The following is a 111,774-nucleotide window of genomic DNA, read 5'->3' on the forward strand; positions in this document are numbered from 1 at the left end:
GTTTTGTGCGTGGGAGGAAGTAGAGTCCTGTCAGCTTGATCCCCAAGGGTCAAGGAGCAGCGAAAAGGGCCGGAACTCGGCCCACTGGTGATTCCAGCACCAGCGCGAGTCTCAACCCGGCCCTTCGCAACTCCCTCAAGAGTTAGGAACCATCATGCCCCAAAAACTGGGCGACGCCCTTACGTCAACATCCGAGCCGAGTACCCAGCAGGGAGCCGACAGCCCGGCTCGAACTGGATCAGTTGAGCCTCCCAGGGGGTTGGCTCCCCGTCAGGTGCAGTTTCTGCTCATCCTCGCCGCGACCGTAGTCGGCTGGGGCGCGATCATCGCTCTGTGCGTCCTGGATCAGCCCGACGCGGCGAAGGCGATCGGCGCGGTTTGGACCGCCACCTGCGGCCTCCTGGCGCTCTGGAAGCCAGAGCCTAGATCGTAGGCCAGATGTGGTGATCGATCTGGGGCCTCGGCGGTCCCGTCGCCTACGCCGCAGCGCGCCCGAGATCGCCCCCAGATCTCGGGCGCTGATCCTGGGTGAGCATTCTCCCTGAATAGGTCCGGCATTACCCGATTGCCGGTATGCGCAGCCGGATGCCGCCAGATGCTCCGCATCTTCGCGCCATGCACCCCTGCCCCATCCTCATACTGTGACCGGGCAGTCCGGTAGGGATGACGTTGGAGGCTGGCTCAGATGCGATCCATTGAGGCGCGGCTGTGATCCTGCGGCACTATGCATCCCTCGCGGCCAACCGACGCTCTCCTCCTGGCCGGCGTCGGCCTTTACTCAGCACAATCAACAGAAGGCGATGGCGGTGCATGGTCACGGATGCGAAGCCCGGAGATGTAAATCCGCAGGTCACGGATAGGTTTGGCAATTGATGACAAACGATGAGCGAATTCTTGCCAGTTTCCGCGGGTTGTGGGTTCGGGTCCCACGGGGCCTACAAATCCACAGGTCAGGCGCCTGTTGGCGCCTGTGCCGGGATCTCCAGGTCAGCTTTACTCAGGCAATTGGCTGAGTCCGCTGCGGAGCGACTGGGCGTCCGGCCACCGGCGGGTCGTGTGCCGACGGCTTCCGGGCTTGCCCGGCCGCTCGCCGTTGCGACAATCTCCCCTTCGGACGCAGTGACATGATCCAGTCCGTGCACGGTTGTCAGGCGTTCCTGATTGCGGAGACCTCGATCTCCAGCACGATCTTCTCGGAGACCAGGACACCACCGCCCTCGAGCGCCGCGTTCCAGGTGACGCCGAAGTCCTTGCGGTTGATCGCGACCGACCCTTCAAGACCGACGCGTCGGTTGCCGTACGGATCGACGGCCGCACCGACGTAGTCGAAGTCGATGCTGACAGGTCTGGTGACCCCGCGGACGGTCAGGTCGCCTGTCATCCGGAAGGTGCTGTCGTCGAGTTGCTCGACGGCGGTCGAGACGAAGGTGATTTCCGGGTGCGTGCTCATGTCCAGGAAATCATTGCTCCGCAGGTGCTCGTCGCGCTGACTGTTGCGAGTGTCGATGCTTTTGGCCTGGATGGTGACCCGCGCCGACGAGTTCCCGGGATTCGTTCCGTCGATGTGGGCCGAGCCCTCCCAGTCGTTGAAGGCGCCGCGCACCTTGGTAACCATCGCGTGCCGGGCGACGAATCCGACTCGGCTGTGGGCTGTGTCGATGGTGTATTCGCCGGTGAGCTCGGCTGTTGTGGTCGTCATGGTGTCCTCCTCTGCAGTGGTTCCGCTTCAGCGTCACTCGACGAGGCGGATGGATGCGCCCGGGAGCGTCCCTGGCCCACTTACGGGCGGGACTCAGGCCGGCTACCAGGGGTTGGCGTCTGCCAGTGGTCACACCAGTGGGTCGTCCTGGTTCGGTGCGGGCGGTACGACGGCGATCGTCGTCGTATTGCCGATCGAAAGTGGTGACACGATGAAGTCCACGAGCACAGTTCGTCCGACGTCGGCTACACCTGTCGCGAACCGGGAGGGGAAGTTCTCGGGTGCGGTGTTGCCGATCGCGTTGTTCTCGATTCCGCTGGGTCTTGCCGGGCTCGGCGGTGCGTGGGAAGCCGCGGTGCAGCATCTGGGCGCACCGGCGGCTCCCGTGGATCTCGCCTACGCGGCTTCCGCTGTTGTCTGGGCGACGTTCACCGGCATCTACGTGGTCGGTGCGATCCGCCACGATTCAGCCAAGTTCACAGTGGATCTGCGCCACCCGCTGTTCGGTCCGCTCACTGCCTACGTTCCTGTGATTGCGATCCTGCTGATCGCACATTACGAGCCGAGCCTCGGTCAGGCCGCGCAGTGGCTGACGTACGTCGCTGTGGCGGCGCTGGCGATCAACGCTGCGGCGCTGGTGGCGCACTGGCTGGGAGCACCGCTCGAGCAGGACGCGATGCACCCGGGCTACTTCCTGCCGGTGGTGGCCGGCCCGTTCATCGCCAGCATCGGTCTGGCCCGGGTGGGTGATCGCTTCGCTGCCATCGGAGTGTTCGGTGTGGGGACCTACTTCTGGTTGCTTCTGGGGGCCGTGATCACCAGTCGGCTGTTCTTCGGTACGCCGCTTCCGCAGCCGTTCAAGCCGGTTCTGTCCATCCTGCTTTCTCCGCCTGGAACCGCTGGACTGGCCTGGTTCGCAATCACCGGCGGCGCGATCGATCATGTGCAAGCGGCCGTTGGCGGCGTCACGTTGTTCACGTTGCTGGTTCAGCTCTTCTTCGTAGCCGACTACCTGCGCCTGCCGTTCAGCTCCCAGCACTGGGTCTTCACCTTCCCGCTCGCCGTACTGGGCAACATCGGAGTTCGCTGGGCGGCGGGCTTGGGCTTCGACGGCTGGGAGGCAGTCGCCTGGGTCATCCTGGCGATCTCCACGGCGTCGATCCTGGCGATCCTCAGCGGGACCCTGCGCGACTTTGCCGCGCGAGTGCTTGCCGTCCGGTCCGGTTGGTGGGGTGGTGGACGAACGTGATCGGTGCCGAGACGGATTCGAGTATTCGGCCGACTGCGGATCTCGTGCGCCACGGGGCGATGCGGCTCTTGGGTACGGGAAACACCACGAGGGCCGCGGATCGTGCTGCCTTGGGCAGGAGGGAACCGCGCGGGCCGGACAACGGATGTACCTGCAGGTCGACGTCGGCGAAGGCGTGCAGGTGCCGGCGCAGGAGGTCGGCGATCGTTGTTTCGCCGGTTGGTGCTGCGCTGGATGTGTCGACAAGAACGCTGACTCCGAGACCGCGTCTGTGAGCGGCGTCGAAGGCCGTTCGGAAGACGGCCCATGCGGCGGTGAGAGCCTGATCGGACCGGTACGACGGCGACCACCCGGGCCGCTGCGCGCCCGTACGTCGCCTGACCGCTGAGGCCGACGACGGCCACGGGGCACCGCGACCGGGTGGCGACTTGCAGGATCACCGGTCTACCTCTTCTGCGCTGTGGACGACAGGTGGCGTCGCGCCCCAGCACGATCAGGTCCGTGTCGTCACCCGCGCGCGCGATTGCACGAGCCGGGTCGCCGATGTGGATTGCGGTGGACACAACCAGGTGCGGCGCGACCTGCCGGGCCCGCTGTGCTGCTCGATCGAGCAGGCGATGGGCGGCCTCGTGGACGCCGCGATCGCCCGGCGCGACAGGGACTGGTTCGAAGGGATCCCAAGGGACGACATGCAGCAGGCGGAGGCTTGCCTGTCGAGCCGATGCCTCCGCTGCCGCCCAGGCAGTGGTTTCGAGGGCATCCACCTGGTTGTCGATGGCAACCAACACAGATGCCGCGGCTCGGGACTGTTGTCGGCGGGCTGCGTCCACGTGATGCATGAGTGCCTCCCTCGGAACCCGACGCGGCCTACCGTGCGGCTGTGCGGTACGGAGCCAGGAAAGCGCCGATCGCTTCGAGCATCGCGGCGGGAGCTTGCTCCGCGACCCAGTGCCCGACGCCGGGAATGACCAGACCCTGAACGTTCTCCACCGCAGGTGCGATGCCCCCGGCCGCGGCGGGTCCCCAGCTGTTCTCTCCGCCGATCCCGAGCACCGGAATGGTCAGCTTGTCGGTTTGACGCTTGGCGTTCTGCTCGAGCGTGGCATCCCAGGCACGGTAGAGCCCGAAGGTGGCTCGCAGACTGCTGCGGTCGCGGTTGTACAGGCCGACGTAGTAGTCGATCGCGTAGTCGGGCAGTGTCGATCCGCCGCCCTGAATGGCGAACTCGTAGCGGTAGAAGGCGCTCGCGTTGGTCCTGACCATGTCCACGATCAGCTCGTCGTCGACCCGGTTGAAGGGGATGTGCCAGAGCCGGTTGTTGAGGAACTCAGGGAGGAAGAGCGGCGGTGGCGGCGGGCCTGCTGGATCCACGACTCCAGGTGGCCCGGGCACTTCGGCGACCACCAGGCGCTCGACCCGGTCGCGATGGTCCGCGGCCAGTGCATACCCGATGATGTAGCCGGTGTCGTGGCCGACGACCGCGAAGCGCTCGTGGCCGAGTGCTGTCATGAGACCGGCGAGGTCGTTGGCCAGGGTGGCCGCGTCGTACCCGCCGCGGGGCTTGTCGGTCAGTCCGATTCCGCGCTGGTCGACTGCGACGACGGTGAAGTCGTGAGCCAGTGCCGGCATCAGGAACCGCCAGGCGTACCAGTTCTCCGGCCAGCCGTGCACGAGCAGAAGCGGAGGACCGTCGCCGCCGACGACGACGTGCTGGCGGATGCCGTTGGCCTCGACGAACCGGCTCTTGAAGGTCCTGGTGAATCCGGACGGGAGCTTCGGAGCCGTCGAGACCGATCCGGCGAGGTCCGCCACTCGCTGCGGTGTGGCGGAGGCGGTGGATGTCGTCAGGCCGCCGAGTAACGACGCGCCAGTGGCAGCCGCAGCGGTGCCGACGAAACGTCGGCGGGAGAACGGCTGTCGGGCATGGATGGTCATGAGGGGTTCTCCTTCGGGAAGGAACAGATCCGCTGTGATCTGTCGACCTCACCGAGACTGGTCGCTTCCGCCGTCTTGGCGCGCCCGTGACTACCCCTGGTGTCCTCCCTGGCCACCTGCTGGGCAACCAGTGGCACCACCAGGGGTTGACCCGGGTGCCGGCCAGGCCGCGCGAAGGGATCGTGAAAGTCAACGTCAGCTGTTCGACAACGATCTGAGGGACCATGCGATGACTACTTTCTCCGCCGGCTTCACCGGCCGTCCGGGTCGCGGCGCCCGGAACGCCCGCGTCCCTCCTGGCCAGTACGTCACCTACGACTTCCCAGTGCTCTCGGCCGGCCCGACGCCGCTGATCCCGCTCGACACATGGAGTTTGGAGGTGAGCGGTGATGCGGGCGTCGTGCGGCGTTGGTCGTGGGACGAGTTCCGTGGGCTCGACGCCGAACAGGTCACAACCGATCTGCATTGTGTGACCAGGTGGAGCAAGCTCGCGACCAACTGGACCGGCGTCCCCGTCGACGCGTTGCTGGCGGACGTCGAACTCGACGGCACGTTCGTGATCGCGTCGTCGTACGGCGGGTACACGACGAACTTGCCGCTCGACGATCTGCTGGACGGCAAGGCGTGGGTGGTCTTCGAGTACGACGGGAGACCGATCGAACCGGAACACGGCGGTCCCGCTCGTCTGCTCGTCCCGCACCTCTACCTGTGGAAGAGCGCCAAATGGATACGCGATCTTCGGCTGCAGGCTCGGGACGCACCGGGTTTCTGGGAGCAGCTGGGCTATCACAACCACGGCGATCCGTGGCGGGAGCAACGGCATTGGGGCGACTGACCTGACGGCTACTCCACGGGATTCGTGGAGGCCGGTATCGAACTACTCATCGAAGCGGGATTCGCGGCCGACAACATCAGAGCCGAACGTTTCGGGCCGTAGTCGCACTGATCGAAGGAGACGGCAATGCGAGTGTTCGTCGCAGGAGGAACAGGAGTTGTGGGTCGGCCTCTCGTCGATGCGCTGGTCGGCCATGGGCACGAGGTCACGGTCAGTGGCCGCCGCCGCGACGGCTTTCCCTTGAGGGAGCGGCTCGGGGTTCGGTCGGTCTTGATGAACGGGCTGGACGAGATCGAGGTGGGCCAGGCGATCGCCGACGCCAAACCGGAGGTGATCGTCAACCTGATGACCGCGTTGTCGGCGCCTGCTCGCGATTACGCCTCCTGGCTGGAAGTGACCAACCGGCTGCGGACCGAGGGAACGAGGTTCTTGATGCGTGCGGCTCGTGATGCCGGCACTCGCCGGGTCGTCGCGCAGAGCGCCAGCTTCATGACCCAGCCCGGATCGGGCTCGGCCGACGAGTCGGCACCGCTGTACGTCGACGGCCCGGGGCCGATCGGAAGCCACATCAGGGCGAACATCGACGCCGAGAACCTGGTGCTGACGACGCCCGGTATCGAGGGCGTCGTCCTTCGCTACGGCTTCTTGTACGGCGAAGGAACCGCCATCGGCCCTGGTGGCGACATCGCCACGGCGGTCAAGGCCGGCGACATGCCGATCGTCGGCGAGGGAGCCGGCCGATATCCGTTCATTCATGTCGGCGACGCGGCGGTGCTCACGCTGCAGGCCGTCGATCGCGGAAGCCCAGGTGTCTACAACGTCGTGGACGACGAACCCGCTCCGCAGGCCGACTGGCTGCCGTACCTGGCGCGGCTCTTGGACGCACCACCCCCGCGCCACATCTCTGAGGAGGAGGCCGAGAAGCAGTTCGGCGTCCAGGCCGTCTACTACGGCAATCGGCTGCCTGCTGCCAGCAACGCCAGTGCCAAGGCAGAACTCGAATTCAGGCCGCACTTCCCCTCCTGGCGGGACGGTTTCCGCGAGGTCTTCCGCTGACCGCCGCAAGCAGATTCGGAGGAAGCAATGACAGACATGACCATGGCGTCGGTTCATGAGGCAATCCGACAGCTCGTCGGTGAGGAACACACGTTGCGCAGAAGCCGAGCCGGGCGCACTGGCGATTCCGCGGGCCGGGCGCAACGACTGCAGGAGCTCGAAGTCGAGCTCGACCGGTGCTGGGACTTGCTCCGGCAGCGTCGCGCGCTGCGGGCGGCCGGAGCAGATCCGGGCACTGCGACAGTTCGTTCAGCCAGTCAGGTGGAGCACTACCTGCAATGAGGACGCGGATCAGGATGATCTTGTTGTGGCGCGGGCCGAATCGGGAAGGGTCTGGCGTAGCTCTCTGCGCGTCTGTACGCCCAGTTTGGTGTAGATCTTGCGCAGGTGCCATTCCACTGTGCGCCCGCTGAGGAAGAGGGCCGATCCGATCTCCGCGTTGGTGAGACCTTCCGCGGCGAGCCGAGCGATATGGCTCTCCTGCGCGGTGAGATCACCGGTTGACTCGACGGTCCGTCGGCGTACGGTCTCGCCGGTCGCGCCGAGTTCTTGACGTGCGCGGTCGGCGAATCCGTCCACGCCCATGGCGCTGAACGTTTCGAAGGCGAGGCGCAGTTTGGTGCGAGCCTCTTTCCGGCGGTCCTGACGTCGCAGCCATTCGCCGTACCGGAGCTGAGCTCTGGCGCGCTCGACTTCCAGGGTTGTGCGTGCCAGCCTCTCGGCTTCTTCCCGGTAGCTGTCCTCAGCGGTTCGGTCCGGGTCCAGCAGCGCTCTCCGGCCGGCCTCGACGCCCAACGCCGCATCCGTACCACTGGCCTGGGTGTACGACGAGAGTTGTTCGAACGCGAGCTTCGCGTCGACGCCGTTGCCGATCCGCACACCTGCCTCGACGAGTTCGGCGAGTGCCCATTTCGGAGGCCCGAGCTCGAGCGGTGACGCGGCGGCCAGTCGGGCAGCAGCCAAGGCTTCCTCATGGCGGCCCAGCCCGTTGAACATGACGGCCTGGAACCAGCCGATCATGTTCAGGCCTACCCCTTCACCCCGAGCCGTGACGTCGTCGAGCAACTTGCGGAAGCGTGCTTCCGCGCGTACTGCGTCTCCGCGGATGGCGCTGAGACAGACGTCGCCGTACGGCGTCATCGCGTTCTGCCCTCCGGTCACCTCGGCGACCCAGTCGCACTCGGCGACCAAGGACTCGGCCTCGGCGATGTCGCCGCTGTACAGGTCGTAGATGATCCGGCTGTTGAGGGCGACGGGCAGCACGCTCAGGGCGCCGATCTGACGAATGGCAGTGAGATGTCGTTGCGTGAGTACGTCCCAGTTGAGGTCGTCGAACAGGTCTGTCGCCGCGCACGCCGCGAGCCACGCGAAGCGTACGGACTCCTCGATGGTGAGCTCGTCCGATCCGAACGCGCGCACGGTGCCGAGGAGGCTCGGCGCCGCCGCCGCGTACCCGTCGGTGTAGAGCACCGCGACGTCTCGCAGCATCAGGTCCGGCTTGTCCGCCGCGTCCGGCAGTTGCATCCCGCGCAGTGCCTCGGCGACCTGACGCATTCCGATCCCGGATCCGGAAGCCAGCCGTCCGGCGAACATCGCTGCCGCGAAGGCGTCGAGATATGTCTCCCGAGCGAGTCTCGGGTCGAGTTGCTCCAGTCGTCCGGCGGCGGCGAGAAGCAGTGGCAGTCCCTTGTTTCCGCCCTCGGAGTAGTGGGCGATCTGTGCCTGTAGCAGGCTCACCCGCGCGCTCTCGGCCTCGTCCAGCGGTCCCGCCTGCGCCATGGCCAGCAATGACAGGGCGTCGCCGAATGCGCCGCCGGTCACCTTCGCTTGGGCGGCTGCCAGCGAGCGCTGAGAGCGACGGGTCGGATCAGGTGTGAGCGCAGCGGCGGCTTGCAGGAAGGCCGCCGCTGCCGTGACTCCGCCGCGGCCAAGGGCACGGTCCGCAGACTGCTCGAGGGCGGTCGCGACGGATTCGTCGGGGCCGGAGGCTGCGTGGGAACGGTGCCAGGCCTGGCGATCCGGGTCTCCGACAGGATCGCTGGCGTCTGCGAGCGCCTGGTGCACGGTGCGCAGTTCCGCTGGAGTGGCCGCACGGTAGACGGCCGACCGCACGAGCGGGTGCCTGAACTCGACTCGATGACGCAGTTCGAGCAGGCCTGTCGATTCGGCGGCCGCGATCGCCTCGGTGCCGATCCCGATGTGCTGTGAAGCACGACGTACCAGATCTATGTCCCCGACCGGCTCGGCGGCCGCCAGGATCATCAGTTGCCGGGCCTGGTCCGGTAGCGATCCCAGCTGTCGGAGAAACCCCTCCTCGAGGCGGCTGACCAAGCCGTGGTCCACGGTGCTGTCGTACTCGGGCGCCGTGTCGGCGGACAGCAGGTCGCGGGGGAGTTCGAGCAGAGCGAGCGGGTTGCCGTGCGATTCGGCCACCAGCCGGTCACGGACCTGGGCGTCGAGGCGACCGGTCGCTGCTGACTCCAGCAGCTCCGCGGCATCGTGGTCGCTCAGTCCGTCCAGCTCCAGTTCCGGCAATGCGGTCAACTTCGGCTGTTCATCGGTCGTTCGGACCGCGAAGACCATGGCAACAGGCTCCGCGTGAAGCCGGCGGGCCACGAATTCGAGGGCTTGTGCGGACGCCTGGTCGAGCCACTGGGCGTCGTCGATGATGCAGAGCATTGGCTGCTCCTCGGCGGCGTGGCTCAGCAGGTTGAGGACCCCGAGCCCGACGACGAACCGGTCGGGTGGGGTGCCCGACGCGAGGCCGAACGTGGTTTCGAGTGCCGTTCGTTGCGGAGGTGGCAGCTGATCCAGCCGGTCGAGGAAGGGGATGCAGAGCTGGTGCAAGCTCGCATAGGCGAGCTCGATCTCCGACTCGACGCCGGCCGCCCGGCTCACCTGATAGCCATCGGCGTTCGCCAACAGGTACTGCAGCAAGGCCGTCTTGCCGATCCCGGCTTCGCCACGGAGGACCATGACCTGGCTCTGTCCGCTACGCGCATCACGGAGGATCGAGGCGAGTGCCTCACACTCGGACCGGCGTCCGCGCAGGCCTGGCCACCCCGAACTGACAGCCATGATCACCCCCACCGTTACGGTCGGCGTCGACAACTGCGGCCTCGGCATGGGGCGACGTCGGAGGCGATGCAGGTCTCACTCTGGCACTGACTCCTGCGCGGGGGCAATGGTGGCGATCAACGCGGAGACCGACCGTCCTGGTGGTGATCGCTGTGCGGACGTGCGAGCTCACCGATCGCCGCTGCGAGGTCGAGCTCGGCGCCCGCCGGCGTCTGCAGGCCGCGCTCGAGCAACTGCCGGATCCGTACGGCGTTTGCGGGGCGCCATGCGGTCCGGAGGAACGCCGTCATTGCCGGCCCGAACTCCTCGTCGGCGGGCAGCGATGCGAGATCGAGCAGCGCCTTCGCAGCCTCGATCGCGACTTTGTCGAAGCCGGCGATGCGTCGGGCGAATCGGTCGACGAAGGCGTCCAGTTCGGCGTCGGGAAGGACTCGGTTGACGTAGCCGTATCGCTCGGCCAGGGCCGCCGGGAAGTCGTCCGCTCCGAGGATGATCTCGGCTGCCCGCGCGCGGCCGACCAGTCGCGTGAGCCGAGCCATGGAGCCGCCGCCCGGCACGGTGCCCAGGCCGACCTCCACCTGCCCGAGCACGGCCGTCTCGCTCGCGAACCGGACATCGGTCGCCAGGACGAACTCGCTCCCGGCGCCGCGGACCCGACCGCGGATCGCAGACACCGTGACGGCCGGGACCTTGCTCAGCCTGACGAGGTTGTCGACGTACGGGTGCAGACCGGTAGGGCCCGGTGCCATCGCGGCGAGCTGTGCCCGGTCAGCGGTGACGTCCCAGTGGGCCATGAAGAAGTCCCGATTGCGGCTGTCGAACACCACGACCGTGAGCGCAGGAGCGCCCTCGATCCGAGCCACCAGATCGCCGAGCTGATCGATCGTGTCGAGGTCGACCAGGTTCACCGAGCCGTTTTCGAACGTCGCTCTCCAGTAGGTGTCCGAGACCTCGGTGACGTGAAACTGCGGAGCGTTCATCGAAGATCTCCGATCACGTGACACGTCTGCGCAAGCTGATGGCTCGACCATCACGCAGCGTGCACGGTGCACGCACCAGTACCAGGCACTGGCCTGTGCACTGGCAGCTCTGCAGGCCCGTCCCTCGAGTCCCCGATCGACGTCTGCTCGGCGGATCCGGGATTGCGCGTGCCGGAATCCGGTGCGACCGTGTGACCGAGGTGCTTGGAGGCGGTCGTGTCGCGGAGAGCCAGCCGTCGACGGCCGGTCTTGCGGGGCCGACGCGACGAGTGTGAAGAGCTGGATCGTCTTGTCGCTGCCGCGCGTCTGGGTGGTCGTGGCGTCCTCGTTCTGCGCGGTGCACCTGGGATCGGCAAGAGCGCGCTCCTCGAGTACGTCGCCTCGGCGGCAGGGGACTGTCGCACGCTGCACGTTGCCGGCATCGAGTCGCAGATGGAGCTGGCGTTCTCGGGCCTGCACGAGCTGTGCGAACCACTGTTGAGCCTGCTCGATCGCCTACCAGAACCACAGGAGGAGGCGCTGTCGACGGCCTTCGGATTGCGCGAGGGAACACCACCGGATCAATTCTTGGTCGGGCTCGCCCTGTCGACGTTGCTGTCCAACAGCGCGGGTGAATCTCCCGTTGTGTGCATAGTCGACGACGCACAGTGGCTGGATCAAGCCTCCGTACGGGCGCTCGCGTTCTTGGCCCGCCGACTGACGACCCAGCCCATCGCCGAGTCGGTTGCCATGGTGGTCGCGGTCAGATCGGGTGAGGGCGCCGGCAGTTGGGCAGATCTCCCCGGGCTGCGGCTGCAAGGCTTGGCCGAGCCGGACGCTCGAGCCTTGCTCGAGTCAGCGGTAAGCGGCCGATTCGACGCGCGGGTACGAGATCGGATCCTGGCCGAAGCGCATGGAAACCCGCTTGCGTTGCTGGAGCTGCCGCGTTGGTTCACCTCGGCTGAGCTGAGTTTCGGGCCGGGACCGGACAGCACGACCAGGAGCAGATCGCTGACGAGCCGGATGGAGGACGGATTTCGCCGTCAGCTCGCGTTGCTGCCGCAACAGTCGCGTCTGCTTCTGGTCGCCGCGGCGGCGGAGCCGCTCGGTGACGTCCGCCTGCTGTGGCGCGCCGCCGGACTGCTCGGCATCAACGTCGACGCGGCACGCCCGGCGGAGCGCGCTGGGCTGATCGAACTCCGTGAGACCGTCCGGTTCAGGCATCCCCTGGTGCGATCGGTAGCCTACCGATCGGCCACCAAATCGGAGCGCCAAGCGGCACACAGAGCGCTGGCCGAGGGCACCGACCCGGCTACCGACCCGGATCGGCAGGCTTGGCACCGCGCTTCCGCAGCTCAGGGGCCGGATGAGGTCGTCGCAGCGCAACTGGAGCACTCCGCCGATCGTGCTCTTGCTCAGGGCGGACTTGCCGCCGCCGCCGCATTTCTGGAGCGTTCGGCCGTGCTGACACCCGACGCCGAGGATCGTGTTCAGCGCCGACTGAATGCAGCACAGGTCATGATGCATGCCGGCGCCCTCGATGCTGCTTCGCAGCTGCTCACAGTGACCGAACACGGGCCCCTCGACGAGCTGCAGCGCGCTCGTCTCGACGTACTGCGTGCACAGATCGGGCTGGCATCGAATGAGGGCAGAGATGCGCTCCCACTGCTGGTGAACGCCGCCCGCCGGTTGGCGCCGCTCGACGAGGAGTTGGCCCTCGACTCCTATGTGGACGCGTTCACCGCGGCTTGGTTCGCAGGCCATCTGGCGACCGGGCCGAGTGCGATGGAGGTTGCCCTCATGGTGCGCGACGCACCGAAGCCGTCGCTGCCACGACGGGGAGATGACCTGCTGCGTGCACTGGCTGTGCTTTTCGGGGACGGCTACCGGACCGCGGCGCCTCTGCTCAGAACGGCGATCAAGGCGTTCGACACCGACGATCTCTCGGTCTCGGAGGCTGTTCGGCTGCTCTGGCTGGCAACAGTGGTTGCGATTGATCTGAGGGACGGGACAGCCTGGGATCGGCTGGTCGTCCGGCATCTGCGGATAGTCCGGGATTCAGGTGCCGTGAGCGCTTTGCCGCTGGCGCTCAACTCGCGTGTGTTCTTGGCTTTGTTTTCCGGTGATCTGACCAAGGCCAAGGCTCTGGTCCACGAAGTAGAGTCTGCCACCGAGCTCGCTCAGATCAGGATGACGCCGTACGGCGCCATTGGCCTGGCTGCCTTTGAAGGACGTGACGACCCGACGACACGACTGCTCGCGTCGGCGCGACATGATGCGGCCGCGCGTGGTGAAGGGCTCGGTGTGGCATTGACCGATTGGGCAAACGCGTTGTTGTGCAACGGTCAGGGCAGATACGCGGCGGCCCTCGAATCCGCTCGCGAAGCGGCCGCCCACCCGGAGGAGATGGTGGTCAGGTCCTGGAGTTTGGTCGAGTTCGTCGAGGCTGCCGTACGTACCGCTGACCCGGCCGGCGCCGCAGCTGCGGTGGGGCAGCTTGCAGAAGTCGCTGAGGCCAGCGGCACGGACTGGGCAGTGGGCATCCTTGCTCGTTCGGAGGCGCAGCTTCATGACGGTCCGCGCGGCGAGGAGCTGTATCGGGAGGCGATCGATCGACTTGGCCGCACCAATCTGCACGTCGAGTCGGCGCGCGCCCGGCTGCTGTACGGCGAGTGGCTCCGCCGTGCCGGTCGTCGGCTTGAGGCACGTGAACAACTCCGACGCGCGTTCGACGCATTCACGGCGATGGGGATGGAAGCGTTCGCCACCCGGGCGCGCCACGAGCTCAGCGCCACCGGCGAGACAGTTCGCAGGCAAGCGATGGAGGCGCAGGAGCTCACAGCGCAGGAACTGCATATCGCTCGACTCGCGGCAGATGGCCTGACGAACGCCGAGATCGCCGCCGAGCTGTTCCTCAGCCCACGCACCGTCGAGTGGCATATCCGCAAGGTGTTCACGAAGCTGCGGGTCACCGCCCGCCGGCAATTGGCAGACGCGCTCCGCGCGATCAGTACCAGTCCGTGACGCTGCTGGGTCTCAGCTCGAGTTCGGGCGGGAAAAGATCTGCAGGAAGAACAGGAAGACGTTCAGGATGTCGACGAAGATCGACGCAGCCAGAAGCGGCGCCGATTCTGTCTCCGCGGAACGGCGCAGGCGCTGGAAGTCGAACATGACCAGACCGGCGAAGATCACGAGGCCGAGGACGGAGTAGATCAGCGCGCCGTTCGGAATCTGCACGAACACGAGCACGATGCCGAACAGGATCAGGCCGATGAGTGCCCAGGAACCGATCCGCCCGAACGCCGACAGGTCCCGTCGGGTCGCGTAGCCAGTGGCGCCGAACCCGGCGATGAACAACGCGGTGGCACCACCTGCCTGCCACAGGGCTCGCGGATCCGCGCTCGCGTAGTACGTGAGAGTCGGAGCAACCCCCAAGCCCGTCAGCAGTCCGAACGCACTCAGCAGTCCGATGGTCAGTTCGATCGATCTGCTGGCTGCGAACTGCATTCCGATCAGGCATCCGATGGCGGCGACGAACGCGATCAGGCCGAGACCGCCGTGGAGGTTGCGGCCGAGATAGGCGCCGAGAGCGAACAGTCCTGCGGTCACGGCGACGTACTGCATGGTCTGCGCGAACAAGGTGTGTGTCCTGTCCCGCCGGGTCAGCTCGGCCGGGGAAGGGGCGATGTACTCGGTCATGTTCTGCTCCTTTCGAACTCTGTGTGGGTGCTCAGCTCGGCAGATCGTTGGCCGGGCTGTACGACGTACTTGCGGTGTCGACGCGCCCGGGCAGTCGGGCGGTGACCTCCTGCAGCAGCCAGATGTTGCCGTCGGGATCGCTGAACGTGGCGCGCGAGCGATACGTACGACGCTCGGGGTCCGGGCCGCTCGAGGGTCCGTCAGGGCCGGTGTGAAAGATCTCGTCGACCTCGACGCCGGCGGCGATCAAGGCGTTCCGGCTGGCGATGATGTCGGCAACGACGAGATATGCCTTTGCAGAGCCGGGCGCTGCGGCACTCAGATTCGGACCGAACTGCACCGAGCACCATGAACCAGGTGGTGTGAACTGAACGACTCCAGGTGGCGTGACATCCAAGCGCCATCCCAGGCGCTGGTAGAACGCCTTCGCCCGGTCGACGTCGGATACCGGCACAACGACCACCTCGACCTTCATGTCGAAGCCGCCGAGCTGATCCATCGCTTTGCTGGTGGGAACACGCATGCTTGCCTCCCTGCGGACTCGTGTCTTCAGGCAAGCCTCGCGGCTGCAGCAGGGTGTTCGCGCCAGGGGAACTGCCTGGCGCCGACCCTTGTGGTGCCTGCCTGGCCCGGACGACTACCGGTCTTTAGCGGCCAGGGTTCAGGCCCGGGGATCGCACCGGCGCGACGCGCCGATGCGACGCGCGACTGTGGGGATGCAGACAGATCCGGCAGGCAGCCGGACGCTGAGAGGAGGCACCTGATGGCGCTCGACTACTACCCCACATGGCTCGACAACCTGGCCGATGACGTCACGCTGGAGGGCGCGGCCATGGAAGGCACGGTGCGCGGCGCCGACGACGTCCGTTCGATAGTCGTGGGGGCAAGGGAACTGTACGAGTTCCAGGACTTCACCTTCGCGGGCGAGTACGGCGACAACGGGTTCCTCGAGGACTATGCGACGGCGGTCAAAGGTCAGCCCCTCGGAGTTGTCGTGGTCGTCAACCTCAACACCGTCGGCAAGACACAGCGCCTCGTGGTCCTGCACCGGCCACGAGGTTCGCTCCTCCTGTTTTCCCGTTTGATGCATGAGAAGTTCGCCGGTACCCCGATCGCGCACCACTTCCTGGCGACCGAATCGTGAGTTCACGCCGTCGGGATCGACACTGGCGACCCCGGCCCGGGATCGGGCCAGTGTGTACCACGGGCGCGGAGGGCCTGGTGGGCGCGTGACGCTGGATGGTGACCGATCCATCCGCCGGCGCTCACCCGCCGGACGACCTCACCAGCAGGTGGAGACCATGCCCAACCCGAACGAAATCCGTCCCTTCCGGATCGACACACCAGAAGAAGCGATCGACGACCTGCATCGCCGGATCGCTGCCACGCGATGGCCGGCCCGGGAGCTGGTCGCCGATCGATCCCAGGGCGTCCAACTGGAGACACTCCAGGAGTTGGCCCGCTACTGGACGAGCGACCACGACTGGCGTGCGTTCGAGGCACAGCTGAACGCACTGCCGCAGTACACGACCGAGATCGACGGCGTCGAGATCCACTTCATCCACGTCGAGTCGCCGCACGAGAATGCGTTGCCGCTCATCATGACGCACGGCTGGCCGGGCTCGGTCGTCGAACTGCTGGAGACCGTCGGCCCGCTGACAGATCCGACCGCTCACGGCGGATCCGCCGAGGACGCCTTCCACCTGGTGCTGCCCTCATTACCCGGCTACGGCTTCTCTGGTGAGCCGACCGAGGTCGGCTGGGATTCCCTCCGCATCGGCCGCGCCTGGGCGGAACTGATGAAGCGTCTCGGGTACACGCGCTACGTCGCCCAGGGCGGCGACGTGGGCGCCGACGTGACGGACGCGATGGGACGCCAAGGGGTCGAGGGGCTGGTCGGCATTCACGTCAACCTGCTCGCCTCGGCGCTCGGCATCAAGGACCACCTGCCCGCGGAGACCGAGCAGGAACGCGCGGCGCACGATGCGGTCACCACCTTCACGACGGACGGCTTCGCCTACTTCATGGAGCAGTCCACTCGGCCGCAGACCATCGGGTACTCCCTGCTCGACTCGCCCATCGCTCTGGCCGCCTGGATGCTCGACCACGACACGGACAGCTACTACAAGATCTCCCGCGCCTTCGTCGACAAGCAGCCGACGGGTGGCCTCACTCGGGACGCCATCCTCGACAACATCACGCTCTACTGGCTGACCCGCACCGGCGCATCCGCGGCTCGGTGGTACTGGGAATTCGGGCGGTTCGTAGCCGCCGCCACCGCGGCCGGCCACGCTCCCCCACCGGTCACGGTTCCGGTCGGTTTCACGACGTTCCCCGGAGAACTGTGGGCCGCCCCGCGCAGCTGGGTCGAGACGGTGTACCCCGGCCTCAACTACTTCAACGAGGTCGACAAGGGCGGCCACTTCGCCGCCTGGGAGGAGCCCGCCCTGTTCACCGCCGAGGTACGCGCTGCGTTCCGCTCACTGCGGAACCCCTGACGCGGAGACCTGACACCGCCACGTACCCAGCGTTCGCGCCACAGCGTGACCGCAAACAATTCTCAGGCGATGCAAGGCCTACGGCCCGGGGCACCGGCTGTGGCCGGTGCCCCGTGATCAAGCGTCGAGCCTGCAGGCGTCAGGGGCATTATGACGACGCGCGCTCCGGTAACTGCCTCGACCGACGACTCGATCCAGCGTGGTGAGCCGAGAACCGTGATGAACGCGTGTCGAGTCAACGCGCAACGCGATACTCCGTGGGTTGTGACTCCAGCACATCAAGGTCGCGCTCGGCGTACAGGCGATGCTGCCACTCCTCGTTGAGCACGATCAGCAGGCATTCGCGGACGGGGAAGCTCTCCGGCGGGGGCCAGCCTGGCCCGGCGACTGGTTCCGTGTCCGCGTTCAGCTGTTCCTCGCTGAGATTGTCGACAACCCGACGTACTGTCGCCATCCGGTCCATCCGCAGCTCCAGGACCTCCTCGAGTGACGGACGGACATCGCGATTCCGCGGTACGCCGGGGGTGTCGGGCATCTCGTCCCACGGGAGATCGAGCGGGTCCCACGGACTCGGATCACCGAGGATCGCGCGCCGTACCCAGGAATCCGTGGCAAACGCGAGGTGCCGCAACGTCTCGATGAAGGACCACTCGTCGTCGACATGCTCGTGCAACAAGTCCGCCGGCAATCGTCGCGCCCGATCGACCGTCCCCGCCCAGAGGCGCTCGACCACATCCCAGCCGTCGCGGAACCCGGGTACGTCGGTCGGCCGCATCTTCACCCGATCGGGATACCGCCGGTCCAGTTCGGCGTCCACGAGCGGCGCGACCTCCACCCCGTTGATCACGAGATCCTCGATATCCCCGTCGATCCGCACCCGCCCCAGCTCGACGCCGCGCAGGATGGATCCGCTCAAAGCCACTCCGCGGAAGTCGGCGTCGCGCAGGTCGACATCACGAAACCGCGCTCCGCGAAGGTCGGCGTGGTCGAACACCTTGTCACCCATACCGGCAACGCTAGACCTCGATCCGGACGAACTCCTTCCGGAAACTCGCCGGGATCTTCCACAGTCGCGTCTTGCAGAGATGGTGTACGACGGTTACGGCGCTTGACCTCGAGGTGTTGGGTCAGTGATTATTGAGGCAATGGGTGTTGAGCGGAATTCTCTGGTTGAGCGGGCGCGGGTTTATGCGGCGCTGGGGGATGCGGCGCGGTTGGCGGTTGTCGATGCGTTGGGGGTGGGGGATGCGGCGCCGGGGGAGTTGGGGGCGTTGTTGGGGATGCCGACGAATTTGGTGGCGCATCACTTGAAGGTGTTGGAGGAGGCTGGGCTGGTCGTTCGGGGGCGGTCCGAGGGGGATCAGCGGCGGACGTATGTGCGGTTGGTGCCGGAGCGGTTGGCGTCGGTGGCTAGTCCGTCGCTGGAGGGTGTGCCGCGGGTGGTGTTCGTTTGTACGCAGAACTCGGCGCGGTCGCAGTTAGCTGCGGCGATCTGGGAACGGCATAGTCGGGTGCCGGCGGCGTCGGCGGGGACGCGGCCGGCGGAGCGGGTGCATCCGCGGGCGGTGAAGGTGGCTCGGCGGCGCGGGCTCGACCCGACGTCGTGGCGCACCGCGCAAGTGAGCGACGTGCTCAAGCGCGATGATTTGGTGATCGCGGTGTGCGATATCGCGTATGAGCATCTGCCGGCGGAGACGCGGCCGCGGGTGCACTGGTCGGTGCCGGATCCGGCGGCGAAGGACACGGACGCGGCGTTCGAGGCGGCGTACGACGAGATCGCCGGCCGGATCGATCGGCTGGCGCCACTGGTTTCGAAGGGGACGGCATCATGACCGACCGAGAGGACCTGTCGCTCGCGTTGCCTTCGGGAGCAGTTTGGCGAGGCGATGGTGAGTAGCCGGTGAGCGTGACGCCGCTGTGGCGTCGGGTGGTTGCCGAGGGCATCGGAACTGGTCTACTCGTCACGGTCGTCGTCGGGTCAGGTATCGCGGCGGCCAAGTTGTCGCCGGACGATGTCGGGCTTCAGTTGCTCGAGAACGCGTTCGCTATCGCGCTCGGTCTGGCCGTGCTGATCTTGATGATCGGCCCGGTGTCGGGCGCGCACTTCAACCCGGTGGTCTCGGCCGTGGACTGGTGGCTCGGACGTCGGACCGGGACCGGTCTGACCGCTCGGGATCTCGGTGCGTACATCCCAGCACAGATCATCGGCGCGGTGCTGGGTGCCGTGCTTGCCAATCTGATGTACGGCGAGGCCGCGGTGTCGTGGTCCACGACGGAGCGGACTGCGCCGCACCTGTGGCTGGGTGAGGTCGTCGCGACAGCCGGGCTGATCGTCCTGATCTTCGCCCTGGCTGCATCAGGTCGCGCAGCGGTGGCGCCTGCTGCGGTCGGTGCGTACATCGGGTCGGCGTACTGGTTCACCTCGTCGACGTCGTTCGCCAACCCGGCGGTCACGATCGGGCGGGCGTTCAGCGACACGTTCGCCGGTATCGCCCCGGGCTCGTTGCCGGGCTTCGTGATCGCTCAGATTGCCGGAGCCGCTGCCGGAGTGGGCGTGCTGGCCGTGCTGTATCCACAGGCCGGACGAGCCGCGGACGATGTTGTCACTTCTCATACCGAGACTGGAGCCTCCAAGTGAGCAAGCCAAGTGTTCTGTTCGTCTGTGTCCACAATGCCGGGCGGTCGCAGATGGCCGCCGGGTGGTTGCGGCATCTGGCGGGGGACTCGGTCGAGGTCCGCTCGGCCGGATCGGAGCCGAAGGAGCAGATCAATCCGGTCGCTGTCGAGGCGATGCGCGAGGTCGGCATCGACATCACGGGCGCCGTGCCGAAGCGCCTGGAGACCGAGGCCGTTCGGGAGAGCGATGTCATCGTGACGATGGGCTGCGGCGACGCCTGTCCGATCTTTCCCGGCAAGCGCTACGAGGACTGGGAGCTGACGGATCCCGCCGGTCAGCCGATCGAGGTCGTACGTCGGGTCCGCGACGAGATCCGTGGTCGGATCGAGAAGCTCCTCGGGGAGCTTCAAGTGTGACGAGTTCACAGGTCGCGGACGAGATCGCGGGCGGTGCGGCCGGCGCCGATGAGTGTGGCCGAGGCCGGCCCGGTCCAGTCGCCGTACCCGATCAGATGCAGGCGTGGTTCCTTGATTGCCTGCGTGCCGTCGGTCGGGATCAGGCCGTCCGGCGCGCGCAGGCCGAGACCGGCGAGGTGGCCGAGCGCGGGGCGGAAGCCGGTGCACCAGATGATCGTGTCGAACGATGACTCGGTGCCGTCGGGCCACCGGACACCGTGGTCGACCAGGCGGGTGAAGGGCCGGCGCGCGTGCAGTACGCCGCGCTCGCGAGCCTCGCGCACATTCTCGACCATCACGATGTCACCGAGACCGGCGACGCCAGTGGTGTCGGATTCACCGCGCAGGCGGGCTTTGTGCCGTTCGGTCGCGATCTCGAACAGTGCGCGCCCGTCGACCTCATCCGGTAGGAACCGTGGCGGACGCAATGTCACCCAGGTCGTCTCGGCCACCAGCGAGACCTCGGCAAGGATCTGAGCGGCTGAGTTTCCGCCGCCGACGATCAGGACCCGTCGGCCCCTGACATCCGACGCACTTCGGTAGTCGGCGGTGTGGAGCTGGTGGCCGGCGAAGGTTCCCGGATAGTGCGGGACGAAGGGCCTCGACCAGGTTCCCGTCGCCGAGATGACGTGCTCCGCCGGCCAGTCGCCGCTGTTGGTGTGTACGACGAGTTCATCGATGCCGCGGTTGACGGATCGGACGGCGACGGATCGACGTACGTCGAGCTGGTAGCGGTCCTCGTACCGGGTGAGGTAGTCGACCACGTGTGATGCCAAGGGGTAGCCGCTGTCGCCGGTCCAAGGCGGCATCATCCAGCCGGGCAGAGACGAGTACTGGGTGGGGGAGAAGGTTCGCAGCGTCGGCCACATGCGGGCCCACGCACCGCCAGGTTCGGCCGCCGCGTCCAGGATCGCGAAATCCTTGCCAGGAACCAGGCCGGATCGGCGGAGGTAGAACCCGGTCGCGAGACCTGCCTGACCACCGCCGATCACCACGGCGCGGAACGTCACGGAGACGAGTCAGACCGCTGCGGGAACAGACAAGAGCGTCGAAAGCCAGGTGAGGCGCTCAGGCAGAGGCCAGTAGTAGACCCAGGTGCCGCGGCGCTCGCAGTCGACCAGACCCGCCTCGCGGAGCACCTTCAAGTGGTGCGAGATGGTCGGGCCGCTCACCTCGAAGTGTGGCGTGATGTCGCAGACGCAGACCTCATCACCGGCCGAAGCGATGATCGACATCAGCCGCAGCCGGATCGGGTCGGAGAGTGCCTTGAACACCGCCGCACCCTCCGCAGCCTGCTCCGGACCGAGGGCAGCCTCGGAGATCGGCGTGCAGCACGAGTTGAGGACCGGCAGCTGATTCGACATGGATCTATCTTGACTCTTGTCGAATCAAGAGGCAAGCTTCGTGATTAGACAAGCATCTAGACAGCGCGGAGGATGATCGTGACAGAGCCGGTGGTAGTCATCGGAGCGGGCCCGGTGGGACTGGCCGCGGCGGCCCACCTGGCCGAACGCGGACTGGAGTTCCTGGTGCTGGAATCCGGACCGGGCGTCGCGGCCGCGATCGACGAGTGGCGGCACGTGAAGCTGTTCAGCCCGTGGCGCTACGACATCGACGAAGCCGCGCGCCGGCTGCTGGAGGACAGCGGCTGGATCGCGCCCGACCTGGACGAGCTGCCGACCGGCGGCGACCTGATCGACGAGTATCTGGCGCCGCTGGCGAAGACCCTCGCGGACAGGATCCGGTACGGCGCTCAGGTGATCGCGGTGACCCGTGTCGGATACGACCGCATCCGTACGGCGGGCCGCGAATCAGCGCCGTTCCTGCTGCGCCTCGCGGACGGCGAAGAGGTGTTGGCCTCGGCCGTGATCGACGCGGCGGGGACCTGGCGCCGCCCGAACGTTCTTGGCGCATCGGGGATCCCGGCCCGTGGCGAGGACGAGACGGCCGATGCGATCGCACACGCGCTGCCAGACGTGTTCGGGCGCGATCGTGACCGTTTCGTGGGTCGTCGTACGGCGGTTGTCGGCGCCGGTCACTCTGCTGCGACGACGCTGCTCGAGCTCGGTGAACTGGCCGAGCACGAACCGGGTACCGAGGTGGTCTGGGTCGTTCGGGGAACCGACCAAGCGCGGACGTACGGCGGTGGCGACGGGGACGAACTGCCCGCGCGGGGTGCTCTCGGCGCGCGGCTGAAGGCGCTGGTGCAGTCGGGCCGCGTCGAGTTGGTGAGCAGCTTCCGCACCGAGTCGTTGACCCGTACGGCGGACGGCCGGGTGGAACTGGCCGCTGGGGACCAGCGCGTCGTGGTGGACACCGTGGTGAACTCGACCGGGTTCCGGCCCGACCACGACATGGTCGGCGAACTGCGGCTGGATCTGGATCCGATCCTGGGTTCGACGCGGGCGCTGGCGCCGTTGATCGACCCGAACCAGCACTCCTGCGGGACCGTTCCGCCGCACGGCGTCGACGAGTTGGCCCACCCGGAGCCCGGGTACTACGCGGTTGGCGCGAAGTCCTACGGCCGGGCGCCGACGTTCCTGCTCGCGACGGGCTACGAGCAGGCTCGCTCGGTCGTGGCCGCGTTGGCCGGCGACTGGGAGGCCGCGCGTGACGTCCAGCTGAACCTGCCGGAAACCGGCGTGTGCTCGTCGAACCTCGCGTACGGCGACTCCACGGATGAGGCCGGGGGCGGCTGCTGTGGCCCAGCACCGGTCAGCATCGAAGCGCCGGTGAGTCGAGGCCTCGCAACCGGCATCAGCGGTGGACTGCTGACCGTCGTCGAGGCCAAGCCCAGCACCCAAGCCGGCTGCTGCGGCTGATGACGACGACTCCGGGTCTGGCCACTCGTGCAGTGGTCAGACCCGGACGGCTGGTCGGGACGCTCGCAGTCACACAAACGGTCGGGTACGGCGTTCTGTACTACGCCTTCAGCGTGATCCTCGGCCCGATGAGCAACGACCTCGGGATCTCGCACACCACGGCAGCGGGCGCGCTGACTCTCGCGGTCCTGATGTCAGGTCTGCTGTCGATACCGGTCGGCCGCTGGCTTGATGCCCGGGGCGGCCACGCGTTGATGACGGTGGGATCCGTAGTCGGCGCGGTGGCGGTGTTCGGGTGGTCCCAGGTCCACAGCGCCGCACAGCTCTACTTGGTTTTTGTGCTCATCGGAGTCGCGTCGGCGATGGTGTTGTACGAGCCGGCCTTCGCGGTGGTCGTGGCAGCGACGGAGCCGGCGCGGCGGGCGAAGGCGCTGCTCGGTGTCACGCTGGTCGCTGGATTCGCCAGTTCGATCTTCATCCCGCTCACCGGGCAGCTGGTCGATCGGATCGATTGGCGTCGCGCGCTCGTCGTACTCGCGGTCCTCCTGGCTGCACTGACCGTTCCTCTGCACGCCTTCGGGCTGCGGCGCACCGCTGCGGCGGGTCATCGCGCACGACGTTCGCGCACGTCGCCTGCCCGGGTGCTGCATGATCCGGCGTTCTGGTTGCTTGCGGCAACCTTCGTCCTGCATGGCGCGGCGCTGGCCGTCATCGCCGTACACCTGGTGCAGTACCTGACCAGCCTCGGTCATCCGGCCGTCGTCGCCGCCACGCTCGCCGGGTTGCTCGGGTTGTTGTCGGTCACGGGCCGGGTCGTCACCACGTTGTCCACCCGTTGGTTGCCGATGGCGACGATCGTCGGGTGCATCCTTGTCGGACAAGGCATTGCGATGTCATTGCTGCCTGTCGTCGGGCGGCAGTTGCTCGGAGCGATCGGCTGCCTGGTGCTGTTCGGTCTCGGTTTCGGGGTTGCGTCGATCGCCACACCGGCGATCCTGCTCGACCGGTACGGCGCCACCGGATACGGCACGATCGCGGGCACACTGGCCGCCCCGATCCTGATCGCGAAGGCCACCGCACCTCTCGGCGGCGCGCTGCTCGCCGCCGCGGTGGGTTACCGGACACTCGTCCTGCTGGTTGCTGCCGCGTGCGTCGTGGCGGGCGTGCTGCTGTTCGTCGTACGGCGGATGCCCACCGAGGACCTCCGTCCAGTGTGAGTTGCTTGCGGTGGAAGTCGTAGTGCTGGGTCGGGAAGTGATAGACGTCAGCCAGGGTCATGTAGTCCTTGAAGAACGGATCCCACCGGGTCGGATAGTGCATGCCCCGGGCCAGGTCGGCGTCGGTTTCGGCGTCGAGCCGCCGGTGAAGCTTGTCGATGACGTGGTCGAACATCACGACCATGCGAGCCGGGCTGACCGTGCGGCCGGCGGCGTACGAGCCGAGGAAGTTGACCTCGTCGAACGGCCGGGTTCCTGCATTCAGCAATCGTGCATACGTGCGACTTGCTCCGCGGGGCAGCCGACCGAAGACACGAACCAGCCCGAGCAGCGCACGGACGATCAAGTAGCCCAGCAGCATGTGAAACAGCAGTTGGCGGTTGTTCCACCGCGTGCCGTTCGAGGCTCTGCGCAGTACGTCGTCGTCCGCCGACTCGACCAGCCGTCGGAAATCGGCGCGAACCCGCTCGAGTTCCTCGTGCACCGACGTCCTGTCCATAGCTCCATCATGTGCTGTGGAACCTCGTTCGGTCAGCAGGCTCAGGGCTGGGGTTTCATCGCGATGATGGTCTTGCCGCGGGTGCGTTCTGCGAAGGTGGCGGGGACTGCATCCAGGTCGCGGACGGCTGTGACAAGCGGTGTGAGCCTTCCGTCGCGTACGCGAGCAGCAAACTGAGCTGTCTGTTCGCGGTGGGGCTCGACAACGAAGAAGATTGACCTGCCGTCGCGCGGGTGGACGGTCGGTGGTTCGGCGACACTGACGAGGGTTCCGCCCGGGCGCAGCAGTGCAGTGGAGCGGTCGCGGATCTCGCCGCCGATCACGTCGAACACCACGTCGACCTCCCCGGCGTCCTCGAGGCGATCGCTGTCCAGGTCGAGGAACTCCTGGGCGCCGAGGGAGCTGACCAGGTCCCGGTCGGCAGTCCGGCCGGTGCCGATGATGTGTGCTCCGGTCTCGCGGGCCAGTTGTACGGCGACGGAGCCGACGGAACCGCCGGCGCCGTGGATGAGGACGGATTGACCTGCTTGCAGGTGAGCGTGGTCGAACAGCGCTTGCCAGGCTGTCAGACCGGGCATCGGGAGAGCGGCCCCGGTGACGTGGTCGATGTCGGCAGGGAGAGGAGCCAGGTTGCGGGCCTCCACGGCGGTGTACTCGGCGAGCGAGCCGTTGCGGGCCCAGTCGGTCAGCCCGAAGACCCGCTGGCCGATCCTGAGTCCCGTCGTACCGTAGCCGAGCTCGACGACCACACCTGACACCTCGTGGCCGATGACACTTGGGGTACGGTCGCGGCCGGCGCGGTCGGTCCAGGTCGCGGGCCAGTCCGGCTCGGTTCGGATGAAGCCGGCGGCGTGCACCTCCACGATGACGTCGTTCTCGGCGGCGTGGGGGTAGGGCAGCTCGGTCAGGGACAGCCCGTAGCCATCGGCCTCGCGGTCCCGGACAGTGATGGCACGCATTTGAAGATCCTTCGCACTGGTCGTAATGATGGTTCTCCTCCGACCGTAGGCAGACGTGGCCCGCGATCGCTGGGCCATTCCGAGGTGGTTTCGATGGGCCACCTGCGCAGCCCGGCAGGTCACTGAGGTGGACGGCGGGCGTGGGTGGGCGTGCGCCGTTGGCTTGCTACCGTCGGCTGGTGCTTGTCCGCCGTCGGTCTGTCCTTCTTGGTATGGCCTCTATACCCCTGCTTGCGGCGTGTGGGGAGACCGCGGACAAGACCGCGCCGAAGTTGATGCTCGAGAAGGTTTGGCAGGAGCGGCTGGTGACGCCGTGGCCGGCTCTGCCGGGGCGGGTGCGGTTGGTGGGTGATGCCGTCGTGATGGTTGACGGCACGGGGACGGAGAACGCTCGGGTCTGCTGTTTCGGCGCGGCGGACGGTGCGCGGAAGTGGGTGATCGACGGTAAGAAGCCGATGTCGGTGCCGGAGCTGGGGACTGTCTGGGTATGTGCCGTCGGCCCGGGATTTCTGGGGAACTCGCCGACACTGGTTCAGCGGCCGGCGGTCCGGCCTGCCGGCGACGTCCTGCCGGTCTCCGTTGCGTCCACACCCAGGGGTACGACGACGAGTGGGGTCGTCGGCGTTGACGTCCGAACAGGCGATCCGGTCTGGGGTTTTCGGGCCGTGGCGACGCCGTCCAACGATCGCACGATGGTCACGGCAGTGGCCGAGTCCGTCGTACTCGCGACCGTCAGCGCGCCCTTCGGTCCTGGCTGGCCGAGCAATGCCCAGTCGCCGACCACGATCGCGCTCGACGCCAAGACCGGCGCCGAGCTGTGGCGTGACGCAGACGTCGTCGGCGTCTCGGGCGATGGGAACTCGGTCGTCGTCGCGAAGCGGGCGACGGGATTCTGGCAGTTGGAGGTCCGGGACGCGCGGACCGGAAAGGCTCGCTGGACCGGTACGCATCAGTCGCGCGGACCGCACGAACACAAGGGAACGGCCGCAGACCACACCGTGCTGCAACACGCGGACCGCACGGATGTCGACGTGATCCGGTTGTCCGACGGCAAGCCACTCGTTTTCGATACCGACAGCGTGCCAGGCGTGGTGGCGAGCGATCCACCGTTGCTCGTGTGGGACAGCGGACCCGCCTGGTGGGCGAAGGGCCCCAACGGTTTCGTCACCCTGGCATTGCCTGAAGGCTCGCCCACCAAGGGAAAGCATCGGCCCAAGGGCCTGGAGTTCACTGCGACGTACGGGGTCGGACCGTACATCTGGGGCGTGTACCAAGACACCCAGGAAAGCCAGGAGAACGACCGTCTCGTAGGGACGATCGCGGTGGACCGCACCGGCGCACCATGCTCGCCGAACCTGCAAGGCGTGGCCCTCGCCGACGTTTCCGAGAAGTGGCTGGTCGTCGGCCGAGCGGGGTACGTCGAGGTCCACCGGGTCAAGCCCGCTTGAGACCGACCCGCAGCGGTGGGATCAGTTGCTCTCGGCAAAGGAATCTCGGCGGGCGGTTCCGCGGGTCAGGGCCAGGTGGCCGCCGAGGAAGCCCGCGCCTGCGATGACCAGGTTGCCGGCCAGGGCGAGCTTTGTACCGGTCCGGTGCCTGCCGCGCAGACGTGCGACGACCGAGCCGGCGAAGAGGGCGATCGCAGCGTCGGCGCCGAGCGCGTGGATCGCGCCGATCCGGCGTTCGGCGCCGGACAGCTCGGACCAGTCGGCCGCGCCGGCGATGGCCGTCGGCACGGAAGCCAGCACCCCGAGCCCGGCGAGGATCCCCGCCCCGCGACGCGACTGGGATCCACCAGCGAGGTCGAGAAGGGTCGTGCCGAGCCAGCACCCGGTTGTCACGTCGGTGAGCGAGGGATGTATCGAATGACCGAGTACGTCGGTGTGTAGCGGACTGCGTCGTGCCCAGCCCATCAGCGGCGCATAAGCCAGCTCCTGAGCGCGCGCCAAGCGCTCAGAGAGCGAGCTTTCACCCACCGCGCGAACCGCGCGCTGCGGCAACGGTTTGGACGCCACGCTCCTCAAGATACGCGCACGCCTGACACCCCCGGAAGCACTTGGTCGGTGGTGGGTTGGAGCGCCGGCTGGTTCAGTTCGGCCAGGTGGGGTTGCGGCCGAGATGGGCGACGATGTGGTCGAGGGGGTCGTTGCCGGACCACGGTACGTCGGGGGCGAACGGCGTACCCGGGGTGAGGCGGACCTCGCCCGTCGGCACCACCTGGGCCACGTCCTGCGCCGCCTCGAGCGTGGCGGGGGCGAAGGTCACCGTCGTACCGAGCGACTTCGCGACGTCCCAGCTGTGGACCACGTAGTCGATGAAGTGGAAGCTGATCGCCTGGGAGCCGGGGAACGCGGCGTCGGGGCCGAACTCGGCGAGTGTGAACGTCCGCTCCGCGACTCCCGGCTGCGCGAACGCGTCCAGGACATGCTCGGCGGATTCGACGTACGCCTTCACCGGGTCGTCGCCGAGATCGCGGACTTTCCAGATCGCCGGGTCGGACTCACCGCGGGAGGCGGCCGCGAAGCCGTAGTGCTGTGTGGCCATGTGGGCGAGCAGACCGTAGAGGGTCCAGGCGCGGCACGGGGTCGGCCTGGACAGGTCGTCGGTGGTCGCGGACGAGACGAGCTCGATGCTGGCCCGGACGGCCTCGGCGTCGAGCTGAACGTAGTCAATAGTAGGCATGCGCCTATCGTAAGCGTCAGCATATGATTGCGCCAGTGCTACCTTTCCGGGCATGGCAACCGAGCGACCCGACCTCGCCGCGATGCTGTATCCGCTGGTGCGGGATCTGATCGCGCTCGAACTGCCCGTGCTCGCCGCGCACAACGTTTCGATGTGGGGCTACTCGGTGCTCACCGCCCTCGACGACACCCCGGTCCGGACCCAGGCCGCGCTCGCCGAGGCGATCGGTGCGGACAAGTCCCGCATCATCGGCACCCTCGACGAACTCCAGCAGGCCGGCCTGATCGAGCGCACCCCGGACCCCGCCGACCGCCGCGCCCGCCTGCTCTCGATCACGCCCCAGGGCCGCAAGATACGTCGTACCGTCCGCAAGGAAATCCAGGCGCAGGAGGAACAGGTCCTCACGACTCTCGCGCCGGCCGACCGCAAGACCTTCGTCCGCATCTTGCAAGAACTGCACGCTTCACGCTGACGATGGAGGCCGATCCCTCGCGCGGGTGATCCGAGCGCGGCCGAGGCTCAACAGACTGGCCGTATGAGACGAGCGGTCGTGGTGTGGGCGGTGGCGTACGGCGTGCTGCGGATCTGGTTCGCGACCGGTCACGCACCCGACTGGAAGTTGCCCGGCGATGATCTGCTGGTCCCGAACTGGGTCTCGGTGATCGGCTGTCTGGTCACCGCGCTCGCCGTGATTCGCATCCGGCCGCGGTTGCTCTGGGCGCTCGCCGCGGCCTGGCTCGCCGCAGCCGGGTTCATCCTGCTCGACCTGGTCGCCACCGTCCTGCCCGGACTCGGCATCCCGATCGACGTGCCCGGGATGGTCAGCCGACTGGCCGCGGTCGCCGGCGCCGTACTGCTCGGCCACCTCGCCAAATCCCACCAGCCCGAGGCCAAGCCCTGGCCGCACTGGGTCTCGACCGCGGGCGCGTGCCTGGCGGCCGCCGGGTGCCTGACCAGGTTGGCGGCGCAAGCAGCCGTCGGCTTCGAGAAGGTGCCGTACGGCGGCAACCTGTCGATCGTGCTCTTCGAAGGCGGCTTCGTCCTCGCGGGAACCGTCCTCCCGTTCCTCCTCGTGCACCGCATCGGCCGGTACTTCCCGCGCTGGCTCCTACTGCTTCCCGGCTACACGATCGGCGCCGGCATCACGGCGTACTTCACCGTCGGCCTGCTCCAGATGATCGTGAACGCGGTCCGGGGCGAGCCCGTCTACGGCGATGTCGGACTCCCGGACAGCTTCTTCTGGGTCGCGGTCCCGGCGTACGTCGTCTGGGGCGCGGGGCTGACCGTCGCCGCCCGCGGTTACCAATTCGCGACCCGAAAGACAACCGATTCGGAATGTGAGCTTCACATCACTCAGCGTTGAACCAAGTAGAGCGTTCAATCGTTCGAACCAGGCACAGACCACAACCACGCCGCGAGGAGTGAGGCCCTGTGCAGGTGCTTGAGCGTTTTCAGAAAGAAGTCATCGGCGTCTTCCGGATCGTCGTCGGGTTCCTGTTTGCGACCCACGGCGCGGCCGCGCTGTTCGGCGTCCTCGGCACTGAACAGGTCGACGCCTTCGCCTGGCCGTCCTGGTGGGCGTCGTTGATCCAGGCGGTCGGCGGTGCGCTGGTGATGATCGGCCTAGGCACCCGGTACGCCGCGCTGCTGTGCTCCGGATCGATGGCCTACGCGTATTTCAGCGTGCACCAGGCGGGTGCTTTGCTGCCCGTGCAGAATGGTGGCGAGAAGGCGGCCCTGTTCTGCTTCGCGTTCCTGCTGATCGCTGTCCTGGGCAACGGTGCCTGGTCGGTGCAGCGGGCCGCTGCACCGAGCAAGTAGCCCGATGTCCGACCCGCACAGAGCAGGAGCGCCGATGGCCGACGACCGGGCGACGCTGCTGCGTGAGCTGCACGATGTGCACGCTCCTGCGCTGTGGCGGTTCGTCGTCCGGCTGACCGGCGACGACCGGCTCGCGGAGGACGTCGTCCAGGAAACCCTGCTGCGGGCGTGGCGGCGACCGAACATCCTGGCCGAGGACGAGGCGGGCGCCCGGGCCTGGCTGTTCACGGTGGCGCGCAACCTCGTCATCGACGACCGGCGCAGCGCCCGGGTCAGCCGGGAGGTCGCCAGCGACGACCTCCCGGAGAGCCCGAGCGCCGACCACGCGAACGCCGTACTGGATGCCTGGCTGGTAGCCGAGTCGCTGGCTCAGTTGTCGGAGGAACATCGGCAGGTGATCGTTCGTGCGTACTACGGGCGCCGTACGGTCACCGACATCGCCGAGGAGCTGGACATCCCGTCGGGCACCGTGAAGTCGCGGCTGCACTACGGGCTGCGGGCGTTGAAGCTCGCGCTGCAGGAGAAGGGGGTGACGAGCCAGTGAGCGACCCGTACCGGGAGTGGGACGCTGCCTACCTGCTCGGCGCGCTGTCGGCGAAGGACCGGCGCGTGTACGAGGAGCATCTGCACGCCTGTGAGGAGTGCTCGGCCGGGGTCGCGTCCCTGGCCGGCATCCCGGGCGTGCTGGCGGCCTTGCCGGCCGACCGGGCGCTGGCCACCATCCCGGCGGAACCGCCGAATCTGCTGCCCGGTCTGGTCCGGAACGTTCAGCGTGACCGGCGCCGCCAGCGGATCCGGGTCGGTGCGCTGACGACCGGGATCGCCGTCGCGGCCGCCGTCATCGGTGCGCTGATCATCGTCCCGCTGACCCGCGACGAGCCGAAGGGCGACTACGTTGTACTCGCCCAGACGGTGTCCAGCAAGCTGTCCGCGGACGCCCGGCTGGTGCCGGAGCCGTGGGGTACGACGATCGAGATCAGCTGCCGGTACGACGAACTCGCGACACCGAGCGAACGCGCCCGCGGGTACGAGTTGTACGTAACGGACACGTCCGGAAAGATCGAGCTGATCGCCAGCTGGACGTCCGCACCCGGGACGACGGTGAAGCCGGCGGCGACCACGAAGCTGCAGCGCAACGAGATCAAGGCCCTGGACATCCGCAGCTCGGAAACCGGTCGCGTGCTGCTCGCTGTTCGTTTCTGATCGTGCATGACCGTAGCCCGTCGGGGCACCTGTTGGGGCACGAGCGGTGGTCGCTCGAGAGGCTGCCGATCCAGGCCCCGGTGTTCAGGGACGTGCACCGGGGCCGCGTACATTCGTGACCAGGTTGCAAGAAAATTCTTCCGATTCTGTAACACTCGGCCCGTCACCGGCGATACACCGTGTGTAACGCCACTGAGGATCCCGTCCCAGGCCGTCCGCCCGAAGGGTCTGGGGCGGGGTTCTCGATGCTTCTGAGGCGCCCAAGCAGCGTTACGAACGAAGGCCCCCGGTGACTCATCACCCCGGGGGCCTTCGTATCGTGCGCGTTCCCTCCCTAGGACGCTTGTTCAGTCGGGCCGTTCGACTCCGGGAGAGCGATCCGGTCCGCCGGGAGGCGTTCCGTCCGCTCGTTGCCGTCGTCGCCCTCGTACTGCACCAGAGCGGTCCATCCCGATTCCTCGTGGTCGCGGCCGATCAGCCAGCCGCGACGCCACTTGCCATCCGCGAGGACGACAACATGGCTGGGCAGAGGGAGTCGGGACACCAGATCGGTGCCGGGCTCGAACTCAGTCATGGCCGAAGGCTAGGGGGTTTCGGAGCCGAGCGCCTCCCGGACGCGTGTTACTTCTGTGTTTCACGCGGGCCGGGCTGCAATTCTTTGACAACTCTCACAGGCAACCCGAACGCTTGAACCGAACCCGACACCTTCAAAGCGCGACCGCCCGGGATATGCGTCACCCAGTCGTTCCGTAACGCGTGCCTGCACAACGCCGCCCCGACTGCGCCGGCGAGATGCGGGCGGCGTTCGGTCACGTCCAGACACGACCTGATGGCGGGCCGGCCGCGTCGTACGTCGACTTCGATGCCGAGATCTTCCAACCAGGCTTGGCCTTCCGGCGTCAACGCGATCCCCTCCGACCAGTCGATGAGGCCACGCTCGGTCATCGCGTCGGCGAGCGCGACGCCGAGCTTGCCGGCCAGGTGGTCGTAGCAGGTGCGCGCCCGCGCGAACGCGTCCCGCTTGCTCACCGCGGCCAGGCTGTTCGCGACTTCTTCACGACGTGGTGCCAACGCGGCGAGACCTTCGAGCAACTCGGCCGTATCCGGTCCGGCGAGCTTCACGTACCGGTGCCGCCCCTGCCGCACCTCGGTCAGCAACCCGCCGCCGACCAGCTGATTCAGGTGCTCGCTGATCGTCGGCCGCGAAACTTTCGCCAACCTGGCAAGCTCGCTGGCAGTCCAGGCCCGCCCGTCGAGCAACGCCAGACAAACCGTCGCCCGAGTCCCGTCGGCCAACATCCGAGCCCACCCCGCCAACTCCTCACCCTCAGCCGTCATACCCCCATCATCCCGCTCCCACAGTTAGGCATCCGCCGAACGGTCTCGTGTCTAGCGTCGGTTTACGTGACTCATCTGACGATCGAACCTTCCATCCTGTACGTCGGCACGCCGGTTGCCCTGCTCACGACCGTGAACGAGGACGACACCGTCAACCTTGCCCCGATGTCGTCGGCCTGGGCGCTCGGCGACGTTGTGGTGCTTGGGGTCGGTGTCTCGGGACAGACTGCGATCAACCTGCGTGCGAGCCCGGAGGTGGTGATCAACTACCCGTCACCCGAGCAGTGGGAGTCGGTCGAACGCCTCGCCCCGTTGACGGCGGCCGACCCGGTCCCGTCCCACAAACAGGCCCGCTTCCGCCACGAACGCGCCAAGTTCACCGCATCCGGCCTGACCCCCGTCCCCTCCGAACTCGTCACCCCACCCCGAGTCGCCGAATGCCCACTCCAATTCGAGGCTACGGTCGTAGATGCGGATCTAGATGCTAAAGGCAACTTCCTGATCGCGCAGGCCCGTGTCGTCCGAGTACACGCCGCCAGAGAGATCGTCGTACCAGGCACCTCGCACGTAGACCCCGCAGCCTGGTCACCCCTCATCTACAACTTCCGCCACTACTACGGCCTAGGCCCCGAACTAGGCGAGTCCTTCCGCACCGAAACCCCAAGGTAGGCGGCCGAGGCTGGGTGTGTGATCCCGCTCTCGGTGGTCGGGTTACTGAGCGGCTTTGCGGCGCAGCCGGGTAACTGCGGCGAATCCGGCTCCGGTGACGGCGATCCCGCCGACTGTTCCGGCGCCGAGCTGCGCCAGGTCCAGATCGAAGCCGCTGTCCGCGGGGCGCGTCGATGGTGGGTTGGCGTTCGCACCGAGTTCAGGTTTCGTGATTGCGCTGGCCGGCGCGGTGACGGCCAGCGGGAGGCCGGCGATGCCGATCGTTGCGGCAATGGTGGCGATTCTGGTGATGGTCTTGATAGCCATTGGAATTCGACTCCTCATGAGTTGGACTTGCCAATGACTGTCCGAGATGAGGAGCACCGTCGACATCGGGCATCCGCGCACAAATCTGCCGTCGTTCGCCTTATGCCGCTGTCATTTGGAGCGGCAGTGCCTTAGTTGCGGTCGCGTGCGCCAAGCCGGGCTGCGGCGCCGGTTGGTGGGATCGCCAGGTGAGGGCTTTCTCGCCACAGGACGGGGGCGCATGATGGTGTATGGCCGACTTGATGGCCGGACGCGGAGATGAGGCTCCGGTACTGCGGGGATTGATCGCTGATCTGGCGGAGCGCTCAGCAGCCGTGGTGGTTCGGGGTGAGGCGGGCATCGGTAAGACACTGCTCGTCCGGAGAGTTCTGGACGAGCAGGCTGGTAGCGGTGTGCGGATCTTTCGCGGCGCCTGCGCGCCGATGTCGAGTGCGACCGCCTACAGCGGCCTGGGCGCCACTGTGACGGCTGCGCTGAGCCAATCGGCAAACAGTCAGTTCCCGTCGGCTGCTGCGGCTCGAGCATGGTCGATGCAGACCCTTGCCGGAGTGCTCGACGACGGGAAACGGAGCACGGTTCTGCTGGTCGAGGATGTTCACTGGGCGGATTGGTCCACGCTCGACCTCCTTGCCCACTTGACACGTAACCTGCCTGAGCGACGGTTGCTGGTCCTGCTGACGTGGCGCGACGAGACAGTCGAGCCCGACCGCCTGACCTGGCTGGGGGAGGTACTTCGAACCCCGGGGCTCGTCGATCTACCGCTTCGCCGGCTGACCGAGCAGGAGACGTTGCGACAATTGCGCGCTCTCCAACCCAACTGCACGGCGGAGACGGTCGCTACGGTTTACCGGCGCAGTGCAGGCAATCCGTACCTGAACGTCGAACTCATCCGCGGGGACCTGACGGTCCCGGCTTCGTTGCGCCAGTTGCTGCTAGCGCGTCTGCAGGCACTCTCGCCGACGGCTCGCGCAGTCGTCGCGGCCACTGGCTCACTTGCTCGCGCTCTCGATGACGATGACCTGCTGGCGGCGGCTGACTCTGCCGCCGACGCCGTCCGAGAGGCCTGTGAGTCCGGTCTGGTGATCCGCGACTCGGAGGTCGGCTGCGCTGCGCGGCACCCGGTGATCGCCGAGGTCGCCTACGACCAGTTGCTGTCCTCGGAACGTCGCGACCTGCATGCGCGACTCGCGAAGCATTTGTCCGAACGCATTGGCGGCGACACCACCGCATCGGTGATCGCCGAGGTCGCCGAGCAGTATCACCGCGCGAACGATCGAGATGCGGCGTTCAGTTGGGCTCTGATGGCGGCCCGTGCGGCCGAGAAGGAGTACGCGTTCGCGGAGGCCGGCCACTGGTTCTCCGTTGCGTCGTCGTTGTGGAGGCCGTCGGACCTGGCCGATGACCGGGTGCCGCCGCGCCTTGTGCTCGCCGAGCGGGCGGCTTCGCTGCTGAGCGGCGCCGGCCGGCATGTCGAGGCTCTCGCCTTGCTCGACGCGGCGGTGACTGATCGCGACACCGAAGTCGGCACGCTCGCGGCCCTGCTGATGCGTGGCACGCTGCGCGGACTGACCGACGACCTCGCGGGCGCGATGGCGGACCTGCAGCGAGCGCGGCGTCTGGTGTCAGCCGGTGACGACCGAACTCTTGGCCAGGTTTACATCTCGCACGCGATGATGCTGCGCGGCTACGCGCACACGGCTGAGACCGCTGAGGCGGCCCAGGCGGCGCTGGAGCATGCGGCCAAAGCCGGTGACACCCGGACGATCGGGCAGGCTCGGTCGATGCTGGGAGCGGTCGCCGCCATCGAGGGCCGGCTCGACAAGGCGTTCGAAGAGGCTGTGGCAGGGCTCAAGATCGCTCGCGACCTCGCCGAACCCGAGGACCTGGCCATGGCGGCGATGCACCTGACCTTTGTGCACGGATTGCGCAACGACACCGACCAGGTGGTGGCGGTCGCGGACACCATCCAGAGCGAGCTACGGCACTTGATGGTCAACGAGCACTGGGTAGAGGGCATCCTCGAGAGCAATGCCGTCTACAACCTCTATCTCGCTGGTCGGTGGGACGAAGCGCTGGACAGGGATGACAACAAGGGCCGTCTCCCGTCCGGACCGGCGTTCAAGGACTCCCAGCTCGCGCTGATCCATCTTGCACGAGGGAACCTCCAGAAGGCCGTCGAACTGATGGACGGGCAAGAGGTGTTCGCGGTCGACGACCAGCCCCAGGACAAGAGTGACTACGCCGAGACCATGGCCCTGGTGCGTCTCGTCCAGCATCGCCCGCGCGAGGCCCTGGCTCTTGTCCTCGACTCCGCCGAACTCAGCCACGACACCGAAGACGAACCGATGGCCGGCTCGCTGCTGTGCATCGGTCTCGAGGCAGCGGTCGCAGCGCAGTCAGCTGACGGCTTCGATCGACTTGTGGCGCTCTATCGGCGTGCCGTTTCTGGGTTTGCGGCCGGAGCGCTGGCTGCGGTTGTCGACGGTGAACGATCCCGGATCCGCGGCACGCCCGACCCGGCGGCGTGGCTTTCCGCAGCACAGGAATGGGCGTCACTCGGCCGGCCGTACTGGGAGGCGCAAGCCCGCCTGAGGGCAGCCGAAGCGCTGCTGGCCCAGCGCAGGCAAACCGGCGCTCGAGGACGTGCGACGGCCGAGCTGGAAACGGCGCGGCAGATCGCAGACCAGCTCGGTGCGGAGCCGCTGCTCAGCCGAATTCAGGCGCTGGCGAAGATCGCTCGGGTCCATCTCGACGACTCCGCGACCGAGCACCACGAGCGCCGCGGTGCCACCGCGGATCCACAGTCACTGTTGACCGAGCGTGAGCGGCAGGTGCTTGCCTTGGTTGCTGCTGGGCGGACGAATCGTGAGATCGGCGCGACGCTCTACATGAGCCCCAAGACTGCCAGCGTGCACGTCACGCACATCCTCGAGAAGCTCGGCGTACAGAGCCGCGTCCAAGCCGCCGCCGAGGCAGTCCGGCTCGACCTGACGAACCACCCGGAATCATCCACCTGAGGGTAGCTGTCGCGACGGTCAGCTCGACGCAGGGCGCCGGCCCGGTAGTCGCCCGAGCGCGCGTAGCTGCCTTGGACGAGGAGTGGAGCGACGAGGTGGCGGCTGCGTGGCACGCGTGAGGTTGACGCGTTAGACCAGGCGGAGGCGGTCTATTTCTTCTTCGTTGAGGATTACGTCCAGGGATGCGAGTGCGTCGGGGAGGTCTGCTGGGGGGATGTTGCGTTCGGTGGTGTGGCCGTTGGCTTGTTCGGTGGTGAGGGTGTTACCTACCAGGCGGCGTACGACGCCGTCGGCTACTCGCATTACTACTGGGCGGCCGGTGAAGGGGGACTTCGGGTGGGTTGAGACGTAGTGGTGGTAGACCTCGTAGTCGATCGGGCGGACCGGCTCGTCGTTCGACGCGTGCTGGGGGACCCACCCGTCGGCGGTCTGCTTCGACAGGGTCCACAGGTCGCCGTTGAGCGTGAGGCGGTGGTCCCAGCCCGCCTGGTCGACGACGGCGCCGTCCTTCAACGGGGTCGGGTACAGCTGGCCGGCCCCGAATCCCACGTCAGCCAGGAACTCCTGCCCGTCGACGCCCACCTTCAGCAGTGCATGCGTCCGCGGTCCGGCCTTGTGCGGTTGCACCCGGGCGACCCGGCGTACGACGTCGAAGCCGAGCTGCTCGAGCGCGGCGCCGAACAGCAGTGCGTGCTCGTAGCAGTACCCGCCGCGTTGCCGGCCGACCAGCTTGGCCTGGATCGCGTCGAGGCTGATGCCGGGATGCGTGCCGAGGATCACGTCGATGTTCTCGAACGGGATCGCCAGCACGTGTGCCCGATGCAGGCTCCGCAACGCGTCGGCGGACGGGCGCACCCGGTCGTGCCCGATGCGGGCGAGGTAGGCATCCAGGTCCAGGTCGTCGATGTTCCACATGCCCGCTACCTCAACACTTCCAGTTCACTTGAGGTCAAGCTCGGTGAACAAGGTCAGCTGGATGCCGCCCGGGGTTTCGAGGCGGGCGTTCAGCGAGTTCCACGGCGTACGGGTCGGCTCCGCGATCACGTCAGCGCCGGCGTCGGCCAGCCGCGTCGTTGTCTCAGCCGAGTCGGCGACCTCGAGCGCGACCCGGAACTTGCCGGCGACCCGCCGCCCGACCTCGACCTCGTCGATGTACTCGGCCTGCGCGGTATTCGCAATCTCGAGCGTCGCCCGACCGGCCTCGAGGATCATCACCTGCGCATCCCCTGTCGTGTAGGACTCGCGCTCCGGCAACCCGAGCGCGTCCCGATAGAACGCCACCGCGGCGTCGTAATCGTCCACCGTCACAACCAACCGCAGCTCTTTGACACTCATCCAGCCAGTATCTACAACCGCGACACCTGGTAGTGCGCAATCAGCCAACCATCGTCCGTCCGCCGGAGCAGCACGCTCAGATTGACGGTCAGCGTAGGCCGGTCGGTGAACGTGAAGTCGACCGTCAGGTACCCGAGCAGCAGGTCGTCGCTCAGCTCGCGCGCCTCCAAGATCTGGTACTGCGGCGACAGGCCGAGAGGCTGTGAGTCGTAGTACTCCGCGACGGTGTCGCGACCCACGCCGTACGGATGCAGGCCCTGGAAGATGGCGTCCTTCGTGAAGAGGGCGGCGACGCGTTCGGGATCGTGGTCGTCGACGCCTGACTTCCACTGGTCCAGGACGTCGGTGAGGATGGCGTTCATGTGAGTCTCCTAAGGGGATGGCGAACCAGGAGCGCGGCTGCCGCGGCGAGTGCCACGACGCCGGCGCTGACCAGGAGCGCCTGGTGATATCCGTTGTGTAGTAGGGGTCCGACCGCCAGGGGTCCGACGATCTGGCCGAGGCTGTAGCCGGTGGTGAGGATGGCGACCGCGTGCGGCACACGGAGTTCGGTGCCGATCGCGATCGCGAGGTTGGCGACGCCTAGGAACGTGGCGCCGAAGAGGGCGGCGGAGGTCAGCGCGGCAGCGACGCCGTGCACAAATGTCGGCAACGCGATACCGATTGCCTGGAGCGTCAACGCCGCCAGCAGAAGGGTCGACCGTGACCAGCGGCGACTGAGGCGAGCCCAGGCCGCGGTCGAAGGTACGGCGGCGATACCGACGAGGATCCAGGCGCCGTTGCCGACCGGACCGGAGGCGGTTTCGTTGATCGCGGCCACGAGGAACGTACCGGCGATGATGTAGCCGATTCCCTCCAAGGTGTAGCTGGTGAGAAGTGCGGTGAAGTCCCGGGACCGGGTCGCGCGTTCAGTGGGCGACAGTGTCGGTGATCCGGTCAGGTGCCACGCCGGGAGCGTGCAGGCGATCGTCAGCAGCGCTGTGATCCACCACGCCGTACGCCAGTCGCCGCCGACCAGGACCGCGCCCGAGAGTGCGATGCCGGCGCCGACACCGCCGAAGGTCCAGCCGACTTGGTGGCTGTGCAGCCGGGGGAGTACGGCGCTGACCGCGATCACGAACACCAAGGCGCTCGCGATCCCCGCGATCAGGCGCAACCCCAGCCAGAGCGAACCGCTCCGGCTCAGTGGCATCAGGGCAAGCGTCGCGGCCAGGATCAGGAGCGACACGCGAAGCGCCCAGCGGGAGTGGAGGAGCCGCGGCGCGACCATCGCCGCCAATGCACCGGCGAGGTAACCGGTGTAGTTGGCCGTTGCGAGGGCCGCGCCGAGTCGCGGTGACAGGCCGGCCTGCGTGTGCATCAGCGGCAGGATCGGCGTGTACGCGAACCGGCCGATGCCCATCCCGCCGGCCAGCGCCGCCGCGCCCTGACCCGCCAGGCGCCACTGCTTCATGTCAGTGCCCAGCCTGCTGTCCGCCGTCCACGTGCAGCACCTCGCCGGTCACGAACTTCGCGTTCTCCAAGTACGTGACGGCGTCGACGATCTCCTCGATCTCGCCGAGCCGGCCGACGGGGTGCAGTGCGGCGAGGAACTCGTGCGTTTCCTCAGGGTGCATCGGCGTACGGATGACGCCTGGTGCGACGGCGTTGACGCGGATGTTGCGGGTCGCGTACTCGGTGGCGAGCGACTTGGTGGCGGAGTTCAGGCCGCCCTTGGTCAGTGCGGCCAGGACGGCCGGAACACTGCTGAAGCCTCGGTCCGCGAAGGTGGTGGTGATGCTGACCACGTGGCCGCCGTCGGGGTTCTCGAGCATCGCCGCGATCGCACGGCGGGTGATGTCGAAGAACCCGCGCAGGTTCAGGCCGGTGGCCAGGTCGTAGTCCTCGTCGGTGTAGTCGGTGAACGGCTTCGCGACGAAGACGCCCGCGTTGTTGACCAGGGTGTCGATCCGGCCGAAGCTCTCGAGGCCTTGCTCGATCACCCGGGCGCCCACGCCCGGCTCGGCTAGATCGCCTTGTACGGCCAGCACCTCGGGGTCGTCGGAGCGGTCGATCGTGCGCGAGTTCGCGACGACGGCGTAGCCGAGTTTGCGGTACGCCGTGACGAGCCCGGCGCCGATGCCCTGGGACGCTCCGGTGATCACGGCGACTTTGCGGTGGTTCATGGTTCTCGCTCTCCTCGAGTGGATGTACTTCGATCGTTGTCGAACCATGGGCGCTTTTCCACGACCGGTTTGCTCCCAGCTGAGAGGCGCGGCCTACTACGCTGCAGGCGTGGAGCTGCGCCAGTTGCGGTACTTCGTGGCGGTCGCCGAGGAGCTGAACTTCGGGCGGGCCGCGGCCCGGTTGCACATCGCCGGCCCGTCGCTGTCGCAACAGATCAAGGCGCTCGAGCGCGATCTCGGCGTACGGCTGTTCGAGCGCGATCGCCGAACCGTGCGGTTGACCGCGTTTGGCGAGACGTTGCTGCCGCAGACACGGGCGTTGCTCGAGCAGGCCGACACGTTGCGACGTACCGCTCGGGGGTTCGCGGCGAGTGAGCCGGTGCGGTTGGGTTACGTCAGCTGGCGGCCGGCGGATCTGGCGGAGCGGGTGTCCGGGGTCGCGCAGCTGCTCGTGGATGCCTGGGTGATGCCGTCGCACACGCAGGCCGGGCGAGTCGCGGACGGCAGCATCGACCTGGCGATCTGCTGGGTGCGCGCGACCGACCTCGCCGAGCAGGAACTGGCGGGCTCGCTGCTGGGTGCAGACCGGTTGTTCGCGTTCTCGATCGGTGACGACTCGCCCGTGCGGGCGCGCGACACGGTCGTGCTGGTCGACGCGGATACCGAAGCGTGGGCCTCGTGGAACATCTACGCGGTGGAGTTCGCCCGCGCCACTGGAGCGTCAGTGGTCCGCATCGACGACCACGGCATCACCGGTCCTGCCTTCTACGACCACGTACGCCGTCTGGGACGCCCGGTCGTCAGCTCGCCGAAACGGGACGCGACCCCGCTCCCGCGCGACTTCGTACGCCGGACGGTCGTCGACCCGATCCCGTTGTGGACTTGGGCTTTGGTGGCACGACAGGACGAGATGCGATCCGCCGTGCTCGCGACCGTCGAGGCGCTGACGCGGGATGTGAAGGTGGAGTTCGATCCCCGCGCGTGCTGGTTGCCGGCCGACGACCCGTTCCGCGCAGAACTCGGCGCGTGACGGACGCCCAGGCCATCACAATGCCCCGCGCCGGCGACGTGCCCGCGGGAGTCGGCCCGGTGGGCGCGATTGTGATGGCCTGGGCGTCCGGCTACCAGGCCTTGGTCAGGGCGGTGGTGTTCGGGGACGACGTCAGGCGGTAGCCCGTGTGCGCGGAGAACTCGGCGGAGAGGGCGAAGCGGTCGCCGCGGACGATGGTGTGCCGCCACTCGACCGGGCGGTTCTGCGCGGTGCCCTGGCGGATGATCGAGAAGACCGCGGCATCGTCCGGGCAGTGCAGGAGTGCGCGCTCGGCGGGGCTCGGGTTCATCGCCCGGATGTCCTCGCGTCCGTGGTCGAGGTTGATGCCGGTGCGTTCGGCCAGCTCGTTGTAGAGGCTGGTGTGGGTGAAGTCCGCGTTCAGCAGCGGCTCCGCGAGGGCGGCGGGCAGCCAGACGCGATCGAGTGCGAGCGGCTCGTCACCGGCGTACCGGAGACGCTCGAGGTAGAGCAGCGGAATCGACCCTTCGAGGTCGAGGCGGGCGGCGACCACACCGTCCGCACGGAGGTCGAGTGCCCGTACGACGCTGTGCTGCGGCAGGCCCGATTCCTCGACGGAGGAGAACAGGCTGTAGAGCGCGCCCATCGGCTGCCGGATCTCCGGTGCGGTCGCGACCCGCGGCTGCCGGCCACGCTCCGCGACGATCAGTCCGTCGGTACGGAGCTGTCCGAGTGCCTGGCGGACGGTGTGCCGGCTGACCGCGTACTCCTCGACCAGCGCGAGCTCGCCCGGGAACGCGTCGTCGAACTCCCCGGAGCGCAGCCGGCGTACCAGATCCTCCTGCAGTTGCTTCCACAACGGATCTCCACCGGCCCGGTCGAGCCTGCGTACGGTCACCCAGTTCCTCCCAGTTGCCAAATGTCCGGTCATCTCCTACCGTGAATGTACGTACATTTCTCGCAGGAGGGAACCGGCTAGTGGTGCAGCTTGAGGTTAGGCCACCTCACCCCCACCCCGCCGCTCCCACCGTCCGTCGCATCGGGTCTGCCGTACGGCGGCTGCGCGGGTTGTGGATCGTCCTCCTGGTAACCGCTGTCGCGGTCCCGCTCGGGCGGCTCGTGCCGCTCGTCGGCGGACCGGTCTTCGGGATCCTGCTCGGCGTGATCACGGGCAGTGTGATCCCGGCACTGCGCTCGGAGGTCTGGCGGCCGGGATACGACTTCGCCTCGAAGACATTGCTCCAGCTGTCGATCGTCGTACTCGGCACCGGACTGTCGCTGCAGCAGGTCGCGCGGGTCGGCGTCTCGTCGTTGCCCGTCATGCTCGGCACGTTGGCGCTCGCCCTCGGCGGCGCGTGGTTGTTCGGCCGGATCCTCGGCGTCCGTGGCGACACCCAGATCCTGATCGGCGTCGGTACCGCGATCTGCGGCGGCTCCGCGATCGCGGCCGCGACCGCCGCGATCGGCGCCAAGCGCTCGTCCGTCGCCTATGCGCTCGCGACGATCTTCACCTTCAACATCGTCGCCGTCCTGACGTTCCCGCCGCTCGGCCACCTGATGGGCATGAGCTCGGAGGCGTTCGGGTTGTGGGCCGGTACGGCGGTCAACGACACGTCGTCCGTCGTCGCGGCCGGGTACGCGTACAGCCAGGCGGCCGGCGACCAGGCGATCGTCGTGAAGCTGACGCGGTCGCTGACCTTGATCCCGATCGTGCTGACCCTGGTCGCGCTGAAGATCCGGCGCGAGAACCGCGTCGCCCGCGCGCTCGACGCCGCGGCCGAGGGGTCCTACGCAGGCGCCACGGCATCGATCCGTAAACCGTTGCCGTGGCGCAAGCTCGTTCCGCTGTTCCTGATCGGCTTCATCGCCGCCGCGGGCCTCCGCTCGGCCGGCGCCGTACCGGAGTCCTGGCTGCCTGGTTTGAGCCTCACCGGCAGCACGCTCATCACCGCCGCGCTAGCCGGGATCGGCCTTTCACTACGTCCGAGCGAGCTGCGCGACGCAGGACCCAGGCCGCTCCTCCTCGGAGCAATCCTCTGGATCCTGGTCGCTGCCGGCAGCCTCGGGCTTCAGTCCTTCTCGTAGGCGGCCTGGCGCTCCTGGACTGCCTTGATCCGCGGTACATCGAGCTTGTTGCTGCGGTCGAAGTTGTAGATGCCGTTCTCTTCCTGGAACACGTCGGTCAGCTGCGTGTAGCAGTAGCCGAACATCAACTCGTTGTCGAGCAGCGCGTCGACCAGGCCGGCGAAGCGGGTGTAGAAGTCCTCTTCGTTCGCGACCCGCTGGCCGTAGCCCCACGAGTCCGCGGAGTTCCCGCTCTTCCCGGCGGCCGCCTTCTCCGCGTTCCACCAGATGCCACCGAACTCGCTGCAGAAGTACGGCTGGCCGTCGTACGCCAACGAGATCGGCTTGCCCTCGGGGCCGCCGGTGTTGCCGTACGGCTTGTCGTTCACCAGATCCGCCATCTGCTTCGCGAACTCGGCCGGGTCCTGCTCGTAGTTGTGCGAGTCCCAGACGTCCGTCTCCGGCACGCGGTGCGAGTATCCGGACGCGTCGAGCACTGGGCGGCTGGTGTCGGCCGCCTTGGTGGCCAGGAACATCGCGCGGGTCACGTCGTCGAGCTGCGTGATCCGGTCGTGCAGCAGCTGGTGCGTCTCGTTCAGCGGGCACCAGCCGATGATGCTCGGGTGGCTGTAGTCGCGTTCGACCGCCTCGAGCCACTGGCCGACGTACGACGCGGTCGGCTGCTGGTTCTCCTTGTCGGTGTTACCGACGCCGGAGCCCCAGTCGCCGAACTCGCCCCAGACCAGGTATCCGAGCCGGTCCGCGTGGTACAGGAACCGCTCCTCGAACACCTTCTGGTGCAGGCGTGCGCCGTTGAACCCGGCCGCCAGGCTGAGCTCGATGTCGCGGACCAGCGCCTCCTCGGACGGCGCGGTCATCAGGCTCTCCGGCCAGTACCCCTGGTCCAGCACGAGCCGCTGGAACACGTGCTTGCCGTTGATCAGGATCGCCTTGCCGTTGATGCTCACCGACCGCAGGCCGGCGTACGAGTCGGCGCCGTCGACCACGTTGCCGTCGGCATCGATCAGCTCGAGGCGTACGTCGTACAGATGCGGATCCGTGGTGTCCCAGAGGCGGACGCGCTCGGCCGGGACCTGCAGGGTGAGCCGCGGGGCCAGGTCGAGGTCGGCGCGGACCTCGGCGGTGGTCACCTCGCCGTCGGCGTCCTTGAGGACGGCCCTGATCTTGTAGCCGGCCTTGTTCGCCGAGACCGGTACTTCGAGGTGGAACGCGGAGCCGGCCACGTCCGGCGTGATCCGCGGACGCTTCAGGTGCACCGTGGGTACCGCTTCGAGCCAGACGGTCTGCCAGATGCCGGTGGTGCGGGTGTACAGGCAGGCGTGGTTGAAGTACAGCTGGCTCTGCTTGCCACGCGCCTGCGGGCCGCGGTGCGTGTCGCGAGCGCGGACGACGATGGTCGCCTGCTCGCCCGGCTTGGCGACGTGGCGCAGATTGGCGCTGAACGGGGTGAACCCGCCGCGGTGCCGGACCACCTCCTCGCCGTTCACCCAGACGGTGGTGTCGTGGTCGACGGCCTGGAAGTGCAGTACGGCGTCCTTGCCGTCCCACTCCGCGGGGATCGTGACGGTGGTGCGGTACCAGACCGCCTCCATGAAGTCGACGTCCTCGATCCCGGACAACTCGGTCTCCGGCGCGAACGGTACGACGATCCGCTGGGACAGCTCGCGTTCACGCAGGCCGCGCTCCAGCCCGGAGTCCGACCGGTCGATCTCGAACTGCCACTCGCCGTTCAGATTCACCCACTCGGGGCGGACGAACTGCGGACGCGGGTACTCCGCACGAGGCTGCGACATTGTTGTCTCCCGTGGTGCTTGATCGGTGGCGGGACACGAGCACTTTACAACGTTGAAATGGCCCCAGCAATGGCCAGTTCCAGTCACTGGAAAGGGGCTGCTCAGGGCTGGGTGAAGAGGGCGGCGTTGAGGAAGTCGGCGGCGAAGGTGCCTTCGCGGTCCGGATGCACGGCGCGGAGCTCGATCGGGGTGAGGGCGCCGAAGATCGCGCGGAGATCCTCGACGGAAAACGTCATACCGCCGTACGTGTCGCCGGTCGTGACGACGTCGAGGTCGCTGGGCATGTCCATCCGCTCGGCGGCGAACGCGACGATCCCGAACCGGCCACCGGGGCGCACGAGCGGGAGGACGCGCTGCAGGTACGTGATCCGGCGGTGCGGGGCGATGTGGTGGAAGCACCCGGAGTCGTACACCACGTCGTACTCACCAGCCGGCAGCGGATCACGCAGTACGTCGACCGCTGTCAACGTGACCGCGGCGGGCATCGTCGGCCGTAGCGTATCGAGGAGGTCCGCGGCCAGGTCGATCCCGTCGACGGTCGCGCCCTGCTCGGCGAACCACCTGGTGTTGCGGCCCGCGCCGCAGCCGACGTCGAGAACCCGCGCATTCTCGAGCTCTCCGAGCAGACCTCGCTCGTGCCAGTCGACCAGCGGTTCGTCCGGGAGTTGGGTGGCCAGCGGGTGCCCGGGCGTGGTCAGCAAGCCGGTCCAGTACTCGGCGGCGGAGGTGCTGGAGCGGTCTCCTCGCCCACTCGCACTCACCACCTGATCAAGCACATCGAGCAACTGGTCAACTGTGAAAATGCGAGGTCCCGTCACCAGTGAATTCTACCGGAATTCCCTTTGCGTAGCAGCGTGTTCCGGGCTGATCGACGTACTTTCCCCAGGGTGCCGTGCGGGTGTATCCACTCGACTCGTAGAGGGCGATCGCCTCGGGCTGGAGCGCACCTGTGGACAAGCGAAGCGTCGGATAGCCGGCGGTGCGAGCGGCCGTTTCCAGACCGGCCAACAAGGCGCGCGCGTATCCCCGCCCGCGTGCGGCCGGGGCGACGTACATCCGCTTCACTTCGCCGTCGCCTGGATGCTCGCTGTCCGGCCCGAACGCCTGTACGGCGCCACACCCGACAGCACGCCGCGCGTCGTCGAGCACCACGAAGTACCGCGCACCGCTCTTGACCTGCGATCGCCCCTCGGCCCCGTACTTCTCGACCAACTCGCCGTACGCCGCCGCCAGCAACTCACCCAGCTCGAAGTCCTCCGCCGGCCGCTCCTCCACGATGTGCTCCACCCCCGCATCGTAAAAGCACGTGAGCCGGTACGGCGGTGCGCCCTAGGCTGTTGCCCGATGCAGCGTTTCTGAAGGTGTAGGTACGTCGTGGCGGGCCCTGGACGGGGTCGGCTCGATCTGGCGTGCCTGCGCCGCGCTTCGACCGTTCTGTCGATCGCGAGCCTTCAGGAGCCTTCTTGTCCGGCATTGTCCTGCCTTGCATTGTTCTGCCCTGCATCACCGATCACCTTGTCCTGCGCACCATCGACGGCGCGGCCGACCTCCTCATCGAGGAAGTGCGCGCGATGGCGTCGATCCACTCGATCCGTCAGGCGTCCGTCGACACCGTCGAGTGCACGATCGACGGCCCGCTCGACGACCTTGCCGCCTGTGGTCTATACGCGACGGTCGCCGTACGTGACCTCGACCAATCGCTGCGAACCGGAGCCCTGAGCAACCTTCCGCACCCTGTCCGGTTTCGGGTCGGGACGGCGGATCCGGCCCAGCGACGAGAGGTGATCAACGCGACCGAGCAACGATTCGGCTGGGTGAACCGGCCGGGCGACTGGGACGTCAACCTCGTCCCGTTCGCCGACGGGTGGATCGCGGAGATCGGTCCGCTGTCGTGGACGCGGCGATTCGGTCTTTTGGAACGGTTGCCCTGGTCAACCAACCTGATCGTCGCCGAGGTGCTGATCCGGTTGGCGAAGATCCGGCCCGGCCAGCGCGTCGTGGACCCATTCTGCGGCACCGGCACCATCCTCCAAGCGGTACGCCGCCAACACCCCACCACCCACCTCCTAGGCCTCGACCACGACCCCCATGCCCTCCGGATCGCCGCCAACAACGCACTCAGCATCGCGACCAGCAGCCCTCTCACGACCGCGGGCAACGCCCTCACGATCGCGGCCGACGACGCCCTCAGAGTCGCGGCCGACGGCGCACTCACGATCGCCGGCGACGCACTCACGATCGCCGGCAAAGCCCTCACGATCGCGGGCGGCGACGCACTCAGGATCGCGGGCAACGCCCTCGCGGCCGGCGACGCGCTCAAGATCACGGGCGGCGACGCGCCCGGCGGCAGCAAGATCCCCCTCGCTCGGGGCACGGCGGAGGCTCTTCCGCTTGGGTCCGGCAGCGTGGATCGGGTGATTGCGAATCTCCCGTTCGGCAAGCAGGTCGGCAGTCATCGCGCCAACCGCACCCTCTATCCCGCCGTACTAGGCGAGATCGATCGAGTCCTCAGCGTCGACGGTCGCGCCGTCCTCCTCACCGAGGACAAACGCCTGCTCCACAGCGCGATCGAGAGGCAGCGCGCCTTGAAGGTCGTGCGTCAGCGCGTGCTCAGATACAACGGCGCGACCCCGACCGCCTACGTCCTCAGCCGGACCCGTCTAGCCAGAACCACCCCTGCGCGATAACATCGCCAAATGGCGATTGATCAGGTCGAGGTTGACGAGACGGCTGCGTTGGCGGTGGCCGGTTGTTTGTTCCACGGGTTCAGTGATGCGTCGCGGTTGGCGATCGTGCGGCACCTGGCGTTGGGGGAGCACCGGGTCGTCGACCTGACCGAACACCTGGGGCTGGCGCAGTCGACAGTCTCCAAGCACCTCGCATGTCTGCGCGACTGCGGGCTCGTCGAGTCGCGGCCGCAGGGGCGGGCATCGATGTTCAGCCTGTCGCACCCCGAGGCGACGATGGACCTGCTGGCCGCGGCCGAGCGCCTCCTAGGCCTCACCGGCGACGCCGTCGCCCTCTGCCCGAACTACGGCCTGGCGCACGACGCGACCACCGCATCGGAGCCCAGCCATGACTGACCCGCAGCAGCCGAGCCGACCCTCTGCTGAACCGCTGCACCTGAGCCGACCGTCTGGTGACCCGCTGCGGCCGAGCCGAGCCGCGGGTGAACCGCTGCGCCCGAGTTCAGTCATGGCTGAACCGTTACAGCTGGGGACTGCTTGGGTGGTGGATCCTGCTGAGCGCCGCCGCTTGGGGAAGCGCGCGCAGTTGCTGGCCGGTGCGTCCGTTGCGTACAACGTGGTTGAGGCAGTCGTTGCGATCACCTCCGGCTTGGTGGCCGGTTCGGTCGCGTTGGTCGGGTTCGGCCTGGACTCGGTCGTCGAGGTCTCCAGCGGACTGATCATCCTGTGGCAGTTCCGCCACCCGCTGCCCGAGTCCCGCGAACGTCAAGCCCTTCGTCTGCTGGCATTCTCGTTCTTCGCACTCGCGGCGTACGTCGGCTTCGAGTCGATTCGCACGCTGATCACCGGAGCCGATCCCGAGACATCTCCGGTCGGTATCGGCCTGGCCATAGCGTCGCTGATCGTGATGCCGTTCCTCTCCTGGGCGCAACGACGTACCGGAAAGGCGCTGGGATCGAACGCCGTAGTCGCAGACTCGACGCAGACGCTCCTGTGCACCTACCTCTCGGCGGTGCTCCTCGTCGGACTCGTCCTGAACGCGACCCTCGGCTGGTCCTGGGCAGACCCGATCGCCGGCCTGATCATCGCGGCCGTCGCAGTACGCGAAGGAATCGAAGCCTGGCAAGGCAAAGGCTGCTGCTCCCCCCTCGGCGGCCCGTGCCGGGACTGACACCGTGCCGCGCAACAGCCGATCGTCACGATCCGACGCAACCCAGGCAATCGAGCGGCCCACCCTCCACCACCCGCCAATCCACACCCCGCCCGACACAGCATGCCCCGACACAGCACGCCCCGACACAGCACGCCCCGACACAGCACGCCCCGACACAGCACGCCCCGACACAGCACGTCCCGGGCAGGTCCGGAGTGCAGCAGGTCCCGGGTGCAGCGGGTCCCGGGTGCAGCGGGTCCCGGGCACAGCAGCTCCGGGGTACAGCGGGTCCTGAGCACAGCACGTCCTGAGCACAGCAGGTCCCGGGTGCAGCGGGTCCCGGGTGCAGCGGGTCCCGGGTGCAGCAGGTCCTGAGCACAGCAGGTCCTGAGCACAGCAGGTCCTGAGCACAGCACGTCCTGAGCACAGCAGGTCCCGGGCACAGCACGTCCCGGCACGCCACGTTCCGGGTGCGGCGCGGACAGAGGCGTGCGCGGCGAGGCTGGCGGGCTGCCCGCGGATCGTGCGCGTCCGGTTGGGTCAGATCGTGGCGAAGGAGGGTGGGCCGGTGTCGGAGTTGTTCGGGGCGCGCACGCCCCAGACCGCGAACCGGGCTGCTTCCGCGCGGGTCGACTCGTCGGCGTGCCAGCGGCTCGGTCTCACACCCGACGCGGTGGCTGCGGGCGCTGCGGTCTCACCCCACGGATCATCTGCTGGGGTTGAGATTCGAGGCTTTGAGTTGCCGGCGGGCGTCGGCTCGCCGTCCGATGGCTCCGAGGGCGTGGGGTGCTCGCGCGGTGGCTGGGGTGGCCGGGATGCGTCACCCGTTGGTTTGTGCGCCCGGGATGGGTCATCGAGTGGGCCCGCGGGCGTGGGGCGATCACCCGGCGGCTCGTGCGCTCGGAAGGCGGCCTCCGATGGGCCCGAGGGCGTGCGGTGCTCGCGCGGCGGCCCGGGTAACCGGGGTGCGTCATCCGGTGGTTCTTGTGCCCGAGAGATGTCGTCCGATGGGCCCGACGGCGTGGGGTGTTCGCTCGGTGGTTCGTGTGCCCGGGATGGGTCATCGGGTGGGCGCGAGGGCGTGGGGTGGTCGCCCGGTGGCTTGGGTGCTTGGGGTGTGTCGGCCGGTGGTTTGTGTGGGTGGCGGGGTGGGTCGGCCCAGGTGGGTCGGGTGACGTGGACTTGGCCGTTGGTGATGGTGATGGTCCAGTGGCCGTGGTGGAGGTCGGTGTGGTGGCGGCGGCAGACCAGGGCGAGGTTGTCGAGCTTGGTGTGGCCGCCGTCGATCCAGGAGATCAGATGATGTGCGTCGCACATGACCGGTGGCGCGTTGCAGATGACGCAGCCGCGGTCGCGGGTGTTGAGGGCGCGGCGCATCGCGCGGGTGACGAGGCGTTCTCGGCGGCCGACGTCGAGGGGTTCGGAGTTGGAGCCGAGCACGATCGGGATGACGTTGGCGTCGCAGGCGAGGCGGCGGATGGTGGCCGCGGACAGGCCGTTGCTGTAGACGGTGTGCCCGATCGCGTCCGCGGTGGCCGCCTTCAGGTCCTGGAAGTCGATGGTGACGGTCAGGTTCGCCTTCGCCCCGAACCCAGGCACCACGTCACCACCTACCGCACTACGGCCCGCTACCACGGCACCGTCCGTACCACTGCCCTGACCGGCTGTCGCCCCACCGTGCGAGCCAGCAACCGAGCCAGAGGCCGAGCTTGCTGCTGAGCCCTTGGCCGCGTCGGCGGTCGTGTCCGCCGCGGAACCGGCATCCGCTGAACGAGCAGAACCGGCCTCCGTGGAACCAGCCTGCGGGGAACCACCCTGCGGAGAACCAGCCTCCGGGGAGTCCGCCGCCGGGGAGTTTGCTGGTGCGGTGGGGCGGGGCATCGTCGGTGAAGGGGTGCCGGCGTCGAGGGCGGTGGCGGCGAGGGTGAGGGTGGTGGTGAGGGCGTCGGCTTGGCGTTTTTCGCGGGAGCGGGGGTCGGGCTGGCCGTCGAGGGTTTTGTGGGGGCGGGCGCCGGTGACGATGAGGGTGCGGAAGAGTTCGGCGTTTTCGTTGGCAAGGTAGCCCTTGAACTTCACGCCGCGGTCGGCGGTCGTCAGGGTGAGGGATTCGCGGGCGGCGGCTTTGTGTTCTTCGGGTTCGGGGCCGTCGGTGTCGAGGATGTCGCGGGATTGTTCGGCGGCCTTGCGCAGGTCGGTCGGGGACAGGTGGCGGGCGAGGCGGACGAGTTCTTGTTCGGCGAACTCCAGATCGGCCACCGGCACCGTCGTCGGCACCTTCTCCAGCGCGGTGACGATTGCTTCGGCTTGCGCCGGCCGCAACACCACCTCAGGAATCTCCCCGTCCCGGTCGTCTGCCACATCGGCCACATCGGGGAGGGCGGCGGTGACGGCCGGGTACTTGCGTAGCGCGCGGGCCAGCCGGACGTCGCGGAAGGCGCGGGAGTGGTCGAGGCGGTAGCGGAACTCCAGGTACTGCACCATGTCACGGGCACCGACCCGTTCGGCGTACCCGGAGGAGTCCATCGCGGCGACCAGCCGCAACCGGCGCGTCTCGAGCAGCGCCAGCTCGGCATCAGCCTCGTCGAGAGCACGCGCCAGCTCCGCGTCGCTCATCAACTCGGCCGGCTTGTCCATGTAGCAAAGCCTAGACACCGCCACCGACAGTTTTCCAAAGCCAGATCCCCTTGCTTCCAAGGGGTTCTGTTATCCACAGCCGAAACATGTTGTGGATCTTGCTATGGGCAACCGAGTAGTCGGGCGCCGTTCGCCCGGCAGACAGCGCGCAGCCAGTCGTCGCCCAGTTCCAGCGATTCCAGGGCGGTGAGTTGGACGGCGTACTCGTAAGGGATGTTGGGGAAGTCGGAGCCCAGGACGATGCGGTCCTGCAGATCGGCCAGTCGGGGCACCAGGTCGCGCGGGAACGGCATCAAGGACTCGGTGAAGGGTGTCAGCGCCATCGTGGTGTCGAGATGCACGTTCGGGTACGACGTGAGCGCGAGATGCTCGGCGTACTCCGGCATTCCGAGGTGCGCGATCACCGCGGTCAACTGGGGATGCCGTCGCAGTACTTCACCCATCGGCCCGGGACCGGTGTGCCGTCCGGGGATCGGCCCGGATCCGCAATGAACGACAACAGGTACGCCGGCCTCAGCGAGCTGGCCCCATACGTCGTCGAGCTCACCGGACCGTGGATCGTAGTCGCCGACCTGGACATGCACCTTGAAGATTCGGGTCCCCAAGTCCAACGCCTCGCGGACATACCCAGCCGCTGAAGGCTCGGGGAAGAACGTCCCGCTCGTCACACAACCGGGCGTCACGGCCGCGAAGTCCCGCGCCCACGCGTTCAGCGACGCGGCCATACCGGGCTTGTGCGGATAGACCAGCGCCGGAAACGCCCGCACCCCTAACGAATCCAGCGTTTTCAGCCGCTCCTCGACCGAGGTCCGGTAGGTGATCGGCCACTCGGTCCCGTAGTGCTCGGACGCCTGGTCGAAGTACGCCCAGACCGCGTTCATCACCCGGTCCGGCAGGAAATGCACATGCACATCCACCAGCCCGTCGAGCCCAAGCCGCCGCCACCACGCCGGAACTTCAGAGTCACGCACGCCCCTAGCCTGCCTGATCGGCCACCCAGTGGTCAGTAAGGCCCTTGAAGTGGGCCATGAACTTGTCCTGTTCGTGCGGCGGGTACGTCGCGGCGACGGTCTCCTGGAGTATCCGGGCGAAGTCCGGGCCGGCCACCCAGTCCCGGACCCGCAGGTCGAAGTCGCCCAGATGGGCGGCGCACCATTCGTGGTACTTCGCGGTTTCGAAGTGCTCGTCCGCGAGGGCCAGGTACGCGTTCAGTTTGGCGTCGTAGTCCAGAGATGAGTCGTCCGCGATCTCGAAGTACCGCTCGGTGTGCAGGTCCACCGATGAACGGCGGCCGGTCGCCAGGCAGAAGACCGACCACTTCACCAGAGCACTCAGCGCCCACGGGAAGTAGTAGTGCAAGGACGTCACCGCGACGTCCGGGCAGGCGTTGGCGTAGTCGATCGGGTGCACCGAGTCGCCCTTGACCAGCATCTCGCAGGAGTTGAACTCCCAGCCGAAGAACGCGTTCACGATCCGGCTGATTGCGACCGCTTCGTGGCCGGCGGCGGGGCTGAGGAAGTCGTGCGAGACGGCGTACCGGTTGTGCATCGGCTCGTCCGGGCGGAAGTCCATCACCATCGTCTCGGCGCCGATCGACAGTGCCCGCGCGAACTTGTCGTACTCGATCGTCGCCTGCAGGTGCATCAGCATCTCGCCGGACTCGTCGTACGCGCGGTGCAGGTCGTCGGGGTTGTTGATCCGGGACACGCCTCGCCAGCCGCCGCCGTCGAACGGCTTCATGTACAGCGGGTACCCGAGGTCGTCGGCGATCGCGTCCAGGTCGAACGGCCGGTTGTACGTCGCCGACGTGTACGCCCAGCGCACGTTGTCGAGCGGGTTCTTGTACGGCACCAGTACGGTCCGCGGGATCTTCAGGCCGAGGCGGAGCATCGCGCAGTACGCCGAATGCTTCTCCATGGACTGGAACGTGAACGGGGAGTTCAGCAGGTACGTGCCGTTCATCAGCGCGGCCTTCTTCAGCCACTCGCGCGGGTGGTAGTACCAGTACGCGAGCCGGTCGATCACGAGTCCGACGCGCACCGGATCGTTCAGGTCGAACGGCTCGATGGTCAGCCGCCGGGACCCGAACTCGTGCTCGTGCCCGTCGATCGTCACCGGCCCGACCCGCTGCAGCAACGCCTCGAACGCCTGCGGCCAGTCCTCCTCGGCGCCCAGCAACAACCCGATCAGATGACGCGAACGATCAGCCACAAGAGCTCCTTGAGTCCAGGGAAGGAAGGAAAGAAGGAAAGAAGGTGGTGGGTCTCCTCGAAGGGGAGGTGGTGGTGGGTCTCCTCAGCAGAATCGGGGCAGGTGGTGGGCGATTTGCTGCTGCCACCAGGGCCAGTCGTGTGCTACGTCGTACCCCCACATGTCCAGCTCATGCGGGATGCCTTTCTGCTCCAGGAGCGCCGCAGTCGCGCGAGCGGACGGCAGCGAGCCGGTCGGGTTGGTCTCCCAGTCACCTTGACCCACGGTGAGCAGGATGAACAGCCGCCCGCGCAACCATTCCAGGTGATCACCGGACAAACCAGGCAGGTAGTCGGCCGGGTTGTTGAAGTACGTCGCCTCGCCGCGCTCGCCCCACGCGTGCCAGCTGGCCGCATCGTAGTTGCCCGACTGGCAGATCGCGACCGGGAACAGGTCGGCCCGCTTGAACGCGAAGTTCAGTGCGTGGAACGCACCGAGGCTGCAGCCGGTCGTGATGATGTCGCCGGCCCCCGGCGAGTCCGACCCGATCGTCGGCACCACCTGGTTCACGATCCAGGACTCGTACAGCTCGTGCCGGCGGGCCCGGTCCTCGAGCTGGATGCTGCGGTCCGACCAGCTCACGTGGTCGTAGGAGTCGACGCAGTACAACTTGACCCGCCCGGCCTCGATCAGCGAAGCGACTGCGCCGACCATGCCGTTGTTCTCGTAGTCCCAGGCGCGTCCCTGCTCGCTCGGGAAGACCAGCACCGGGCGGCCGAAATGGCCGTACCGGATCAGCGTTCCGCGGCGGTCAAGCCCCGGCGCCTCCAACTCGACCTGCTCCCGTTCCATCAGCCCCACCCCAGGTCCGTCGCAGTAGATCCGTCAGATCAGGATCCAGCACATCTCGCCAGGCTGTGAAGTTGTGCATGTCGGGAGTTTCGTCCAGCGTCACATCCAGCCCGAGCTCGGCCAGTCGCGCCGCCATCACCCGGTTGTTGTGCACGTTCTCCTCGGTCGTCCCCGCGGTGATCCCGACCGGCGGCGTACTCGGCGCCGTGGTTGCCGACAGCACCTGCTCGACGAACCCGGTCACCTCGGCGTAGAACTCGAAGTTCGACTCCTGCGGATCGGTCTCCGGCGTGAAGAACGACCCGGACTGCAGGAACAGCCCGGCGAACGTCCCCGGGAAGCTCCACTCCGCGTGCAGCGCCGCGAGCGCCCCCAGGCTCGCCCCCATCATCGCGGGCCGACGGCTCTGGTACTGCGCCCGCACGGCCGGTACGACGTACTGCGTCAAGGACACGGCGTACTGCGGGTTCGCGGCGTACCAGAGGTTTCGGGCGGTCGGCTCGATCAGCGCCAGCCGGAACGGCGGCAGCGCGGACTCGGCGATCATCGCGCCGGCGTACTGCGCCAGACCGGCGTACGCGGCGAACTCCGGACCATCGTGGGCGAGCAGGAGAGGCAGGTCGAACGACGGTGCGATGCCCTCCGGCGCCCAGACCTGCACGTTGACCTGCCCGACGGGGGACTCGACGGTCACCGCGGTGAGCGTCGACGAGATCGGCTGCACGGCGAGCCAGGCGGGCTCGACGTACCCGGGCAACGGCAGCCAGGAATGGTGCCCGAACGCTCCGTCGACGGTCCGTGGATTGGTCGGATCCGCTCGCGTGCCGAGGTTGGCGATGTCGAACAGGTACTCCATCCGGTGCACCGACGGCCGGGGCAACCGCAGCTCCCAGCCGTAGTCGACCGGCTTGAACTCGAGCAGCTCCGCCGCGAGGCCCAGCTCCTGCCACAGCCGGACGCCGCTGAACGCATGCGTGGGGTCGTCGAGGCGGAACACCACTTCGGCTCCCTCGACCGCGCTCACGTGTGCAGGCATCCAACTACCGTAGCGACGTAAACACTGACAAGGGCTGTCAGTGATGGCGTTCTATCGTGGGAAGGTGGTCGATCTCACCGATATCCGCGAAATCACCGCGGACCTTCCGCGCAGCTACGAGGTACTGGTCCGGGACCGGATCAAGTTCCGCGTCGGCCAGATCGTCTATCTCGCGGTCGCGGCCGACGAGCAGACCATCGGCCTCGGCTTCCCGCGCGAGGAACGCGCCGCCGCCCTCGCCGCCGAGCCGGACAAGTTCCTTCCGCCGCGCCCGTCCGACGAGCGCTTCCAGTGGATCGAGCTCAACCTGGCAGCCGTCGAGTACGACGAACTCCGCGAGCTGATCCTCGACGCCTGGGCGATGTGCGTCCCGAAGAAGGTCCGCGCCGAGTACTTCGGAACCTAGGCGGAGGTCACGACGACGGGCGTGTCCTTGCTGCCGATCAGGCCGAGGAGCTCACCGGCTTCGGCCTCGATCGCTTCCCGGTCGGCGGCGGTGACCGGACCGTGGGTGGTGACCCGCAGACTCGGATCGGCGCCGCGGTGATGACGCCAGTCCGCCGCGTAGTCGCCGTCGATCAGGACGGTGCCCATCGCGGCGCCGTTGCCGGGTGGCAGCGGTACCTGCCGGCCCCGCGGGTTGACCCGCCGCCGATCCGCGTGTGACAGCAGCAGATTGTCGAACTCCGGCAGGAACCGCACCGGCGCGGGCGTCTCCGCGTCAAGCAGTGGGCCGTCCGGTACGTCGTACAGCTCCCGCCCGTCCTCGTCGGCGTACACGCGCAACCCGGGCCGGAGCCGGTCGACGACCTCACGCAACCTCGTCAGCCCCGACCACATCTGTACGTCGGCCACACTCGCCGGACCGAACGCCGCCAGGTACCGCAGGACGAGCGCGTCGATCGAAGGATCCGCCACCGGCGAGCGGCCGAGCCAGCTCTCGATCGTCTGCAGCGCGGCCGGACCGGTCTGACCCCAGACTCCGCGGGGCGTGACCTGGACTGTGCCGGTCAGATAGCTGACCGCGTACGCCATCGCGTTCGCGTCCCAGTCCGGCCAGCGCTCGCCGAGCACCTCACGGAGCCGGCTGCGGCTGTACGGCTCCCGGCTCAGCAGATCAGTGCCGAACGCAACAACGGCGTCGATATCGGCCCCGGCCAACTGCTTGCCGAACGCGCCCCGGAACCCGCGATCCGCGACCGGATGCACGAGCCGCCACAGCCGCAGGCAGTCCTCGGCCGTGACCAGATGGATCGTGGCCCGCATCAGCGACGTACGAACCGCGTGGCGTGCGGTCATCAACGCGGACAAGTCAGCCGGGTCGAAGCCCTCCAGCCTCGACCAGAGCGCCACGTACGGCGCCAAGGGGGCCTGCGCCTGCAGCCCCACCAGCCGCTCGATCAACTCGGCGACCGGCCCACTCTCCCGACGCAGCAGCTGCTGACGCTGGAGGGTCGCACGGTTGAGTTCCCGCCGGCTGAGCACGCGAATCGAGGCGTTCATCGGCCAAGCGTACGGAAGAAGGAGCGCACGTCCTGGACCAGCAACTTGCCGCACTCCATAGCGGGGAAGTGACCGCCCTCGGTGAAGTCCGACCAGTGCGAGATCCGCTGCTCCGGATCGGCGATGCGCCGAACGACCGGGCTGCTGTTGAAGACGGCCCAGCCGGCCGGCACCGACGACTCGGCGACCCAGCCGAGCCTGGAGTGCGCCGCCTCGTACAGGAACCGGGCCGCGCTCGCGCCCGCCCGGCAGAACCAGTAGATGCTGACCAGCGTCAACAGCTGGTCGCGATCCACCGACTCCTCGGGCGACTTGGCCGGATCCGTCCACATCTGGAACTTCTCCGCGATCCACGCCAGCTGCGCGACCGGGGAGTCGGTCAGCGCGGCCGCGATCGTGTCCGGCGTGTGGTTCTGCAGATCCAGATAACCACGTCCCGCCTGCCAGGCCGCCTTGGCCTCCGCGATGACTGCCAGATCCTTCTCGTCGAGGTCGTCCGGCAGCGGCACGAACTCCCCTGCCAGCCCGAGCGTGCCTCGATCGCTGTTGATGTGTGTGCCGATCACCCGGTCGGGCACCGTCGCCCCGAGATGCCCGGTGATGCCGGCGCCGATGTCGCCGCCCTGCGCGGCGAACCTCTCGTAGCCGAGCCGCGTCATCAGCTCAGCGAATGCGGCAGTGGTTCGCCCGAGCTCCCAGCCGCCGGCGGACAACGGCGTCGAGAACCCGAACCCCGGCAAGAACGGTACGACGACGTGGAAGGCGTCCGCGGCCTGGCCTCCGTGTGCGACCGGGTCCGACAGAGGTCCGAGCAGGCGGAGGAACTCGACGGCCGATCCGGGATAGCCATGGCTGATCAGCAACGGCATCGCGTCCGGCTCGGGTGAGCGGACGTGGAAGAAGTGGATGACCTGCCCGTCGATCTCGGTCGTGTACTGCGGATAGCGGTTGAGCTCCTGCTCCGCCTTCCGCCAGTCGTACGACGTACGCCAGTACTCGGCCAAGTCGTACAGATAGCCGCCGGGGATGCCGCGGCTCCAGTCGTCGGCGTCTCCCGCGACGGGACGCGGCCGACGCGTGTGTTCGAGCCGGAACGCGAGGTCGGCCAGGTCGGCCTCGTCGATGTCGATCAGAAACGGACGGATCTGGTGTGTGTTGGTCATGCTTCGACCGTAGAAGCCATTGCGGAAGACTTTCTTCCGCAATGTCGGCCATCCTGGAGAAATGCTGAACACGTCGGCTCGTCTGCTCCGGTTGCTGTCCCTGCTGCAGGCCCGCGCACTGTGGGCCGGCCCGGAGCTGGCCGAGCGGCTCGGAGTGACCACCCGCACGATCCGCACCGACGTCGACCGGCTGCGGCAGCTCGGTTATCCGGTGGAAGCCGCGCCAGGACTCGCCGGTGGCTACCGGCTCGGGGCCGGTGCCGCATTGCCGCCGTTGCTGCTGGACGACGACGAGGCCGTGGCTGTCGCGATCGGCTTACGCACCGCCGCCAACGGCGGTGTGGAGGGCATCGGCGAGACCTCGATCCGTGCTCTCGCCAAACTGGAGCAGGTCCTGCCGCCGCGGCTGCGCCATCGGGTGAGCGCGCTGCAGTCGGCGACGCTCGCCGTACCGGCCACCGGGCCGAAGGTCGATGCCGACGTGATGATCGCGATCGCGGCCGCGATCCGCTCCGAGCACCGGCTACGCTTCGACTACGCGAGCCACGACGGGCGGGCGAGCAGCCGCGAGGTCGAGCCGCACCGGCTGGTCGTCATGGGACGCCGGTGGTACCTGATCGCCTGGGATCCGGAGCGCGACGACTGGCGGACGTTCCGGGCCGATCGCATCACGCCGAAGATCCCCGGCGGCCCGCGGTTCACTCCCCGGGAGCTGCCGGAGGACGAGCTCGCCGCCAGGCTGCAGCGCGGCGTCGGCACAGCGACCTGGCGCTACTACGCCCGCGTGCTGCTGCACGCACCCGCCGCCGAGGTCCGCGCCAAGCTCCCGCTACCCGTCGAGATCGAGGAGCTCGGTCCGGACCGCTGCCAGCTCAGGGTCGGCTCCGACACCCCGCACATGCTGACGCTCTACCTCGGTCTGCTGGACGTCGACTTCGAGGTCATCGACGCGCCCGAGCTGTCGGCCGCCCTCACCGCACTGGCCGACCGGCTGCACCGCGCGGCCGGGCCGGTTGGCCGTTCGGATGCCCCTGGCAACGACCAGTCATCCTCAGGTAGTAGACCAGAACCATCCTGACGGCCGATGGGTACGGCCGTTTCGCGAGCGACCCTGGAAACATGACTGGGGACTTCCTACCCCGGCGCCAGAAGGCGTCGGTGCTGAGCCAAGCTGTGACCGTTGTGATTCTGCTGGCCGTGGTGGCGGTCGGGATCGTGCTGTTTACCTAGGAATCCCAGCGCACATCCGCTTCGCCCGGCCGGACGACTCCGGCCTCGTAGGCGACGACGACGGCCTGGACCCGGCTGGACAGGCCGAGCTTCGACAGCACCGAGCTGACGTGGGTCTTGACCGTGGTCTCGCTGACGAACAGCTTGGTCGCGAGGTCACGGTTGGACAGCCCGCGGGCCATCCAGACCAGGATCTCGCGCTCCCGTTCGCTGAGGTGTGACAACAGCCCCGCCCAGCGCGCATCCGGTTGCGCCGGCTTGCTGGTCGCTGTACCGCCGTCGACCTGACGCTCCAGCTCCATGCAGCGCTCGAGCAGAACACGGGTCGAGGCCGGATCGACGAGCGAGTCGCCGCGGTGCACCGCCCGTACGGCGGAAACCAGGAGATCCGGATCGGTGTCCTTCAACAGGAACCCGGACGCTCCGGCACGGACGGCGGCCAGGACATAAGCCTCGTCGTCGAACGTGGTCAGCACCAGTACGGCGGGACGCGCCCGGCCGGTCTCCCGGTTGGCGGTGGTGATCCGCTCGGTGGCCACCAGGCCGTCCATCACGGGCATCCGGATGTCCATCAGGACGACGTCCGGGTCGTGCTGTTCGATCAGCCGGAGCGCCTCCTCGCCGTTCTCGGCCTGCGCGACCGTGGTCAGGTCCGGCTCGTGGTCGAGAATCATCGCCAGGCCCATCCGGATCACGCCCTGGTCGTCGGCGACCAGGATCCGGATCGGATCGCTCACTTCTGCGGCGGCAGCCATGCCTGCACTCTCCATCCACCCAGGGGGCCGGCCGCCACGGCGAGGGTGCCGCCGACCGCTGTGGCCCGTTCCCGCATCCCGATCAGTCCGTTGCCCCGGCCGCTCTCCTTGCGACGCGCGGTTTCCAGCACGTTCACGGGCGGCGGCCCGCCGTTGCCGTTGTCGTCGATGGTCAGCAGCTCGCCCTGCGGTCCACTCTGCCAGGTCACCCGTGCGGCGCTCGCCTTGGCGTGCACCATCACGTTCGTCAGCGCCTCCTGGATGATCCGCACAGCGGTCAGGTCGGTCGCCGACGTGAGCTGCCGCTGCCGTGGCGGCAGCTCCATCGTCACGTCGATCCCGACGGCCTTCAGCCGCTCACCCATCCGCGCCACATCGGCCAGGTCCGGCACCGGTGTGGTGCCGCCGCCGGACCCCGTGTCGCCGGCGATCTGCGGCGAGGCGGTGTTCAGCACCCGGACGGTCTCCCGCATCGCGCTCAGCGCTTCCTTGCCGCTGGCAATGATCCAGCGGATCGCCTCCCGCAGTACTTCGGGGCGCTCGTCGGCCACCCGGTCCGCCGCCTGCGCCCGGATCACGACCGCACTCACGTGATGCGAGATCACGTCGTGCAGGTCGCGGGCGATCCGGGTCCGCTCCGCCACCGCGGCCCGCTCCGCCTCGACCGCGCGCAGCCGCACCAGTTCGGCGTTCCGCTGCTCGAGCAGGGCCACCGACTTCCGGCGTCGGCGGGCGTCCGCACCGAGCAGCACCATCCCGCAGATCAGCGCCTCCGCGAACACGAACAGTGACACGTCGATGTACGAGTACAGACTCGGCACGTCCCGCGGCAGGCTCTTGTACCGGTCGCCGTACAGGATCGCGCGGTTGACGTGGCTGAGGACGATCGCGACGACGGTCGGCAGGCCGATCATCAGTCCGGCCAGGCTGCCCATCGTGAAGAACAGACAGGTGAACCGCCGTACGCCGGCCGACGCCGCCAGGTACCCGACGACGAGCAGCGGGACCAGGTGGATCTCCGACTGCAGCGCCGCGTCGCTGATCTCGGGCTGACCGAACATCGTGAGGCCGAGCTGTGCCGCCAGGCCGGTGCCGGCCGCGGCGTACAGGAACGGGTACAGCACGGAGACGGTCACGAGCATCGTGCGCGGGATCCGCCGGACGAGGGCGACCGTGGCGACCAGGAAGACACCCGTGACGACCGAGACCGCCGGGTTGTGCGGACGCAGACCGGTGCCGTTGATGAGGTTCAGTACGGCGAACCAGACCAGCCCGATGACCGCGGCGAGCAGCAAGTCCTGCTGCCCCTGCGACAATCGGCGCCAGATCCCTTTCACGTCGCCCAGCGTAGTCAGACCGTGTTTGCCAAAGCTTCATCTGCCCGGAGGGGCGGTCTCTCCAACTTTTGGAGGAGGCTCAGCGTCCGAACTGATACTCAGGGGCTACAGATGGGACGTGAGAACGGTCCCTGGGACCGATGTGCCGCACCGCCCGATCCGAGAGGCTGTACCCCATGAGTCACGACGTGCCGCCGCGCCGGAACACAATGGCGCGGACGCGGTTGCTGTCCGTGATCGGTGTGGTCGGGGTCGGTGCGGTCGCCGGGGCGCTGCTGCTGTGGCACGCGCAGGTCGGTGACGTGCTCGGCCTGGGTGCGGACAAGGAGCCGGTGGTGTCGACGGTCGGCGCGCCCGCGATCGGCGGACCTCCCACCACGACGAAGCTCGTGACGCCGACGCCGTCCCGCCGTACGACGCCGACCGTGCCGCCGAAGACCGCGACGACGCCCTCGAAGAAGTCCACGAAGAAGCCCGCGCCGGTATCTGGTGAGGAGAGCATCGACGGGCTCTCGCCGAAGCTGAAGTCACGGCTGGCGAAGGCGATCGCGGCCGCGAAGGCGGACGGCGTGCGGATCAGCATCACGTCCGGCAGGCGCAGCGCGGCGAAACAGCAGCGGCTGCTGAACGATGCGATCAAGAAGTACGGGTCGTACAAGCTGGCGACCCGTTGGGTGCTGCCGCCGAAGTACTCCGCCCACGTGCAGGGCAAGGCCGTGGACATCGGTCCGGCGGCCGCCATGACGTGGCTGAACAAGAACGGCTGGCGGTACGGCGTGTGCCGCCGGTACGACAACGAACCCTGGCATTTCGAGGCGCTCACAACGCCCGGCACGAAGTGCCCGCCGCGGGAACCGCACGCGGTGGCCAAGGCAGATTGATACAAGGGGGAAAACCGACATGACCATGACCTACGCACAGCCCCTTACCCGGCGCTACACCCGCGCCCGGCTCGCCGTACCCGCCTTGTGGCGCCAGGTGATCCGGACCAGCGACAGGCCCGAGCGCACGACGACCGAGCCGGATCGCTCCGCGCATACGCAGCTGGAGATCTACGACGGCATACTGGCCGCGTTCGAGCGTCGTGACGAGGTGGCAGCGGTACTGCGGGCATCCGCCGACCGTGCGACCGCCGTACGACGTCTGCGCGAGGAGTTCGCCCTCAGCCACCTGCAGGCGAGCGCGCTGATCGACCTGCCGCTCACCACCGAGTGCCGCGACCGCATCGCCCACCGCGCCGAAGAGCTCCGCACCGCCCTCGCACGCTGACCCGCCCCCTCCCACGCGAGCCGCTCTCGGTGGTCGCGGCTCGCGTGGACCTGCGGAGTTTGCGTGCCGTGGGGAGGATGGAGGGGTGATCACGATGGAGCAGGCCGGACGACTGCGCAAGGCCGGGGTGCTGTGGACACCGGCGGCCGGGGATCGTTTCGTCGTACCGGACCGGGACATGGACGACGACGTGTTCGTGGTGAGCGACATGACCGTCGAGGTGCACGACTACCAGGGCAGCAAGGTGATCGGCTTCAACGGCACCACCGAGTGGGCCCTGGACAGCATCGAGCAACGCGAAGTCATCTGGCTTCCGCGCGAGGAGCAGCTCCGCGCTCTCCTCGGCTCGCACTTCAAGTCCCTCGAAGCCACCCCGGACGGCTACAAAGTCACCCTCACCACCAGCACCCACACCTCCGACGACGCCGAACAGGCGTACGCCGAAGCAGTCATCCACCTCCTCGGCGCTTAGGGAAAGCACGTGGTGACGGCCACGATCTAACCCCGTTGGGTTGCCCCGCCAGTACTGCTTCTTGTCCTTGTCCTTGACGCTGTAGCCGAGGTTGGCCAGGTCGGTGCGGAGCTCTCGTAGGTCGGCCTTGCCCTTGTCGCCCTGGTCGAAGGCCTTGGAGCGGGCCCGGAGGAGCGCGTTGGCCGCGGGCGAGAGGTCCGGGTCCCCCTCGACCCAGCGGCGGAACTCGGACTCGTGCGGGTCACCGGAGTCCGACCACGGGTAGCCGTGGGCCCGGAACGCTGCCGGGATCCGCCTCGCCTCGGACTTCAGCTGGTCGTGCTTCTCCCGGGCCAGCTCACGCGACGACGCGTCCTGGAGGACGATCTCCTTCCCGTCCAGGAACGCCACCGCGACCTTCGCCCGCGGCACCGTCACGGTCTTCTGGTTCTTCAGGAACTCGACCGACTGGCCGGTGATCGTCACCTTCAAGGTGTCGTCGAGCGCCATCCCGGCCAGCAGTACGCCGGCCACGAGCCCGACGACCACGCAGATCACCACGACCCACCAGCTGTCCCACGCGGCGATCAGCTTCAACGGCCCGTGGAACGGCACCCACTCGCGTCCGGCCGCCCACTGGGCGATCCGCGGCAGGAAGAATCCGAGCACCAGCCCGGCCAGCGGCAACCCGCCGAACAGCACCGTCTTGTCCGTGGCGGAGTGGCCGATCACCGTGCGATCCGCAGTCGTAGACCCCATGGCCCGAACGTAGCGTGACGGCCTGAAACTAAAGTATCGATCGACGGCAACCGAAGGAGCCACGTGACGGACGGGATCTGGCTGCGCTTGCTCAGCGGCCCCGACATCGATGCGTTGGGGCTGACCCGGCTGGAGATCGTCGACGCCGTGGAGGACGCCGTCCGCGAGCACGGCGAGGGCCGGACGAGCTTCGAACCGCGCATGCACCTGATGCCGAACAACGGCGGCATCGGCCACTTCAACGTCCTTCGTGGACACCTCGACGGCCTCGGTGAGCACGGGATCAGCGGCGTGAAGGTGGTCGGCGACTTCGTCCCGAACTACCAGAAGGGTCTGCCGAGTGAACTCGCGATGGCGACCCTGTTCGACCCGACCACCGGCGTACCGCTCGCGGTCCTGGACGCGACGATGATCACCGCGGCCCGGACCGGCGCGATGACGACGGTCGGCGCCCGGCACCTGGCCCGCCGGGACAGCAAGATCCTCGCGCACGCCGGCGCTCGCGGTACGGCGTGGTGGAACGTGACGATGCTCGACGACCTTCTCGACCTCGACGAGATCCGGGTGACGTCGCGGCGGCCCGAGTCCCGGGAGAAGTTCGCCGCGGAGCTCTCCTCCGAACTGACCACGCCGGTCCGGGTGTGCGCGACAGCGGAGGAGGCCTTCGACGGCGCCGACGTACTGGTCGAGGCGACTCGTCTCACCGAGCCCGAGCCGCTGCTGCGGACGGCGGCGGTCCGGCCGGGCGCGTTCGTCGTACCGTACGGCACTGTTTCGGCGGTCGAGCTCGATCTGCTCGACGTGATCGACAAGGTGGTTGTGGACGACTGGCGGGAAGCGCAGTCCGGGCGGTTCGGCTCGCTCCGCCGGCACGTGGACAGCGGGCGGCTGTCGCCGGAGACGCTGTACGCCGAGATCGGTGAGATCGTCGCGGGCCGCAAACCCGGTCGCGAGAACGATGCCGAACGCAACCTCTTCTGGCATCGCGGCCTGTCCCTGCTGGACGTCGCGATCGCCCACCTGATCCTCCGCCGAGCGGAAGCCGCCGAAGCAGGCACCATGCTCAGGTTCCACTGATGATCGTCAACGACCCCACTGACCTGGACCCTGCGAGTCCGGAGCCGATCGAGCTGGCACCCGCCCTCCTCGACCGTGTGGCCGCGACCCGCTCCGCGGCCCTTCACACCCTGACATCCGGCAGGCCCGTGTACGGCGTCAACACCGGCATGGGCAACCTGAGCAATGTCCGCCTGTCGGAAGCCGAGCAGCGGGTCCATCAACGCAATCTCCTGCTGGGTAGAGCGGTTGGCGGCCCGCCCTGGCTCCCGCCCGACGAATCCCGCGCAGTCCTCATCGGCCGCCTGAAAACCTTCCTCGCCGGCGACGCAGCCGTCTCGATCGAGCTGATCCACCAGTTGGTTGCTCTCATCAACACCGGCCCGCCGCCGGACATCCCCGCCGAAGGCGCCGGCTCCGCAGGCGAGATCATTCCGCTCGCGCACGCCTTCGCCTCCCTGGATCCCGGTCCCAAGGAAGGCATCGCCTTGCTGGCCGGCATCCCCGGGGCGACCGGCCGAGCCGCGCTCCACGCCACCAGAACGCACCGGTTGGCGGATCAGCTCAGCGCCGTCGCGGCCGGGGCGATCGCAGCCATAGCAGCCAACCGGGATCCGTATCAACAGCTCGCCGCGCGTGGGGACGACCTGCTGGCCGCCGAGTTCGGAAGACTTCGAGAGCTGGCAGGCCCTGAGCCCGAGCCGCGCAGTTTGCAAGCCCCGGTCTCGTTCCGGGTCGCGGGGCACGTGAACGCTCACGTTCGGCGGACCTTGCAGCACTTGGACGACGCCGTGGACCGGGCGTTCGCGGGCGTGACGGACTCCCCGGCGTACCTCGACGGCGACTTCGTCGGCACCGCCGGCTTTCACGGGATCGACCTGGCTGCGCACTGCGACCATCTGACGGCCGCGTTGGCGCACGCAGCCGAGGTCTCGACAGCACGCTTGCACCGCCTGCTGGATCCCGGCGTCACCGGCCTCACCGCGCAACTCGCCCGCGAACCAGGCCCGCAAGCCGGTCTGGTCGCCGTTCACAAGCGTGCCGTCGCGACCACCCACCGGTTCCGCCGCCTGACGTTGCCTACGGCAATCAGTACGGCGGAGACGTCCAACGGTCAGGAGGACGTGCAGACGTTCTCCTGGGAAGCGGTCGGCAACCTCGGCGAAGCGATCCGCCTGACCCGCGAGACGACCGCGTGCGAACTGCTCGCCGTACGGCAGGCCTTCGCGCTCTCGGCCCGCGAGATCCCGGCGGGACTTCAGGACATCATGCGGGCGGTCGACACCGTCGTACCTCCGATCGACGCGGACCGCCCGTTCGGCGAGGACCTGACCAGACTCCTCACCGACGTGCTGTAGCTCTCCCGGGAGTGGATTGATCGAAAAAGCGAGGCGACACGCGGGCCGTGGCGAAACCGCAAGTAGCCCGGACCGGGTCTGCGTCGTTGGCTTGGTGCGGGGGATCGGCGTCGGCGAGTGGAGGAGTTCTCTTTGAAGCGGTTCGTGGTGCCGCCGAACTGGCCGTCCCCGCCCCGGCGCAGCTGGGTCCCGCCGAAGACCTGGCGCCCGGATCCGTCCTGGCCGCCGGCTCCGGAGGGCTGGAAGTTCTGGGTCGACGGCAAGGGTGAGCCGGTCCTCGGCCCGATCGGCCGGTACGGCGCTCCGTCCCGCCGAGCCGCGTACGCCGCCGCCGCGGCGATGATCGTGTTCGCCGGGGTCAACCTCTGGGCGGTGCTCGTCATCGGCCAGTTCGGGGGATCGGATGATCCGGCGGCGGTGAAGTTCGCCGAGGAATCGCCGTCCGCCGTTCCGGCGGTCAGCTCGACGAGTCCCGTCGTACCGCGGGCGACGTCAACGCCGCCGCTGGTGCCACGGACGGTCCTGGTGCCGAGCGAGGGCCCGACCTCCCGGCCGACCCAGCGACCGACCCAGCGCCCGACCCGGAAGCCGACCGCGACCAAGACCACCGAGCGGACCACGCCGAAGCCGACCCGCACGACCACCAGCACGGCGACCGCGAGGCCGTCGCTGCCGACCAGTCGCCCGTCGACCCGGGAAGAACTCCTCCGGCAGTACTGCATCGACCGCGGCATCGACCCGGCCTGGTGCGACCCGGCCAACTGGGAGCGAACGCCCTGACGCCCTGTTGACAACCGGGGCGGTCCACGTCCATCCTTAACCACATGGTTTTGAAACCACTTGGTTATGAAGATGGACTGACGGGCGTCTTCGCGGCGCTCGCCGACCCGACCCGCCGGGCGATCCTGACCCAGCTCAAGCACGGGGACGCGACGGTCGCCGAGCTCGCGGCCCCGTTCAGCATGTCGCAGCCGGCCGTCTCCAAGCACCTGAAGGTGCTCGAGAACGCCGGACTGATCAGCCGCTCGCAACGGGCGACCGCCCGGCTCAGCCACCTCGAGGCTGAACCGCTCCGGACGGCCGTCGGCTGGCTGATGGACTACCGCGCCTACTGGGCGGAGAGCTTCGACCGTCTGGACGACCTGCTCGACGACCTGAAGGGGGAGTCGTGAAGGTCATCGCTGAGCCGGGCGTTCCGCAGGTCGTCATCATCCGGGAGTTCCGGGCGCCGCGGGAGCTGCTGTTCCGCGCGTACACCGAGCCCGACCTGGTGAAGCGCTGGCTGGGTCCGGCCGAACTCGAGCTGGTCGTGAACCAGCTCGACCCGCAGCACGGCGGTCGCTGGCGGTGGACGCAGTACGACAGCGACGGCAAGGGCTATGTGTTCCACGGGCTGTACCACGGGGAGCCGACGCCGGAGCGCATCGTGCAGACGTACGAGTTCGACCATGCACCAGGAACCGTTTATCTGAATCTGATCACCTTCGACGAGGCCGACGGGGTCACCACCCTGACGCAGAACACCGTGTTCTTCGCGGTCGAGGACCGCGACCTGTACGTCGCCGGCGGCATGGAGCGCGGCATCCGCGCCTCGATGCAGCAACTCGACGACCTCGTCACCCAACTGGCAAAGGAGTCCAACTCATGATGCTCAACGACAAGCAGGCAATCGTGTACGGCGCGGCCGGCCCGATCGGCGGCGCGGTCGCCAAGGCGTTCGCCGCCGAAGGTGCGACCGTCCATCTCGCCGGACGTACGGCGGAGCGCCTCGAACGGGTCGCGGACGAGATCCGCGCCGCGGGCGGCAAGACCGAGATCGCCGTCGTCGACGCCCTCGACGAACGATCCGTCGACGACCACGCCGCCACGGTCGGCCGGATCGACATCTCGTTCAACCTGATCGGCCACACGCAGTACTTCGGTACGCCGCTGATCGACATGTCCCTCGCCGACGTCGAGGAGCCGGTGCGCAACATGCTGCGCACCTTCTACCTCACGTCCCGCGCGGCCGCCCGGCGCATGGTCGAGCAAGGGTCCGGCGTGATCCTGACGTTCGGCGGGAACGGCGACCCCGTGGCGAACCTCGGCGCCTTCCAGACAGGGTTCGGTGCTGTCGAGGCGATGCGCCGCAGCCTGGCGCGCGAGCTCGGCCCGCACGGAATCAGGGTGATCACGTTGCAGACCAACGGCATCCCGGAATCGAACCCGGACACGTACCCGGAGGACTTCCGCCGCGAGGTAGCCGAACACACCGCCGCCCAGACCATGCTGAACCGTGCCGCCACTCTCGCCGACGTCGCCGCCATCGCGACCTTCGCAGCCTCCGACCAGGCCCGCTCGATCACCGGCACGGCGATCAACCTCACCGCCGGCGCCGTCGTCAACTAACTCAGGAAGTCGACCGTTCGGAAATCGCCCTTCGAGGCCTGGTACACCGGCCAGGCAACCGCGAGGTCCTGCCAAGGCAGTCCAACGGGCGCATACACGGTGACTTCTTCCGCCGACCGGCGACCGGCGGCGACTCCGTTCAGTACGTCGGTCAGCGTCGCGTGAGCCGCATCGACGGCCAGGCCGACGTTGCCCAAGGCGCCCATTTGTGCGGCGAGGGAGCGGTCGTCGACGATCACACGGGCAGCCGTCAGCAAATCGGCGGACAGCTCCACCTTCCCTGGCTCGTCAGCTCCCAACGTCGTGAGATGCGAACCCGGCCGGACATCGGCCGCGGTGAGCAACGGCTCTCGAGACCAGGTGGCCAGCACGACAACCTCGGCGGCCGCAGCAACCTCCTGCGGGCTGCTCACCACAACACCCGGAATCCCTTGCTGGGCAAGGAATTCCGAGGCCCGCTCCGGTACGACGTCATGCACAACGAGGCGGTCGACTCGGCGGAGGGCGACCAACCCGGCAAGTGTCATCGCTGCCTGCGCTCCGGCACCGATGATGCCGACTGTTCCTGCTGGAGCCAGGGCGTCTGTGGCGAGGGCGGCTGCCAGGCCGGTGCGCCAGGCGGTGATGGTGGAGCTGTCGAGGAGGGCGAGGAGGGTGCCGTCGGTGGTGTCGTGGAGACACACCACACCGCGCAGAGCCGGCGTGGCGCCGGGGAACTTGGCGTTGACCTTCACGGTGTACGCCGGGATGCCCGCAATCACGCCCGGCAGCAGCGCTGTCGCAGTACCGGGACCAGGCAGATCAGTGCGGATCCGCAGTGGCTCGATCTCACCGGACTGGAGGAACCCAGCACGTAATGCGTCGAGCACAACAGGGACGTCGAGCGCCTGCAGGACATCCGACCGGGTGAGGAGAGCTGTCATCAGACGATGTTCCGCTCAGGGCGGACGGTGGACCGGAAGCGGTCGGCGCTCAGCGGAGTGACGTCGACGAACGGTTCCCGGTCCAGGTAGAGGTCGCGAATCACCTCGCCGACAGCAGGCCCCTGCAGGAAGCCATGGCCCGAGAACCCTGTCGCGTAAAGGAATCGCGAGATGCTGTCCGCCTCGCCGATCAGGGCGTTGTGGTCGGGCGTGACCTCGTACAGGCCGGCCCAACCGCCGGTCAGCCCGACGTCGAGGAGCGAGGGCGCCCGTCGTGCCATGGCCTCGGTCAGCCGGGGGATCCACGTATCCGTCCGGTTGAGGTGGAATCCGGGCTCCTCGTCGGGATCGGACAGGCCGACGAGGAGCCCGGGCCCCTCGCGGTGGAAGTAGAACGTCGTACCGAAGTCGATCGTCATCGGCAGATCGGCCGGCAGACCTTGGATCGCCTCGGTGACAACGATCTGGCGTCGCAACGGAACCACCGGAAGCTCGACCCCGACCATCTCACCGACCTGCGCGGACCAAGCACCTGCCGCACAGATCACCGTCCCGGTCCGGATCTCACCGCGGCTCGTCCGCACCGTCGTCACATGGTTGCCAGCAGCCTCGATCCCCAGCACCTCGCACCCGGTGACCAACCGGGCCCCGAGCCGCCGGGCAGCCGATGCATATCCCAGTACAACGGACTCCGGCGTGCAATGCCCCGCGCTCGGCGAGAAACACGCACCGACCAACCCGTCCGCCGCAACGACCGGCGCCAGGGCGACCGCCTCGTCGACGGAGACCATCCGCGTCGGGAAACCCGAGCTCTGCTGCAACCTGTTCTGCAGCGCGGTGCTCTCGCGGAAATGCTCGACCTGCTCCGCACTGTCGAGCAAGAACAGGTACCCGACCTGGTGCAGGTCGATCTCCTGCCCGGGCCGCTCACCGAACCGCGCAAACGCCTCGAGACTGCGCGCACCCAGCGCGATGTTCACGTCGTCCGAGAAGTTCGCCCGTACTCCACCGGCCGCCTTGCAGGTGGAGCCCGACCCCAGCTCGTTCATCTCCAGCAACACCACGTCCCGCACGCCGGCCTCGGCCAGGTGGAACGCGATGCTCGTCCCCATCACCCCACCACCAACAACCACCACGTCGGCAACCCCAGCCACCATCAACCTACTCCAGGTAGATCGAGGGGTCAGGGGAGCTGGTACGTCAGGTCGGCTTCGACCGTCTCGGTGTCCATCTGGGCCTTTTGCAGTTTGCCTGAATAGTCCCAGTTCATGGACTGCCAGCGGGTGAACTGGTCCAGGACCCACATCCCGCTCTGCCGGGAGCCGTTGCCGGACTTCCCGTTCCCGCCGAACGGCAGGTGTGCCTCGGCGCCGGACGTCGAGTTGTTGACGCTCACCATCCCCGCCGAGATCCCCTGCGCGAACCGGAACGCCTTGTTCGGATCGGTCGTGTAGATCGAGCTGGACAACCCGTACCCCGACTTGTTGCCCAGCGCAATCGCCTCGTCCAGCGTCGAGTACGGCGTGACGCCGACGACCGGCCCGAACGTCTCGTTCAGGAACAGTTCGTCGTCCGCCTGCACCCCGGCCACGATCGTCGGGTGGTAGAACAGTCCGGCCGCCGGATCGCCGACGAATCCGGCCCGGGGGTTGTCCGCCGTGACCCGGCCGGTCCGGCCGATCACCCGGTGATGCGCCGCGATCCACCCCAGCGACTTCTCGAACCCCGCCGCGAACTTCTCGTCCAGCAACGGCCCGAACAGCACGTCCTGCGTCGGGTCGCCCATCGCCGCGTCCGCGGTCGCCCGCCCGAAGCGGTCCAGGAACTCGTCGTACACGGACCGGTGCACGATCGCCGTCCCCAAGGACGTGCACCGTTGTCCCGCCGTACCGAAGCCGGAGAACAACGCGCCCTCGACGGCCAGGTCCAGCTCCGCGTCCTCGGTGATCACCATCGGGTTCTTACCGCCGAGCTCCAGGCACGGCGTCTGCAGGTGACGGCCGCACAACTCGCCGATCCGGGTGCCGACCGCGCTCGATCCGGTGAATCCGACCTTGTTGATCAGTCCGGCCTCCAGGGCCCGCTCGAGACCGGTGAACGTGTCCGGCCCGTCGGCGTACACCACGTTGAACACCCCGACCGGTACGCCGGAATGCGCGAAGATCTCGTAGAACGCGTCCGAGACGACAGCGGAGTACTCCGCCGGCTTCCAGACGACCGTGTTGCCGCAGAGCAGCGCCGGGACGATGTACCAGGACGGGACCGCGACCGGGAAGTTGCCGGCCGTGATCACCGCGACGGTGCCGACCGGTCGGCGGAATGTGAACAACTGCTTGTCCGGCATCTCCGACGGCACCGTCTGCCCGTACAGCCGTCGGCCCTCGCCGAGGAAGAAGTCGCAGGTGTCGATGATCTCCTGCACCTCGCCCCGCGCCTCACCCAGAGGCTTCCCGATCTCCCGCGTGACGAGCGCGGCGAGCCGCTCCTTGTTGAGAGTCATCAGCCGGCCCGCGTTCGAGATCACCTGGCCGCGTTGCGGCGCCGGGGTCGCGGCCCACGCGGCCTGCGCGGACCGGGCCGCTTCGGCAGCCTGGACGAACACCTCCGGCCCGGCGCTGCCGACCGTCCCGACGACGTCGCTCAGCTGTGCGGGGTTGGTCGACGGAGTACGCCGTACCGCTTCCGCCACTCGTTCGCCACCGACAACGGACAGCACCTCACCGGCCATACGGCTACCTCCTCGTCGTAGGCCTCCACCCTAAGTCGGCGGCGGGATCTTGTGGTCGGGGTAGAGATCCGGGATCGGGATGGGCATCCGCCACAGGCGGGAGTCGGGGTGGATCATGCCGTGCCGGATGGCGACGTACCGGAGCAGGCGGAGCGGGCCCGCGATCAGTACGACGGCCAGTGGCAACTCGACCAGGAGCGCGCTGAGCAGCGCCTGGGTCAGGTCGCCGCCGCGCTGGCTGGTCATCACGTCGAACCAGGCGTCGCAGATCAGCAGGACGCCGGACGCGAACGCCGTCGGGAACACGAACTGCTTGCGTTTCCAGCCGGCCAGCGCGGTCAGCACCAGCATCGTCAGCAACAGGATGTCGAACCCGACCCAGGTCGCGACCCAGTTCCGCGCGACGTAGTGATTGGGCAGGGTGATCGCCAGGTACACGGTCCACGGGATCAGGGCGGCCGCGCAGACCAGCATCAGGACCGTCCGCCACTTGCGGATCCGGTCGATCGTCCGCCGCGACGGCAGCCCGGGTGGTCGCGGCGCGAGCCGCAGGATCAGCTCCCGCCGCTCCTGCGGCGTCATCGCCGCGATCTCTTCGTCGGTCAGCCGCACAGCAGAAGTATGCCTTGTGATTGCATTCACAAGCCAGTATTCTGTTCGGACGGAGAAGCTGTCGATGATGACAGGCGAGGTGTGGCCATGACCAAGCGCAGACCACCGGGCATGAGTAACCAGGAGTGGGTCGAGTCGCAGATCAAGCTCGCTCAGAACCAGGGCGAGTTCGACAACCTGCCTGGTGCCGGCAAACCACTGAAGCTGGCGGACCAGCACGACCCCGACTGGTGGGTGAAGGACTTCATCCGCCGCGAGGACATCGAGGCCGAGGCGTTACTGCCACCGGCCGTCCTGCTCCGCAAGGAGAAGCAGCAGGTCCACGAGAAGGTTCGCGGGATGCGTCGCGAGTCCGAGGTCCGCGAGTACCTCGCCGACCTGAACAAGCGGATCCGGCTCAGCATCCGCGACACCACCGGACCGGTCGTGCCGACGGGCCCGGTGGACGAGGACGTGGTCATCGCCCAGTGGCGGATGGAACGCCCCGCGCGCGAACCGCGTCCGCTGCCCTCCGAGCAGCACCGCCCGAGGAAGAAGTCCCTCTGGCAGCGGCTGTTCAGTTGAGCGAGCGCCCTCAGCCGCCCTCTAGCAGTCCGCGGGCCGCCTTCTCGATGGTCTGTTCGCTGAGCAGTACTTCGTGCGCGGCGGCGCCGAGCGGGACGTACGAGTCGTAGCTCGTGACCCGGGCCAGCCGTCCGGCGTACCCGTGGTCGATCAGCGTGGCCAGGATGCCCTCGGACACGCCGCCGGACCGGCGGGTCTCGTCGGCGACCAGCACCCGCCCGGTGATGTTTGCCTCGCGCAACAAGTCCTCGACCGGCAACGGCGCCAGCCAGCGCAGGTCGAGGACACGGATCCCCGGAACCCGGGCAGCCACCCGCAGGCTCATCGGTACGCCGTTCCCGAACGTGACGATCGTCAGCTCGGTACCGTCGCCGTACGTCCGGCCGCGTCCCATCGGCACCGGCTCGTCGGCGTACGGCGCCAGCCACTGCTCGTCGCCGTCCTCGTACAGGTCCCGCCGGTGGTAGAGGGCGATCGGCTCGAGGAACACGCTGACGGTGCCAGACGACCGGGCCGCCGCCGTACAGGCGTGCAGCATCGCGGCCGCGTCGTCCGGACGGGACGGTGACGCGATCACGATCCCCGGGATGTCCCGCAGTACGCCGAGTGCGTCGTCGTTGTGGAAGTGGCCGCCGAAGCCCTTCTGGTACCCGTAGCCGGCGATCCGCAGCACCATCGGGTTCGCGTACTGCTCCTGCGAGAAGAACTTCAGCGACGCAGCCTCGCCGCGGAGCTGGTCCTCTGCGTTGTGCAGGTACGCGAGGTACTGGATCTCGGGGATCGGCAGCAGGCCCGAGACGCCGGCGCCGAGCGCGAGCCCCAGGATCGACTGCTCGTCGAGCAGCGTGTCGAAGACGCGAGGCGGCCCGAACGCCTTCTGCAGCCCCCGCGTCACGCCGTACACACCACCCTTGCGACCGACGTCCTCGCCGAAGACCATCGCCTCCGGGTACGACGCCAGTACGTCGCTCAGCGCGCGGTTGATCGACTGGCTGAGCGTCAAGGGCTCCGCGGTGGGCGTCCGCTGTGGCAGCGCATCGGCGACCGCTTCCGGTGCGGGGAAACGCAGGGGCGCGGCGACGACTTCGGGCGAAGTGAGCTGGGGGAGGCCCGCGACCTCGGCCGCGATCCGGTGCGCCTCGGCGTGCTTCTCGTCGTACAGGTCGATGATCTCGTCGGCGCTGTAGCCGGCTCCGAGCAGGTAGCGCGCCGTACCGAGCAGCGGGTCGAGCTCCTCGTCCGCGGCCAGCTCCGCCGGGGACCGGTACGCCGCCTCGACGTCGGAACCCGCATGGCCGAGCAGGCGAACCGTACGCAACCGCAGGAACGCCGGGCGCCGGTTCCGCCGTACGAACGTGGCCGCCTCGGTCGCCATCGACAGGGCCGCGTCCAGGTCGGTGCCGTCCGCGTCGAAGTACCGCAGGCCGGGGCGCGAGCCGTACGCCTGCCGGATCCAGCCGTCCGGGGTGCGCACGCTGATCCCGATCCCGTTGTCCTCGCAGACCAGCAGCAACGGCATCGGCAGACCCTGGTACGACGCGTGCAGGGCAGCGTTGATCGCACCGGTCGCGGTCGAGTGGTTCGCGGACGCGTCGCCGAAGCTGGTCACCACGATCGCGTCGGACGGCCACGGGGACGGTACGCCGAGCTTCGCCGACCGGTTCATCGAGAACGCGACGCCCATCGCCCGCGGCAGGTGGGAGGCGATCGTCGACGTCTGCGGGATCACCGACAGCTCGTGCCGGCCGAACACCTTGTGCCGGCCGCCCGCGATCGGCTCGCTGGTCGCCGCGGCGACACCGAGCAGGATGTCGCGCAGGCCCTCCTTCGAGCCGCACTGGGCGGCGCGGGTCAGGTAGAAGGCGCCGGACCGGTAGTGCAGGAGGGCCGGGTCGGTCGGCTCCAGGGCGGCGGCGACGGCCGCGTTGCCCTCGTGACCGGCCGAGCCGATCGTGTAGAAGCCGGTGCCCTGGGACTGCATCCAGCGGGCCGCGAGGTCCGCGTGCCGGCTGCCGAGCTGAGCGTCGTACAGGCCGCGGAGCAGGTCTGCGTCGTGCTCCCACGTGGCTGGGGCGAGGCCGCGGACGCGTTCGGCGAAGGTCCTCATTTCATCCATGATCCGGGATCGTCCCGCCGAACACAGCTCCGCCCACGAGTTGAACAGGTCACCCCGGCTCATCCGCCGGCGCCCGGGGAACCGCGCTTGGGGGTTGTTCGTTCTGGCTGGGAGGGGGACTCTGTGGGGTGTGGTGACGGTGAGTGAGCCTTGGTGATGCAGCTTTCCTGGGTACGGCGGGTGGGGATCGCGGCCGGTCTCGGAGTCGGGACAGCCGGCGCGCTTGCGGGCGTCCTCCTGCTCGGTCCGCTCGCCGCGTCGCTCCTGCTGCTCGTGGTGTTCGTGCTGGTCTGGCCGCTGGCTGCGGTGGTGCGGCACGTGACGGACGATGCGCCGTACAGCTCGGCGGCCCTGGTCGCGGGCGCGGCCGCCGCAGCGGTGTTGTGCCTGCCGGGCCTGGTGCGGTTGCTCGCGTGGGGCGCACTCGGGCTCGTGTCGGCGCTGATCCTGGCCGCACTGTTCGTGCTGATCGATCTCGCCGTACCCGATCGGGCCCCGCGCCTGCGTCCGTCGCGTAAGCAGCGCAAACTGGTCCGTCTGACCGAGACGCAGCTTGCGGCGGACGAGCAGCTGATCGCGTCGCTGCAGTGTCCGCTCTCCATCGAGGAGCTCTGCGGAGTCTGGTCCGAGACCGCCACTCAGCTGACCCAGGGCGCCGATCCGCGCGACCGGCAGGCGGTCGCCGAGGTGCGCCGGATCTGCCTCGACGAGTTCGAGCGCCGCAACCCCGACGGCTTCAACCGCTGGCTGGACGCCGGCGCACCGGCCAACCCCGGCCGCTACCTCCTGGGCAACAGCAACAACTAGGCAGCCTTCTTGCTCCGGCTGGTCTTCTTGGCCGCGGTCTTCTTCGCCGCGGTCTTCTTGGCCGTCGCCTTCTTGGCTGTCGTCTTCTTTGTCGCGGTCTTCTTCTTCGCTCCGCGGGCCTTGCGGGCCTCCTCGACGCTGGCGCGCAGGGCGGCGACCAGGTCGGTCGGGTTCGTCGCCTGCGGCTCCTCCTCGGAGTAGACGACCTCCTTGCCCTGATGCTTGGTCTTGACCAGTTCCTTGACCCGCTCGGTGTAGGTGTCCTGGTACGACGCCGGCTTCCACTCGCCGCTCATCGCCTCGATCAGGTCGACCGCCATCGACAACTGCTTGCCGGCGCCGGCCTTCCGGGGCAGATCGCCGAGCTCCTCCGGGTCGCGGATCTCGTCGGCGAAGAACATGGTCTCGAGCACGAGGACCTTCTCGTCGGCCCGGATCGTCGCCAGGTACTCCTTGCCGCGCATCACGAACTTCGCGATCCCGGCGCGGTTCGTCTTCGCCAGCGCGTCCCGCAGCAAGGCGTACGACGAGGCGTTCTCGGCATCGGACGGGCCGAGGTAGTAGCTCTTCTGGAAGTGCATCGGGTCGATCTCGTCCAGATCCACGAACGTGTCGATCTCCAGCGAGCGGGACTTGCCCGGCGCGATGTCGTCGAGCTCCTCGGGCTCGACGATCACGTACTCGCCGCCGCCGACGTCGTGACCCTTCACGATCTTGTCGTACGGGACCTCGCGGCCGGTGCGTTCGTTCACGCGCTTGTACCGGATCCGGTCCGAGGTGCCCTTCTGGAACTGGTGGAAGTCGATCTCGTGTTCCTTGGTCGCGCTGTACATCCCGACCGGTACCGAGACCAGTCCGAAGTTGATGTACCCGCTCCAGATCGCCCGTGCCATCGCCAGCTCCTTCCGGTACTCCTGGTCGCCCCGGCCGGTACCCAGTTCAGAGCCGGTTGTAGCGCTTCCGGGCCTCGCGGCTCTCCTTCTGGGCGTCGCGGGCGGCTCGGCGGGCCTCGTCGAGTTCGGCGCCGATGCTGTGGACCCGGGCCTGGGCCTCGGAGAGTGCCTCGCGGGCGTTGTCGAGCTGGGTGTCCAGCTCCTCGACCCTCGCCTCAGCGGCCTGGGCGGCCGCGACTGCCTCCTCGAACGCCTGTTTGGCCAGGGCGCGCTCCGCCGCCTCGCGTTCGTCCTCCTCCGCCTGCTTGCGCTTGGCTGCCGCGCGCTCTTCCTCGGCGGTCTCGGTCTCCGCTCGTTGGGCCTTCCGCCGGTCGCGGGCGGCCTGGCGGCGTTCGTCGGTGAGCGGGGTGACGTTGGACGGTTCGCCGTTCTCGTCGACAACGCCGAAGCCGACGTGCCGCAGCGCGCTGCTCAACCGGCCCTCGCGTACGGCGTCGCCCGCGGCCGGATCCACCAGCGCGGCATCCAGCGTCTCGCGCAGCTTCTGGCCGACGTCCGCGCTGACTTTCTGGCCTTCCTTGGCGGCCAGCCGGGCGGCTTCCTTGGACAGCTTGTCCAGGAGCCGGTGACGCTTCGGCGTCAGCTCCCGCAGCCGCTCGCCGTCGAGATCGGCAGTCGCCTCCCGGAACTCGTCGCCGAGCGCGAGCAGGTCGTCCAGCTCGTCGGGCAGCTTGCGGGCCACCAGGTTCGCGAGCCAGGCCGCGACCGTCGGCTTGCGCAGCGCCTTCAGCCGGGTCGACCCGATCGCGTCGCCGTCGGCCTTCAGCTGCTTGGCCAGCTCGTTGCGAGTAGCAATGAAGTCGGCCGCCGGCGCCGCATAGACCGCATCGGCCGCCTCCTCGAAGTCCACGAAGGCGACGCTACCCGAATCAGCCGCCGCTCGGGCCCCGTTGCACGGCCAGTTCGGCGCGGAGGGTTTCGAGGATGCCGCGGAGCAGGCGGGAGACCTGCATCTGGCTGACACCGAGTTCCTGGCCGATCTCCTCCTGGGTGAAGCCGTTGCAGAACCGGAGCTGGAGGATGCGCTTGTCCCGCTCACCGAGGTTCGCGACCGCCGGTGTCAGGGTGTGGACGTTCTCGACCAGGTCGTAGCCGTCCTCGGCGTCGGCGACCGTCTCCAGCAGGCTCGTCCCGCCGTCCGACGTACCGGGCGCGTCCAGCGAGAGCGTGCTGAAGCAGCCGCGGACCGAGACGGCCTCGGCGACCTCGGACGGATCGGTGCCGAGCGCCTCCGCGGTCTCCTCGTCGGTCGGCACGTGACCGAGCCGCTGGATCAGCTCAGGCTCCGCGGCGGCGATGTTGCCCTGCATCTCCTGGACCCGGCGCGGCGGCCGGATCGTCCAGGCGCAGTCCCGGAAGTACCGTTTCAGCTCACCGCGGATCGTCGGTACGGCGTACGACAGGAACGCCGTCGACGCCTCCAGTTTGTAGCCGTTGACGGCCTTCACCAGGCCGAGGTACGCGACCTGCTCGAGATCGTCGGCGTCGACGCCCTTGCTGCGGTACCGCGAGGCGATCGATCTCGCCACCGGCGCGTTCAGGAGGACGACCTCGTCGAGGCACGCCTGGTGCCGGGGATCCGGGACCCTGTCCGCCTCGAGCAGCAGCTCGTGGGTGGCGTCGGCGATGGTCTGCTTGGTGCGTTCTGCAGTTGCGATCGTCACGGGAGATACCTCGTCGTGTCGTCGTACATGCTCGGTGGCAGGGGCTGAACCACTAGCTCCACCAGATCAAACTCGGCCCGAGCTTTCAAGTACCCGACTGTTACGGGTGCTTGAAACGCTTGTCGCCTGACAGTAACTGTCAGGTTTCAGTGGTTTGCTCGCATTCATGAACGAGTGTTGCGCCGTCGTCGACCTGCGCCAGTACACGCTGCACCCCGGGCAACGGGACAACCTGATCGAAGTCTTCGACACCTACCTCGTGGAGGGGCAGGAACAGACCGGTATGCACATCGTCGGCCAGTTCCGCGATCTGGACGACCCGGATCGGTTCGTCTGGATCCGCGGATTCCGCGATCTGCCCGCGCGGGCGGACGCGCTGAACGCGTTCTACTACGGCCCGGTCTGGCGCGCGCACGCCGCGGCGGCGAACGCGACGATGATCGACTCGGACAACGCCCTGCTACTGAAGCCTGTCCGCCTCGAGGCCGGCTACCCGGCGCGCGACGCGCCGCGACCGGACGAGCCTGCGACTTCGGTGGTCGGTGGCGCGGTCTACCACCGCGGTGCCGAGGACGACGGGTTCGTCGAGTTCTTCACCGATCAGGTCGTGCCCGTGCTCACGGCGACCGGCGCCGCGCCGGTCGCCGTCCTCGAGAGTTTGGTTGCCGAGAACAACTTCCCGCAGCTGCCGTTGCGGGACGAGGTGGTGCTCACCTGGTTCGCGCGGTTCGCCGACGACATGGCGTACGACGACCATCGCCGGCAGCTCGCCGGGTCGCGGGTCTGGCAGCGGCGGGTGCTCCCCGAACTGGTGTGCCGGTCGGCGAAACCGGTGCAGGAGCTGCGCCTGCGACCGACCGCCCGATCGCAGTTCCGGTAAATACGTTGCGGGGCCCGGAGCGGGCGGGCATCCTGGGTTGACCGAGCGGCGGCGAACGCTGCCTGGACTAAGGAGGGCTGACGGATGGCCATCACTGTGCTGCGGCATGTCCGCGTCAGTTCCACTTCTTCGTTCAGGAGCACACCAGTTGTCTGCAGAGTACGAACTCACAGCTAATTACCCCGACCTCGACTCGCGCTGGGCCGATCTGACCCGTGACGAGTCCCAACCGGATCCGTCCGACGCCTTCGTTTTCAAGTTCCATTCCGTCGACGAGGAACTGGGTCCGGATCAGCGGTGGTCCACCTGGCTGGACGTCGAGCGCGGCTCTCGCGGGCCTGATCCCCGCCCGGACTGGGTGGTGACGGAACAGGCCGCGATCGACACCGAGCTCGGCGTCCTCAAAACCGGTAAGGAAGCCGACGTCTTCCTGGTCGAACGGGCCGTCGAAGCCATCGGCGACAATCCGGCGAAATCCTCCCTGCTGGCCGCGAAGCGGTACCGCACCGAGGAGCACCGGTCCTTCCATCGCAGTACGTCGTACGTCGAAGGACGCCGTACCCGCAACAGCCGGGACAGCCGGGCGATGCACAAGAAGACCGCGCACGGCCGCAGTGTCGCGGCTGGGCAGTGGGCGTACGCCGAATGGGACGCCCTCAACCGGTTGTGGAAAGCCGGCGTCCCGGTGCCGTACCCCGTCCAGGTGGACGGCACCGAGCTGCTGATGGAGTTCATCGACGACGGTGAGGGCGGTGCCGCGCCACGGCTCGCCCAGGTCCGCCCGTCGAAGGAACTGCTCGGTCAGTACTTCGAGCAACTCCGCGGCGGGATGCGTGAGCTGGCCCGGGCCGGGCTGGCGCACGGCGACCTCTCGCCGTACAACGTCCTCGCCCAGGGGGAGCGCATCGTGATGATCGACCTGCCGCAGGTGGTCGACATCGTCGGCAACCCGAAGGGCATGGACTTCCTGCTCCGCGACTGCCACAACATGGCCGCGTGGTTCACGAACCGCGGGCTGGACGTCGACGAACAGGAACTGTTCGCCGACCTCCTCACGATGGTGTTCTGATTGCCTTCTGCAGCAGGGGGACGAGTGGGACCAGTTGGTCGGGGTAGGTGTCGACGAGGCCGTCGACGTGGTTGCCTGCCTCGACCCGCTGGTACGTGTGCAGGCCGGTGCCGCGGGCCATCTCGGCGTACACGTCGGAATCCTGGGTGATCGGGAGCAGGCTGTCGTACGTGCCCTGGATGGTGATGAGCGGCTTCTTGATCTTGCCGGTGAGCGCGATCCGCTTGATCGCCCGGTGCGCCTCGGGCCGCTGGGCGTAGTCGTAGTCGGCTTCGCTGCCGGTGTACGTCGGGTCGAGCTCGGCCGCGTAGATGCGCTGGGTCAGCTTCCAGTAGACCGTGTAGTGGTAGTCCCAGAGGAAGTCCGAGCGCGGATCGAAACCCGCCGCGACGATCGCAGCCGGGTCGTGCCGCTCGTAGCCCTTGATTGCCGGAGGCAAGTACGTGAGGAGGTTCGGCCCGTCGGCCGTCCACAGCGTGCCTTCGAGGTCTACGCCGCGGGTGAAGAGTTCGGGGTGGTTCTCGAGTTGCCAACGGACCAGGTAGCCGCCGTTCGAGATCCCCGCGGCGATCACCTCGCGTGCCGGGTGACCGTAGTACTGCGAGACCGTGGCGCGGGCGGCTCGCGCGAGTTGCGTCGTACGGACGTTCCATTCGACGATCGCGTCGCCGGGACGTAGCCCGTCGGTGTAGAACGCGGCGCCGGTGTTGCCCTTGTCGGTCGCGGCGTACGCGTATCCCAGTGAGAGCACGTAGTCCGAGATCGCCTTGTCGTTCGCGTACTGCGCTCGCACGCCGGGTGATCCGGACACGACGAGTCCGCCGTTCCATGTCCGCGGCAGCCGGATCACGAACTGCGAGTCGTGGTTCCACCCGTGGTTGGTGTTGGTGTGCGAGTTGTCCGGGAAGTACCCGTCGACCTGCACCCCCGGTACGCCGGACTGCTGCGGCAGACCCGAGTGCGTGAGGCCCGCGTAGTCCGCGGGATTCGTGTGACCCGACGCGACCGTGCCGGCCGTGGTCAGGTCGTCCAGATGGGCGACCTGTTGATACTCGGCACCCGGAACGCGCACCGGTCGATGGGCATTCGCCGGCGTAGTCATGAGACCCGAGAGCAGCAGGACAGCGGCGGACAAGGCGAGGAAGCGGCGCATGCCGTCACGTTAGAAGCTGCCTCCTTCGCCGGGTATGGGCTGACGACCTATAGCTCGCCCTACCGACCTGGCGTCAGGTACTACTCGCGCTGGTCGACTGCCGTGACCAGTCCGATCACAAGACCGCGCCAGTCGCGCGCGGGAATGCAGACTCTTTCGAGCCCTCCTGTGCGGTCGTTGCGAATGTCGAGGGTGACGAGGTCGTCCGCCCCGGTCGCGCCGTACGAACCGCCGAGCAAGCGCCCGCGGCGCTTGTCGGCCAGCCTTTCGGGGGCGATCTCCGGTGCCCCGACGCGGGCGGCACGCTCCGGGTCGGCCCTGGTCGCCAGCAGCTGTACCCAGTCGCGGTCGATCGCCGCCAGTGGGATCTGGTCCGTCCCCACTCGCAGCCGTTCCCGGGTCACGGTCACGGTGCCGCGCCAGGTGAGCATCGCCAGACTGAGCAGCCAGATGCCGAACACCCCAGCTGGGCCGAAGATCGCCAGGCCCACCTGGGTGCGGCTGAGCTCGACCTTGGACGTGAGCAACAGGCCGGTGGTCGCCAGAACCCAGAGCACCACCGGCAGCAGCCACATTCGGCGCGACACCGGCCGGTGCCGGTAGATCACGTCGGACACTCTCAGGACACCGCTTTCGCGGCTGCGCGTCCCGCCGTACGGCCGGTGAACAGGCAACCGCCGACGAAGGTGCCTTCGAGCGATCGGTAGCCGTGGACGCCGCCGCCACCGAAGCCGGCGACCTCACCGGCGGCGTAGACGCCGGGGAGTGGGGTGCCGTCGGTACGCAGTACGCGCGACTCCAGATCGGTCTGCAGACCGCCGAGGGACTTGCGGGTCAGGACGTTCAGCCGTACGGCGATCAGCGGGCCGGCCTTCGGGTCGAGGATCCGGTGCGGCGACGCGACTCGGATCAGCTTGTCGCCGCGGTAGTTGCGGGCCCCACGCAGCGCGGTGATCTGCAGGTCCTTGGTGAACGTGTTGGTCAGCTCCCGGTCCCGCGCGACGATCTGCCGCTCGAGGTCGTCGAGCTTGATCAGGTTGTCGCCGGTCAGGTCGTTCATCCCCCGGACCAGGTCCGGAAGGTTGCCGCGGACAACGAAGTCGGCGCCCTTGTCCATGAACGCCTGTACGGGTGCCGTTGCGCCTCCGCGGGCCCGGCCGAGTACGCCCCTGACGTCCTTGTTGGTCAGGTCCGGGTTCTGCTCCTGGCCGGAGAGCGCGAACTCCTTCTCGATGATCTTCTGGGTCAGCACGAACCACGTGTAGTCGTACCCGGTCGTCATGATGTGCTCGAGCGTCCCCAGCGTGTCGAACCCGGGGAACAGCGGCACCGGCAGCCGCTTGCCGGTGGCATCGAACCACAGCGACGACGGCCCGGGCAGGATCCGGATGCCGTGCATCGGCCAGATCGGGTCCCAGTTCTGGATGCCTTCGGTGTAGTGCCACATCCGGTCGCGGTTCACGTAGCGGCCGCCGGCCCGCTCGGTGATCGCGAGCATCCGCCCGTCCACATGCGCCGGTACGCCGCTGATCATCCGCTTCGGCGGCTCGCCCATCCGCTTCGGCCACTGCGAGCGGACCAGGTCGTGGTTACCGCCGATCCCGCCGGACGTGACGATCACCGCCTGCGCGGTCAGCTGGAAGTCGCCGACCTCGGTCCGCGAGCTCGACACGCCACGCAGTACGTCGCTGGGCTCGAGCACCTTGCCCGCGACGCCGTCGACCACACCGCCCGTCACCGTCAGATCGTCCACCCGGTGCCGGAACCGGAACTCGACGAGCCCCTTCCCGACGGCCTCTCGCACCCGGCGCTCGAACGGCGCGACCAGGCCCGGACCGGTGCCCCACGTGATGTGGAAGCGCGGCACCGAGTTCCCGTGACCGTCCGCGTTGTACCCGCCGCGCTCGGCCCAGCCGACGACCGGGAAGAACCGCACGCCTTGCGCGTGCAGCCACGGACGTTTCTCGCCGGCCGCCCAGTCGACGTACGCCTCCGCCCACTGCCGCGCCCACTTGTCCTCGTCGTCCAGCCGGTCGAACCCGGCCGAGCCGAACCAGTCCTGCATCGCCAGCCCGTGGGAGTCCTTGATGCCCATCCGGCGTTGTTCGGGAGAGTCGACGAAGAACAGGCCGCCGAACGACCAGAACGCCTGGCCGCCGAGCGACGCCTCGGGTTCCTGGTCGAGCAGCAGTACCTTCCGGCCCGCGTCGGCCAGTTCGGCGGTCGCGGCCAGTCCGGCCAGCCCCGCCCCGACGACGATCACATCAGCGTCCATGGCGACATGTATAGCGCACTTGGGATCATGGGGCAGTGACGATCCTTTCTGTTCAAAACGTCGTACTTCCTGCAGCTTCGATCGGTCCGGAGAACCCGCTCGCACCGCTCCGGACCCAGCGCGAGCCGCACCACGTCGAGAACATCGCCGAGCTCCCCGCCGACCTGCGGGAGAACATCGAGTACGGGCGCCTGCACAGCCCGCTGCCGTGCCTGAACCAGGACGGCTACGACCGCACCCTCGTGGAGACAGCGCTGCCTGCTCTGGTGCTGGAGAACGACCATGTGCGTGCGACCGTCCTGCCAAGCCTGGGCGGAAGGTTGTACTCGCTCGTCCACAAGGGCACCGAGCTTCTCTACTGCAACCCGGTCTTCCAGCCCGCGAACCTCGCGCTGCGCAACGCCTGGTTCGCCGGCGGCGTCGAGTGGAACGTCGGAAGCACCGGCCACTGGACCGGGACCTGCGCACCGATGCACGCCGCCCGCGTCGAAGGCCCGGACGGTACGCCGGTCCTGCGGCTGTGGGAGCTCGAACGCACCCGCAACCTCGTCACCCAACTCGACTTCTGGCTGCCGGAGGACTCGGAGTTCCTGTACGTCGGCGTACGGCTGCAGAACCCGTCCGACGCCGAGGTCCCGGCGTACTGGTGGTCGAACATCGCAGTACCGCAGTCGCCGGACCGCCGCGTCCTCGTACCCGCGGACCAGGCCTGGCAGTTCGGGTACGGCAGCCGACTGGACCTGGTCGACGTGACTACGGATCTGACCTATCCGATGCGGCACCCGCGCGCCATCGACTACTTCTTCGAACCGCTGCCGGACGAACGCTCGTGGATCGCGTCCGTGGACGGCTCTGGCAACGGCCTCGTGCAGGCGTCGACCGAACGGCTGCAGGGACGCAAGCTCTTCGTCTGGGGCCAGGGCGACGGTGGACACCGGTGGCAGGAGTGGCTGTCGCCCGGGCTGGAGGGCGACGGGTACGCCGAGATTCAGGCCGGGCTCGCGCGCACACAGATGGAGCACCTGAAGCTGCCTGCCGGGACTTCATGGCACTGGCTGGAGGCGTATGGACGTCTCTCGATGGACGCCGGTGTTGCGCACTCCCAGGACTGGAAGGCAGCGCGAGCCGGGGGAGCAGCAGCGCTGGAACCGTTGCTTGATGGGCTGCGTGGGAGGGAGCAGGCGTGGTTGGGGGTTGTTGATGCTGCGCCGGTCGAGCGGCTCGCGGTCGGATCAGGGTGGGGTGCGCTGGAGCTCAAGCGGACCGGGTGGAGCGTCTCGGACGGTACGCCGTTCAGCGAGGACACGATGACGTCCCGCGAGCAGGCGTGGCTGCCGTTGCTCGACGCGCAGCTGCCGGCTGTTGACGCCGTACCGGACGGGACTCTGGTGGCGTGGCGGGACCTGCTGGAAGCGGCCGAGGACAACTGGCTCGTCTGGTACCACCGGGGCGTCGCGCGGCACTACGACGGTGACGTCGACGGTGCGATCGAGGCGTGGCGGGAGTCTGGGGAGAACGCGTGGGCGCTACGCAACCTCGGTCTGGTCACGGGAGGGCTGGAGTACTACGAGCGCGCCGTCGAGCTCCTGCCCGACCTGGTGCCGCTGGTCGTGGAGGCGGTCGCGGCCGCGCTGGACACCGACGTGCAGCGGGCGGAGCGGATGCTCGAGCACGCGCCTGACGACCCGCGGATCCAGCTGCTGCGTGTCCGGCACGCACTGGAGACCGGTGCCCCGGCCACAGCGCACGACCTGCTCGCTGCAGGGATCCAGCTCGCCACGGTTCGGGAGGGTGCGAACCCGCTCACCGACTACTGGCTGGCCGCGGAGGAGGCACTTGGCACACAACGGCCGGTTCCGCCGCAGTACCAGTTCGGAATGGGCGGAAACTGACAACTTCAGGTCAACTCTACCTCTAGAAACACCGCTCCACCGGACTCTACTATGGTGCTGTAGAAAGGTTTTTGTACTTACCTGGAACCAAGTGGAATCCGGTGGCGTCTCACCGGATGAGCGGCAAACGCCGCGCAAGGGCAGTTTCGACAAACGACCGCGTCGCTCGCGGGCGACGCGTCGGGGGTGAGTGCCATGTTGACGATCGTTGTACTCGGTGGGTTCGGCCTGGTGCTGGTGGTCGCGACCTTCATCGTGACCGAGGTTCTGGCCGGTCTGCGGCGTAACGAACTCCCCACCGGCACGGAAGAGAAGACCGCGGGACGAGTGATCCGGGTGCGTGGCCCGGTCCGCGGCCAACTGCAGCGCGGTGCCCCGGCGATCTACACCGAGGTCATCGTCGAGTACTACACCCGCCGGGGTGAGGGACCGTACGAGGTCGCTCGCAAGTTCCCGGTCGGGAGCCGTATTACTTACGCCAAGGGTGACCGGGTGATCGTCGCGTACGACGTCCGGACGCCCCGCCGGGCCCGCCTGGCCGGCCGGGTCAGCCACTGGCCGACCCTGGGGCCGTTCTCCGCCACGGCGGCCTGACGGTTCACCTGCTTGAGCCTCCTCTCCGGCTCAAGCAGGAAGATGCGGGGCGAGCAGGTTGTAGAGCACCGGCCGACCCTGATCCAGAACGTAGTCCGCCTCGTCCGCGGAAAGCCGGTCTGCGAGATGCGCCAGCGCCTCGCCCATCGTGATGCTGAGCGTCACGGCCAGGCGGAAGTCCCGCGAGTCCCGCGCGCCGAAGCGCGCCGCCAGCAGCTCCGCGAACTCGCCGGCGTGCTGGTCGTCGAACTCGCCCGGCTTCGACTCCAGCTCCGGATCGCCGAGCCCGCTCAGCACGACCGCCTTGAAGCCAGGGTCGGTCCGGTGCATCTCCCGGAACGTCTCCAGCGTGACGTCGACCGCCGCTCGCCAGTTCGTCACGCCGGCCAGCCGCTCGCGCACCGCGTCGGTGTAGCGGGCCTGGTTCCGCCGCTCGATCGCCTGGATCAGGCTGCGCTTGTCCGGGAAGTACCGGTACACGCTGCCGACCGCGATCTCGGCCCGCTTCGCGATCCCGCTCGTCGACGCCGCGTCGTACCCGCGTTCGACCACCTCGGCACAGGCCGCGTCCAGGATCCGCTCGACCTGCCGGCTCGCCCGGTCCTGGGTCGGCGTCCGGCGCAGCGGATAGGCCCCCGAAGTCACCATTCACCCATTGTCCACGCTTCGAGGGACACCGTTGCCACCTCTTTGTGACAGATTGCCGACAGTTGGTCATGGGGCCTCCCGTCCTGGACTGAGGAGCGGAGGGAGCGAAGCGACCGGAGCGACGAGGGAAGGACGGGAGTCACAGCCCCATGACCCGCCGCGACGGAGTCGCGGCATCAGTAGGGCTCATGAGGAGGGGAACTTCGTATGCGCATCAACAAATCCGCTGTCGTCGGCCTCGCATCCGTCGCGCTGGCCGCCTCCGGGGTCGCCGGTACGGCGCTCACCCGGGAGAACTCCGCGTCCGCCGAGAACGGCTCGGGCCTGCGGTTCAACCAGGTCCAGATGATCGGGTCGCACAACTCGTACCACCGCGAGCTCAGCCCGGCCGAGCAGAAGGTCCAGCAGGCCCAGAACCCCGGTTCGGTCGACCTCTGGTACTCGCACGCGCCGATCACGCAGCAGCTCGCGGACCAGAACGTCCGCACGCTCGAACTCGACCTGCTTCCGGACCCGGCCGGCGGCCTGTACACGTACCCGCTGATCCGGAAGCTGACCGGGCAGGGGCCGCTCACCGACCCGGCGATGGCTCGTCCCGGGATCAAGGTCATGCACGTCCCGGACTTCGACTACAACACCACCTGCGACACGTTCGTCCTGTGCCTGCAGCAGGTGAAGTCGTGGTCCGACCAGCACCCGAACCACGTGCCGATCACGCTCAACCTCGAGCTCAAGCAGTCCGACCCGAAGGTGGTCGCGGCCGGCGGCGTCCAGTCGCCCCCGTGGGACGCCGCCAATCTGGAGGGTGTTGACCAAGAGATCCGGTCGGTGTTCTCCGAGAAGGAGTTGCTGACGCCGGACGATGTCCGCAAGCCCGGTCTGACGCTCGAGCAGTCGGTCCTGACCAAGGGCTGGCCGACGCTGGACGAGGCCCGCGGCCAGGTGCTGTTCTACTTCGACAACGGCGGCCCGGGCGCGATCCGCGACCTGTACCGGACCGGTCACCAGAACCTCGAGGGCCGGGCGGTCTTCACCCGGGGTCCCGAGGGCGAGCCGGACGCGGCGATCACGCAGGTGAACGACCCGCGGGGCGCGAACCAGGCGGAGATCCAGCGGCTGGTGTCGAAGGGCTACCTGATCCGGACCCGGTCGGACGAGCCGATGGCGACGATCCGCGACAAGGACTACACCCGGCTCGGGATCGCCTTGGCCAGCGGCGCGCAGGTCGTGACGACGGACTGGCCGGTCGCGGGCATGGCCGCGCGGTACGACAGCGACTTCGTCGCCGAGCTGCCCGGGCACACCGCCGTACGATGCAATCCTGTGACAGCACCGAAGTGGTGCCGTGGAGATGTCGTCGGAAGGTGATGTGCGGATGTCGGAGCATGTGGTTGACGTGAGCTGGAGCCGTGGTGAGCACGAGTTCACCTATGACACCTACGACCGCGACCACGAGTGGCGCTTCGACGGCGGCATCACGGTGCCGGGCTCGGCGAACCCGAAGTACCTGGGCAACCCGGGCCCGGTCGACCCGGAGGAGGCGTTCGTGGCGGCCCTGTCGTCCTGCCACATGCTGACGTTCCTGGCGATCGCGGCCCGGAAACGGATGGTGATCGACGCGTACGACGACCACGCGGTCGGCGTGATGGCGAAGAACGCGGACGGCCGGCTGGCGATCACCGAGGTGACACTGAACCCGAAGATCGTCTGGAACGGCGCCGAGCCGGACGCCGAGACGCTCGAGCGGATGCACCACCTGGCGCACCGGGAGTGCTTCATCGCGAACTCGGTGACCACCGAGATCACGCTGGCTACCAGCAAATGAAACCACCCGCCGACCGGCCTGAACCTCGCGCAAACGGTGTCAGGACGGTCGGCGGGTGGTGAGGTGCACCTCTGTGGCGGTGCACCGGTAACGGATCCGGGGGCGCCTCGCACTGGGGCGCCTCTGCGTTTGATGTGCGACTTCCGTGCGGTCTGGCTCGGTGGGCCAGACCGTCCGGGTGCGCCGCCCGGGTCCGTTCGTCCGGCTGGCGCCTCAGTGCTCGGCGGCGGCGTCGGTCCGGTCGTCTGTGGTCTGGGTGCTGTCGACAGCCAACAGGTCCTCGAGCTGGCGGACCTGCTCGGTGGCCATCGTGGTCATCAGTCGGTGGATCGTCATGCCAGTGAGACGCAGAGGGCCTGAAGGTATGACGGGAATCCGCGATGTGACCTGAGTCACTACTTCTCGTCGAGTCCGTCCAGCCGCAGGGGGACGAGCTTCCGGGCGTCGTTGTACGAGGTCCCGGTCAGTTCGAGCAGGTCGATGATCGTGGAGCGCAGCTGACCGAGGACGACGACCGCGGACAGTCCGATCGGCAGCGGCATCTCCGCCGTACGACGGCCCAGTTCGCCCAGCACGCGGTGCGCGGCGACGTCGGCGGCCGGTTCGAACAGGGACTCGCCGATCAGGCGGGTGCCGTCGGCCAGGCGTTCGAGCAGCGCCGGGTACTCGTCGGGCATCCGCTCGTCGCGCCACACCGACACCGCGCACCGGCGTACCAGGACCCGGGTGTTCCGGATCGCCCGGTCCAGCGGTACGACGAGATCGGCGATCTCCTGGACCCGCCCGCGGTGCCGGCGGCGGAACGGGGAGAGCCGGACGACCGCGACCCCTTCCTCGGCGGCGCTGCGCAGGTCGTCGAGCCGGGACTCGCTCGCGCGGGCCCGGCGGAGGGCGTCGGTGACGGCCTCCTCGTCGCGATCGCGCAGGCCGTCGGCGGTCTCGATCAGGATCTCGGCCAGCTCGTTCAGCACGCCTGACGCCTGTTGTCGAGGACGCCTGATGGCAGCGGCCGGCGCGATCGTGGCGGCCGCCAGCGCGACCAGCCCGCCGAGCGCCGCGTCCTGCCAGCGGCTGAAGCCGGCGCCGGGGTTGGGCAGCAGCGTGGTGACGATCGCGGCCTGGACGCCGGCCTGGGTGGTCATCAGGTTCCCGGCGCCGAGCAGTACGGCGACGCTCATCGCGAGCGCGATGACGAAGACGAGTTGGAGTACGCCGGTCCCGAAAACCTTCACGAACAGGTCGCCGACGCCGACCCCGACCGCCACCCCGACCATCACCTCGGCGACCCGGCGGAGACGCTGGCCGAAGCTGAAGCCGAGGCAGACCATCGCGGCGACCGGGGCGAAGAACGGCTGCTTGTGACCGACGACATACCGCGCGATCGCCCAGGCGACTCCGGCGGCGAGTGCGCACTGGGCGATGAAGAAGACCCGGCTGCGCCAGCGTTCGATCCGCCGGCGGATCGAGGCACGGGACCGCCGCGCGGCCTGCGGTGCGATGTCGTCGCGCAGCTCCCGCAACTGGTCCAACGTCAACCTGACCGGATCCACGCGCCCCATTCTGCGGGATGGGTGCGCCAGCTTGATTCATCGGCGCCTTGCGGTTCAGTGTTGCCTCATGACCGACAACAACCGTGAGGACTACGGCAGCTACTCCGTGGACGACGAGGATCAGCTGCAGGCGGAGGACACGCTCAACGACCGCGGCGTGGACGACCTGCTCGACGAGGGGTACTCGCCGCCGGAGAAGTGGTCCGCGGGCGAAGGCTTCGGCACGACGGCCGACGAGGCGCTCCAGGGCGAGACGCTGGACCAGCGGATCGCCCAGGAGGTCCCGGACGCCGACCCGTACGCCGAGGACGGTGAGGACGTCGGCGGCCCGCAGGTCGGCACCGAGCGCTCCGGCCGCCTGGTCGCCTCCGACGAGGGTGCACACAGCGACGACGACAGCGAGCTGTTCGCCGAGGACGTCGGCATCGACGGCGCCGCCGCCGGCGCCGAGGAAGCCGCCGTCCACGTGGTGGACGACGACGGGTTCGAACTCGAGGACGACGACGAGTCCGACCTCGAGAACTACCGCGACGTCGACCTGGGAGACGTCGGCGACCTGGAGGACTGACCTACCTGCGGGTGACGAGGATCTCGGCGCCGTGGCGGGGGACCAGGGTGACGTTCTTGGCCTGGGCCGGTTCGGGTTCGGGGTGCGGGGCCTGGAAGTTGTAGGCGCCGACGGCGGCGCGGAGGATCTCGGTGGCTTCCATCAGGGAGAATCCGGCGCCGATACACCGCCGGGCCCCGCCGCCGAACGGCATCCAGGTGCCGGGCGCGGGCGGATCGTCGGACAGGAAGCGTTGCGGGCGGAACTCCTGCGGCTGCGGGAAGTGTTCGGCGTCGCGGTGGACCAGGCCGATCGCGGCCATGATCGTCGTACCGCGGGGCAGCCGGTAGCCGGCGAGGTCGGTGGTCTCGGTGAGGCGCCGGCCGACCTGGTACACGACCGGATGCAGCCGCAGCGCTTCCTTGACGATCGCTTCGAGTTCGTCGTCGGAGCCGGTGTCGGCGGCGCGTTGACCGAACTCCAGATCGGCCGGCCGGCGCGCCAGTTCGTGGAAGGCCCACGCCAGCGCGGTCGCCGTCGTCTCGTGCCCGGCCAGTAGCAGCGTCACCAGCTGATCGCGCAGCTCCACGTCCGACCAGTTGCCCGCAGCAAGCAACCGCGAGAGTACGTCGTTGCGTCCGGCGAACGTCTCGCGGCGGGCGGCGATCTCGTCGTACAGGATCTCGTCGACCTGCTTCTGCGTGTCCAGGTAGGTCTTCCACGGCCGCACCCGGAGCAGCGGCGGGTAGAACCCACCGAGCATGATCACCGGCGACACCGACACGATCTTGTCCAGCAACGGGCGCAGCGTGTTCAGCCGGTCGGCGTCGGTGACGCCGAAGATCACCTGCAGGATGATTTCCAGCGTCAGGTTCCGCATCCGCTGGTGCACCTTGAACGGCTTCCCCACAGGCCATTTCGCCACTTCGGCCTGGGCGAGTTCGAGCACCATCGCGGCGTACCCGCGCAAGGCCGCGCCGGAGAACGCGGGCATCAGCTGCTTCCGCATCCGCACGTGGTCCTCGTCGTCGAGCAGCAGCAACGAGTGCGAACCCATGATCGGCTCCAGCACCATGTTCCCCTCGCCGGCGTGCATCACCGACGGCGGGCTGCCGAACACCTCCCGGATGTGATCGGGGCGACTCAGTACGACGCACACCCGACTCGACGGCACGAGGCGGATCGTGAACACGTCGCCGTACTTGTCCCGCATCCGCGGGAAGAACGTCCTGCGGTGACTCGCGAACAGCACAGTCTGCGCGAGGGTCGGCAGCTTCGGCCCGGGCGGCAGCGTGCGGGCCGTCTGACGGTCGAGCGTCCGGGAACCGAGCAACGGGGTCCGGGCCATGCCACCTCCACCGATCGAGCCTGTTCTTCCACGCTACGTCAGTCGGGTGAACACCCGGCGGCGGAAAGACGAAGGCCCGCCCGAGGGGGTTCGGGCGGGCCTTCAGGGGTGCTGTGTCAGGAGCGCTTGAAGCGGAGGGTGAGGATCTGGAAGGGACGGAGTTCGAAGGTGACTCCGTTGTCCTTCAGGTCCCGGTCCGCGAGGTGTCGCTCGAGCAGGTCGACCTCGGTCACCGACGCCGCCGCGAAGGACGGCGTGACGGTGGCACGGGAGCGACCGCCGCTGGACTCGTAGAGCCGGACGACCACGTCGCCGGACTCGTCGTCGGCCAGCTTGAGCGCCTCGACGATCACGTTGTCGTTGTCCACGGCAAGGATCGGGCCGACGCCTTCGGCGCCGGTGACGACGCGTTCGGGGAGGTTGATCCAGTAGCCCTCCTTGATCGCCTCCGGGATCCCGGCGCCGACCACGAGCGCGTGGTTCACGGTGTGCACGCCCTGGTCGGTCTTCGGGTCGGGGAACCGCGGCGCCCGGATCAGCGAGGTGCGGATGGTGGTCGTCGTACCGCCGTCCTCCCGCGCGGTCCGGTTGATGTCGTGGCCGTACGTCGAGTCGTTGACCACGGCGACGCCGTACCCCGGCTCGCCGACGTGCACCCAGCGGTGCGCCGCGATCTCGAACTTCGCCGCGTCCCACGAGGTGTTCTGGTGGGTCGGCCGGAAGATGTGCCCGAACTGTGTCTCGGACGCCGAGCGGTCCGCGTGCACGTCGACCGGGTACGCCGCCTTGAGGAACTTCTCCGCCTCGTGCCAGTCCATCTCGGTCTCGATGTCGACCCGCTTCACGCCTGGGCGGACCCGCAGCGTCTGGGTCACCGTGGACCGGTTGAAGGACCGCTTCACGACCACGGTCGCGACGCCGTCGACGGTGCTGAAGTCGACGCTGTCGACCTCGGTGACGTCCCGGACGTTGTTCTTGTAGAACGAGTCGACGTCCCACGCGTCCCAGTGGTTCGGGGTGTCCACGTGCAGCTGCAGAAGGTTGCCCACGGCACCCGGCGCGATGACCTCGCGGTGCTCCTCGAGGTCGTACAGCGAGGTGATCAGCCCACGCTCGTCGATCGTGACCCGGATGACGCCGTTGTCCAGTACGCCGTTCTCGACGGTGACGGCCTGACCTTCGCCGGCCGCGATGCCCGCACCGAGCCCGGCCACGCCATTGCGCGTGTGCGGCGCGGCGTTGAAGACGATCTGCGCGGAGCCTTCGCCGGCCAGCGCCTGCTGCGCCTTGGCGATGATCGCGTTCAGCTCCTCGGCGACCCGCGCGTACGTCGCCTCCGCCTCGCGGTGCACCCACGAGATCGAGGAGCCCGGCAGGATGTCGTGGAACTGGTGCAGCAGCGCGACCTTCCACAGCCGGTCGAGGTCCTCGTACGGGTACGTGTCGAGCTTGCCCGCGACGACGGCCGCCGTGCTCCACAGCTCGGCCTCGCGGAGCAGGTGCTCGCTGCGCCGGTTGCCCTGCTTGGTCTTCGCCTGCGACGTGTACGTCGCCCGGTGGATCTCCAGGTAGAGCTCACCGGACCAGACCGGAGCATGCTCGCGGTACTCGTCCTCGGCGGCGGCGAAGAACTCGGTCGGCGACTCGATGGTCACCTTCGGCGAGGACTCCAGGTTCGCCACCCGGCGCGCGGTCGCGACGAACTCGCGGGTGGGGCCGCCACCGCCGTCGCCGTACCCGAACGGAACCAGCGACCGGGTCGCGGCGCCGTTCTCCTGGAAGTTCCGCTGCGCGTGCGCGAGCTCACGGCCGGACAGGTCCGAGTTGTACGTGTCGATCGGCGGGAAGTGGGTGAACACCCGGGTCCCGTCGAGGCCCTCCCACCAGAAGGTGTGGTGCGGGAACTTGTTCTCCTTGTTCCAGGAGATCTTCTGGGTCAGGAACCACTTCGATCCGGACAGCTTCACCAGCTGCGGCAGCGCCGCGGTGTAGCCGAACGAGTCCGGCAGCCAGACCTCCTGGGTGTCGATCCCGTACTCGTCCAGGAAGAACCGCTTGCCGTGCACGAACTGCCGGGCCAGCGCCTCGCTGCCGGGCAGATTGGTGTCGGACTCGACCCACATGCCGCCCACCGGAACGATGGTGCCCTCGGCAACGGCCTTCTTCAGCCGCTCCCAGACCTCCGGGTAGTTGTCCTTCACCCAGGCGTGCTGCTGGGCCTGCGAGAACGCGAAGACCAGCTCCGGGTACTCCTCGGCCAGAGTGGCAACGTTGGACACCGTCCGGGCCACCTTGCGGCGGGTCTCCCGGAGCGGCCAGAGCCAGGCGGAGTCGATGTGCGCGTGCCCGACCGCGGACAGCTGGTGCGCGCTCGCGTGCGCCGGCCGGCTCAGGACGTCGGTCAGCTGGGCGCGGGCGTCCGCGGCGGTGCCGGCCACGTTCTCGTAGTCGAGCGCGTCCAGCGAACGGCTGAGCGCCCGCAGGATCTCCTTGCGGCGCGGGTCCTGCAGCGACAGCTCACGCTGCAGGCTGTCGAGCGCCTCGAGGTCCAGGATCAGGTCCCACACCTCGGCGTTGAACACGGCCAGGTCGGCGCGGGTGAGCTGGTAGATCGGAGTCTCACCGAGCTTGGCGCCGATGTCGACCTTCGCGTAGGCGTTGTCGAGCGGGATCTCCGGGTTGGCGGCGCCCTCGACGTAGAACTCGATCCGGTCGCCCGGCGATGCCGCCGTACCGTCCGGGCCGAGGATCGACAGCGGGGCGTAGGTCTGCCGCGGGTGCAGGCCCTTCAGCGGCCGGCCGGAGGTGGTGTGCACCAGGCCCTCCGCGGAGAAGCCGGGGCCGCCGCTGAAGCCGAGGTCGATGACCGCCTCGATCTCGCTGCCGGCCCACTCGGCCGGCACCTGACCGCTGAACTTGAACCACGCGGTGCCCCAGGCGGGACCCCACGGCAGCCCGATCTCGGCCGGCTCGTAGGTCTGGGCCAGCGCCTCGGCGGGGGACACCGGCTCACCGGGTGCGTGCCACACCTCGATGTCCAGCGGGACCGCCGCGCCGTAGATCGCGGGGCGGAGCCGCTCCCGCAGGGCGCGCTTCAGCCGCTCCTCGATGAGTTGACGGTCGTCGTGCACGAAATCAGCCTCCGGGAAAGGATCCTCACGCGGCCGACCGGGCCGCACCGATGACAACGCTGTCACACCGACCCCGGATGCGTCCAGACGCAGTTTGTCTCTTGCTGTGTGAATCTCTGTGAGTAGCGGTTGGATTGCAGGGCGCCGACACGGCTACCCCCGAGGCCTCATTGTTGTCTAGGTTGTCCTGCATGGATCGCCCCCGCCTGCTGTCCCCCTCCCGGCCGACCGGTCTGACGCGGCGCAGCGTGCTCGGCCTCGGTGCCGCCGCGGCGTCCGGACTGCTGCTGCCCGGCTGCTCGCGCGGCCGCGCGGACGAGCCGGCGCCGTCGGAGGCCGCGGTGTTCTCGACCGGGAACCTGAACGGCGTCTACAACAAGTTCGGGACGGCGCTGTGCGCACTGGTCAGCGAGGTCACCGGCATGGAGCTGAAGCCGATCGTCAGCGACGGGTCGGTGGACAACCTGAACAAGGTGGCAGGCCGCAAGGCCGACCTCGGATTCTGTACGTCGGACTCCGCGCTCGCGGCGTACGAGGGCACCGGTGACTTCAGCACCGGCCCGCTGCGGTTCACCGCGCTCGCCCGCGTCTACGACAACTACGTGCACGTCGTCGTACCGATGGCATCGAAGGCGTCGAAGCTCGACGACCTGTTCCCGAGCAAGGCCGACCCGAACCGGAAGATGGTCGTCGGCGTCGGTCCGAAGGACTCCGGGACCGAGATCGTCGCGAACATGATCCTGAACAGGGCCAAGGCCGAGCTGATCCAGAAGAACCCGGAGCTGGACCCGAACAAGGTCGACGTGATCCGGAAGAACCTGACCCTCGAGGAGATGGTGGCAGCGGTGCAACCCCGCGGCACCGCCACCAGGGGTTCGATCGACGCGTTCTTCTGGAGCGGTGGCGTCCCGACCGATCCGATCGCCAAGCTGCAAGGGACCATCGGGTTCCGGCTGCTGGACATCAGCGCGGTCGCGGAGTCGATCGCACTGAAGGAGTTCGGCGGTTTCCTGGTGTCCGCGATCCCGCCGTCGCAGTACGGGCTGGCCAGCTCGGTGCCGACGCTGGCGGTCCCGAACTACCTGATCGCGAAGCAGAACCTGTCGGACTCGTGGGCGTGGTGGACGCTCAATACCCTGTTCCGCCGGCAGAACGACCTGATCAAGGGCACCCCGTCACCCGGAGCCAGCCCGGGGACCGGCGGCCACCCCGAGGCCGGCGCGCTGGACCCCCGCTCGGCGATCGCGACCATGCCCGTCCCGCTGCATCCCGCCGCGGAGCGCTGGTACCGCCAGAATCACATCTGAGCGGTACTGGAGCGGTACTGCTCAGGCGTCGTAGTCGTCGATCAGCGGGACGCGGACCTCGATCACGAGGCCGCCGCCGATCGGCGGCCGGGCGACCACACGGCCGCCGACCCTGGCCGCCTCGGAGCGCACGATCGCCAGGCCGAGACCGGTACCCGGCATCTCCCGGTGGTGCGCGCTGCGCCAGAACCGCTCGCCGACCTTCTTCAGGTCCCGCGATCCGAGCCCCAGGCCGTGGTCGCGCACCGACAGCACCACCTCGGTGCCGTCCCGGGTGACCGAGACCTCCACCGGCGGTGCGCCGTACTTCGACGCGTTGTCGAGCAGTACGTCGAGGATGTCGTCGACCTCGAGCTCCGGCGCGACCCCGCCCGGGACCATCTCGCCGATGATCAGCTCCAGGTCGTCGGCGGAGTACACGGCCTTCCAGCCGACCAGCCGCTCCTTCACCGCCTGGGCCAGGTCCAGCGGCTCTTCGTTGCCCTCGGCATCCGCCGACGGGCGGTCGGAGCCGGCCAGCCGGGACAGCCGCTGGACGATCCGGCCGAGCCGGTCGATGTCGCTGAGCGCGAACCGCGCGGTCGGCGAAAGCCGGGACAGGCCCTCGATGTGGATCCGGGCCGACGTCAGCGGCGTCCGCAGCTGGTGCGACGCGTCGGCGACGAACTCGCGCTCACGCTGCCGGGCCTGGTGCAGGCTCAGCGCCATCGAGTTGAAGCTGTCGCCCAGCCGGCGGAGCTCCGGTGCACGACCGTCGGTCGAGACCCGGGTGTCGAGCGCGCCGCGGGTGATCTGGTGGGTGGCGTTGTCGAGGTCCTGCAGCGGCCGCAGCACCCAGCGGGTGATCGGCCGGACGATACCGATGATGATCGCGCCGATGCTGATCAGCAGGCCGCCGAGGAGCAGCAGCAGGCCGCGCTGCACCTGGTCACGGGCCTTGTCCGTCGGCACCCGCAGCACGGCGGCGCCGAGCACACTGCCGTTGTTGACGACCGGGCGGGACACGATCATCTCGCCGGCGGCCCACGGCCACAGCGCCGGCGGCTCGGGTGGGAGACGGCCCGCCAGCGTGCTGTGCAGGGCGGTCGCGATGTCTTCTTCCTTCACGTCCACACCGGACACCGACGTGGCGACGACGCGGGAGTCGACGTCGACGACGAAGACCGGGGTGTCGTAGAGCTCCTGGTACCGGACCGCGAGCTCACGCAGGTTCGCGATGTCGCCGGTCTGCAACGGGGACTCGGCCATCGCGGCGAACCAGTCCGCGTCGTTGCTGCGGGACAGGAAGAGCGTGCGTGAGTTGCTTGTGGCGATGAAGTTCGCCAGCGGGATCACGGCGACGATCGCCAGGGCGACGACCATCGGGACGAGGGACTGCAGCAGTCGACGGCGCAACGGTCAGTCCGAACCGAGGCGGTAGCCGACGCCGCGGATGGTCTGCACCAGTTCGGGCCGGCCGAGCTTTGCGCGCAGGCTGGCGACGTGCACGTCCATGGTGCGCGACGACGCCTCGAAGACCGACTGCCAGGCGTACAGCGCGACCTGTTCACGGGGAACCACCCGGCCGTGGTGCGCGGCCAGCACTGCGAGCACGTCGAACTCCTTGCGGGTCAGACTGATGGGCTTGTCCGCCACCTGAACCGTCCGGGCCTCGATGTCCACGGTCAGGTCGCCGACGGTCACCCGGGGGCGGGGCTGCAGGAGGCCGGTACGACGAAGTACAGCATCGATGCGGGCCAGCAGCTCGGAAATCGCGAACGGTTTCACCACGTAGTCGTCGGCGCCGCTGCGCAGGCCGCGCACCCGGTCGGCCGCCTCGCCGCGCGCGGTCACCGCGATCACCGGTACGTCGGACACCGTCCGGATCTGCCGGCACACGTTGATACCGTCCCCGTCCGGCAGCCCGAGGTCCAGCAGCACCAGGTCGCCGGGATCCGCCGCCAAGGCGTCCGCGGCCGTGCGGACATGCGTCACCATCAGGCCGTACCGCCGCAATGCGGGTATCAGGGCATTGGCGATATCGAGATCGTCCTCGACCAGCAGAATCCGGACCGCGCCACTCATGCGGTGATCGTAGGCCAGGTCACGGCCCGATGTGTCAGATCTTGGTAAAGACGTAATCACGCGACTCCACGCAGTGTTCGGCAACATTAGCCTTCCGGACACAGGAGGGAACCGGTAGATGACTGTCGGTGTTGGCAGCGGGGGTGGCGTGACCGTGCCCTCTGAGGAAGAACTGGCCGAGTACGAGCAGGAACGGCCCGCTCGGCGGCTTCGGCCTGCCCTGGGCCGGGTGATTTCGGTCTGGTGCGCAATCATCAGCGTCGGCGTGCTCGTGCAGGTGTTCGCTCCATTACCACAGGGCACGCAGTTCTACCTGGTGATCTTTCTCGCAGCGATTCTGCCGATCACGTTGCTGTGTTACCGCGGTTTTCGAGTGCCTGCGTTCATCAATCCGTTCAAGGCGCGCTCGCACGACGACCCGGGCATGGCGGACTGGATCCTGGCCCTCGTCGCGCTGGCCGTGTGTGTCTATCCGCTCTTCGATTTCGACGGGTACCTCGAGCGCCGGCAGGCTCCTTCCGCGCTGGACGTGGCGGCCGGGGCTGTGTTGCTGATCCTGTTGCTCGAAGCGTGCCGTCGTACGACTGGCTGGGTGCTTCCGGCGTTCAGCCTGGTCTTCATCGCCTACGCGTACTACGGCGGCTACCTGCCCTACACCTGGTCGCTGTCACACCAGGGCTTCAACTTCGACGCGATCATCGCGCAGTTCACGATGGGTACGGCGGGGTTCTACGGGACGCCGTTGACGGTCGCCGCGTCGTACATCGTGCTCTTCACCATCTACGGCGCGGTGCTCGACTACTCGGGTGCGGGCAAGTTCTTCATCGACCTGTCGTTCGCCGTCTTCAAACGCAGCCGGACGGCGCCCGGCCGCACGGTCACGATGGCAGGCTTCCTGCTCGGCACCGTCTCGGGTTCCGGTACGGCGACCGCGGTGTCGCTCGGCACCGTGTCCTGGCCGATCCTGCGCCGGGCCGGGTACCCGGCCGAACCGGCAGGCGGAATGCTCGCCGCGTCAGGGATCGGCGCGATCCTGTCCCCGCCCACCCTCGGCGCGGCCGCGTTCATCATCGCGGAGTTCCTGCAGGTCTCGTACCTGAAGGTCCTCGGGTTCGCCGTGATCCCGACCCTGCTGTACTACCTGGGCATCCTGCTCGCGATCGAGATCGACGCCCGCAAGCACAAGACGTCGGCGGCGGAGACCTCTCAGGACTCCGCGCTGCGGTTGCTGCTGCGGTTCGGGTACCACTTCCTGTCGTTGTTCGTGATCATCGCCTTCATGGCGGTCGACGTACCGCCGTTCAAGGCCGTGGTCTACGCGGTGATCATCCAGTTCGGGTTGTCGTTCCTGGACCGTGAGCACCGGTTGACCGGGAAGCCGCTGTTCAAGGCGCTTGCCCAGGGCACCCGTTCGGTGCTGCCGGTGGCGGCGACCTGCGCGACCGCGGGCGTGATCGTCGCGGTCACCACGCAGACCGGTCTCGGACTGAACCTGGCGGAGATCATCGTCGACGCGGCGCGCGGGCTGACCGACAACCACACGGTGGTGCTGATCCTGACCGTGCTGCTGTCCGGGTTCGCCGTCCTGATCCTCGGACTCGCGGTGCCGGTGACCGCCTCGTTCATCATCGCGGCGGTGATCATCGCGCCGGCGTTGATCAACCTCGGCGTGACGCGGCCCGAGGCGTACATGTTCATCTTCTACTACGCCGTACTGTCCGAGGTCTCGCCGCCGACCGCGCTGGCCGCGGTGGCGACCTCCGCGATCACCGGCGGCAAGGTGATACCGACCATGTGGCAGGCGTGGAAGTACACGCTGCCGGCGTTCCTGGTGCCGTTCGCGTTCGTGCTCACCGACAACGGCGCGCATCTGCTCGGGCAGGGCTCGTTCGTCGGCATGGTGTGGACCACGGTGGTGTCGATGCTGGCCGTTGCAGCGCTCGCCGTCGTGACCGGCGGCTGGGTGTTCGTCCGGGCGACCTGGCTCGAGCGGGCGATCTGCGTACCGGCCGCCGCACTGCTGCTCTACCTCGCGCCCGTAACCATCACGGCCGGAATCTGTTTGCTACTTGTTGCCGTCGTCATCAATCTGGTCCGGCGGCAACGCCAGACCTCTGCCGAGGAAGGAACCCTTGCCTCATGAGACTCCGAACTGTTGCTGTGGCACTGGTCGCCGTGGTGTCGCTGGCGGCCTGCGGCGGTCAGCGGGAACCGTCCGGCTCCGGAACGGGATCCGGCGGCCGGCTGACGATTGCCACCGGCAACACGACGGGGGTGTACTACCAGCTCGGTGGTGCGCTGGCCTCGGTGATCTCGCAGAAGATGTCCGGCTACCGCGCGACGGCCAGCGAGACCGGCGCCTCGGTGCAGAACATCCAGGGCCTCGTCGGCGGGAACTACGACATCGCGTTCTCGCTCGGTGACTCCGCGGCGGACGCCGTGAACGGCGTGAACAGCTTCAAGACCAAGCAGGACGTGGTCGCGCTCACCCGGCTGTACAACAACTACACGCAGGTCGCCGTACGGACGTCCGCGGGAATCAACTCGATCGCGGACCTGAAGGGCAAGCGGGTCTCCACCGGTTCGCCGAACTCCGGCACCGAGGTGATCGCCCGCCGGCTGATCGAGGCGGCCGGCCTCAACCCGGCCAGTGACGTCACCGCGCAGCGGCTCGGGCTGCCGGAGTCGGTGGACGCGATGAAGTCCGGGTCGATCGACGCTCTGGTCTGGTCCGGTGGACTGCCGACCGGCGGCATCACCGACCTGTTCACCAGCATGGGCAAGGGCGTCAAGCTCTTGCCGATCGCGGATCTGCTGCCGAAGATGCAGGAGAAGTACGGCTCGATCTACTCCCAGGCACCGATCCCGGCAGCGACGTACAAGCAGCCGGCCGACGTGGCGACGATCATCGTGCCGAACGTGCTGCTGGTCCGCAAGGACATGAAGGACGAGCTCGCGGAGCAGCTCACGAAGGTTGTCTACGACAACATGGATGCGCTGGTCGCGGTGAACGCGGCCGCCAAGGGCATCAAGCTCGAGAACGCCGACAAGACCGACCCGGTGCCCCTGCACCCCGGCGCGAAGAAGGCGATCGACAGCCTCAAATGACTACGTGCTGGGTACCGGTAGATGTTGCGGTGACCTAGTTCACAGACCGTCCTCCCCCGCACACCAGGCGCAGCGGGGGAGGACGCAGGGCCCCGGATCCGCACACCAGGCGCAGCGGCGACGGGACCCCACGCCAGCTCCCACAACCAGGCGCAGTGAGAGCCGGCAGACCGGGCCCGGCCTCGGCGGAGGCATCCGCCGGGGCCGGGCCTCTGTCGTCTAGCGGGGTTCTTCCTCCTCCGGCATCGGGGTGCCGTAGAGGTAGTGGGAGAGCGCGGAGTCACGCTTCGGGTGCGCGTGGTACTTGGTCGGTACAACGCGTCCTTCGGCACTGTCCCAAGCGGTGTCCGCCATCCGCCACATACGGTGCGCCAGCCGACCGGTCATGCCGGTGTGCGGTGAGTACGGGTGCGCCCGGGTCGGCGCCACCTCCTCCGCCTCCAGCAGGTCCTCGGTCAGCGTGTTCACGTCCGGGTCGTCGAGCTGCTCCGAGATCTGCCGGCTGTACGTCGCTTCCATGGTCTCGTGCTCGTCGAGCAGCCGGTCGATCTGCTGCCACAGGTCGCGGTGGTGAAGATCCACGAAGCGGCTGTCGCCGTACTGCCGTCCTTTGAGGAAGCGCAGCGAACGTTCCAGTTCCTTCGCGTTCCCGACGTACCTGGTGACCAGGTCGTCCCCGTCGGGCAGCTTACGGACATGCGGGAGGAGTACGTCCTCCGCCGCGGCCAGATGCTGGGCAGCGATCGCGTAGAACCAGTCCGTCTGATGCCGGTGCTCAGGGTGCGCAGCGTCGCGGTGATGAGCCGGCTCGGCCAGCTCCCGAATCCGGGCGTGTTCGTAGGTCAGGGCCATTTCGAGCGTCGAAGCGGTCATGGCAACCACCTCCAGAAGGTCTCCTTCCAGCGTGTGCCCATCCCACCCGATCCGCAACCGTCCCACCCCGCTCCGTAACCGACCCGTCCGCAATCCGTGAGCCACCCCGTCCAGGTTCCGGGTCGCGTAGGTTGACCCGGTGCTCGCGACCCCGCTCCTGCTGGCCACACTCCTGTACCCCGGCTCCGCCGCGTCGGCCGGCGACATCACGCCCGACATCCTGGCTGGACGCAATGTCACGCTCAGCGGCGACGCCGTCGTCACGCTTCCGCCCGGAACGACGACGTACGGCGGAGTGATCAGCGGCGAGGGCACGCTGCGGATCACCGGACACGGCACCCTCGTCCTCACCAAGGACAGCGACTTCACGCTGCCCAAAACTCGTCAGCGGCAGAGCGTCAGCATCCTGGGCGGCAATCACCCGTACGTCGTCGTCCGCACCCCGGATCCACCGTCGGTGATCGTCGATCGCGGTGCCACCCTTCAGTACGGGAACGGCGGCGGCGCCGGGCTGATCGGGCGGTTCCCGTACAACACGCCCGGCTACCAGCTCAACCAGGACAACGTCGAGGTGAACGGCACTCTCCGGCTCTCGCTGACCCGGACCTTCAATCTCGGCACGATCAGCGGCTCCGGCCTGGTCACCCAGCCGCGCTTCCTGTGGGGCACGCTCGATCTGGTCGGCACTCAGCCGTTCTCGGGAGTGATCGACAACGGGACCGGGACGGCCGCCGGCAAGCCTGAGTCCGCGGTCGCATTGCCCAACGCTCGCGCGATCCTCAACCAGGGGACCTGGACGATCGACACGCCGTTGGACCAGACCGTCGTACTGCGGCAGAAGTTCTACCAGCGTGAGTACGGCAGCGACATCAACGTGCAGTCGCGCCCAGGGAGCAAGGTCGTGCTCACCGGTCAGTACAGCTACTCCGACCGAGGCGGCGACACCGACCCGTCGCTGAGCGACCCGGCGCTCAACTGGCGGAAGGTCCCGCACGATCGCAACAAGCGCGGGACCAACATCAAGGGCGCCAACGTGCAATGGGGCGACGGCACGACTCATCAGATCTTCATGCCGGGTACGGCGGACACGGTCTACATCAACCTGCTGGCGGCACGGGCCCGTTCGAAGCTCACCTTCGCGTACGACGGGCCGGTGACGCTGGGTGCGCCGATCGGCGGTGGTGTCTTCCACGACACGCTCAAGGCGCCGGGTGCGGGCGACATCGTGATCAAGGGTGTGCCGGGCAACGATGTGACCTTCGCGGCGAACCAGTACTACGACGGCTCGACGACGATCGAACGCGGCGCCGTACTCCGGCTCGGTGGTGCGCAGGGCGACGGAAGCCTGCTGACGAAGGCAGAGCTGTTCAAGGTCGTCAACGACGGTTCACTGATCGTGGGGAACTCCCGGGAGACGATCTCACTGTCGAAGATCAGCGGAAGCGGTTCGTTCACCCAGGCCGGCGCTGCCACGACCCAGCTGACCGGTCACCTGTCCTACACAGGCGCGACCACGATCTCCCGAGGCACTCTGGTTCTGACCGCCGGGACCTTGCGCTCGAGCAGCGCCGTCGCGCTCACCCGCGCCGGGGCTCGGCTGGGCCTGACCACAGCCGGAGACCAGACGCTTCGCAATCTCACAACGGTCGCCGGTACGGCGATCACGTCCGGCAGGCGGGCGGTCGTGACGCTGGCAGGAAAGTCAACGCTCGCAGGTGATGTCCAGGGCGGCAAGCTGGTGAACACCGGCGTGCTCGGTGGTTCGTTCACCGTGAATGGGGATTTCGCGCAGAGCTCAGGTGGCCGGTTGATCGCCAGTGGGAAGCCGGTGAAGGTCGCCGGCGCGGTGTCACTCGCCGGGGCCTTGCAGTTGGCCAGGGCGGGGATTGGTGCGGGTTCTCAGATCACTCTGATCGACAATGCCGGCTCGGGCCCTGTGACCGGTGCCTTCGCGGGATTGGCCGAAGGCACGGCGGTGACGGTGGGCGGGAAGAGGTACGCCGTCACCTACCGGGGTGGCGACGGCAACGACGTGACCCTGACTGCGGTTCAGGCTGCGGCTGCGAGACCTTCGGCGGCGGCCAACGAACCGCCCGTGGCAACCAAAGCTGCCACGGGCGCTTCGTCATACTGGCGTCCAGCTGGTCTTGGTGGGGCGGCCGTGCTGGTAGCAGTACTGGGGATGATGCTGGTACGACGGCTCAGGCGTCGGAGCTCCGCTTCCAGAGGTTGATACCGGCCTCGACGGCGTCCTTGTCGATGGCGTCGAGCTCTTCCTGGCTGAACGTGAGGTTGCGGACCGTGGCGAGGTTGTCCTCGAGCTGTGCGACGCTGGAGGCGCCGATCAGCGCGCTGGTGACGCGGTCGTCGCGGAGGGTCCACGCGAGCGCGAGTTGGGCGACGGACTGACCGCGCTCCTTGGCGATCTCGCTCAGCGCTCGGACGTGCTTGAGCGTTTCCTCGGTCAGCGAGTCCGGGTTGAGGGACTTGCCCTGCGCCGCGCGCGAGTCGGACGGGATGCCGCCCAGGTACCGGTCGGTGAGCACGCCCTGCGCCAGCGGCGAGAACGCGATCACGCCGACCCCGAGCTCACCGACGGCGTCCAGCAGGTCCTCCTCGATCCACCGGTTCAGCATCGAGTACGACGGCTGGTGGATGAGCAGCGGCGTACCGAGCTCCTGCAGGATCCTCGCCGCCTCCCGGGTCCGGTCGGCCGAGTACGACGAGATGCCGGCGTACAGCGCCTTGCCCGAGCGGACGGCGGCGTCGAGCGCGCCCATCGTTTCCTCGAGCGGTGTGTCCGGGTCGAACCGGTGTGAGTAGAAGATGTCGACGTAGTCCAGGCCCATCCGGCTCAGCGACTGGTCGAGCGAGGCGAGCAGGTACTTCCGCGAGCCGCCGCCCTGACCGTACGGCCCCGGCCACATGTCGTACCCGGCCTTGGTCGAGATGATCAGCTCGTCGCGGTACCGCTTGAAGTCCCGCGCGAAGTGCGTCCCGAAGTTGGTCTCGGCCGACCCGTACGGCGGGCCGTAGTTGTTCGCCAGGTCGAAGTGCGTGACGCCGAGGTCGAACGCCCGCCGCAGGATGTCCCGCTGCGTCGTGAACGGCTTGTCGTCGCCGAAGTTGTGCCACAGCCCGAGCGAGATCGCCGGGAGTTGCAGTCCACTCCGGCCCGTCCGCCGGTAGGTCATCTGATCGTCGTACCGGCTCGCAGCCGCCTCGTAGTCAGTCACGGAACCCCAGTCTGCCTCATGTCACAACAAGTGCAAACCCCCTTGTTTTCAAGCAGAAACCGCATCACTGACACCAAGAACCCCGCCTTCTGACTGGTCGCGACTGTTTGAGAAGGAGCGGCCGGCGGGCTGACGGCGGAGGCTGCAAGGATGCGGCTATGGAACAGATATTGAGTCGGCCGGAAGCGTCGGAGGCGATCCAGGACTCTGGGTGGCGCTTCTTGCTGGGCACTTTGCGAACCTCGGTCCCGGTCGGGTCGTTGGCTCGGGCGATCGGCTTGGCCGCGGACGCTGTCGCGGTGTGCGGCGACGACGCCGACGGGCACCTTCGGGTCGATGCCCGCCCCGATCGGGTCGTGTTCACTCTGCAGTCGTTGCAGCACGCAGCGGTCACCACCCGGGATGTCGAACTCGCGCTTCGGATCTCCGCCACCGCGGACAGGTCCGGGTTTCTGACGGAACCCGAAATCGGAACGGCGGCACCACGATCCGTCCAGCTTCTGGAGATCGCTATTGATGCCCTGGACATCGCCGGGATTCGGCCGTTCTGGAAGGCAGTGCTGGGCTACACCGGTGAGGCGGGTGCCGAGGGACCGGAGGATCCGCTCGTCGACCCGGTCGGGCAGGGCCCGGCCATCTGGTTCCAGCAGATGGACGAGCCGCGCCCGCAGCGCAATCGCATCCACTTCGACATCTGCGTTCCGCACGACGAGGCACCGCGGCGCATCGAGACCGCACTGGCGGCCGGGGGCCGGCTTGTATCCGCGACGCGTGCCCCCGCTTTCTGGGTGCTTGCCGACCTGGAGGGGAACGAAGCCTGTGTGACCACCTGGCAGGGCCGAGACGGCTGAACTTGCTTCCACCTGCTAGTCACAGCCGTTGCCCTAGGTGAGTCCGGACCAGGGTGCCGGGGGAGAGGTGGTGAAGAAGTGCAGGATGTTGAGCAAGCGGCTGGTGGTGGGCGCGGTCCAGTGGCGTTGGCCGGGCCAAGGGGCGGCGGGGAGTTTGGCGAGGGCCCAGAAGAGGTGGAACCAGAGGACGGCTGCGGCGAACTCCTCCTCGGACTCTGGTGAGTGGGCGTGTCGGAGATAGTCCGGGAGGAGCGCGGCGACCTGGGTCAACGGGAGCTTCGCGAAGTCCATGGCCGGTGGCGCCCAGGCTGCGTCGCCCCAGTCGATGAGCGCGCGGAGGTCTCCGTCCGGACCGGCGAGAAGGTTGTGAGCGGCAACATCTCCGTGGATCAGCACATTCGGCCGGCTCCCGTCGATGTGCTCCGCCAGCCGCGTGAACCACCCGGTCAGCCAACTCGCTGTCCCCGGATCGACGTACCCGCGCTCAGCAAGCTCGTCGATCGTCCGCCACGGATCCCCCCACCCATCCTCAACCACCCCCAAGAGCCCCACCCCCACCAGTCCACCCCCCGCCCCGCCCGACTCTGCACAGCCCGACCCCGCGCAGCCCGACGCCGCGTGGCTCGACTCCGCGCCGACGGGCTCGGCGCCGCTCGACTCCGCGCCGCTCGATACCGCACCGGCGGGCTCTGCGCGGCCCGACTCTGCGCGGCTCGACTCCGCGCTGCGCGACTCCGCACGTGCGGGCTCTGCGCCGCCCGACTCTGGGCCCGCGGACTCTGCGCTGGCCGGCTTCGCGCGGTTTGGTGTGGATTCTGGGGCCCGTTTGAGTTGGTGGAGGCGGGCTAGTTGTTCGGCGAGGGCCGTGGGGAGTTCGGTGGGCTCGGTGCCGTGTACTCGCTCCATCACCGCGTACGGCGCAGCGATCAGGCGGCGGCTGTCGTCGTACTCCACGATCGCGGGTGTCAGCACCCCGACGGACCGAGCAGCCGGCACGACGTGCGTCTCCTTCAGCAGATCGGCCTCGTACCCGGGTCGGCACACCCGCAGGAACAGCTCGTCCCCGAGCACGAAGCCCCGGTTGGCCACCCCGCCGGCGACCTCCTTCAGCTCACCGGGGCCGACGCCGTGCCGCCGCGCCACAGCAGCCACCTGGTCCAGGAAGTCGAGCTCCGCAGCCAATCCACATCTCCGTCGTCCGCGCGAACCGCCGCCCACATCCGCGAGGCGGGGTACGGCGGCATCCACCGAGTTTGATGTACTGCGGGCGTGCGTGTCGATGTGAATCCGGAGACCGTCGGGCGGCGGGAGTTCTATGCGCTGCTGAACTCCGTGGTCGTGCCGCGCCCGATCGCGTGGGTGTCGAGCCGATCCGCCGAGGGCGTGCTGAACCTGGCGCCGCACTCGTTCTTCACCGTCTCGTCCGTGCAGCCGCCGATGGTGCAGTTCACCTCGGTGGGGCGCAAGGACAGCCTGAACAACGTCGAGGCGACCGGCGAGTTCGTGGTGAACTTCGCCGCCGAGCCGCTCTACGAACAGGTGAACGCCTCCGGGACGAACTTCCCGGCGGAAGTCTCCGAGTTCGAGGCGATCGGGGTGACGACCGAGCCGTCCCGGACGGTCGCCGTACCGCGGGTCGCGGAGTCGCCGGTGGCGATCGAGTGCACGCTGCACACCACCCTCGAACTCGGCGACTGCACCCTCGTCATCGGTCAGGTCCGGCACCTCGCGATCGACGCCGCCGTCCTGGACGGCGACCACCCCGACGTCCGGCGCCTGCGCCCGCTCGCCCGGCTCGGCAAGGACGAGTGGTCCACGATCGGCGAGGTCCGCTCGATCACCCGCATCCGCTACTCCGACTGGCCTGGGCATTTCACACCTCCTGGTGAATAGGGCTCCTGGATCCTGGTAGTTGCTCCGGGCACCTCATCCGCGGGACTCAGGTGTTGCCTCCCGGGTCGCGAGGAGCTTGGTGAGTGTCTCGAGCTCTGGGGACAGCCGCAGTGGCGTGTGGTCGGGTAGGGCGGTCGTGGCAGGGTGCCAGGTGAAGTCGGGGGTCACCAGATAGACCTCCGGTGACAGCGGGCCGGGATCACGGGCGTAGCAGCGGGCGGCGACGTTCAGCAGGACGCCGAGCGCCGGGATGACGGTCAGGCCCTCGATCACGTGGAGCAGCAGCGTGTCCCGGGCCGGGACCGCGGCGAGCACACCATGGGGTGCGTGCTCGATGTGCAAAGACTCACGCAGGACGGTGTCGAGGACCAGCGCACGAGAGGCCGCGAAGGCGGTCCCGGAGACGAAGGCAATGCGGAGGTCGTCGTGATCGACGTACTCGACCTGGTCCTCGAGGCGGCGGAGGTTGGCGAGGCCGAAGCGTTCGGCGTCCGACCAGGTGAGGTTCAGGTCGGCCGGCTCCAGGTACATGGTCACGATGCCGTCGGCCTCCGCGCACGGGACAGAGATCAGACCGGGGAGGAAATCGGGGCGGTCGGCTGTCCAGTCGGGCGGCAGCGCGTCGCGAGGGACGAGCCGTTGGATCAGCTCGCGCTCGGGATCGTCCGGCGGTTTCGGTGGTCCTTGGCGAAGCTGCTCCAGGAGTTGGCGGAAGTGTTCCTCGATCAGCACCGGCCAGCGGTCCTCGTCGAAGTGGGCGAGGATGCGCGCGAGGTTGCTGAGCCCGAGCACCGGGTTGTCGGCGGATCTGTCGGTGGGCACGAGCGCGGCGCCGCCCTGGTAGCTGACGGCGAGGCCGAGGTCGGCCGCCGTCCGCAACGCGAGATGCACGAGCCGATCGGCCTGCCGCCTGGACAGCGGCGGCAGCACCAGGTCGGGACAGCTGGAGTGCGGGGAGTTGTTGCCTTGGGCATGTTCGGTGGTGTCGATGGGCATCGTCGGTCCTCCTTGTCGGCAGAGAAAGTACGAGGATCGAGCCGTCGCCGAGCACACCAATCCAGCCCTGTGGACAAGTGGGCGTCGCGCCGCAGGCAAGAAGACCCGGTTATCCGGCTCCTGTCCGATGGGTGGCCGGTGATCAGCCCATCCGTGGTCATGGGACAGGTAATGGTGGGTCGGAACCTGCTATTGCCTGTCCCCAGTCGCCAGCCCCTGTCCCCACTCGCCGCCGTCGTCCCGCCGGTCCGCGACCGACCGTCGAGCAGACGACGGGTTATCCGGCTCTTGTGACCTGATCCGTGGGTGGTCGTGGTCAGGCGCGGCCAGCTCACCGCACGGCCCGCCGCGACGTATGTCCTGCTGCCCCTTGCTCGCCGGCCAGGCGCCCAGGCGCCGGATCTGGGGAGGATTGTTTCCCCGAATCGGGACAGGATCCTCCCCAAGTCACCTTTACTCGGCCTCACGCGCCCGACCCCGGACGCACGCTTCCCGGAACATTTTCGTCACCGGCTGGCACATTTGTTCCGCAAACCACCATCCACGGATCGGACACAAACGCCGGTTATCCCCTCGCGTTGCGGGTTCACGCGAGGGGATAACCGGTCGTCGTGGTTTGGGGCGGGCGAGCTTTTGGGGCGGGATACGCTGCGGCAGGTTCAGTTGGAGTTAGTCGAGGAGTTGTATGACCAGCAGCCTGTTGTCGCGGCCGATCTCGGAGACGCGGTTGTCGTTGTCGCACATCACCGCGCAGAACGAGGCGAACCTGCTCGGTACAGTGCACGGCGGCGTCATCATGACGCTGGTCGACTCGGTGGCCGGTGTGGTCGCGGCGCGGCACTCCGGCGGGGCCGCGGTCACAGCGTCGATGGACGAGATGGTGTTCCTGGTCCCGGTACGGGTCGGTGATGTCGTGCACTTCAGCGCGCAGGTGAACTGGACCGGGCGGAGCTCGATGGAGGTCGGCGTACGGATCACCGCGGATCGGTGGGATGCGGTCGGTCCGCAGGTGCACGTGGCGTCGGCGTACCTGGTGTTCGTGGCGGTCGACGAGGACGGGAAGCCGCGGCAGGTGCCGCAGGCGGTTCCGGAGACGGACGAGGACCGCCGGCGGTTGCGCGAGGCCGAGATCCGCCGGAGTCACCGGCTGGCCCGCCGCGCAGCGATCATCGCCTCCCGGGAGCAGGCATGACCAGCGTGTTTGGCCACGCCAGGCGGAACCCGTCCGCGGTGCTGCTCGTGGTGCAACTGCTCGGCGTACTCGTGTATCCGGCGATGGAAGGATCACGCTCCGGCCGTGTCGCGTTCGAGATCCTCGGCATCGTCGTACTGGTACTCGCGGTCTT

General features: G+C 68.2%; 108 protein-coding genes and 2 pseudogenes (1 of these 110 running past the window's edge). 52 read left to right on the top strand and 58 right to left on the bottom strand.

Translation table 11 applies throughout. From position 1 onward, the window contains the following. Window positions 1–1,147: 1,147 nt before the first annotated feature. Window positions 1,148–1,699 carry a YceI family protein gene (locus EV137_RS21465; RefSeq protein ID WP_134130492.1) on the bottom strand — a complete coding sequence of 184 codons (552 nt, stop codon included), beginning with the start codon at window positions 1,697–1,699 and terminating at the stop codon, window positions 1,148–1,150. Window positions 1,700–1,910: 211 nt separating this feature from the next. Here EV137_RS21465 and EV137_RS41490 point away from each other — a divergent pair, with 211 nt between their 5' ends. Next, the gene (locus tag EV137_RS41490) at window positions 1,911–2,948 is read left to right on the top strand and encodes an SLAC1 family transporter (protein WP_238175469.1); all 1,038 of its coding nucleotides are present in this window, start codon (window positions 1,911–1,913) and stop codon (window positions 2,946–2,948) included. Window positions 2,949–3,352: 404 nt separating this feature from the next. On the opposite strand, the pseudogene EV137_RS42035 reads toward EV137_RS41490, so the two are convergent. Beyond that, a pseudogene (locus tag EV137_RS42035) lies at window positions 3,353–3,787 on the bottom strand (universal stress protein); the annotation flags it as partial. Between the two features lie 28 nt (window positions 3,788–3,815). Further along, window positions 3,816–4,883, bottom strand: coding sequence for an alpha/beta fold hydrolase (locus EV137_RS21480; RefSeq protein ID WP_134130495.1), 1,068 nt, complete (start codon window positions 4,881–4,883; stop codon window positions 3,816–3,818). A 229-nt stretch (window positions 4,884–5,112) separates the two neighbouring features. Between EV137_RS21480 and EV137_RS21485 the strand changes: the two genes are divergently transcribed. The 3 genes from EV137_RS21485 to EV137_RS21495 all read left to right on the top strand — a co-directional run bounded on the left by EV137_RS21485 (window position 5,113) and on the right by EV137_RS21495 (window position 7,056). Continuing rightward, window positions 5,113–5,718 carry a molybdopterin-dependent oxidoreductase gene (locus EV137_RS21485; protein ID WP_134130496.1) on the top strand — a complete coding sequence of 202 codons (606 nt, stop codon included), beginning with the start codon at window positions 5,113–5,115 and terminating at the stop codon, window positions 5,716–5,718. A 126-nt stretch (window positions 5,719–5,844) separates the two neighbouring features. Further along, window positions 5,845–6,774, top strand: coding sequence for an NAD-dependent epimerase/dehydratase family protein (locus EV137_RS21490; RefSeq protein ID WP_134130497.1), 930 nt, complete (start codon window positions 5,845–5,847; stop codon window positions 6,772–6,774). A gap of 42 nt (window positions 6,775–6,816) precedes the next feature. Continuing rightward, complete coding sequence (locus tag EV137_RS21495; protein ID WP_134130874.1) at window positions 6,817–7,056, top strand: DUF2630 family protein; 240 nt, start codon at window positions 6,817–6,819, stop codon at window positions 7,054–7,056. A gap of 9 nt (window positions 7,057–7,065) precedes the next feature. Here EV137_RS21495 and EV137_RS21500 read toward each other — a convergent pair whose 3' ends face one another. Further along, on the bottom strand, window positions 7,066–9,900 hold the full coding sequence (locus EV137_RS21500) for an ATP-binding protein (protein ID WP_311136379.1): 2,835 nt from the start codon (window positions 9,898–9,900) through the stop codon (window positions 7,066–7,068). Between the two features lie 68 nt (window positions 9,901–9,968). Continuing rightward, the gene (locus EV137_RS21505) at window positions 9,969–10,832 is read right to left on the bottom strand and encodes an enoyl-CoA hydratase/isomerase family protein (RefSeq protein ID WP_134130499.1); all 864 of its coding nucleotides are present in this window, start codon (window positions 10,830–10,832) and stop codon (window positions 9,969–9,971) included. Window positions 10,833–11,048: 216 nt separating this feature from the next. Between EV137_RS21505 and EV137_RS21510 the strand changes: the two genes are divergently transcribed. Next, window positions 11,049–13,835 carry an AAA family ATPase gene (locus tag EV137_RS21510; protein ID WP_238175470.1) on the top strand — a complete coding sequence of 929 codons (2,787 nt, stop codon included), beginning with the start codon at window positions 11,049–11,051 and terminating at the stop codon, window positions 13,833–13,835. A 12-nt stretch (window positions 13,836–13,847) separates the two neighbouring features. Here EV137_RS21510 and EV137_RS21515 read toward each other — a convergent pair whose 3' ends face one another. Continuing rightward, a complete protein-coding gene (locus EV137_RS21515; RefSeq protein ID WP_134130500.1) occupies window positions 13,848–14,510 on the bottom strand; it encodes a Bax inhibitor-1/YccA family protein in 663 nt (220 codons plus the stop codon). A gap of 31 nt (window positions 14,511–14,541) precedes the next feature. Next, window positions 14,542–15,033, bottom strand: a complete 492-nt coding sequence (locus EV137_RS21520) for a VOC family protein (protein ID WP_238175471.1) — start codon at window positions 15,031–15,033, stop codon at window positions 14,542–14,544. A 240-nt stretch (window positions 15,034–15,273) separates the two neighbouring features. Between EV137_RS21520 and EV137_RS21525 the strand changes: the two genes are divergently transcribed. Next, entirely contained in the window at window positions 15,274–15,654 is a 381-nt protein-coding gene (locus EV137_RS21525; protein ID WP_134130501.1) for a hypothetical protein, read from the top strand. 157 nt (window positions 15,655–15,811) lie between these two features. Beyond that, entirely contained in the window at window positions 15,812–17,008 is a 1,197-nt protein-coding gene (locus EV137_RS21530; RefSeq protein WP_134130502.1) for an epoxide hydrolase family protein, read from the top strand. Window positions 17,009–17,243: 235 nt separating this feature from the next. Here the strand turns inward: EV137_RS21530 and EV137_RS21535 are convergent, their stop codons facing one another. Beyond that, window positions 17,244–18,014, bottom strand: coding sequence for a DinB family protein (locus tag EV137_RS21535; RefSeq protein ID WP_134130503.1), 771 nt, complete (start codon window positions 18,012–18,014; stop codon window positions 17,244–17,246). A gap of 139 nt (window positions 18,015–18,153) precedes the next feature. Between EV137_RS21535 and EV137_RS21540 the strand changes: the two genes are divergently transcribed. The 3 genes from EV137_RS21540 (at window position 18,154) to EV137_RS21550 (ending at window position 20,041) form a co-directional block, all read left to right on the top strand. Continuing rightward, window positions 18,154–18,840 (top strand): arsenate reductase/protein-tyrosine-phosphatase family protein, encoded by a 687-nt coding sequence (locus EV137_RS21540; protein WP_134130504.1) that lies wholly within the window; start codon window positions 18,154–18,156, stop codon window positions 18,838–18,840. A gap of 68 nt (window positions 18,841–18,908) precedes the next feature. Then, window positions 18,909–19,646 carry an aquaporin gene (locus EV137_RS21545; RefSeq protein ID WP_134130505.1) on the top strand — a complete coding sequence of 246 codons (738 nt, stop codon included), beginning with the start codon at window positions 18,909–18,911 and terminating at the stop codon, window positions 19,644–19,646. After that, entirely contained in the window at window positions 19,643–20,041 is a 399-nt protein-coding gene (locus tag EV137_RS21550; protein WP_202871066.1) for an arsenate reductase ArsC, read from the top strand. Before EV137_RS21545 ends, EV137_RS21550 begins: the two co-directional genes overlap by 4 nt. A 5-nt stretch (window positions 20,042–20,046) precedes the next feature. On the opposite strand, the gene EV137_RS21555 is transcribed toward EV137_RS21550, so the two are convergent. Beyond that, the gene (locus tag EV137_RS21555) at window positions 20,047–21,090 is read right to left on the bottom strand and encodes an ArsO family NAD(P)H-dependent flavin-containing monooxygenase (protein WP_238175472.1); all 1,044 of its coding nucleotides are present in this window, start codon (window positions 21,088–21,090) and stop codon (window positions 20,047–20,049) included. Window positions 21,091–21,099: 9 nt separating this feature from the next. After that, the gene (locus tag EV137_RS21560) at window positions 21,100–21,444 is read right to left on the bottom strand and encodes an ArsR/SmtB family transcription factor (RefSeq protein WP_134003024.1); all 345 of its coding nucleotides are present in this window, start codon (window positions 21,442–21,444) and stop codon (window positions 21,100–21,102) included. A 72-nt stretch (window positions 21,445–21,516) separates the two neighbouring features. On the opposite strand from EV137_RS21560, the gene EV137_RS21565 reads away from it, so the two are divergent. Continuing rightward, a complete protein-coding gene (locus EV137_RS21565; protein ID WP_134130506.1) occupies window positions 21,517–22,902 on the top strand; it encodes an FAD-dependent oxidoreductase in 1,386 nt (461 codons plus the stop codon). Continuing rightward, the gene (locus EV137_RS21570) at window positions 22,902–24,119 is read left to right on the top strand and encodes an MFS transporter (RefSeq protein WP_134130507.1); all 1,218 of its coding nucleotides are present in this window, start codon (window positions 22,902–22,904) and stop codon (window positions 24,117–24,119) included. Before EV137_RS21565 ends, EV137_RS21570 begins: the two co-directional genes overlap by 1 nt. A 10-nt stretch (window positions 24,120–24,129) precedes the next feature. Here EV137_RS21570 and EV137_RS21575 read toward each other — a convergent pair. Both EV137_RS21575 and EV137_RS21580 read right to left on the bottom strand, forming a co-directional pair. After that, a pseudogene (locus EV137_RS21575) lies at window positions 24,130–24,618 on the bottom strand (DinB family protein); the annotation flags it as partial. A gap of 41 nt (window positions 24,619–24,659) precedes the next feature. Beyond that, window positions 24,660–25,577, bottom strand: a complete 918-nt coding sequence (locus EV137_RS21580) for an NADP-dependent oxidoreductase (protein ID WP_134130508.1) — start codon at window positions 25,575–25,577, stop codon at window positions 24,660–24,662. Window positions 25,578–25,789: 212 nt separating this feature from the next. Here EV137_RS21580 and EV137_RS21585 point away from each other — a divergent pair, with 212 nt between their 5' ends. Further along, entirely contained in the window at window positions 25,790–27,025 is a 1,236-nt protein-coding gene (locus EV137_RS21585; protein ID WP_134130509.1) for a PQQ-binding-like beta-propeller repeat protein, read from the top strand. 21 nt (window positions 27,026–27,046) lie between these two features. Here EV137_RS21585 and EV137_RS21590 read toward each other — a convergent pair whose 3' ends face one another. Together EV137_RS21590 and EV137_RS21595 are read right to left on the bottom strand one after the other, a co-directional pair. Further along, entirely contained in the window at window positions 27,047–27,592 is a 546-nt protein-coding gene (locus tag EV137_RS21590; RefSeq protein ID WP_134130510.1) for a DUF2231 domain-containing protein, read from the bottom strand. A gap of 73 nt (window positions 27,593–27,665) precedes the next feature. Next, window positions 27,666–28,259, bottom strand: coding sequence for a TIGR03086 family metal-binding protein (locus EV137_RS21595; RefSeq protein ID WP_134130511.1), 594 nt, complete (start codon window positions 28,257–28,259; stop codon window positions 27,666–27,668). 52 nt (window positions 28,260–28,311) lie between these two features. On the opposite strand from EV137_RS21595, the gene EV137_RS21600 reads away from it, so the two are divergent. From EV137_RS21600 to EV137_RS21620, 5 genes are all read left to right on the top strand, one after another. Then, the gene (locus tag EV137_RS21600; RefSeq protein ID WP_134130512.1) at window positions 28,312–28,731 is read left to right on the top strand and encodes a MarR family winged helix-turn-helix transcriptional regulator; all 420 of its coding nucleotides are present in this window, start codon (window positions 28,312–28,314) and stop codon (window positions 28,729–28,731) included. A gap of 63 nt (window positions 28,732–28,794) precedes the next feature. Next, on the top strand, window positions 28,795–29,622 hold the full coding sequence (locus EV137_RS21605; protein ID WP_134130513.1) for a hypothetical protein: 828 nt from the start codon (window positions 28,795–28,797) through the stop codon (window positions 29,620–29,622). Window positions 29,623–29,690: 68 nt separating this feature from the next. Beyond that, the gene (locus EV137_RS21610) at window positions 29,691–30,080 is read left to right on the top strand and encodes a DoxX family protein (protein WP_134130514.1); all 390 of its coding nucleotides are present in this window, start codon (window positions 29,691–29,693) and stop codon (window positions 30,078–30,080) included. Window positions 30,081–30,114: 34 nt separating this feature from the next. Further along, complete coding sequence (locus EV137_RS21615) at window positions 30,115–30,624, top strand: sigma-70 family RNA polymerase sigma factor (protein WP_134003045.1); 510 nt, start codon at window positions 30,115–30,117, stop codon at window positions 30,622–30,624. After that, window positions 30,621–31,283, top strand: coding sequence for an anti-sigma factor family protein (locus EV137_RS21620; protein WP_134003047.1), 663 nt, complete (start codon window positions 30,621–30,623; stop codon window positions 31,281–31,283). The genes EV137_RS21615 and EV137_RS21620 overlap by 4 nt, the downstream gene beginning before the upstream one ends. A gap of 334 nt (window positions 31,284–31,617) precedes the next feature. Here the strand turns inward: EV137_RS21620 and EV137_RS21625 are convergent, their stop codons facing one another. Together EV137_RS21625 and EV137_RS21630 are read right to left on the bottom strand one after the other, a co-directional pair. Continuing rightward, complete coding sequence (locus EV137_RS21625) at window positions 31,618–31,857, bottom strand: hypothetical protein (protein WP_130388759.1); 240 nt, start codon at window positions 31,855–31,857, stop codon at window positions 31,618–31,620. Between the two features lie 47 nt (window positions 31,858–31,904). Beyond that, window positions 31,905–32,621, bottom strand: a complete 717-nt coding sequence (locus EV137_RS21630; RefSeq protein WP_133787434.1) for an ArsR/SmtB family transcription factor — start codon at window positions 32,619–32,621, stop codon at window positions 31,905–31,907. A 66-nt stretch (window positions 32,622–32,687) separates the two neighbouring features. Here EV137_RS21630 and EV137_RS21635 point away from each other — a divergent pair, with 66 nt between their 5' ends. After that, a complete protein-coding gene (locus EV137_RS21635) occupies window positions 32,688–33,290 on the top strand; it encodes a flavin reductase family protein (protein WP_134130515.1) in 603 nt (200 codons plus the stop codon). A 42-nt stretch (window positions 33,291–33,332) separates the two neighbouring features. Here the strand turns inward: EV137_RS21635 and EV137_RS21640 are convergent, their stop codons facing one another. Further along, window positions 33,333–33,596, bottom strand: coding sequence for a hypothetical protein (locus tag EV137_RS21640; RefSeq protein WP_134130516.1), 264 nt, complete (start codon window positions 33,594–33,596; stop codon window positions 33,333–33,335). Between the two features lie 230 nt (window positions 33,597–33,826). Between EV137_RS21640 and EV137_RS21645 the strand changes: the two genes are divergently transcribed. Continuing rightward, window positions 33,827–36,613 carry a helix-turn-helix transcriptional regulator gene (locus EV137_RS21645; RefSeq protein WP_134130517.1) on the top strand — a complete coding sequence of 929 codons (2,787 nt, stop codon included), beginning with the start codon at window positions 33,827–33,829 and terminating at the stop codon, window positions 36,611–36,613. Window positions 36,614–36,742: 129 nt separating this feature from the next. Here EV137_RS21645 and EV137_RS21650 read toward each other — a convergent pair whose 3' ends face one another. Genes EV137_RS21650 through EV137_RS21670 form a run of 5 tightly spaced genes read right to left on the bottom strand, consistent with a single transcriptional unit; the run spans window position 36,743 to window position 40,113 of the window. Next, window positions 36,743–37,528 (bottom strand): arylamine N-acetyltransferase family protein, encoded by a 786-nt coding sequence (locus EV137_RS21650; protein ID WP_134130518.1) that lies wholly within the window; start codon window positions 37,526–37,528, stop codon window positions 36,743–36,745. A 24-nt stretch (window positions 37,529–37,552) separates the two neighbouring features. After that, window positions 37,553–37,948: a VOC family protein gene (locus EV137_RS21655; RefSeq protein WP_134003057.1), complete on the bottom strand. Its 396-nt coding sequence runs from the start codon at window positions 37,946–37,948 to the stop codon at window positions 37,553–37,555. 11 nt (window positions 37,949–37,959) lie between these two features. Then, complete coding sequence (locus EV137_RS21660) at window positions 37,960–38,310, bottom strand: SgcJ/EcaC family oxidoreductase (protein WP_134130519.1); 351 nt, start codon at window positions 38,308–38,310, stop codon at window positions 37,960–37,962. Next, window positions 38,307–39,401, bottom strand: coding sequence for a YbfB/YjiJ family MFS transporter (locus EV137_RS21665; protein WP_202871067.1), 1,095 nt, complete (start codon window positions 39,399–39,401; stop codon window positions 38,307–38,309). Before EV137_RS21665 ends, EV137_RS21660 begins: the two co-directional genes overlap by 4 nt. 1 nt (window position 39,402) lies before the next feature. Beyond that, on the bottom strand, window positions 39,403–40,113 hold the full coding sequence (locus tag EV137_RS21670; RefSeq protein WP_134130520.1) for an SDR family NAD(P)-dependent oxidoreductase: 711 nt from the start codon (window positions 40,111–40,113) through the stop codon (window positions 39,403–39,405). Window positions 40,114–40,222: 109 nt separating this feature from the next. On the opposite strand from EV137_RS21670, the gene EV137_RS41855 reads away from it, so the two are divergent. Continuing rightward, window positions 40,223–41,143 carry a LysR family transcriptional regulator gene (locus EV137_RS41855; protein ID WP_134130521.1) on the top strand — a complete coding sequence of 307 codons (921 nt, stop codon included), beginning with the start codon at window positions 40,223–40,225 and terminating at the stop codon, window positions 41,141–41,143. 91 nt (window positions 41,144–41,234) lie between these two features. On the opposite strand, the gene EV137_RS21680 is transcribed toward EV137_RS41855, so the two are convergent. Next, on the bottom strand, window positions 41,235–42,020 hold the full coding sequence (locus tag EV137_RS21680; protein WP_202871068.1) for a GntR family transcriptional regulator: 786 nt from the start codon (window positions 42,018–42,020) through the stop codon (window positions 41,235–41,237). 83 nt (window positions 42,021–42,103) lie between these two features. Between EV137_RS21680 and EV137_RS21685 the strand changes: the two genes are divergently transcribed. Next, window positions 42,104–43,207: a YeiH family protein gene (locus tag EV137_RS21685; RefSeq protein WP_238175473.1), complete on the top strand. Its 1,104-nt coding sequence runs from the start codon at window positions 42,104–42,106 to the stop codon at window positions 43,205–43,207. On the opposite strand, the gene EV137_RS21690 is transcribed toward EV137_RS21685, so the two are convergent. The 3 genes from EV137_RS21690 to EV137_RS21700 form a co-directional block, all read right to left on the bottom strand. Further along, the gene (locus tag EV137_RS21690) at window positions 43,192–45,000 is read right to left on the bottom strand and encodes a glycoside hydrolase family 2 protein (RefSeq protein WP_134130522.1); all 1,809 of its coding nucleotides are present in this window, start codon (window positions 44,998–45,000) and stop codon (window positions 43,192–43,194) included. The genes EV137_RS21685 and EV137_RS21690 overlap by 16 nt on opposite strands. A 101-nt stretch (window positions 45,001–45,101) precedes the next feature. Continuing rightward, window positions 45,102–45,818, bottom strand: coding sequence for a class I SAM-dependent methyltransferase (locus tag EV137_RS21695; protein ID WP_166679965.1), 717 nt, complete (start codon window positions 45,816–45,818; stop codon window positions 45,102–45,104). Beyond that, entirely contained in the window at window positions 45,790–46,287 is a 498-nt protein-coding gene (locus tag EV137_RS21700) for a GNAT family N-acetyltransferase (protein ID WP_238175474.1), read from the bottom strand. Before EV137_RS21700 ends, EV137_RS21695 begins: the two co-directional genes overlap by 29 nt. Before the next feature lie 176 nt (window positions 46,288–46,463). On the opposite strand from EV137_RS21700, the gene EV137_RS21705 reads away from it, so the two are divergent. The 3 genes from EV137_RS21705 to EV137_RS21715 all read left to right on the top strand — a co-directional run bounded on the left by EV137_RS21705 (window position 46,464) and on the right by EV137_RS21715 (window position 48,858). Further along, window positions 46,464–47,687, top strand: a complete 1,224-nt coding sequence (locus EV137_RS21705; protein ID WP_134130524.1) for a class I SAM-dependent methyltransferase — start codon at window positions 46,464–46,466, stop codon at window positions 47,685–47,687. Between the two features lie 9 nt (window positions 47,688–47,696). Then, window positions 47,697–48,083: an ArsR/SmtB family transcription factor gene (locus EV137_RS21710; protein WP_134130525.1), complete on the top strand. Its 387-nt coding sequence runs from the start codon at window positions 47,697–47,699 to the stop codon at window positions 48,081–48,083. Between the two features lie 112 nt (window positions 48,084–48,195). Further along, entirely contained in the window at window positions 48,196–48,858 is a 663-nt protein-coding gene (locus tag EV137_RS21715) for a cation diffusion facilitator family transporter (protein WP_134130526.1), read from the top strand. 522 nt (window positions 48,859–49,380) lie between these two features. On the opposite strand, the gene EV137_RS21725 is transcribed toward EV137_RS21715, so the two are convergent. The 5 genes from EV137_RS21725 to EV137_RS21745 all read right to left on the bottom strand — a co-directional run bounded on the left by EV137_RS21725 (window position 49,381) and on the right by EV137_RS21745 (window position 55,552). Further along, the gene (locus EV137_RS21725) at window positions 49,381–51,474 is read right to left on the bottom strand and encodes an HNH endonuclease (protein ID WP_134130528.1); all 2,094 of its coding nucleotides are present in this window, start codon (window positions 51,472–51,474) and stop codon (window positions 49,381–49,383) included. Window positions 51,475–51,575: 101 nt separating this feature from the next. Then, window positions 51,576–52,445: an amidohydrolase family protein gene (locus EV137_RS21730; RefSeq protein ID WP_134130529.1), complete on the bottom strand. Its 870-nt coding sequence runs from the start codon at window positions 52,443–52,445 to the stop codon at window positions 51,576–51,578. A gap of 4 nt (window positions 52,446–52,449) precedes the next feature. Continuing rightward, window positions 52,450–53,685, bottom strand: a complete 1,236-nt coding sequence (locus EV137_RS21735; protein ID WP_134130530.1) for an ATP-grasp domain-containing protein — start codon at window positions 53,683–53,685, stop codon at window positions 52,450–52,452. An 84-nt stretch (window positions 53,686–53,769) separates the two neighbouring features. Further along, a complete protein-coding gene (locus EV137_RS21740; protein WP_134130531.1) occupies window positions 53,770–54,516 on the bottom strand; it encodes an esterase family protein in 747 nt (248 codons plus the stop codon). Further along, entirely contained in the window at window positions 54,476–55,552 is a 1,077-nt protein-coding gene (locus EV137_RS21745) for an alpha/beta hydrolase (protein ID WP_134130532.1), read from the bottom strand. Before EV137_RS21745 ends, EV137_RS21740 begins: the two co-directional genes overlap by 41 nt. A gap of 43 nt (window positions 55,553–55,595) precedes the next feature. Between EV137_RS21745 and EV137_RS21750 the strand changes: the two genes are divergently transcribed. Continuing rightward, the gene (locus tag EV137_RS21750) at window positions 55,596–55,958 is read left to right on the top strand and encodes an MmcQ/YjbR family DNA-binding protein (RefSeq protein WP_238175475.1); all 363 of its coding nucleotides are present in this window, start codon (window positions 55,596–55,598) and stop codon (window positions 55,956–55,958) included. Here EV137_RS21750 and EV137_RS21755 read toward each other — a convergent pair. Both EV137_RS21755 and EV137_RS21760 read right to left on the bottom strand, forming a co-directional pair. Then, entirely contained in the window at window positions 55,955–57,055 is a 1,101-nt protein-coding gene (locus tag EV137_RS21755) for a winged helix DNA-binding domain-containing protein (RefSeq protein ID WP_134130533.1), read from the bottom strand. The genes EV137_RS21750 and EV137_RS21755 overlap by 4 nt on opposite strands. Next, window positions 57,052–58,218, bottom strand: a complete 1,167-nt coding sequence (locus EV137_RS21760; protein ID WP_134130534.1) for an epoxide hydrolase family protein — start codon at window positions 58,216–58,218, stop codon at window positions 57,052–57,054. The genes EV137_RS21755 and EV137_RS21760 overlap by 4 nt, the downstream gene beginning before the upstream one ends. Window positions 58,219–58,279: 61 nt before the next feature. Between EV137_RS21760 and EV137_RS21765 the strand changes: the two genes are divergently transcribed. Beyond that, window positions 58,280–59,296, top strand: coding sequence for a helix-turn-helix transcriptional regulator (locus EV137_RS21765; protein WP_134003089.1), 1,017 nt, complete (start codon window positions 58,280–58,282; stop codon window positions 59,294–59,296). 148 nt (window positions 59,297–59,444) lie between these two features. Here the strand turns inward: EV137_RS21765 and EV137_RS21770 are convergent, their stop codons facing one another. Together EV137_RS21770 and EV137_RS21775 are read right to left on the bottom strand one after the other, a co-directional pair. Next, window positions 59,445–60,185: a response regulator gene (locus EV137_RS21770; RefSeq protein WP_166658733.1), complete on the bottom strand. Its 741-nt coding sequence runs from the start codon at window positions 60,183–60,185 to the stop codon at window positions 59,445–59,447. After that, window positions 60,182–61,540: a sensor histidine kinase gene (locus EV137_RS21775; RefSeq protein ID WP_238175476.1), complete on the bottom strand. Its 1,359-nt coding sequence runs from the start codon at window positions 61,538–61,540 to the stop codon at window positions 60,182–60,184. Before EV137_RS21775 ends, EV137_RS21770 begins: the two co-directional genes overlap by 4 nt. Before the next feature lie 176 nt (window positions 61,541–61,716). On the opposite strand from EV137_RS21775, the gene EV137_RS21780 reads away from it, so the two are divergent. Both EV137_RS21780 and EV137_RS21785 read left to right on the top strand, forming a co-directional pair. Then, window positions 61,717–62,421 (top strand): M15 family metallopeptidase, encoded by a 705-nt coding sequence (locus EV137_RS21780; RefSeq protein WP_134003095.1) that lies wholly within the window; start codon window positions 61,717–61,719, stop codon window positions 62,419–62,421. Window positions 62,422–62,440: 19 nt separating this feature from the next. Then, complete coding sequence (locus EV137_RS21785) at window positions 62,441–62,809, top strand: hypothetical protein (RefSeq protein WP_134003097.1); 369 nt, start codon at window positions 62,441–62,443, stop codon at window positions 62,807–62,809. Here the strand turns inward: EV137_RS21785 and EV137_RS41105 are convergent. Further along, complete coding sequence (locus tag EV137_RS41105) at window positions 62,742–64,019, bottom strand: YqeB family protein (RefSeq protein WP_202871069.1); 1,278 nt, start codon at window positions 64,017–64,019, stop codon at window positions 62,742–62,744. The two genes, EV137_RS21785 and EV137_RS41105, sit on opposite strands and share 68 nt — an antisense overlap. A gap of 63 nt (window positions 64,020–64,082) precedes the next feature. Here EV137_RS41105 and EV137_RS21800 point away from each other — a divergent pair, with 63 nt between their 5' ends. The 6 genes from EV137_RS21800 (at window position 64,083) to EV137_RS21825 (ending at window position 68,821) form a co-directional block, all read left to right on the top strand. Continuing rightward, window positions 64,083–65,096 carry an ornithine cyclodeaminase family protein gene (locus EV137_RS21800; protein WP_134130535.1) on the top strand — a complete coding sequence of 338 codons (1,014 nt, stop codon included), beginning with the start codon at window positions 64,083–64,085 and terminating at the stop codon, window positions 65,094–65,096. Beyond that, the gene (locus EV137_RS21805) at window positions 65,096–66,433 is read left to right on the top strand and encodes an aromatic amino acid lyase (protein ID WP_134130536.1); all 1,338 of its coding nucleotides are present in this window, start codon (window positions 65,096–65,098) and stop codon (window positions 66,431–66,433) included. The genes EV137_RS21800 and EV137_RS21805 overlap by 1 nt, the downstream gene beginning before the upstream one ends. Window positions 66,434–66,565: 132 nt before the next feature. Next, window positions 66,566–67,213: a hypothetical protein gene (locus EV137_RS21810; protein WP_134130537.1), complete on the top strand. Its 648-nt coding sequence runs from the start codon at window positions 66,566–66,568 to the stop codon at window positions 67,211–67,213. Window positions 67,214–67,257: 44 nt separating this feature from the next. Further along, window positions 67,258–67,605: an ArsR/SmtB family transcription factor gene (locus EV137_RS21815; RefSeq protein WP_134003109.1), complete on the top strand. Its 348-nt coding sequence runs from the start codon at window positions 67,258–67,260 to the stop codon at window positions 67,603–67,605. Beyond that, the gene (locus tag EV137_RS21820; protein WP_166679966.1) at window positions 67,602–68,081 is read left to right on the top strand and encodes an SRPBCC domain-containing protein; all 480 of its coding nucleotides are present in this window, start codon (window positions 67,602–67,604) and stop codon (window positions 68,079–68,081) included. The genes EV137_RS21815 and EV137_RS21820 overlap by 4 nt, the downstream gene beginning before the upstream one ends. Continuing rightward, window positions 68,078–68,821, top strand: a complete 744-nt coding sequence (locus EV137_RS21825; protein ID WP_134130538.1) for an SDR family NAD(P)-dependent oxidoreductase — start codon at window positions 68,078–68,080, stop codon at window positions 68,819–68,821. Before EV137_RS21820 ends, EV137_RS21825 begins: the two co-directional genes overlap by 4 nt. Here EV137_RS21825 and EV137_RS21830 read toward each other — a convergent pair. Genes EV137_RS21830 through EV137_RS21845 form a run of 4 tightly spaced genes read right to left on the bottom strand, consistent with a single transcriptional unit; the run spans window position 68,818 to window position 73,084 of the window. After that, entirely contained in the window at window positions 68,818–69,744 is a 927-nt protein-coding gene (locus tag EV137_RS21830) for an ornithine cyclodeaminase family protein (protein ID WP_134130539.1), read from the bottom strand. The genes EV137_RS21825 and EV137_RS21830 overlap by 4 nt on opposite strands. Next, complete coding sequence (locus EV137_RS21835) at window positions 69,744–70,901, bottom strand: NAD(P)/FAD-dependent oxidoreductase (protein ID WP_134130540.1); 1,158 nt, start codon at window positions 70,899–70,901, stop codon at window positions 69,744–69,746. The genes EV137_RS21830 and EV137_RS21835 overlap by 1 nt, the downstream gene beginning before the upstream one ends. Window positions 70,902–70,927: 26 nt before the next feature. After that, on the bottom strand, window positions 70,928–72,472 hold the full coding sequence (locus tag EV137_RS21840) for an aldehyde dehydrogenase family protein (protein WP_134130541.1): 1,545 nt from the start codon (window positions 72,470–72,472) through the stop codon (window positions 70,928–70,930). Between the two features lie 30 nt (window positions 72,473–72,502). After that, entirely contained in the window at window positions 72,503–73,084 is a 582-nt protein-coding gene (locus tag EV137_RS21845; RefSeq protein WP_202871070.1) for a hypothetical protein, read from the bottom strand. An 87-nt stretch (window positions 73,085–73,171) separates the two neighbouring features. Between EV137_RS21845 and EV137_RS21850 the strand changes: the two genes are divergently transcribed. Next, complete coding sequence (locus tag EV137_RS21850; protein ID WP_134003121.1) at window positions 73,172–73,648, top strand: DnaJ family domain-containing protein; 477 nt, start codon at window positions 73,172–73,174, stop codon at window positions 73,646–73,648. 10 nt (window positions 73,649–73,658) lie between these two features. Here EV137_RS21850 and EV137_RS21855 read toward each other — a convergent pair whose 3' ends face one another. After that, window positions 73,659–75,764, bottom strand: coding sequence for a thiamine pyrophosphate-dependent enzyme (locus EV137_RS21855; protein ID WP_134130542.1), 2,106 nt, complete (start codon window positions 75,762–75,764; stop codon window positions 73,659–73,661). Between the two features lie 156 nt (window positions 75,765–75,920). On the opposite strand from EV137_RS21855, the gene EV137_RS21860 reads away from it, so the two are divergent. Further along, window positions 75,921–76,571 (top strand): hypothetical protein, encoded by a 651-nt coding sequence (locus EV137_RS21860; RefSeq protein ID WP_134130543.1) that lies wholly within the window; start codon window positions 75,921–75,923, stop codon window positions 76,569–76,571. Here the strand turns inward: EV137_RS21860 and ku are convergent. The 3 genes from ku to EV137_RS21875 are packed head-to-tail and all read right to left on the bottom strand — an operon-like array spanning window position 76,568 to window position 79,188. Beyond that, on the bottom strand, window positions 76,568–77,464 hold the full coding sequence (gene ku / locus EV137_RS21865) for a non-homologous end joining protein Ku (protein WP_134130544.1): 897 nt from the start codon (window positions 77,462–77,464) through the stop codon (window positions 76,568–76,570). The two genes, EV137_RS21860 and ku, sit on opposite strands and share 4 nt — an antisense overlap. Window positions 77,465–77,510: 46 nt before the next feature. Next, complete coding sequence (locus EV137_RS21870) at window positions 77,511–78,374, bottom strand: hypothetical protein (RefSeq protein WP_134003128.1); 864 nt, start codon at window positions 78,372–78,374, stop codon at window positions 77,511–77,513. Window positions 78,375–78,393: 19 nt separating this feature from the next. Then, window positions 78,394–79,188: a sigma-70 family RNA polymerase sigma factor gene (locus tag EV137_RS21875; RefSeq protein WP_238175477.1), complete on the bottom strand. Its 795-nt coding sequence runs from the start codon at window positions 79,186–79,188 to the stop codon at window positions 78,394–78,396. Window positions 79,189–79,354: 166 nt separating this feature from the next. Between EV137_RS21875 and EV137_RS21880 the strand changes: the two genes are divergently transcribed. Continuing rightward, window positions 79,355–80,068 carry an NIPSNAP family protein gene (locus EV137_RS21880; RefSeq protein WP_134130545.1) on the top strand — a complete coding sequence of 238 codons (714 nt, stop codon included), beginning with the start codon at window positions 79,355–79,357 and terminating at the stop codon, window positions 80,066–80,068. A 148-nt stretch (window positions 80,069–80,216) separates the two neighbouring features. After that, window positions 80,217–81,137: a serine protein kinase RIO gene (locus EV137_RS21885; protein ID WP_238175478.1), complete on the top strand. Its 921-nt coding sequence runs from the start codon at window positions 80,217–80,219 to the stop codon at window positions 81,135–81,137. Here EV137_RS21885 and EV137_RS21890 read toward each other — a convergent pair. From EV137_RS21890 to EV137_RS21900, 3 genes are all read right to left on the bottom strand, one after another. Beyond that, window positions 81,121–82,290: an alpha/beta hydrolase family protein gene (locus tag EV137_RS21890; RefSeq protein WP_134130547.1), complete on the bottom strand. Its 1,170-nt coding sequence runs from the start codon at window positions 82,288–82,290 to the stop codon at window positions 81,121–81,123. The genes EV137_RS21885 and EV137_RS21890 overlap by 17 nt on opposite strands. Window positions 82,291–82,370: 80 nt before the next feature. Continuing rightward, window positions 82,371–82,907 carry a DUF3093 family protein gene (locus EV137_RS21895; RefSeq protein ID WP_134130548.1) on the bottom strand — a complete coding sequence of 179 codons (537 nt, stop codon included), beginning with the start codon at window positions 82,905–82,907 and terminating at the stop codon, window positions 82,371–82,373. Window positions 82,908–82,909: 2 nt separating this feature from the next. Continuing rightward, on the bottom strand, window positions 82,910–84,565 hold the full coding sequence (locus EV137_RS21900; RefSeq protein WP_134130549.1) for an FAD-binding dehydrogenase: 1,656 nt from the start codon (window positions 84,563–84,565) through the stop codon (window positions 82,910–82,912). 35 nt (window positions 84,566–84,600) lie between these two features. On the opposite strand from EV137_RS21900, the gene EV137_RS21905 reads away from it, so the two are divergent. Together EV137_RS21905 and EV137_RS21910 are read left to right on the top strand one after the other, a co-directional pair. Continuing rightward, window positions 84,601–86,457, top strand: a complete 1,857-nt coding sequence (locus EV137_RS21905; RefSeq protein WP_134130550.1) for a DUF5107 domain-containing protein — start codon at window positions 84,601–84,603, stop codon at window positions 86,455–86,457. 195 nt (window positions 86,458–86,652) lie between these two features. Next, window positions 86,653–87,051, top strand: coding sequence for a DUF3592 domain-containing protein (locus EV137_RS21910; RefSeq protein WP_238175479.1), 399 nt, complete (start codon window positions 86,653–86,655; stop codon window positions 87,049–87,051). 30 nt (window positions 87,052–87,081) lie between these two features. Here the strand turns inward: EV137_RS21910 and EV137_RS21915 are convergent, their stop codons facing one another. After that, entirely contained in the window at window positions 87,082–87,699 is a 618-nt protein-coding gene (locus EV137_RS21915; RefSeq protein ID WP_134003141.1) for a TetR/AcrR family transcriptional regulator, read from the bottom strand. Window positions 87,700–87,906: 207 nt separating this feature from the next. Here EV137_RS21915 and EV137_RS21920 point away from each other — a divergent pair, with 207 nt between their 5' ends. After that, window positions 87,907–89,067: a phosphatidylinositol-specific phospholipase C1-like protein gene (locus EV137_RS21920; protein WP_134130551.1), complete on the top strand. Its 1,161-nt coding sequence runs from the start codon at window positions 87,907–87,909 to the stop codon at window positions 89,065–89,067. 7 nt (window positions 89,068–89,074) lie between these two features. Beyond that, window positions 89,075–89,524, top strand: coding sequence for an OsmC family protein (locus EV137_RS21925; protein WP_134130552.1), 450 nt, complete (start codon window positions 89,075–89,077; stop codon window positions 89,522–89,524). A gap of 213 nt (window positions 89,525–89,737) precedes the next feature. Here EV137_RS21925 and EV137_RS41790 read toward each other — a convergent pair whose 3' ends face one another. Together EV137_RS41790 and EV137_RS21930 are read right to left on the bottom strand one after the other, a co-directional pair. Beyond that, window positions 89,738–89,860, bottom strand: coding sequence for a hypothetical protein (locus EV137_RS41790; RefSeq protein WP_255517825.1), 123 nt, complete (start codon window positions 89,858–89,860; stop codon window positions 89,738–89,740). 59 nt (window positions 89,861–89,919) lie between these two features. After that, complete coding sequence (locus EV137_RS21930; RefSeq protein ID WP_238175480.1) at window positions 89,920–91,074, bottom strand: FUSC family protein; 1,155 nt, start codon at window positions 91,072–91,074, stop codon at window positions 89,920–89,922. 67 nt (window positions 91,075–91,141) lie between these two features. Here EV137_RS21930 and EV137_RS21935 point away from each other — a divergent pair, with 67 nt between their 5' ends. Next, entirely contained in the window at window positions 91,142–91,642 is a 501-nt protein-coding gene (locus tag EV137_RS21935) for a DUF5709 domain-containing protein (RefSeq protein WP_134003149.1), read from the top strand. A 1-nt stretch (window position 91,643) separates the two neighbouring features. On the opposite strand, the gene EV137_RS21940 is transcribed toward EV137_RS21935, so the two are convergent. Together EV137_RS21940 and EV137_RS21945 are read right to left on the bottom strand one after the other, a co-directional pair. Beyond that, a complete protein-coding gene (locus EV137_RS21940) occupies window positions 91,644–92,969 on the bottom strand; it encodes a cytochrome P450 (protein WP_134003151.1) in 1,326 nt (441 codons plus the stop codon). A gap of 116 nt (window positions 92,970–93,085) precedes the next feature. Continuing rightward, complete coding sequence (locus EV137_RS21945) at window positions 93,086–96,100, bottom strand: alpha-mannosidase (RefSeq protein ID WP_134003153.1); 3,015 nt, start codon at window positions 96,098–96,100, stop codon at window positions 93,086–93,088. A gap of 191 nt (window positions 96,101–96,291) precedes the next feature. On the opposite strand from EV137_RS21945, the gene EV137_RS21950 reads away from it, so the two are divergent. Continuing rightward, complete coding sequence (locus EV137_RS21950; protein ID WP_134003155.1) at window positions 96,292–97,407, top strand: TAXI family TRAP transporter solute-binding subunit; 1,116 nt, start codon at window positions 96,292–96,294, stop codon at window positions 97,405–97,407. A gap of 21 nt (window positions 97,408–97,428) precedes the next feature. Here EV137_RS21950 and EV137_RS21955 read toward each other — a convergent pair whose 3' ends face one another. Both EV137_RS21955 and EV137_RS21960 read right to left on the bottom strand, forming a co-directional pair. After that, window positions 97,429–98,802 (bottom strand): sensor histidine kinase, encoded by a 1,374-nt coding sequence (locus EV137_RS21955; RefSeq protein WP_238175481.1) that lies wholly within the window; start codon window positions 98,800–98,802, stop codon window positions 97,429–97,431. 3 nt (window positions 98,803–98,805) lie between these two features. After that, window positions 98,806–99,471 carry a response regulator transcription factor gene (locus tag EV137_RS21960; RefSeq protein ID WP_012918592.1) on the bottom strand — a complete coding sequence of 222 codons (666 nt, stop codon included), beginning with the start codon at window positions 99,469–99,471 and terminating at the stop codon, window positions 98,806–98,808. A 118-nt stretch (window positions 99,472–99,589) separates the two neighbouring features. Here EV137_RS21960 and EV137_RS21965 point away from each other — a divergent pair, with 118 nt between their 5' ends. Together EV137_RS21965 and EV137_RS21970 are read left to right on the top strand one after the other, a co-directional pair. Then, window positions 99,590–101,614, top strand: coding sequence for a TRAP transporter permease (locus tag EV137_RS21965; protein WP_134130554.1), 2,025 nt, complete (start codon window positions 99,590–99,592; stop codon window positions 101,612–101,614). Then, a complete protein-coding gene (locus tag EV137_RS21970) occupies window positions 101,611–102,579 on the top strand; it encodes a TAXI family TRAP transporter solute-binding subunit (protein WP_134003159.1) in 969 nt (322 codons plus the stop codon). The genes EV137_RS21965 and EV137_RS21970 overlap by 4 nt, the downstream gene beginning before the upstream one ends. A 219-nt stretch (window positions 102,580–102,798) precedes the next feature. Here the strand turns inward: EV137_RS21970 and EV137_RS21975 are convergent, their stop codons facing one another. Continuing rightward, window positions 102,799–103,452 carry a hypothetical protein gene (locus tag EV137_RS21975; RefSeq protein WP_134003161.1) on the bottom strand — a complete coding sequence of 218 codons (654 nt, stop codon included), beginning with the start codon at window positions 103,450–103,452 and terminating at the stop codon, window positions 102,799–102,801. A gap of 139 nt (window positions 103,453–103,591) precedes the next feature. On the opposite strand from EV137_RS21975, the gene EV137_RS21980 reads away from it, so the two are divergent. Continuing rightward, window positions 103,592–105,685, top strand: coding sequence for an autotransporter (locus EV137_RS21980; RefSeq protein ID WP_134130555.1), 2,094 nt, complete (start codon window positions 103,592–103,594; stop codon window positions 105,683–105,685). Here the strand turns inward: EV137_RS21980 and mgrA are convergent. After that, window positions 105,654–106,646: an L-glyceraldehyde 3-phosphate reductase gene (mgrA, locus tag EV137_RS21985; protein ID WP_238157140.1), complete on the bottom strand. Its 993-nt coding sequence runs from the start codon at window positions 106,644–106,646 to the stop codon at window positions 105,654–105,656. The two genes, EV137_RS21980 and mgrA, sit on opposite strands and share 32 nt — an antisense overlap. A 200-nt stretch (window positions 106,647–106,846) precedes the next feature. Here mgrA and EV137_RS21990 point away from each other — a divergent pair, with 200 nt between their 5' ends. Beyond that, entirely contained in the window at window positions 106,847–107,539 is a 693-nt protein-coding gene (locus EV137_RS21990; protein ID WP_134130556.1) for a 4a-hydroxytetrahydrobiopterin dehydratase family protein, read from the top strand. A 33-nt stretch (window positions 107,540–107,572) separates the two neighbouring features. Here the strand turns inward: EV137_RS21990 and EV137_RS21995 are convergent, their stop codons facing one another. Further along, window positions 107,573–108,721 (bottom strand): aminoglycoside phosphotransferase family protein, encoded by a 1,149-nt coding sequence (locus EV137_RS21995; RefSeq protein ID WP_166679967.1) that lies wholly within the window; start codon window positions 108,719–108,721, stop codon window positions 107,573–107,575. Between the two features lie 87 nt (window positions 108,722–108,808). On the opposite strand from EV137_RS21995, the gene EV137_RS22000 reads away from it, so the two are divergent. Further along, the gene (locus EV137_RS22000) at window positions 108,809–109,432 is read left to right on the top strand and encodes a flavin reductase family protein (RefSeq protein ID WP_134130558.1); all 624 of its coding nucleotides are present in this window, start codon (window positions 108,809–108,811) and stop codon (window positions 109,430–109,432) included. A gap of 33 nt (window positions 109,433–109,465) precedes the next feature. Here the strand turns inward: EV137_RS22000 and EV137_RS22005 are convergent, their stop codons facing one another. Then, window positions 109,466–110,428 carry a DUF1444 domain-containing protein gene (locus tag EV137_RS22005; protein ID WP_134130559.1) on the bottom strand — a complete coding sequence of 321 codons (963 nt, stop codon included), beginning with the start codon at window positions 110,426–110,428 and terminating at the stop codon, window positions 109,466–109,468. A gap of 685 nt (window positions 110,429–111,113) precedes the next feature. On the opposite strand from EV137_RS22005, the gene EV137_RS22010 reads away from it, so the two are divergent. Continuing rightward, window positions 111,114–111,620 carry an acyl-CoA thioesterase gene (locus tag EV137_RS22010; protein WP_134130560.1) on the top strand — a complete coding sequence of 169 codons (507 nt, stop codon included), beginning with the start codon at window positions 111,114–111,116 and terminating at the stop codon, window positions 111,618–111,620. Beyond that, window positions 111,617–111,774, top strand: the beginning of a protein-coding gene (locus EV137_RS22015; RefSeq protein ID WP_134130561.1) for a potassium channel family protein. It continues 508 nt past the right edge of the window; 158 of the gene's 666 nt are visible here — the first part of the coding sequence; the start codon lies at window positions 111,617–111,619; its stop codon lies beyond the right edge, outside the window. The genes EV137_RS22010 and EV137_RS22015 overlap by 4 nt, the downstream gene beginning before the upstream one ends.

It is taken from the genome of Kribbella pratensis (assembly GCF_004366075.1).
GTDB classification, from domain to species: domain Bacteria; phylum Actinomycetota; class Actinomycetes; order Propionibacteriales; family Kribbellaceae; genus Kribbella; species Kribbella pratensis.

Bases quoted from the DNA above. Each gene is read 5' to 3' on its own strand.
- EV137_RS21465 (WP_134130492.1), bottom strand. From the start codon at position 1,699: ATGACGACCACAACAGCCGAGCTCACCGGCGAATACACCATCGACACA.
- EV137_RS41490 (WP_238175469.1), top strand. From the start codon at position 1,911: ATGAAGTCCACGAGCACAGTTCGTCCGACGTCGGCTACACCTGTCGCG.
- EV137_RS21480 (WP_134130495.1), bottom strand. From the start codon at position 4,883: ATGACCATCCATGCCCGACAGCCGTTCTCCCGCCGACGTTTCGTCGGC.
- EV137_RS21485 (WP_134130496.1), top strand. From the start codon at position 5,113: ATGACTACTTTCTCCGCCGGCTTCACCGGCCGTCCGGGTCGCGGCGCC.
- EV137_RS21490 (WP_134130497.1), top strand. From the start codon at position 5,845: ATGCGAGTGTTCGTCGCAGGAGGAACAGGAGTTGTGGGTCGGCCTCTC.
- EV137_RS21495 (WP_134130874.1), top strand. From the start codon at position 6,817: ATGGCGTCGGTTCATGAGGCAATCCGACAGCTCGTCGGTGAGGAACAC.
- EV137_RS21500 (WP_311136379.1), bottom strand. From the start codon at position 9,900: ATGCCGAGGCCGCAGTTGTCGACGCCGACCGTAACGGTGGGGGTGATC.
- EV137_RS21505 (WP_134130499.1), bottom strand. From the start codon at position 10,832: ATGAACGCTCCGCAGTTTCACGTCACCGAGGTCTCGGACACCTACTGG.
- EV137_RS21515 (WP_134130500.1), bottom strand. From the start codon at position 14,510: ATGACCGAGTACATCGCCCCTTCCCCGGCCGAGCTGACCCGGCGGGAC.
- EV137_RS21520 (WP_238175471.1), bottom strand. From the start codon at position 15,033: ATGCGTGTTCCCACCAGCAAAGCGATGGATCAGCTCGGCGGCTTCGAC.
- EV137_RS21525 (WP_134130501.1), top strand. From the start codon at position 15,274: ATGGCGCTCGACTACTACCCCACATGGCTCGACAACCTGGCCGATGAC.
- EV137_RS21530 (WP_134130502.1), top strand. From the start codon at position 15,812: ATGCCCAACCCGAACGAAATCCGTCCCTTCCGGATCGACACACCAGAA.
- EV137_RS21535 (WP_134130503.1), bottom strand. From the start codon at position 18,014: ATGGGTGACAAGGTGTTCGACCACGCCGACCTTCGCGGAGCGCGGTTT.
- EV137_RS21540 (WP_134130504.1), top strand. From the start codon at position 18,154: ATGGGTGTTGAGCGGAATTCTCTGGTTGAGCGGGCGCGGGTTTATGCG.
- EV137_RS21560 (WP_134003024.1), bottom strand. From the start codon at position 21,444: ATGTCGAATCAGCTGCCGGTCCTCAACTCGTGCTGCACGCCGATCTCC.
- EV137_RS21565 (WP_134130506.1), top strand. From the start codon at position 21,517: ATGATCGTGACAGAGCCGGTGGTAGTCATCGGAGCGGGCCCGGTGGGA.
- EV137_RS21570 (WP_134130507.1), top strand. From the start codon at position 22,902: ATGACGACGACTCCGGGTCTGGCCACTCGTGCAGTGGTCAGACCCGGA.
- EV137_RS21580 (WP_134130508.1), bottom strand. From the start codon at position 25,577: ATGCGTGCCATCACTGTCCGGGACCGCGAGGCCGATGGCTACGGGCTG.
- EV137_RS21585 (WP_134130509.1), top strand. From the start codon at position 25,790: ATGGCCTCTATACCCCTGCTTGCGGCGTGTGGGGAGACCGCGGACAAG.
- EV137_RS21595 (WP_134130511.1), bottom strand. From the start codon at position 28,259: ATGCCTACTATTGACTACGTTCAGCTCGACGCCGAGGCCGTCCGGGCC.
- EV137_RS21600 (WP_134130512.1), top strand. From the start codon at position 28,312: ATGGCAACCGAGCGACCCGACCTCGCCGCGATGCTGTATCCGCTGGTG.
- EV137_RS21605 (WP_134130513.1), top strand. From the start codon at position 28,795: ATGAGACGAGCGGTCGTGGTGTGGGCGGTGGCGTACGGCGTGCTGCGG.
- EV137_RS21615 (WP_134003045.1), top strand. From the start codon at position 30,115: ATGGCCGACGACCGGGCGACGCTGCTGCGTGAGCTGCACGATGTGCAC.
- EV137_RS21625 (WP_130388759.1), bottom strand. From the start codon at position 31,857: ATGACTGAGTTCGAGCCCGGCACCGATCTGGTGTCCCGACTCCCTCTG.
- EV137_RS21630 (WP_133787434.1), bottom strand. From the start codon at position 32,621: ATGACGGCTGAGGGTGAGGAGTTGGCGGGGTGGGCTCGGATGTTGGCC.
- EV137_RS21640 (WP_134130516.1), bottom strand. From the start codon at position 33,596: ATGGCTATCAAGACCATCACCAGAATCGCCACCATTGCCGCAACGATC.
- EV137_RS21645 (WP_134130517.1), top strand. From the start codon at position 33,827: ATGGCCGACTTGATGGCCGGACGCGGAGATGAGGCTCCGGTACTGCGG.
- EV137_RS21650 (WP_134130518.1), bottom strand. From the start codon at position 37,528: ATGTGGAACATCGACGACCTGGACCTGGATGCCTACCTCGCCCGCATC.
- EV137_RS21655 (WP_134003057.1), bottom strand. From the start codon at position 37,948: ATGAGTGTCAAAGAGCTGCGGTTGGTTGTGACGGTGGACGATTACGAC.
- EV137_RS21660 (WP_134130519.1), bottom strand. From the start codon at position 38,310: ATGAACGCCATCCTCACCGACGTCCTGGACCAGTGGAAGTCAGGCGTC.
- EV137_RS21665 (WP_202871067.1), bottom strand. From the start codon at position 39,401: ATGAAGCAGTGGCGCCTGGCGGGTCAGGGCGCGGCGGCGCTGGCCGGC.
- EV137_RS21670 (WP_134130520.1), bottom strand. From the start codon at position 40,113: ATGAACCACCGCAAAGTCGCCGTGATCACCGGAGCGTCCCAGGGCATC.
- EV137_RS21690 (WP_134130522.1), bottom strand. From the start codon at position 45,000: ATGTCGCAGCCTCGTGCGGAGTACCCGCGTCCGCAGTTCGTCCGCCCC.
- EV137_RS21710 (WP_134130525.1), top strand. From the start codon at position 47,697: ATGGCGATTGATCAGGTCGAGGTTGACGAGACGGCTGCGTTGGCGGTG.
- EV137_RS21715 (WP_134130526.1), top strand. From the start codon at position 48,196: ATGGCTGAACCGTTACAGCTGGGGACTGCTTGGGTGGTGGATCCTGCT.
- EV137_RS21725 (WP_134130528.1), bottom strand. From the start codon at position 51,474: ATGGACAAGCCGGCCGAGTTGATGAGCGACGCGGAGCTGGCGCGTGCT.
- EV137_RS21740 (WP_134130531.1), bottom strand. From the start codon at position 54,516: ATGGAACGGGAGCAGGTCGAGTTGGAGGCGCCGGGGCTTGACCGCCGC.
- EV137_RS21745 (WP_134130532.1), bottom strand. From the start codon at position 55,552: ATGCCTGCACACGTGAGCGCGGTCGAGGGAGCCGAAGTGGTGTTCCGC.
- EV137_RS21750 (WP_238175475.1), top strand. From the start codon at position 55,596: ATGGCGTTCTATCGTGGGAAGGTGGTCGATCTCACCGATATCCGCGAA.
- EV137_RS21755 (WP_134130533.1), bottom strand. From the start codon at position 57,055: ATGAACGCCTCGATTCGCGTGCTCAGCCGGCGGGAACTCAACCGTGCG.
- EV137_RS21760 (WP_134130534.1), bottom strand. From the start codon at position 58,218: ATGACCAACACACACCAGATCCGTCCGTTTCTGATCGACATCGACGAG.
- EV137_RS21765 (WP_134003089.1), top strand. From the start codon at position 58,280: ATGCTGAACACGTCGGCTCGTCTGCTCCGGTTGCTGTCCCTGCTGCAG.
- EV137_RS21780 (WP_134003095.1), top strand. From the start codon at position 61,717: ATGAGTCACGACGTGCCGCCGCGCCGGAACACAATGGCGCGGACGCGG.
- EV137_RS21785 (WP_134003097.1), top strand. From the start codon at position 62,441: ATGACCATGACCTACGCACAGCCCCTTACCCGGCGCTACACCCGCGCC.
- EV137_RS41105 (WP_202871069.1), bottom strand. From the start codon at position 64,019: ATGGGGTCTACGACTGCGGATCGCACGGTGATCGGCCACTCCGCCACG.
- EV137_RS21805 (WP_134130536.1), top strand. From the start codon at position 65,096: ATGATCGTCAACGACCCCACTGACCTGGACCCTGCGAGTCCGGAGCCG.
- EV137_RS21815 (WP_134003109.1), top strand. From the start codon at position 67,258: ATGGTTTTGAAACCACTTGGTTATGAAGATGGACTGACGGGCGTCTTC.
- EV137_RS21825 (WP_134130538.1), top strand. From the start codon at position 68,078: ATGATGCTCAACGACAAGCAGGCAATCGTGTACGGCGCGGCCGGCCCG.
- EV137_RS21830 (WP_134130539.1), bottom strand. From the start codon at position 69,744: ATGACAGCTCTCCTCACCCGGTCGGATGTCCTGCAGGCGCTCGACGTC.
- EV137_RS21835 (WP_134130540.1), bottom strand. From the start codon at position 70,901: ATGGTGGCTGGGGTTGCCGACGTGGTGGTTGTTGGTGGTGGGGTGATG.
- EV137_RS21840 (WP_134130541.1), bottom strand. From the start codon at position 72,472: ATGGCCGGTGAGGTGCTGTCCGTTGTCGGTGGCGAACGAGTGGCGGAA.
- EV137_RS21850 (WP_134003121.1), top strand. From the start codon at position 73,172: ATGACCAAGCGCAGACCACCGGGCATGAGTAACCAGGAGTGGGTCGAG.
- EV137_RS21855 (WP_134130542.1), bottom strand. From the start codon at position 75,764: ATGGATGAAATGAGGACCTTCGCCGAACGCGTCCGCGGCCTCGCCCCA.
- EV137_RS21860 (WP_134130543.1), top strand. From the start codon at position 75,921: ATGCAGCTTTCCTGGGTACGGCGGGTGGGGATCGCGGCCGGTCTCGGA.
- ku (WP_134130544.1), bottom strand. From the start codon at position 77,464: ATGGCACGGGCGATCTGGAGCGGGTACATCAACTTCGGACTGGTCTCG.
- EV137_RS21880 (WP_134130545.1), top strand. From the start codon at position 79,355: ATGAACGAGTGTTGCGCCGTCGTCGACCTGCGCCAGTACACGCTGCAC.
- EV137_RS21890 (WP_134130547.1), bottom strand. From the start codon at position 82,290: ATGCGCCGCTTCCTCGCCTTGTCCGCCGCTGTCCTGCTGCTCTCGGGT.
- EV137_RS21900 (WP_134130549.1), bottom strand. From the start codon at position 84,565: ATGGACGCTGATGTGATCGTCGTCGGGGCGGGGCTGGCCGGACTGGCC.
- EV137_RS21910 (WP_238175479.1), top strand. From the start codon at position 86,653: ATGTTGACGATCGTTGTACTCGGTGGGTTCGGCCTGGTGCTGGTGGTC.
- EV137_RS21915 (WP_134003141.1), bottom strand. From the start codon at position 87,699: ATGGTGACTTCGGGGGCCTATCCGCTGCGCCGGACGCCGACCCAGGAC.
- EV137_RS21920 (WP_134130551.1), top strand. From the start codon at position 87,907: ATGCGCATCAACAAATCCGCTGTCGTCGGCCTCGCATCCGTCGCGCTG.
- EV137_RS21925 (WP_134130552.1), top strand. From the start codon at position 89,075: ATGTCGGAGCATGTGGTTGACGTGAGCTGGAGCCGTGGTGAGCACGAG.
- EV137_RS41790 (WP_255517825.1), bottom strand. From the start codon at position 89,860: ATGACGATCCACCGACTGATGACCACGATGGCCACCGAGCAGGTCCGC.
- EV137_RS21935 (WP_134003149.1), top strand. From the start codon at position 91,142: ATGACCGACAACAACCGTGAGGACTACGGCAGCTACTCCGTGGACGAC.
- EV137_RS21940 (WP_134003151.1), bottom strand. From the start codon at position 92,969: ATGGCCCGGACCCCGTTGCTCGGTTCCCGGACGCTCGACCGTCAGACG.
- EV137_RS21950 (WP_134003155.1), top strand. From the start codon at position 96,292: ATGGATCGCCCCCGCCTGCTGTCCCCCTCCCGGCCGACCGGTCTGACG.
- EV137_RS21960 (WP_012918592.1), bottom strand. From the start codon at position 99,471: ATGAGTGGCGCGGTCCGGATTCTGCTGGTCGAGGACGATCTCGATATC.
- EV137_RS21965 (WP_134130554.1), top strand. From the start codon at position 99,590: ATGACTGTCGGTGTTGGCAGCGGGGGTGGCGTGACCGTGCCCTCTGAG.
- EV137_RS21970 (WP_134003159.1), top strand. From the start codon at position 101,611: ATGAGACTCCGAACTGTTGCTGTGGCACTGGTCGCCGTGGTGTCGCTG.
- EV137_RS21975 (WP_134003161.1), bottom strand. From the start codon at position 103,452: ATGACCGCTTCGACGCTCGAAATGGCCCTGACCTACGAACACGCCCGG.
- mgrA (WP_238157140.1), bottom strand. From the start codon at position 106,646: ATGACCTACCGGCGGACGGGCCGGAGTGGACTGCAACTCCCGGCGATC.
- EV137_RS21990 (WP_134130556.1), top strand. From the start codon at position 106,847: ATGGAACAGATATTGAGTCGGCCGGAAGCGTCGGAGGCGATCCAGGAC.
- EV137_RS22005 (WP_134130559.1), bottom strand. From the start codon at position 110,428: ATGCCCATCGACACCACCGAACATGCCCAAGGCAACAACTCCCCGCAC.
- EV137_RS22010 (WP_134130560.1), top strand. From the start codon at position 111,114: ATGACCAGCAGCCTGTTGTCGCGGCCGATCTCGGAGACGCGGTTGTCG.